Raw genomic sequence first — 83,308 nt, 5'->3', positions numbered from 1 at the left:
ATACCACTGAGATCACTCGTAGAAGACGAGTTCGATAGACTCGGGATGTACGCACCAAGGCAACGAGGTGTTGAGTCCGCGAGCACTAACCGATCGAGCCACACACTCATATCGCATTGGATCCGTGACGCGGTGAACGGGTCCGGGCGCTAACTGGACTACACATACATACGGTCACACCACCGATATTGGCATGACGGCGGTTCGATTCCGCTGATCGGCGTTACGGCGGCCACAGCGGCGGGGTTCCACCCGTACCCATCCCGAACACGGACGTTAAGCCCGCCTGCGTTTCGGTGAGTACTGGAGTGCGCGAGCCTCTGGGAGAGCCGATTCGCCGCCATCCACTCATACTTCACCATCACGCCCCGCACAGCACCGGCTGTGCGGGGCTACTCGTATTTATTCCGTAGTGACATCGCTATCAGCCGTGTTTATCTTTAGTCCTCGACACAGTGGTTCCGTTCCAATCGGACCAAATATTTTTGGGGCGGGGCTTATTCGGGTGTGTGGAGAACTGTATAATATGGAATCAGAACGTCTCTCCTTGGACGTCGTATACGGACTTCTTTCCGAGTCGCGCTGTCGGTACCTCCTCTACTACTTTTTAAAGAACGACCACGCGAACATCGAGAGCGTTTCCTTACAGATCGCCGCTTGGGAACAAGGCGAATCGATCGAGGTCGTCACCGAGGCGCAAAAACAACGTGTGACGACATCGCTGGTCCACAGCCATCTTCCGAAGCTCGAGGATCACAGTCTCATCGAACACGACAATCGGACGGGCGACCTGATCGTTAGCGACGGGTTCGACGAGATCAGCGAAACCGTTCGTCAGGCGCGCGCGAGCGAAGACGAAGTCACGATAACAGGGTCATCCATGGAGTCGTTCCTGTACAGCGAACCGGTGCCCTCCTCGAACAGGGAGCAGTAGTAGAGCACGAGCGACTCGGCTCGCGTTCGGAAATCGCGAGTCTCTACCACGAGTCGACGCTGCGGAGACGATCACCCAAGGGGAATGGAGCGTGTGGGTGAGATACCCACGGTGATGAATGCTAACGCACAGGGTATTACACGTTTGCTCGACTTGCAGCGGATGAAAGCGGAGCTGCCGCTCGGAAATCGGTATCGCCCGGAACACTAACGTCCAGCCTCATCCCGTGGCGGCGTGCCGCGTCGGCTGGCTAACCCTCGTGCCGGGCGGAGGAGCGGTCGTGCTCCTCGAACGGGTGGGCAAGGCCCACCGGATATCGCGTGCCCGGGTTCGCCGTACTGTCATCGCACCCGGATGGGTAGACTCGGACGGGGACTAAAGGCACGCACTGGCCCTAGGAGGTCGTCCGGTTTAACTCTTCCATCGTCCGATCGGTATCGGGTCCCTCTCAGTCGGGGTTCGGCGCTTCGGCGACGGTCCCCTCGTTTTCCGAAAGCCACTGGTCGTAGGTTTCGGCGTCGACAACCACGATCTCGCCTTGCATCCGCGAGTGGCCGGCGCCGCAGAACTCCGCACAGACCACGTCGTAGCGGCCGGGTTCGTCGACGACGGTCCGTGCGCGAGTGTAGTCGCCGGGGAACGCGTCCTGTTTGACGCCCAGATCCGGAATGAAAAGCGAGTGGATAACGTCGTCACTGGTCAGCCAGAACGTCACGTCCTCGCCGGCGGGAATCACGATCTGGTTTTCAGTTGTGACGTTGGCGTCCGGATAGGTTGCCTGCCACTCCCACTGATAGCCGCGGACGTGGACCTCCTCGTCGCCGGTGTCGGGGAGGTCTTCGAACGAGTCGAACCCCTCTTGGCTTCGATCGTCGGTATCGATTGCCTGCGACGGCGAGATATAGGGGTTGACGAGGACGGAGTAACCGGAGAGGCCGACGAACAGCAGGATAATCGCTGTCGCGGCGGTCCAGGTGATCTCGAGCGCGGGGTCCTCGGTCGTCGGCTGCGGATCGTCGTTGTCGTGGAACTTGACGGCCGCGTAGATCAGGATCATCAGGACGAACAGCGTCAGCGGCAGGGCCGCGTAGAGCAACTGATACTCGAGGCCGTCGATGAGTTCGCGGTTGGGCGACTGCGCCGCAACCGTGCTGGTCAGCGCGACGAGCGTGGAGAGCGCTGCGGCGACGAACGCGACGGTCGTGCGACGGCGGCTACTCATTGACGGCGGTTCAACGACCGGCGTGTTATACGTCGTTCATCGTTCGGTGAACAGTCATCATTTCGAACCGTTTTAAACGGAGTCTGGGGTTCGAACGCCTATCAAAACTGGTGACAGTCACTCTCTCGTCAGTTCATATTTATTGGGGTCGGTGGTGAGCCTACCGCTATGTACGACGACGAGCGGTGCGGTCGGATCGGCGGTGGTGGGCGCCGATGAATCGCGCGCTCACGGAGGTCTCGTTGTTCGTTGTCGTCGTCGTCGGCTGTCTCCTGACGATCGTCTTGGCGCGGCGAGCTCGGGGCGAGCCGTCGCCGGACGGAGGGTACGCGACGGGCCACCGTCGCGAACTGAGTCTGGCCGAGGCGAAGGCAGCCGCGATTCGCTGGACGACGACGACCAATCACCGCGAAATCGGACTGCTGTATATCGCCTTTGGCACCGTCGCGGCGATCTGGGGCGGGATCGACGCGATGATGATTCGGACGCATCTGCTGACGCCGGAGGCGAACCTCTGGACGGAACAGACGTACAACGAACTGTTTACGATGCACGGGCTGACGATGCTGATCTTCTTCGTCACGCCGGTGTTCTTCGGGATCGGGAACTACTTCCTGCCGCTGCTGATCGGTGCCGACGACATGGCGTTTCCGCGGCTCAACGCTATCGGATTCTGGCTCCTCCCGCCGTCGCTGTTGCTCGCTCGGCTGGGAATCGTCGCCGAAGTGACGGGTGCGGTGCTCGCGGTCGTCGTTCCGGGCGAGTGGCTATCGGTTCTGCTGGCGTTTCAGGAGCCGGCAATCGGGTGGACGATGTATCCGCCCCTGTCGCTGGCGCCGAACCCCCAGACGAACTTCCTGCTGTTGGGTCTCCACTTGAGCGGCATCGCGACCACGATCGGCGGGATCAACTTCATCGCGACGGTCGTCTACGAGCGCGACGAGTCGATCGGGTGGGCGAACCTCGACATCTTCTCGTGGAACATGCTCATCACGAGCGCGATCATCATCTTCGCGTTCCCGTTGCTCGGCACCGCGTTGCTCATGTTGCTGCTCGACCGCAATTTCGGAACGACGTTCTTCGCGGTCGAGGGCGGCGGGCCCATCCTCTGGCAGCACCTGCTGTGGTTCTGGGGCCATCCCGAGGTGTACATCATCTTCCTCCCGGCGACCGGCCTGATGAGCCTCATACTCCCGAAATTCGTCGGCCGGAAGCTGTTCGGGTTCAAGTTCATCGTCTACTCGACGATCGCGATCGGCGTCCTCTCTTTCGGCGTCTGGGCCCACCACATGTTCGTGACCGGCGTCGACCCCCGCATCCGGGCGAGTTTCATGGCGACGTCGATCGCGATCGCCGTTCCCAGCGCGATCAAGGTATTCAACTGGATCACGACGATGTGGAACGGCGACGTCCGGCTGGCCGCGCCGACGATCCTCTGTGTCGGCTCGGTCGGGCTGTTCATCGTCGGCGGCGTGACCGGCATCTTCCTCGCGGTCATCCCCGTCGACATCATCTACCACGGCACCTACTACGTCGTCGGTCACTTCCACCTGATTCTCATGGGGATTATCCCGTTCATGATGTTCGCGGCCAGTTACTACTGGTACCCCCTGATTACCGGGCGGATGTACGACCGTCGGCTCGCGATCTTCCAGTCGTCGCTGCTGGTCATCGGTTCCGGACTCACGTTCATGACGCTGATGGCGCTCGGCTTCCTCGAGCAGCCCCGTCGGTACGCGACCTATCCGGCGGAGTACTCGGGGCTGCACGTCGTCGCGACCGTCGGCTCGTTCATCATCGGGATCAGCGTGCTCATGTGGCTCTACAACATGCTCTGGTCGTACTTCCAGGGGTCGCGGGTCGAAACCGCGGACCCGTGGGAGCTGAAGGCGACCCAGCAGTTCACGCCCGAGTGGCAGTGGTTCGAGGACCGACTCGAGCGCAAGCACGGCATTCCGCCGAGCGAGCCCGAGGAGGTCCGGCCGTCGTACGTACCCGCCCAGGAGGAGCGGCCGCCGTCGCTGTACGGTCGCATCGTGCCGGTCGCCCGACGCGCCCTGAGCGACGCTGGCGCGGGCGCGGCCGGCGGTTTCGTCGGCACGCTACTGTTGACGGGCGTCCTCCTCGTCGCGGTCGCGTTGGGCGTCTTCGACCTCGAGTCCTTCGCGAACCTCGCGACACTAGTAGGGTTGCCGGCGAACCTCGCGCTCGGCTATGGGCTCTTCCTCTTCGCGGGCATGACAGTCTGGCCCCTGCTGTTCCTCTCGCTCGGTGAGTACCTGCCGGGCGAACTCACGTTCATCACGGGCCTGTGGTACGCGACGGTCATCGCCTCGGGGTTCGGCATCGCCTTCTACACCGGGCAGACCGGCCTCGAGCTGGTGACCTACCTCGTCTTCACACTGCTCGCCCACTGGATCTACGGGCTGGGGCTCGCCGGGATGATCACGTACCTCGGCGGTCGCCGCCCGACGTCGCCGGAGGGGCCACGATGAGCGACGACGACGCCACGCCGTCCGACGCGGACGAACCGCCCGCCATGGACAGCACCGGCCCCGTCGAGCCGACCGCGTCGTCGGAGTCGCTCATGTTAACCTACGCCGCCCCTTTTCTCGGCGTTCTGCTGATCGCCGTCGGCCTCCCCCTCTCGATCGTCGGCGGCTACGTAGTCGTCCAGGACGGCCTCGGGCTGTGCGGCGAGCCGACGATCGCGGCGACACCCGCCGACGAGTACGACGAATCGCTGGCGACCATCGACGAAATTCCCGCCGAACAGCTCTCGGCGGCCGAACGGAAGGCCCTCGAGGAAGCGATCGATAGTCCCCTACAGGAGGGGGTGGTTTCGGGCGAGCTCGAGAACCGGGCGGCGTTGCTCGAGGGCGTCGTCGTCGAGTACGAGGGGACGCGGTACTACGTGCAGATCACGTCCCAGAACTCCTGTCTCGAGGTGCAGCCGTTGTTGTTCCCGATCGGCGCGGTGGCGATCTTCATGGGGATCGGCGGGGTGTTGACGCCGCCGATCTACCGAAAACTGGCGGGCTTCGAAGAACGGATGCGGCGATAAGGCGATCGACGGCTTTCGTCGCCACGGTCGCAGAGCCGTCTTCTTCGAGAGCACGCGACGGTCGCCGAGCGTTCGACTTACTGGTTCGAGTCGGTCGCGTTCCCGTCGGAGGACTTCGAGTCGGTCGTCTCCGAGATGCCGGTCGCGTTCGAATCGCCGGCGGCGGACTCGTCGGGCCGGTTCGGCGTGTCGTTCGTCATCGGACTCGGCTGCGGGGCGATGACCTCTCCGTCGCCCGGCTGTTCGGGGAGATAGGAGAACTGGCCCTTCCCGTCCGGCGCCTCGCCCTGGGTCCACGGGTAGCCGGGGTCGGGCTGCTGTTCGCGTCGGGTCGACATGAACGCGTAGTTGTACTCCTGGTTTTCCTGTTCCTGCGGGAAACTCGCGGGTACCGGCACCGGATCGTCGAGGGACTCGAGGGCCTCGAGCCACTGGTTCTGGTGCATGGTGTCCCGGGCGATGAGATAGGCGAGCATGTCCTTCATGCCGGGATCGTCGGTGTACTCGTAGAGTCGGGTCGCGAGCGTGCGCCCGGTCGCCTCGGACATCACGTTCGCGTAGAGGTCGCCCGCGAGGTTACCCGACGCGACGATGTAGTTGCCGGTGAAGGGAACGCCGTTGCTGTCGACGGGCATCGCCGACTCGCCGGCCGAGAGGAACTGGCGGGGGTTCTGTCCGGTCATCGCCGCGGCCGTCGCCGCGGTCTCCTCGGCCTCATCGCTCATCTGCTTTGCCGAGCCGCGGAGGTTCTTGGTGACCGCGGTGGCGAGCATCTCGATGTGACCGAGTTCCTCCGCCGCGGTCTCCATCAGGAGGTTCCGATACTCCTCGTAGCCTTCGGGGAGCGCCCAGGCTTGGAACATGTACTGCATCGCGACGCGCATCTCCCCTTCCTGTCCGCCGATCGCCTGCTGGAGAAGCTTCGCGAAGTGCGGATCCGGTTCTTCGACGGTGACCTCGTACTGGAGCTCCGGTTCTTGGAAGAACATCCGGGGATCACTGGCCAGAGCCACCGAAATAATGCTGTCACTTGCTAGTGCGTCGTTGTGTCAGCATGGAAAACCGTTATCCCATCGTCGGTGGTCGAGAACACGGAGCGTACCCATGCGCCAGGATACGTCAGGATCGACGACGCGACGAACATTTGTCAAGTGCAGCCTCCTGTCGACCGGAGCGCTCGTCGGCACCTCGAGTACGGGGGTAGCCGACGGGTCGCGGCCCGAGTCGACCGAGAGCGCGGAGCAACCGATCGAGCAGGGCGTGATGCGTTCCTACCAGCACGTGCCCGACAGTGCGATCACGGTCGGGGAACCCGTCGACTGGCAACCCCGAGGGCTCGACGAGGCGACCGGCCGCGTGGTCTCGTACGACGCTGCGCCCTCCTTCCGCGCGCTCCTGTTTACGACCGCCGGCGGTACCGGCGACGGCGGCGACGGCGATGGCGACAGCGGCGGATCCGGTTCCGATCCCCTCCAGCCGGGCGATTCGCTCTCGCTGGGTGCCGTTCGCGGATCACCGGAGACGGCGAATTCGCAGTACGTCACCGTCGACCTCGGGGTCGACGAAACGGCCGCGCCGAGCGCCGACTAGTCGACGACCGCCGATTCGGCTCCACACCCGCGGCGGCCGGCCCACCGGGGTTTTTCCCCGCTGGCTCTCGTACCCCGGACTCGAGGTGATATCAGTGGCCGAACACGAGAAGCGACGGCGTGCCGCGGCGAAGTGCGCCGGCTGTGGCCGGATCGGTATCGTTCACGTCTGGCCCGACGGGACGCGCAAACCGCTCGGGCAGACGAACTTCTGTGAGTGTTCCGATCCGACGCTCCGACTCCTCGAGGAAGAGCGCGAGGCGGGCGACGATCTCCCGTAGCGACGGAGACGCCGATAGGGCCACGACGTAGCGCGACGGCGGTAGCGAGTGCGTCCTCGCGCGACCGAGTTCGCCCGGTCAAACGGTCGCGCCCACGTAGAGGACGAGCACGAGGAACACCCAGACGAAGTCGACGAAGTGCCAGTACAGCGAAACGGTCGCGACGGAGGTGTCCCGATCGGGGCCGTAGTGGCCGCGGAGCGCGCGCCAGCACAGCACGGCGATCCCGCCGACGCCGAGCGCGACGTGAAAGCCGTGGAGTCCGGTCAGCCCGTAGAAGGCGGTCCCGAAGACGCCGCTGGTGATCGAGAACCCCTCGTGGGCGACGAACTCGTAGTACTCGTAGACCTGGCCGCCGAGGAAGACGATCCCGAGGACCAGCGTCGTCCCGAGCAGTCCGAGGAAACGGCGGTGGTTCCCGTCCTCGAGCGCTTCGTGCGCGTAGTGGAACGTGACGCTGCTGGCGAGCAGGATCGCGGTGTTGACGATCACGAGCGATCCCAGCAGCGGCGGTAACTCCTCGGGCGGCCACGCGCCGACTCTGACGAAGAAGTAGTAGATGAACAGCGCGCCGAACGTCGAGACGTCGGTTGTCAGAAAGAGCAGCGTCGTCCAGACGTACGACTCTCGAGACGACCCACCGACGGCTCCCTCACGCGCGGGCGCGAGAAAGACCTCGTCGACCCAGCCGGCGATGCCGGCCAGCAGGACGATCGTCCCGACGACGGCGAGGCCGACGCCCACGAGCGGCGGTAGCAGGCCCGTTTCGTTCCCGAGGATGGCGATCGCGGCGCCGCCGTAGAGCCCGCCGGCGCCGACGGCGGCGACGAGCGGCCAGCGGCTGCGGTGTTCGTGCTCGTCGTGATCGACGTCGGGTTGATGGGGGCTATCGGGGCCAACGGGCCCGTCCGGATCGTGCCCGGCCGTCGCGCCGTCGCTCGAGACGCCGTGGCCGCCGCCGCCGTCGGTTCGAACCGGAGCCGTCTCGAACGCCGTGTCGTCGCTCGAACCGCTCGCGTCGGTGCGTCGATCCATATCCGCAGTCCAACGTCGAGCCGGAAAAAGGATCGCCGCTTACGCGCCGGTAGGGCGTTCGTACGATCTCCCGCGCGTCCGTCGCCGTCGGGGCCTCGAGTATCGGTGTCGATACCGTCCGTTCTGCGACTGTCAGCCGGCGTCGGATCGCGATACCCGGTCCGTCGCTTCGCGTTCGTCCGCCGCGGCGTCGGCGCTCGGTCCCGCGGCGTCCGCGGGCGCGCCTCGCGTGGCTACCGGATCGCGGGGATCGCGCTGCAGTTCTCGAGCAGGTCCCGAGCAGTCCCCACGAGAGGCTCCGGAGGTCGTCCAGACGTCGTAGCGGGGAACGAGCAGGATGAGGTGGCCGAGTCAGACGACGCAGGCGCCGGAGAGGTATCGACGAGCGCGGTCGCTGTCGATAGCTGGCACGTGTCCCCGTACGATCCGACTTCCCCTCGGTGCTGGTTTCCGTACAACTGGCCGGGAACACGAAGTCGCGGGCGAACCGAGGCGAGCGGAACGCGAGACTCAGTAGAAGTACTCGTCCTCGCGCAACTGGACGTAGCCGCCGTCGCGGTAGGCGAACTTCCGGCGCTTGTACTCGAGAAGAACCTTCGAAGCGCCGATTCCGGCGGAGTAGCCGCGGCTGACCAGGCCCTCGCTGTCGTCGCCTTGCATCCGGTTGACGATCTCGAATGTGCGGTCCCAGTCGGCGGGTTCGTACTCCTCGACGATGTCGGCGAAGGAGACGTTGCGAAGGATCTCGTCGCCAATGGCCTGCTTCCAGACGTCGTTGTAGTTCGCAAGCGAGTCGGTTCCGGCGAGTCGGCCGGCGATCTTCCCGGTGCGGACGGCGACGTGGTAGCCGCCTTCGTGGAAGGCCGAGGTGGTGCCCATCGCGCCGCCGGCGACGGCGATGTTGGCGCCGACGGGCGACTCGATCGGTCGCGTCGAGGAGATGGGGTACGTCTCGGTCCCCTTCGACTTCCCGCGGTCCTCGACGCGCGGGATGTCCGCCTCGATGTCGTACTCGTCGCCGTACTCGCGCTCGAGCAGGCGCCGGATGTACTCCGCGCCCGAGGGGAGCTTGTCGTCGTCGTGCTCGAGCAGGGCGTAGGCGGCGGGGTTTTCGACGTCCTCGAGTTCCATCCCGATGGGCATGGTCAGCCCGACGCGGGCGACCGTGCCGTCGTTGGGGAAGACCCACGGGTAAGCGGTCTCGCCGGGCATGTACCCCCACCAGAACTTGAGGGTGTCCTCGAACTCCTCGAACAGCTCGGCGGGGAAGTCCCGATACTCCTGGTAGGCGATGTGATTCGCCTCCGGCGGCGAGAGGTAGTCGGAGACGCTGCGACCGGGCGCGGTGAACTGGTCGAGCGCGTCGAGGGTGATCCGGCGCTGGGGGCCGTCCGCGAGGACGACGTACTGGGCCTCGAGTTCGTCCCCGTTCGAGAGGGTCAGCGTGTGGGTCGGCCCCTTCGGGCTCGAGGCGCGGAGGTCGGTCTCGAGGTCCTTGACGCCCGTCCCGACGCGGAGGTCGGCGCCGGCGTCTTCGGCGCGCTCGTAGAGCCAGTCGTCCATGCGCGCGCGGTTGAAGGTGTAGCCGAAGTTGGGGTAGCTGGCGTCCATCCCCGTACTCGTCAGTTCGACCGACGTCGAGGGGCCGACGAACTCGGTCGCCTCGAGTTCCCGTAAGATGACGTCGTCGGGAATCTCCCGGTAGTCGAACTCCATGATATCGATCCAGTAGTCGAGCATCCCGGCGGCGTCGGTCGAGTCGGGCCCGAGGCCGTCGCGGTCCTCCCGCGGGACGCCTTGTTCGAAGAGAACGGTCTCGGCGCCGTGGGCGGCGGCCCGCTCGGCCGCGGACGCCCCCGCGGGTCCGCCACCGACGATCGCGACATCTACGCGTTCCATACTCCGTAGAGGTCTCAGCCTCCCGTATTAAAATGCTTGAAACAGACGGCGACTGAACTGAACGGAAACGAGCGGTAGCCGCGCCGAACCGGAGATCACGTGATCGATTCCGGTTTCTCGACGTGGAAGGGGAGACTGGCGTGACCGTCCTGTTGAAACCCGGAGATGATCCGGTTGAACTCCTCGTAGTCGACGACGTTCTTGTAGACCATCTTCTCGATGATCCGGCGCCGATACTCGAGGTCGTCGTAGATGTCGCGCGTGTCCTCGTAGCCGTGCAGCGTCGCGATCTTGTCCTCTAAGAGCACCGAGTTGTTCATGCCGGTAAACTCCAGTTGGTCGTCGACGGGATCCCACTCGAAGACCTTGTTCGTGACCAGTCCGCCGAGTTCGCTCGAGAACTTGTCGATTTCGTAAATGCTCGTACAGCGCCGGTAGTCGTCGCTCTGGATGAAGTTCTGAAAGATCACGAGGTCGAGGTTGTCCAGGTGGGAGTAGGGGACGTTGATCGGGTTGCCCTTCAGCCGCTGGACTAAGCTCTTGATGTCGCCGGCGTGGAAGGTCATCATCACGGGGTGGCCCGTCTGGATCGCCTGGAAGGCCATTCGGACCTCCTCGCCGCGGGCCTCGCCGATGATGATGCAGTCGGGCCGCGAGCGAAGCGCGGCGGCGACGAGGTCGAAGAGGTCGACCTCGTTGCTGGTCCCCTCCCGCGTGAGGAGCTGTTGCCAGGTGTCGTGGGGCGGGATGACCTCGGCGGTGTCCTCGGCCGTGAAAATCTTCGCGTCGTCCGGGATGAACGACGTCAACGCGTTGAGCGTCGTCGTCTTCCCCGACGCGGTCTCCCCGGCGACGATGGCGCTGGTCTCGTTTTCCATCGCCAGCCAGAGGTACGCCGCGGCCGTCGGCGAAAAGGTTCCGCCGCGGGTGATCGCCGTCATCGTCAACGGGATTTCGTCCTGCTGGCGGATCGTCATCGACGGCCCCTTCACCGAGACGTCGTTGCTGAACACGACGTTGAATCGGGAGCCGTCGGGGAGGGTTCCGTCCGTGATCGGGTCGGCGTCGGAGAGCGGGTCGCCGATCCGTTCGCCCATCGACCGCAGGAAGTGCTCGTACTCGTACTCCGATCCGAAGTCGATATCCGTCCGAACCAGGCCGAAGACGTCGTTGTAGACGTGGAGGTTGTCGTGGGCGAGCACGTGGATGTCCTCGTTGCTATCGTCGAGCAAGACCGGCTCGAGCGGTCCCAGACCGAGCACGTCCCGCCGGAACTGATACCGCAGTCGCTCGTAGGTCCGCTGGTCGACCGAGATCGGTCGCCGGGAGAGCGCGCCGCGGAGCCGACCGAGGAGGCCGTCGACGGCCGACCGTTCCTCCGGCGGCGCCTCCGTCGTCACCGAAACCACCGGCTCGAGGATCTCGTCGATGTCCTCGCGGTCCACGTCGCCGGGATCGGTCACGTTCTCGTTTAGCACCCGGTTTTTCACCTCCCGGAACAGCGTGACCTCGTCGTAACTCAGGGAGGGTTCGATCGCGTAGTAGATCGGGTCCTGATCGGTCGACCCGTACACGTGGGCGAAGACGAGGTCGTCGATCTGCCAGCAGTAGTTGGGGTGGTCGACCGTCGTGTTGTGGTGGTCCTCCGGTTCGTCGATGTACCGCGGGTAGACGTTCGTTCGGTCGTGGAACGCGGTGACGTGTTCCTCGAGGTGCGGATGGCGATCCATCTGCTCCTCGAGGTCGCTCGAGAGACTCGTTTCGTCGAAGTCGCCGGGATCGATTTGCCAGGCCATCGATGCTAGGTGTCGTTCGTCTGCCGTCCGGTTCGAGCGACGCCCCGCGTCGAACTGCGAGTCGGCCCTCGAGGCCGCGGACGGAGGTGCCGACGGGACGCCGGTCGGCGGTCCGCGGTGATCGGGTCGGGTGGCGTCACAGTGTTCGCTCGGTGCCGTTCGCGCCGGTCACGCGGAGTTCGTCGGTCTGCGGATCGTACCGCAGCGATCGTCCCGCGTCGCCGCCGGTATCCTCGGCGACGATCTCGACGCCGTTGTCGGACAGTTCGCGCCGGGCCGCCTCAACATTTCGGCTGCCGATCGGGGTGTCGACCCGATCGAAGTCGACCATCGTCGCGCCGCCGGCGAGCTTGGCCGAGGCCGACGAGAGGTCGCCGCCGGTCGCGACGAACGCCGAGAGCATCGCGGCGATCCCCGTGTCGGCGAACTTCGCGTCGCTGTGGTTCTGCCCGTTCGATTCCGCGGCCCGCGGGAGCATGAAGTGCAAGAGGCCGCTGACGCCCCGGACGTCGTCGTGGACGACGAGACCGAGACAGGAGCCGAGTCCGCTCGTCCGCAGCGGTCGCCCCTCGTCGGTGATCGCGTACTCCGCGACGCCGACCGAGATGGGGTCTGCCGTCGGCTCCGGGTCGTCGGAGTCGCCGAAGACCGGAATTTCGAAGTCGTCGTCATCACCGCCGCCGTTGCCGCCATCGGCGTCGCCGTCCTCGTCCGCGCTCGAGTCGTCCGCAGACTCGCCGTAGACGGGGACCTCGACCTCGTCGTCGTCATCGCCGTCGTCCTCGTCGCCGTCGGTCGCCGGCGTGTAGACGCTGATTCCGAGGTCGTCGTCGTCGCCCTCGTCGTCAGCCCCGTCGTCGGCGCCGTAGATGGTGATCCCGCCGTCCTCGTCGTTCGCGTCGTCGCTCATCGTTGGGCCCAGTAGTCCGCGATCTCCTTCGGGCTGAGCAGCAGGTAGACGTCGCAGCTGAGATCGCCCGCCGTCGATTCGAGCAGCCCCTCGAGGCTGAGGACGAACCGTTCGCCCGGCCCGAGGTTCGCGACCACGTCGTTGACGATCGACGACCGCATGTCGTCGACGATCGTCGGCTCGCCGGCCCGAACTGCTACCTCGAGCCGGTCGGCGATCTCGTCGACGAGACTCGTCGTCACCGCGGCGCCGATTTCGTCGGTCGATCCGTCGCGGTCGTCGAAGAAGGTGATCGCGGAGCCGATCGGCGGATCGAGGAGTTCGACCACCGCGCCGAAGCTCTCCTCGTCGGAAACCGTCTCCGACAGCCGCTCGGCCGGAACGATATCCAGCGTGTCGATCGCGACGTCGGCGTCGAACTCGGTCGTCTCGAGGAGATGGTCGCCGATCGATCGCGGTTCCATCCCGTCCAGCGCCGTCAGCACCTCGAGGAGTTCGTAATCGATCGCGCTGGCGTCGGGGTCCGCGCCGAACTGGGTACGGGACGTCGCCTCGTCGAGGAAGAGGAACATCTGGAACTCGATCTCGTCGTCGGGCGTCACGATCGAACTGCGCTGGGAGAGCACGTGCTCGGTCTCCTCGAGGAGTTCGGATCGAACGCCCTCCTCGGCGTCGAACGCGCTCGAGACGACTGACGGCGGCGACATGACGATCGACTCGCCCTGGACGTTCGCCCAGCCGTCGACGTAGCCGCTGACCATCACGTTACAGATCTCCTCGACGGCCGACTCGTGTTTCGACGTGTAGCCGTCGTCCGAGGGCAGCATCGGCATGAACGCCTCGGCGAGTTCGCGGGCGCTGGCGCTGTCGAGGACGGTGACGACCTCCCCCTCGAGATAGCCCTCGAGGGAGATGGAGATGGCGAGCACGTCGTCGCGCTCGAACTCGTCGATCACCGCCGTCGCGGCGACGACGTGTAAGCGACTGCAGTCGACCGAGGTGTCGACCCCGGTCAGCCCGGAGAGTCGGTCACTCGCCCCGTCGGCGCCGTCGATTGCCATCTGGTCGAATTCTTCTAGCTTTCGTAAGTCGAGTTTCATACTCATGGTTACAGTGTCTCCACGTCGAGGATCATCACGACCTCGCCCTCGCCGAGGACGGACGCCCCGCTGATGCCGGGCGCACCGCTCAGGATCCCCTCGAACGGTTTGATGACGACCTCCTCTTGTCCGACAACGTCCGAACAGCGGATGCAGACCTGACGGACGTCCGTCTTGATCCGGATCACCATGTCGTCGTCGTCGCGCTCGGCGTCGCCGACGTCGAGGGTGTCGTCGAGCGCGATCAGGGGGTACACGCGGTCGTCGTGCGTGATGATCTCCTGGCCCTCGATCGTCTCGATGGTGAGGTCCTCGAGTTCGGAGATCTCGTCGATGTTCTTGATCGGAATGCCGTACGTTTCGTCCCCGATCGTCACGAAGAGCACTCGGACGATCGCCACGCTGACGGGGAGCGTGAGCGTGACGCTCGTGCCCTCGTCGGGTTCGCTCTCGACGTTGATCGTCCCGTCGACGCCGCGAACGACCTCGTTGACGACGTCCATCCCGACGCCGCGACCGCTGACTTCGGTCACCTCGTCGCGCGTCGAGAACCCCGGGTGGAAGATCAGGTCGTAGACTTCGGACTCGTCGAGGACGTCGATCTCCTCCTGGGTCATGATCCCCTTCTCGACGGCCTTCTCCTTGATCCGCTCGACGTCGAGGCCGGCGCCGTCGTCCTCGACGGTGATCGACACGCGGTCGCGTTCGCGCTCGCCGGTGAGGCGGATCGTCCCCTCGCGGGGCTTGCCCTTCTCCTCGCGGACCGCCGGCGGCTCGATCCCGTGGTCGACCGCGTTCCGAATGATGTGCATCAGCGGGTCGCTCAGTTCGTTGAGGATCGAGCGGTCCATCTCGTTGTCGACGCCCTCCATCTCGAAGTCGATCTCCTTGCCCTGATCGCGCGCGAGATCGCGGACGACCCGCGGGAAGTTGCCGACGATCTTCTCTAGGGGAACGAGGCGGATCTCGAGGACCGTATCCTGCAGGCTCGAGGTGATCTTGCCGTGTTCCTCGAGTTCCTCCTCGGCGGAGACGAGCCCGCTCCCCTTGATGATCTTGCGGAGCTTGATCCGACTCGTGACCATCTCCTCGACCTGGTTGTAGAGGCGGTCGACCTGTTCGACGTCGACGCGGATCGATTCGACCTCCTTGTTGCGCCGCGAGGCGATCGACGCGTCCTCCGACTTCGACTCGTCGGTGTCGTCGTCTCCGTCGTCGCCGGACGCGTCGGGAGCGGTCTCGACTCCGCTATCGTCCGTCTGCGCGGGCATCTCGTCGGCCGTCTCCGTCTCGGTCGCGTCGGCGACCGAATCGACGGCCACCGATTCGACGTAGCGACTCTCCTCGTAGAACGACGCGATCTCGTCGCCGTCGTCGTCGGCGTCGACTGCCAGCTCGACGTCGAACGTGCCGTCGAACTCGCCGTCCTCGATCGCGTCCCGATCGGGAACGGTGCGGACCAGCTCGAACGCGTCGGCGTCGCCCGTCGCGTCGAGGACGAACATCGCGTCGACGCGTTTGGCGTCGGTCTCGCCCACGTCGACGGTCGCACGGTAGCGAGATCGGCCGTCGTCGTCGTCCGCCGCGTCGTCGACCGCGGTGGCGGAGTTCGCAGCTGGCTGTTCGGTCGCCGCCTGAGCGCTCTCGCCGTCGATCGAAGCGCGAATCGATTCGATCGTCTCCGCGGGATCGGTCGTCGGCTCGCCGTTCTCGGCGATCTCGTCGACCATCAGCTCGATCTGGTCGACCGCCTCGAAGACGAGATCCATCCGCTCGGAGGTTACCTCGAGCCGGCCGTCCCGGATCTGGTCGAGGAGGTCTTCGACGGCGTGTGATAGCTCGCTGGCTGTGGCAAAGCCCATGATGCCGAAGTTCCCCTTGAGATTGTGGGCGACCCGGAAGACGGTCTCGATCGCCTCGTTACCGTCGGGATCGTTCTCGAGGTCGAGCAGGGCGTTGTTCAGCTTCTGGATGTCTTCTTCGCTCTCGTGGACGAACGTGGTGATGGCGTCGCTCACCCGGACCACCCGTCGAGCGCGTTAACGATTCCTTCGGCGAGCCGTTCCTCCGGCAACACCATGTCGACGTCGCCGGTTTCGACCGCACGGCCGGGCATACCGAAGACTCTGGAGGTCTCCTCGTCCTGCGCGATAGTCTTTCCGCCGGCGGCCTTGATCGCGGAGAGGCCGGCCGCGCCGTCGGCGCCCATGCCGGTAAACACCGCCCCGACGAGGGGGCCGGAGACCGCCTCGGCGGCCGACCGCATCGTGACGTCGATCGCGGGTTTGACGTTGTGGATCTTGGGCCCGTCGTCGTGGGCGACCGCGAGCTCGCCGTCGCGATCGGCCGTCACCTCGAGGTGGCGACCGCCCTTTGCGACGACCGCGTCGCCCGCCCCGACCGTATCGCCGTCCGATGCTTCTCGACACTCGTATGCTGTTCGCTCGTTCAGACGCATTGCAAAACGTCCGGTGTAGTGGTCTGTCATGTGTTGGACGATGAGAATCCGTAACTTCGCTTCTCGCGGCAGTTCTGCGAGCACCCGTTCGAGGACCTGCGGTCCGCCGGTCGACGACCCGATGACGACCGTCGATCCGTCCGGGACCCGGTCGGCCGGAACCGTCGACTGAACCGGCTCCGCGCCGGCGTCCTGGGTAAGCGTCGTCGGATCGACCGCGGCCGCGGCCCGAACCTTCTCGACGATCTCGTCACGCTGGGACCAGATGTCGACCGAGAGCTGCCCGCTCGGCTTCGCGATGAAGTCGACGGCCCCCCGGTCGAGGGCCTCGAACGTCTCCGACGCTCCGTCGTTCGCTCGGGCGCTGATCACCAGCATCGGCGTCGGCCGCTCGGCCATGACCTCCTCGATCACTTCCAGGCCGTTCTTGTCCGGCATGCTGATGTCGATCGTCGCGACGTCGGGATCCCGCTCTAGGATCGCGCGGACGGCGCTCGTGCCGTCCTCGACCGCCTCGACGACGTCGATTCCGGCCGCCGTGAGAATCTCGGAGAGAATCTCGCGCATAACGCCGGAATCGTCCGCGATAACGGCGCGAACCATCAGGAGACGACGTCGTGAATCGCTTCTCGGATCGTGCTGTTCTCGAACGGCTTCATGATGTAGCCGTCGGCCCCGGCCTCGATCGCCGGCTTCATCCGCTCCTGTTGGGTCACGCTCGTACAGAAGATGACCTTGATATCGGGAGCTTTCTCCTTGATCGTGGCCGTCGCCTCGACGCCGTCGATGCCCGGCATCACCATGTCCATCATGATGACGTCGACGTCGTAGGTGTCGACCGCTTCGATCGCTTCCGCTCCGTTTTCGGCCTCCGCGACGACGGAAAACTCCTCCTTGATCGCTTCTTCCAACACTTCTCGCATCACTTCGGAGTTATCGACGATCAGTACCTTCACTGTCATAGTGGTGGCCTTCTAACGACACCCGTATAAAGAATACGGCTAACTACTATAATTTCTTACCATAAAGGTTTGGACTCAAATCTCGATACGAGGTTTGAGTTGATATCGTCCCCATATACGATTGCTTAGAACGCGTTTGTCCAGTTATCGGCCTTTCAACAGCCATCGGAGTTATGTAGTATGCGGCAGAACTGGTGACCGAATGGCGCGACTCGCGCGGCTTTGTGTAACTAATCAGAAAGGGGGCGTCGGAAAGACGACAGTGGCGATCACTCTCGCTGGCGCGCTCAGTCAGCGAAACAGGAACGTCCTCTTCGTCGATCTCGATCCCCAAGGTAACGGCACCGAGGGGCTCGGCCTCACCGACGCGTACAACGCGGCTCCGCCGACGTTGTTCGACGCACTCGTCGACGACTCGTCGGTCTCGTTCGACGAGCTCGTCTGGCACCACGACGAGATGGACGTGCTCCCGAGCAACATTGACATGACGGCCGCCGAAGCGTCGCTGTTGCAACTGGACGACGGCGAACAGCGGCTCGCACAGCTGCTCGACGCCGCGGATCACGGCTACGACTACGTGATCGTCGACTGCCCGCCCCACCTCGGGATGCTCACCGACAACGCGTTGTACGCCGCGCCCAACCTCGTCATTCCGGCGCTGGCCGAATCGACGAGCAAGCGCTCCCTCGAGTTACTGTTCGACTACACGCGGGCGTTCGAGATGGAACACGACGTGCAGATCGACGCCAAATCGCTGGTCGTCAACCGGATCGAAAACACCGGCGAGGCGACCGAGATGCTCGAGTGGTTCGAGGAGGCCGTCCCCGACGTCCCCACGTTCGAGGTCCGGAAACGCGTCGCCCTCCAGCGGGCGTTCTCGAGCGGCCGGTCGATCTTCGCGGCCGACGAGGAGATCGACATGTGCGAGCGGTTCCGAGCGGTCGCGGCGTCGCTCGACGAGGAGTTTTCCACCACGGAGATGACAGTATGACTGACGAACGAGCAGAACGAATCAAACGGATCCGGAACCGATCCCGATCGCAGGCGACTGCGAACGCGAACAACGGCGACGAAGACGAATCGGCGGCGGACGACGCCGCCGACGCGGACGCCGCGCCCGAGACGGACGATTCTGGGACGAACGACCCCGACTCGAGGGATCCCGAACCGACCGCGACCGACGCCGCCGGCAGCGCCGATCGGTCCGACGACGGCGTCGAAACGACCGCCGCCGAGTCCGGTTCCCGCGACGGTTCCGAACCGGACTCCCGCGACGTCCCCGAGCACTCCGGCGATTCGGCCGAGCGAGCGACCGAGCCGACCGGACAGGCGACGCAGTCTCGAGCCCGGGCCGCCGAACCGGCCGCACGGACGGGTTCTCACGCGGCGTCCGCCCCGGGACGAGGCGCCGAACCAGAAGCGTACGGCGGCGGGCAGGCCGCCCGCGCCGATCCGGCGACCCGCGCGAACCACCCACTCACTCCGGCCGCGGAATCGGCAGCCGCGGGCGACGGAGCTGCGGCGGGTCGCGTCCAGCAGTTCGACGCGGCCGACGGAATGGAACCGATCGTGGACGCGACGGCACTGGAGACCGACACGGCGTCCGGGGACGGGTCGGTCCTCCGGGGTGCGGTCGACGCCGAAGACGGGATGTTCGCCGACGACACCGCGTTGAACCACTCGGCCCGTAGCGACGAGAGCACCGTTCAGGTCCTCGAGTTCTCGCTCAACGACGACCGGTACGCGATCGCGATCGATCGCATCAGCGCGATCGTGGAGATGAAAGAGATCACCCGGTTCCCGCGCGGTCCGGAGGCGATCGACGGCGTCACGGACCTCCGCGGCGAGATCACGGCGGTCGTCGATCCGACGGCCCTGTTGAACGTCGAGCGGAGCGAACCCTCGGACGAGCAGTACATCGTCGTGCTCAACCGCGGCGACGACAAGCAGAAACTCGGCATCAGGGTGACCGACGTCCGTCAGGCCGCGACGTATCACGAGGACCAGATCGACGAGTCTCGGGGCGCCGACGACAACGGCCACGAGTTCGTCGACTCGGTCATCAAGAAACCCAACGGCGATCACACGAGCCTGATCTCGTGGCTGGATATCGACAGCATCATCGAGCGGATCAAGTAACGTCCGCGACCTCCAGAATCGGCCCGCATATATACACACTTTCGTATTTCCAAACAGATTCCTGTCATAGATATATGTCTGATAAATCTGGCTATTACGGGCGTATATTAGCGTTTCGGCCGCTGATCGAATACTGATATTCGTATAGCAAAAATATTTAACTTGTTGTATATCAGCCTAGCTACTATGATACGAGAGTGCGGACTATCGACCGACGCCGCCAGCGTAGTGCCCGACCGACGGCCGTCGACGGGCGACGAGACTTCGACCGACCGACGGCGACCCGCCGGCGGCGAACAGTGACCATGGCGACGAAGTCGCTCCAGTCCGACGCCGACGGAACGCACGTCCTCGAGTTCGATCTCGGCGAGAACCGCTACTGCGTCGAGATCGGCTACATCGCCGAGATCGTCAACTCCGACGAACTGACCGCGATCCCGAACACGCCGGCCCACGTCGAGGGCGTCATGGACCTCCGCGGCGAGACGACCAGGATCGTGAACCTCAAGACGCTTCTCGGGCTCGAGGACGACGGATTCGGGGATCGAATCATCGTCTTCAAACGCAAACGGGGGGCGCCCGAACGGATCGGCTGGTTCGCCGACGAAGTTCACCAGGTGCAGGCGCTGGCGTCCGACGTCGTCAACACCGCGGTCGACGGGGACGGGATCGCCGGCGTCATCCGACGAGAAGACGAGTTCGTCGTCTGGGTCGATCCGACCGCGATCAGGATCTGACGCGAACCCGAGCGCATTCGAGACCGACTCTCACGACGGAGCTAACTCCATGACACACACCGACGATTTCGACCGCCTCCTTTCGCACATCGAATCCCGGTACGGGTTCGCGACGAGTTACTACGCCGATCAGTATCTCCGCCGCCGAATCCGATCCCGGCTGTCGAGAAACGGTCTCGAGCGAGACGCCTACAGCAGCTACCTCTCGTTGCTCGAGGCCGACGACGGTGCCGAGCGGACGGCGTTGCTCGATACGCTGAGCGTCAACGTCACGTCGTTCTTCCGTGACACCTCCGTCTGGGACGAGCTTCGGGGGGTCCTCGAGACGCTCCAGGAACGGCGGGACCGACCGCTTTCGGCGTGGAGCGTCCCCTGCTCCGACGGTCGCGAGCCGTACTCGCTGGCGATGCTCGCTCGGGAAAGCGCGGGGATCTCGTCCCATCGCCTCTCCATTCGCGCCAGCGACATCGACGAAAACGCGCTCGAACGGGCGCGAAACGGCGTCTACGAACAGCAACGAACATCCAACCTCGAGACGGAGCTGTCGTATCTCGACGCGTACCGCTCCTACCTCGACTGTCCGGACGATCGAGACGAGGACGTGGAATCCTACCGAGTGGGGTCCTCGATCAAGCGGATGGTCGACTTCGACCGGTTCGATCTGATCACCGATTCGATCGGATCGACCTACGATCTGGTGCTCTGTCGGAACTTCTTCATCTACGTCGACGACCGCCACCACCGAACCGTGCTCGAGAAGCTCGCCGACGCGATCCGTCCGGGCGGCTATCTGGTTATCGGCAAGTCGGAGTCGCTGACGCGGAACATCGAGAACGCGTTCGAGCCGGCCGACAGGGCCTCGCGGATCTACCGGCGGCAGTGATCGCCGGCGGAGACGACCGCCGAACGGGCGCGGCGTCGTCCGTTCCTCGCTATCGACCGGGATGATTGATGTGTCTCGCACGCGTCGACAGCGATATGTCCACGCCGACCGACGTTCTGGTGCTCCGGAAGGGAACTCACGGCATGCCGGTCGAACGGTACGCGGGCGCGCTCCGCGACCGGCTGCCCGACGGCACCGTCGAACTCGCCCGCACGCCGACGGCGGAGCGCGACCGGATTCGAGACGCCCGCTTCGTCACCGGGATGACCCTCGAGGACGGGCTGCTCGAGGCCGCCGAGAACCTCGAGGTCTTCGCCTGTGCTTACGCGGGGACCGGCCACCTTCCCCTCGAGGAACTCGAGGAGCGCGGCGTCGCCGTGACGAACGCCTCGGGCGTCCACGGACCCAACATCGGCGAGCACGTGCTGGGCGCGATCCTCCGCTTCACCCGCCGGTTCCACGTCGGCGCGCGCCAGCAGCGCCGTCGGAAGTGGCGCCACTACCAGGCCGAGGAACTGCAGGGATCGACGGTGACGATCGTCGGACTGGGCGCGATCGGCGAGTCGGTCGCCGACCGCCTCGAGCCCTTCGGCGTCGAGACGATCGGCGTCCGATACACGCCCGAGAAGGGCGGCCCGACCGACGAGGTGGTCGGGTTCGAGGGCGGCGGGTTCGAGGACGCGCTCGCGCGGACCGACTATCTGGTGCTCGCGTGTCCGCTCACGGAGACCACGCGCGGGCTGATCGACCGCGAGGCGTTCGTGACGATGGATCCCGGCGCGGTCCTCGTCAACGTCGCCCGCGGGCCGGTCGTCGACACCGACGCGCTCGTCGAGGCGCTGCGTTCGAGCTGGATCCGCGGCGCGTCGCTGGACGTCACCGATCCCGAACCGCTGCCGGAGGACCACCCGCTGTGGACCTTCGAAAACGTCCAGATCACGCCCCACAACGCCGGCCACACCCCCGAGTACTACGAGCGACTCGCCGATATCGTGGCCGAGAACGCCCGCCGGTTCGCCGACGACCCCGACGCGGCCCTCGAGAATCAGGTCCGCCCCTGAACGCCGTCCGGCTCTTACCGGAAGACTCGACTGCAGTTTTTTCACGGCACCGCACCAATTCCCGGTATGGAACCAGCAGTCGCCCGTCGATCCCGTGGTTGGAGCGCTCGCAATCGAACGAAACCGTTGTCTCGAGCGGATTGGTGCCGAACGAACCGGGCTCGAGCGGAGGGAGACCGATGACGCTCTCGTTCGACGGACCGATCCTCGTCCCCGTCGCGACCCCCGAAGACGGCGAGCGAACGGCCGCGGCGCTCGCCCCGTACCTCGCCGACTCGAGTCGGGCGATCGTCGTCAACGTGATCGAGAAGGCCGGCGGCGCGCCCGACAAGGCCGGCGTGGAACAGCGCGAGGAGTACGCCGAGGAGATCTTCGACCGCGCGCGCGGGCCGCTCGAGGCGACCGACGCGACCGTCGAGACGGCGATCCTCTACGGCACCGACGTCGTCGAGCGGATCTTCGCCGAAGCGGAGGACCGCGAGGTCGACGCCGTCGTCTTCGCGGCTCGAAAGGGGAACCGGCTGGCGGAACTGCTGACCGGCGACGTGGCGCGGCGGCTGGTCAAGGAGGCGTCAGTTCCGGTGGTCGCGCTCCCACTCGAGTCGGCCCAGCAGGAGTCGTGAGTGCGCGGGTACCGACCGTTCGCGTCCCGAACTTGCAGTACTCAGCGGTTCGAGGATACGTATCGCGTTTTTCGCGACCCTTCCGAGATTACGACGTCGACGTCCCGGCGGCACGACCGCGGGCTGCGCCGGTCGCGTTCCGATCGGCTTCGCTTTCGGCGTCCGGCTCCGCGTCGATATCGTCCGCGCGAGCGAGCAACCGTTCGCCGCGCTCGGTCAGTGCGACGGTGTTCGAATCGATATCGAACGCGACGGCTCCGACGTCCGCCAGCTTCGGCACGTGGCTGTGTCGGAGCGTGATCGCAACGCGTCGCCGCGTCCCGAACAGGGCGTCGCCGCAACTGGCCAGCGCGCCGCCGTCGTCCGCGTCGTCCTCGAGCACGAGGTGATCTGCGAGGTCGGACAGCGAGACGGACTCTTCGTCGCGGGCGTCCAGATATCGGAGAACGGCCCGGCGACGCCGATCCGCGAGCGCGTCGAACTGCGAGCCGTCGCCGGCGGTCTCGCCGGTAACGGGGGTCAGCGACTCGGGATCGGAGATGACTGGGAGCATACCTGTCGTAGGGGTCGTCCCTACTTGTGCCCCCCGCCAAATCAGTCAGGTATTCTCGCGAACGGACTGATCGAAAATGGGCGGTCGACGGCGGCGAGCGCCCGCAGCAGTTAGATGTAGCCCTGCTCGAGCAGGAGTTCGCCGTTCAGGACGCTGGCGCCCGCGGCGCCGCGGATGGTGTTGTGCGCGAGGCAGTTGTACTGGAGCCCGAAGGGCGTCTCCTGGAGGCCGCCCGCGGCGATGGCCATCCCGTCGCCGAGCGTGCGGTCCATCCGGGGCTGGGGCCGGTCGGGTTCCTCGAAGACGTGGATGAGCGGGTCGGGCGAGGAGCGCAGGTCGAGCGAGGGGTACTCGCGCATGGCCTCGGCGGCCGCGTCGACGGTCAGTTCCTCTTCGGTCTCGACCCAGACGTTCTCGAGGTGGCCGTCGATCGTCGGGATGCGGTTACAGGAGGCCGAGACCGCCATGCTGTTGTGGCTCAGTTCGGCGCCGTCGAACTCGCCGAGGAGCTTGCGGGACTCGGTCTCGAGTTTGTCCTCCTCGCTGCCGATGTAGGGGATGGCGTTGTCGATGATCTCCATCGAACTGACGCCGTCGTAGCCCGCGCCGGAGACGGCCTGCAGCGTCGAGACGTGGACCTTCTCGAGGCCGAACTCCGCGAGGGCGGCCAGCGTGGGGACGAAGGTGATCGTCGAGCAGTTCGGGTTCTTGACCATCGCGCCGTCCCAGCCGCGCTCGTCGCGCTGGACCTCGAGTAGGTCGATGTGCCCGGGGTTGACCTCCGGGATCACGAGCGGGATGTCGTCGTCCATCCGGCCGTTCGAGGAGTTCGAGGAGACGACGTAGCCCGCCTCGCAGAACGGCGGTTCGACCTCCGCACCGACGCTCGAGGGGAGCGACGAGAAGATCAGGTCGACGTCGTCGGGGACCTCGTCGGGGTCGGTCGCCGTGACGGTCATGTCGGCGACATCGCCGGGGATGGGGCTGTTAACGCGCCACTTCGCGGCCTGCCGGTAGCTCTTGCCGGCGCTGGAGTCGCTGGCGGTCAGTGCTGCGATCTCGAACTCCGGGTGAGGGTCGAGAAGCTGGATTAGTCGCTGTCCGACGGCACCGGTCGCGCCGAGGACGCCTGCTCGTACTGCCATTTTCCCGCACTCGGTGGCGTATCCGCAAAACCGTTTGGGTTTTCGTCGCACGAGCGGCGCCCGCTCGACGCGGCGCATAGAAGACGTTAAGAAAACGGAGTGAAATTGATTTACCGATGCACACGCAATACGTTCGATTCGACTCGGACGCGGGGTGGTCCCGATGACGAGTTCGACCGCGAACTCGAGCGGCATCGGCCCGTTCGACGGCCTGTTCCAGACCGGGGCCGCGATCGTCTCGGTACTCCTGTTTCTCGTCGCCGTCGTCTTCGCCTGGACGGGATTTCAGGGGATGACACTGTTCGTCGTCGGCACGGAGATGAACATCGTCACCGGCGCGATCGGCTTCATGCTGACCATGTTCTTCGCCATCGGCGCGCTCATCGTCGCCCTGTTCATGGACTCCGGCTTCGACCACTGACCGTTCTGCCGACTCGAACTCGACCCCGATCCCGACGGGCCGTCCGTTCGTCGACGGCTCTCCCGCTCTCCGCTGACGTTACCCAGTACTACCGGATCGTCGCGATACCGACGGCTCGCGGCCGCGAAACTCGAGAGGAAACGCTCCGATTACGCTGCGGCTGCCTGCGAACTCTTCTTGCGGGTGACGTAGCCCGCGATGCGGTTGCGAACGCCCTTGGATTCGACGTTCGTGAGCTTCTCGACGCTTTCCTTGTTCTGCTCGAAGTCGGTTGTGAACGCGTCCGGGTACCGCTCCAGGAGGATGGTCCCGGTCTTCTTGACGTAGGCCGGTTTGATTGCCATATTGGGCCTTCCGTCTAGAGGCTCTTATAACGCACCATTTTCGCTAGTGGGTGATCGCGTGAACAGTCACGCGCGATCGGCGGTCTCGCGATCCCGGAGCGGATCACTGGCCGCTCGAGCGGCTCGCTTCCCGGGACGATCCGACGGTGGGTTTAAAAGAAAAGGGGCGGCAAACGGTGGCGATGGGACTGCACTTCAGAGAAGCGACGGGCGTATACCGGAAAACGCTCCCGTACGTTCTCCTCCAGTTCGGAATCGGTGTCTTGTTCGCGCTCTTCGGCGTGCTCTATCTCGGCCTCGTCGGCTGGCTGGCGCTCAGAGTCGTCGCCGGCGACGGCGGTCTGAGTCTGCTCGTCGTCGCGGGCGTGATGATCGTCGGGCTCGTCACGTTCGCGGCGGTCTGGCGGCTCGTACAGCGGTATCTGCTGTACATGGTCAAGGCCGGTCACGTCGCCGTGATCGCACACGTCGTTGAGGAGGGCGAAGCGCCGGACAACCAGATCAGATACGGGATGAATCAGGTCCGGGAGTACTTCCTCTCCGCGACGGGGCTGTTCGGGGTCAGCACGCTGGTCGACGCGGTGCTCAAGCAGTTCACCCGCGCGACGGCGCGACTCGAGGAACTGATTCCGGTTCCGATCCCGCAGCAACTCGAGACCCTGCTCGCGATCGTCCAGAAGTCGATCGTGCTGGCGGTCCGATACCTCGACAACGCGATCATCGCCTACATGTTCGTCGACGGGAACGAGAACCGCTGGCAGTCAGCCCGGGAGGGGCTCGTCCTCTACGCCCGGACCTGGAAGACGGTACTCGGCTCGACGCTGGGTATCGTCGGCGGGATGTACGCTCTGTCGTTCGTGCTGCTGACGCTACTAGCGCCGGTCTCGGCGGCGCTGGACGTCCTGCCGACGGCGCTCGAGGCGATCTCGTGGCTGATCGTCGCTGGACTGGTCGCGATCGTTCACACCGGAGTGGTCAAACCGTGGGTGAAGACGGTCGTGATCACGACGTTCCTCGTCGAGCAGCGCGAGCGGACACCCGACGAGGGGATGGAGAACGCACTCGCGGACCGCTCCGAGAAGTTCCGCGAGATCGTCGTGAAAGCCGAGAATGACGACCCGATCGATGAGGGCCGGCAAGGGAGCAGTGGAACGGCCGAGACACTGGGTGACGCCACGGCGTAGGTCCCCCAGCCACAGCAACTCATCGCGCCGTCGGAAAGCTGTCGGAACTACCGCGACTCGTTGCGCCGTCGGTCACTACGATAGTGCTCGCGCACGCGCTCGAGCGCCTCGCGCTCGCGCGGGCCACCCGCGCGGTCGACGACCGAGGCGTAGTACTCGAGGCGTCGACGGAGTTCCGCGTCGTCGTAGCCAGCGACGTCCAGCCGCGAGGCGGCGACGGTAGCCTCGACGACGGCGCCGAACCCGCGGTCGATCGTCGGCACCGCCGTCGATTCGACGGCGGCCTCGACGGGCCGGAGGGCCCACCGTTCCCACTCGGTTCCCTCGTCGACGCCCGTCTCGAGCGACTCGACGGCGACGCGGGCCCACGCGCTCGCGGCGTCCGGGATCGGGTCCTCGCGCTCGGCGATCGAGAGCGCGGCGTCGGCGAAGAGGACGGGATCGTCGACGAACAGCACGTACCCCTCGCCCTGCCGGCGAAAGTTCCCGCGGGTGCGGGTGGACCCCCACGTGCGCGCGGTGACGGGATCAGGGGGTTCGCTCGAGTTGCCCTCGCGATCCTCGCTCGAGGCGTCGCTCCGCTCCGGCGCGAACAGGCCGAGCACGGCGAGGTTCCACAGCCCGTTCGGCCCGCGCGTGGCGACGACGGTCTCGGTGACCCCCGACAGCGAGACAGGCCACGCGATGGGGTCGGCGTCCCCGCCGTTCGTCTCGAGGGCGCCGGATCCCGACTCGTCGCCGGTCATACGTCGATCGCCTCGCGCTCGAGGGCGACGAACAGCCCCGCGGCCGCGATGTCGGCGGTCGTCCCCGGGTTGACGCCGCGGGCGACGAGCTCCTCAGCGAAGGCTTCGACCGCGTCGGGGTCGGTCTCGAGCGCGTCGCGCTCGACCAACTCGGCCGCGCGGTCCGCGACCTCCTGCGCGACGGCTTCGCCGCTGCGGTTCGCGACGAGCGTGTCCGGCCGCTCGGCGAGTTCGGCGAGGAAGACGGCCGCGGTGCGGTCGCCCAGCGGGCCGTCGGCCGCGGCGAGGCGTTCGGCGGCCCGGAAGGAGCGCTCGAAGCCTTCGATCCACTCGCGCGCGACGTCGTCGCCCGGGACGCTCCGGCTCATGATATCCAGTAGCGTCAGCCCTCGGTCCTCGACGGCCGGGACGGCGTCGCTCCCGCGACGGACGTCCAGGGGCTCCATATCTGCGGGCGGATCGTCGACGAAGACGTCGACGTGGTCGAACGCCCGGTAGAAGTTCGCCGCGTCGGCGACGGTGGTGTCCTCGCAGACGGCCTCGACGACGGGCGCGGAGAGTTCCTCGCGGGCCGCGCGGACGAGCGGCACGAGCAATAGCAGCGAGCCGAACTGGGTGTTGCCGCCGCGCTGGCCGGCCATCCCCGCCACGGCGCGTTCGAAGGCCGCGCCGACCGCGCCGCCGTTCGCCGCCATCTCGAGGCCGTCGCGGGCGCCGACGGCCCCCGCGAGGAAGTGTTCGAATCGCAGGTCCTCGAGGTCGCGGCGCCGATCGACGTTGCCCGGTTTGGGCGTGCCCGCGACTTCGAGGAGGAGAGCCAGTTGTGCGTTTGCGGCTGGCGTTCGCATGCATCTCGGTACGCACGGGGAGGGTTTATGGATGTGCGTCTTCGGACGGGGCGTCCCGCGACTGCTCGCCCTCGAGAGTCCGTACGGCCGTCTCTCTCGCTCTCTCGGTTCGCGGTGTCGCTCGCCCGTCCACTGGAAGACGAATTCGGAGTGAACCTTCGGTTTCAATTGGTTTCGAGAAGGCAAAGCGAAAGAACGCGACCGGAGACGGACACCCGGAGAAACGGGTTCAGCGGTAGATGTTCTGGTAGGCCTCGCGGTACTCGCGAAGGGCGAGGCGCGCCCGACGCCGGGAGGCGAAGCCGAATCCGATCGACGGACAGTCCTCGGTGGGGCACACCCAGTGAAACGTCTCCGACCCGGGGTCTCTGGCGACCGATACGTCCGCGTCGCAGCGGGGACACTCCCATCCCCAGCGCATATCGCCGGCGTACTCGTTGGGACGGCCCATGCTGGTTCTACGTCGGAGTTGTACGTCGAACTGAAAAGTCTCCGTCCGAACATAGTGGCGCTTTATTACGTCGGCAGGGCTCGAGGCGACGCCGAGGCGTCGCGGTCGCGCTATCGCGCCGGGGTTCCTCGAAAGCGAGGCGTCAGTCGACGGCCTCGCGGACGCCGTCGGCGGCGTGGCGATTACGAAGGATCGCGAGCCGAGACGCGTCACCGCTCGTAGCTGTGACCGTCGCTGAGCGGCGGGGCGCCTACTCCGATCACCCGCACGTCGCCGGCGGCGTCGGCCGCGTTGTGCGCGCGGTGTGGACTCTCCGGTTCGGCGACGAAGAACTGGCCCGCTTCGACCCGGTACGTTCGATCGGACGTCTCGACGCTGAGCGCGCCCTCGAGGACGTAGAACGCCTCCTCCTGTTCGTCGTGGTAGTGTAGCCCCGAGAGCGGAATCTCTTCGCCGGGTTCGACGCGGTAGACGCGCAGTCCCATCCGATCCATCGCCGCCGCCTCGCTGACGTAACGCATCTCCGACGGGCGGTTCGGTTCCGGTTCGAGGTCGTTCGGATCGATCACGTGGTAGCCCATGCGATCACTGACTGATGCGACGAAAATAACTGTTCGGCCGACCGGAGAGCGAACGAGTGACCGGAGTTACGGGCACGCTTCCGCGCCGAGTCGCCGCTCTACTGCCTCGCGGACGCGCTCGAGGACGACCGGGTTGTCGCTGGGGCGGCCGACGCTGACCGCGTCGGCGCCGTACTCGACGTACTCGCGGACGGTCGCGTCGTCGCGGACGCCGTTGTTGGCGATAATGAACAGGTCGGTGGCGTCGGCGATATCGCGGACGACCGACTCAGTGTCCATCGCGTCGACGTGGACGTAGTCGGCGCCCGCGGTTTCGAGCGCGGCCGCGAGCGCGGGGAGGTCGACGTCGGGGACCTCGGCGCGGACCTTCACGCCGACGGTGGCGCCGGTGTCGGCGGCCCGCCGGACGTAGTCGCGGAGGCGCTCGCAGTCCCGTAGGAGCGTCTCGCCGCAGCCGGCCGCGCAGAGTTCGTCCTGTCGGCAGTGGGCGTTGATCTCGAGGAACGCGTCCCGGTCCCGGCAGACGCGGGCGGCGTCGGGAATCGGATCGGGCGTCGCGCTCCGAACGTTGAACGCCGGCTGGATCGGCGCGTCCTCGAGGGCAGCGAGTTGCCGGTCGATGAAGGCGATGGGATCGTCGGGGAGGAACTCGGTTCGGTCGCGCTCGACGAGTTCCCGAGCCGCTGCCCGGGACCCCGCGTCGATGGCGATGCCGCCGAGCACGGCGGCGCCCGCGTAGTCGGCGCCCGCTCGAGCCCACTCGGCGTTGGCTTCCCCGCTGAGGCTGGCCAGGGCGAGCGGCGGCGTGAACATACTCGAGTGTCGGCGCCGGGGGGCCTTGAACGTAGTCGTTCACGGCTGACGGTCGACTGCGCCCGGTCGAGAATCGGACGGCGACGAGACGGAGCCCGACGCTCAGTCGACGATGTCGATCGCTTCCTCGACCGTCCGGGCGACGCGCGCGGCGTCGTCGGAGGAGTCGATCTCGATGTCGGTCCGGAGCGTCGGCCGGTCGAACTCGGCATCGTCGCCCTCGTCGATGACGAAGGCGTCGGCGAACGGATAGGCCGTCGCGAGCCCCTCGGTGCTGGGGTCGGCGTTGACCGCCGACATGAGATCGCCCGCCGGCCCAGAGAAGGCGTCGTCGCCGAGGAACGGCGAGACCGCGACGACCGTCGACTGGCTGAGCGCGTCGGCCACGCCCGGCAGCGTCAGCATCGGCCCGATGCTCGTGACGGGGTTCGAGGGACCGATGACGACGGTGTCCTCAAGCGCGTCGATGACGCCCGGGGCGGGTTCGGCGTTCGAGGACCCGCGGAACTCGACGGTCTCGACGGTCGGTTCGCCGCGGTGGGCCACCCAGTACTCCTGGAAGTGCATCATTCCCTGTTCGGTGTGGACGAGGCTCGCGACGGGGTCGTCGCTCATCGGAAGGAGATCGATCGTCAGCCCGAAGGCGTCCGCGAGCCGTTGGGTCGCCTCGCTCAGCGTGTGGCCCTCGTCCAGCAGGCTCGTCCGCGTGATGTGGACGGCCCGGTCGCGGTCGCCGATCGTCATGAACTCGGCGACGCCCGAGAAGCGCCGCCAGTCCGCGAGGTCGCGCCCCTCGGTCTGTCGCTCCTCCGAGAGGTACTGCGGGCCGTCGGGCAGTCCCGCGGCCGACGCGATATCCGACAGCGCGGCGTTGGTCCGGTGCGTGTCCCCGTCGATTCCCCACCACGTCTCGCGGTCGAGCACGCCGCCGCCCTGGAACAGCAGCGTATCGACGTCCGGCGAGACGAACAGCCCACCGATTTCGATGTCGTCGCCCGTGTTGGCGACGACGGTGGTCTCCTCCGGCGAGAACGCGGCGGCGGCACCGTCTAACAGCTTCGGCGTTCCGGTGCCTCCGGAGAGGAAAGTTACCATACGCAACACTCTCGAGCGTGAATACTTAATCACTTGTGGCTGGTTCCGAGGCGAAGCGATCCGGCGCCAGACTGGGGCGTTCCGCCGAAATCGCGTCAGTCGTCGCCGACGCTCCCGCTGCTCTCGGCGCCGACCGCGGCGCCGGTTTCGACCGACGCCGAATCGAGCCAGTCGCCCCAGTTGAACCAGGCGTAGGCGATCCCGCCGCCGATGACGGTCGAAACGGCGAAGGCGGCCCAGACGCCGTTCGAGCCGACGCTTTGGGCGCCGAACCACGCGAGCGGGAAGCGGATCACGCCGAGGGTGAGCACGGAGATCGCCGCGGCGATCAGCGTCTTGCCGGCCCCGCGGAACCCGCCGCTGTAGGCCCGCATCACGCCCATGAACCCGAACGTCAGGGACGTATACCGGAGGAAGGTCGCGCCCTCGGCGACGACCGCGGCGTCGGTCGTGAACACCGAGACGATCGGCGCGGCGGCCAGGAAGACCACCACGCCGAGGCCGGTGAGCGTGATCAGCATGACCTTCGCGCCGAAGTGGTTCGTCCGTTCGGCGCGCCCGCGCTTCCCGGCGCCGATGTTCTGGCCGGTCATCGTCTCGATCCCCTGGGAGAAGGCGATCGCGGGGAGGAAGATCACCGAGAACACGCGGGTTCCGATCCCGAAGGCGGCGACGACCGTCTCGGGGAACATCGCGATGATGACCAACAGCAGGTTGATCGAGAGGGCCCGCGCGGTCCCCTCGATCGACGCCGGCGTCCCGATCTCGACGAGTTTCCGCGCGTACTCGAGGTCGGGTTTCATCTGCGAGAGACGGATCCGGACGCCGTGCGTGCCCCGGAACATGATCGCGAGGCCGACGGCGAACGCCAGCGCCCGCGAGAAGACGGTCGCGATCGCGGCGCCCTCGATCCCCGACCCGGCGTAGCCGGTGGCGGCGAACAGATCGGCCTCGAGGCCGCGGAGACCGAGGTAGCCGAACAGCGGGTTCCCCTCGAACCCGAAGATGAGGAACGGGTCGAGGACGATGTTGAGCACGACCGAGCCGAACATGACGAGCATCGGCGTGANGAGGAAGACGAGGAAGCCGAAGACGGCCACCAGCCCCACGGAGAAAACCTCCATGTAGGCAGTGACCAGCGGCTCGATGTCGGCCTCGGCGCCGAACAACGCGAGGATGTCGCCGGCGAAGCGGTAGCCGACGGCGCCGAGCACGAGCGACGCGAGGATCGCGTACATGACCGTCTGCGAGGCGGCGTACTCCGCTCGTTCGGGGTTATCCGCGCCGGTGTGCTGGGCGACGAGGACGCTCCCGGCGACGGAGACGCCGAGCGCCAGTGCGATGAGGAAAAAGACCATCGGGAACGCGAAGCTGATCGCCGCCAGCGACGTCGTGCTGTACTGGCCGAGCCAGAACGTGTCCGCGAGGTTGTAGGTGACCTGCAACACGTTCGTGATGATCAATGGAATTGAGAGGTAGATCAGCGGCCGCGCGATCCCGCCCTCGGTCAGGTCGAGCTCGTCGGCCGATTTGAAGATCGCCTCGAGGTGATCGCGCACCGTCACTCGAATCGCTCCCCCGTCTCGTCGGCGTCGGCTACGAGCAGTTCGCGGCGGACGTAGGTCTCGAGCGCGCCCCGAGTCCGCTCGAGGGGGTGATCGACGGCCACGTGTCGCGTCTGGGCGCCGTTGAGCGCGGTGACGATGAACTCGGCGGTTTCATCGGGGTCGACGTCCGGCCGGAAGACGCCCTCGTCCTGTCCGTCCTCGATCAGCGATCGGATCCGTCCGCGAAGCATCCGGTCGAACTCGGCGAGTTCGGCTCGGAATCGGTCGTCGTACGGCCCCTGGGCTTTGATCTCGAGCAGCGCGGTCCGAAATTCGGGCAGCGAATCGTCCGCAGCGGGCTCGAGGTAGATATCGACGAGCGCCAGAATCTGTTCGGCCGGCGTCTCGCCCTCGAGGGTCTCGACCTGCTCCGCGAAGGAGTCGGTGAGATAGTCCAGCAGCGCGTAGAGGAGGTTCTGCTTGCTCTCGTAGTGGTAGTGGAGCGTGGCCTTGCTCTTGGACGATTCGGCGGCGATGTCTCGCATCCGGAGCGACGCGTAGCCGTGCTTGCAGAGCGCGGCGTAGGTCGCCTCCATGAGTTCGTCGGTAGTTGCTGTCGTCTCAGTCATTAGGGTCCTGGGTCCGAAGGCGGTCGTTCTCGTCGTAACTGACCGGCCAGTTAGGGAAGTATCTTGGGGTTCGAATTCGCCCACCGAGCGGGCTGAGACCTCTTCACACGGCTGATTCGCCGATCTGGAAGCGGGCCAGTAAGCGTTCGGCGTCGCCGGATCGCTCGAGCCGAGTCACGCGATCGAATCAAAGGATGTTCTCGAGGAACCGCCGGACGCGGGCCGCTCTCGAGATTCGACTAGTCGCCGATCCAGTCGGCGAAACTCCCGTCGAGAAGCGTCTCCGACTGTCGGTGAATGTACGCCTGCTGCATCGCCTCGATCGCCGCGTCGAGGTCGGCGCCGTCCGCGAGCGCCGACCGGACCTGCTCGCGTTTCCAGCTGGCGGGTGTCACCTCCTGGCGGACCCGCCGCCGGAGCGGATAGAGGTACTTCGCGGCCTCTTCCCCGCTCAGTCCGCGGTTCGTCAGCCCGTCCTCGGCGTGGGCCAGCAGGTCCTCGTAGAGCGCGAGCTTGTCGGCGGTCTCCTTGCCGTCGTTGGTGATCCAGTTCAACTCGGCCTCGAGGCCGTCGACCATCGCCGCGTAGAAGTTCTCCCGGGCGAGCTGCCAGTCGAGCTCGAGAACGGGGTGCTCGAGGCGGGTCAGACTCTCCATCAGCCCGGCGAAGGCGGCGAGGAAGGCCGTGGAGTCGCGGACGGTCGGCTGGGCGGGGATGGGGCGGAACTCGATGCGAGCGTTGGCGGCCGAGCGCGTCGGTCCGCCGAACACCGGGCGGATCCACCGCCAGTAGGTGCCGTGTTTGCGGCTGAAGTGGGGAAACTGGTCGTCGAAGCGCTCGCCGGATTCGACGGGCATCGGGACGATGGTGTCGTCGTCGGCAATCCGGTCGATCGCATCCTCGACGGTCCCCAGATCGCGGGGAAAGCGGACCTTCCCTTCACCGGTCGTGGGATCGTTGAGCACGGTCTCGAAGACGCTGATCCGGTGTTCCATCCAGCCGTCCCGGAGGATCTCCTCGGGGGTCGCCTCGTCGTCGTAGAGGTCGGCCGGGAAGAACGGCGAGTTGACGCCGAGCGCGAGCAGCGGCCCCGCGATGCGCAGCGCGTAGTTGAAGTACTCGGGGAGATCCGGCGCGTGGGCCACCTGATAGTGGGGCTGGATCGACGTGATGAGGCTCTCGGGCATGACCGTGTCGGCCTGGAGCGACACGTGGGGGGCCTGGATGCACATGCCGGCGGACTCGGCCTGGTCCGTGTTGGCCATCGCATGGTAGCGCGCGGAACCGCTCATGTTGGTCGCGATCCGGAACGACCGCTCGCTGCCGTCGTCGTCGGTCGTCGTCCGCTCGACGCTGTCGGTGAGGTACGTCGTCGCGTCCTCGCCCTCCGGCGGCAGCGTCCAGAGCGCGTCGCTGACCAGCCGCATCCGCTCGGACTGGGTGACGTTCAGCGCCGTCTGCAGTCGCGCCTTCACTTCCGACTCCTGGGCCGCCAGCCCGTGGGCGTTCATCGGCTGCGGACTGGTCGTCATCTCCGCGTTGTGCAGCCCGAGTTCCTTCTCGAACCCGATCAGCTCGAGCAACCGGCGGGGAACCCGCCGCAGCGCGCAGTCGTCGTTCTTGACCGCGTAGAACTCGTACTCGAGGCCGACGATCGCCTGCGGGTTGTCGAAGACACCCTCGTCGACGGCGTCTTTGATCACCTCGGCGTCCGCCTGCGCCTGCTCGCGAAACCCCGCGGCGTCGACGGCCAGCACGTCGGCGACTCGCTCGGCGAGCTCCTCCTCTGGCATACCTCCGAGTGCGAGCGCGATCGCCTTTAAAGCACAGCCTCGCGCCCGCGGCGCGGCGCTCGAGGCCCGTCACTCGAGCGGTCTCAGAACCGTTTTACTCCCGCCGCCGGTACACTCCGCCGATGGAGTTCGCCACGTTCGCCGACCGCGCCGCCGCGATCGAAGCCGAGCCGGCCGACCTCGAGATCGTCGCTCGAACCAGCGAGTTGCTCGCGGACGCGGGCGATGATAGCGAGGAACGAGGTTCCGCTGACTCTGCGGTGGAGCCACAGACCGTCGAGATCGTCGCCCGGTTCGTTCAGGGACGCGTCTTCCCGGCCTGGGACTCGACGAAACTCGACATCGGTCCGACGACGTGCTACGAGGCGATCGCCCGCGCGGCGGGGACGAACGTGGGAAGCGACGACGTCGAGGAGCGACTGGCCGAGGTCGGCGAGATCGGCGCTGTGGCCGCCGGCTACGAGTTTGGCGGCCAGCAGGGACTCGGCGCGTTTACGGGCGGCGGTGGCGGAAACGGTGCCGGCAGCGCCGGCGGGAACGATCTCACCGTTCGCGAGGTCTCCGAGACGCTCGCCGACCTCGCCGCCGCGGAGGGCTCGGGCAGTCAGGACCGAAAGATCGATCTGCTGTTCGGCCTCTTCAACCGCTGCTCGAGCGAAGAGGCCCGCTACCTCGCGCGGCTCGTCCTCTCGGAGATGCGCATCGGCGTCGGCGAGGGCACCGTCCGGGACGCGATCAGCGAGGCCTTCGACGTCCCCGTCGAGCGCGTCGAGCGCGCCCTGCAGGTCTCGAACGACTACGGGCAGGTCGCCCGCGTCGCCCGCGACGAGGGCCGCGAGGGACTCGACGAACTGGACCTCGAGGTCGGCCGGCCCGTCCAGGCGATGCTCGCCCAGGCGGGGACGGTGACCGACGCGCTCGAGGAGTGGGACGAGGCCGCCGTGGAATGGAAGTACGACGGGGCGCGCATCCAGTTGCACTCCGATCCCGAGGCCGCCGAGGCGGACGCCGAGACCCGCGTCTTCTCGAGAAACATGGAGGAAGTCACCGACGCCCTCCCCGAAGTCGTCGAGTTCGCCGAGGCGACCCTCGAGGAACCCGCGATTCTGGACGGCGAGGTCGTCGCGATCGACGAGAACGACGATCCGCTCCCGTTCCAAGAGGTGCTCAAGCGCTTCCGCCGGAAACACGACGTCGCGAAGGCCCGCGAGGACGTGATGGTTCGGCCGGTCTTCTTCGACTGCCTGCACGCCGGCGGCGAGGACCTGCTCGAGGAGCCGCTGACGACGCGCCACGAGCGGCTGCGGGCGGTGCTGGCGGACGGCGAGGCGCCGGAGCAGGACGAGGACGAGATCGAGGGCCTCTCGTTGCTCTGGACGACCGACGACCCCGACGAGATCGAGGCGATCGACGCCGAGGCCCTCGAGGCGGGCCACGAGGGGATCATGCTCAAGGACCCCGACTCGGCGTACTCGCCGGGCCGGCGGGGCAAACACTGGCGCAAGCGCAAACCCGACGTGGAGACGCTGGACTGCGTGGTGACCGGCGCGGAGTGGGGCGAGGGTCGGCGCGCGACGTTCCTCGGCACCTTCGAACTCTCAGTGCGCGCGGGCGACGACTTGGAGACCGTCGGCAAGGTCGCGACGGGCATCACCGACGAGAAACTCGAGGAACTCACGGAACTCCTCGAGCCCCACATCGCCGCCGAGGAGGGCCAGGCGGTGGACATAGAGCCCGAAGTCGTCTTCGAGGTCGGCTACGAGGAGATCCAGAGCTCGCCGACCTACTCGTCGGGCTACGCGCTGCGGTTTCCGCGGTTCCTCGGCGTTCGCTCCGACAAGGACCCCGAGGACGCGGACACGCTCGAGCGCGTCGAACGGCTGCGAGCGTAGCGAGCGACGAGGGAGGTATCTCGAGGACGACTCAGCGACTAGTGTACTGACACTTCCGCTTTCGGAACGCTTGAGAGCGACTGTCGAAAAGCGTGACTGTGTCCCGTACCCGACTCTTCGCCTCCCTCTGCGGTCTCGTCTTCCTCCTCAATCTCGCCAGAATCATCTTCGCGCCGCTGCTGGACGTCTTCATCGCCGAGTTCGCGATCGGCGAGGCGACCGCCGGACTCATCGTGACCCTCGTGTGGGTCGGGAGCGCCTCCCCGCGACTGCCGACGGGGTGGCTGCTCACGAGAGTTCCGAGACACCACGTCGCGATCGGCTCCGGGACGATTCTCGCGATCTCCGCGGCGCTCGCCGCGAACGCGACGACCGTTCGGCACCTGCTGATCGGCGCCTTCCTCATGGGCATCGCCTCCGGCGTCTACTTCGTCGCGGCGAACCCGCTGCTGAGCGAACTCTTCCCGTCGCGGGTCGGCCGCGCGATGGGGATCCACGGCGCCGCCGCCCAGATCGGCGCGGTGGCCGCCGCCCCGTTCGTCGCGCTCACGCTGCTCGTCGACTGGCGGCTCTCGCTGTGGACGATCGCCGCCGGCGCGGCGCTGCTGACGGCCATCACGTGGGCCACCGCGCGACGAACCGAGATGCCGACGGCGGGCGATGCCGACCGGGACTTCGTCGCCGGCGCGCTCTCGGAGTGGAAACTCATCGTGACGGCGCTGGCGATCGTCGGCGCGACCTCGTTCGTCTGGCAGGGGCTGTTCAACTTCTACGAACTGTACATGCAGTCGAAGGGGCTCTCGGACGGCGCGGCGGGCACGCTGCTCACGATCGTCTTCGCGGCCGGCGTCCCCGCGTTCTTCTTCAGCGGGAATCTGGCCGATCGGTTCCCCTACGTTCCGTACCTGCTCGGCGTCGTCGGAACGTTCGCCGCGACGCTACTCCTGTTGACGGCCGTCGAGGGCTTCCTCGCGTTGGCCGTTCTCAGCGCGGTTGTCGGGCTCGTCATCCACGCGCTGTTCCCGGCCACCGACGCGTATCTCCTCGATACGCTCCCGGACTCGACGCGGAGCAGCGCCTACGCCGTGTTCAGCTCCGCCTGGATGCTCGCGCAGGCGCTGGGCTCGTCCGCCCTGGGGTGGGTCCTCGAGCGAGGCTACACCTACGACGGCGTGTTCGCCGGCGCCGCGCTCCTCCTCGGAGTCTCGGCCGTCGTCCTCCTGGGACTCGAGCGAATCGGGCGGCTCCCGAACTGAACCGGCGCCGTTCGGGGGGTCGGCTGTTGTGACGGGAAACTCCCCGCGTCGAAGACAGGTAAGCACCCTTAAGACCCACGCCCGACAGGATGCTCGTATGCAACCGCGCGACCTGTCCGACCACGTCGCCTACGAGGCGGGTCGAGGCATCGAGGAAGTCGCCCGCGAACTCGGGCGCGACCCCTCGGAATTCGTCAAACTCGCCTCCAACGAGAACCCGCACGGCCCCTCCCCCGCGGCCGCCGTGGCGCTTCGCGACGCCGCCTCGAGCGTCAGTTCCTACCCGAAAGCCGCCCACGCCGACCTGACCGCCGCCGTCGCCGACCGCTGGTCCGTCGACGACCAGCAGGTCTGGCTGGCCAACGGCGGCGACGGGGCGATCGACTACCTCCACCGGGCGACCCTCGAGCCCGGCGACACCGTCCGCGTCCCGACGCCAGGCTTCGCCTACTACGGGATGAGCGCCCGCTACCACCACGGCGAGGTCCGGGAGTACGCCATCGAGCGCGAGGACGACTTCGCACAGACCGCCGAGACGGTCCTCGACTCCTACGACGACGACCGCGTCGTCTGGGTTACCAGCCCGCACAACCCGACGGGGTCGACGATGCCGCTGGCCGAAATCGAGCGACTCGCCGACGAGACCGACGACGAGACGCTGATCGTCGTCGACGAGGCCTACGGCGAATTCGCCGACCGCGACAGCGCCGTCGCCCTGATCGAGGGTCGGGACGGCTACGACGCTCGCGATGACGTCGCCGTCCTGCGGACGTTCTCGAAGGCCTACGGGCTGGCCGGCGTCCGCCTCGGCTACGCCATCGTCCCCGCGGAGTGGGGCGAGGCCTACGCCCGGGTGAACACCCCCTTCGCGGCCAGCGAACTCGCCTGCCGGGCCGGCCTCGCCGCGATGGACGACGAGGAACACGTCGAGCGCACCGTCGAGACGGCCCGCGAATCACGTGAGCACATGCGCGACGCGATCGACGCGCACGTCTGGGAGAGCGAGGGTAACTTCGTCCTCGTCGACGTCGGCAACGCCACCGCGGTCGCCGAGGAGATGCAACGGCGGGGCGTCATCGTCCGCGACTGCTCGAGTTTCGGCCTCCCGGCCTGCATCCGCATCACCTGCGGCACCGACGAGGAGACCGAGCGCGCGGTCGAGACGGTAAACGACGTGCTCGCGGAGCTCGACCTCGAGTCCGAACCCGACGACGACGCGGACGCCGACGGCGAGACCGCGGTCGACCCGGACCCGGAAGCGGAGGTGTCCGACACGTGAAGATCGCCGTCACCGGGACCCCGGGCACCGGGAAGACCACCGCGACCGAACTGCTCGAGTCGCGGTTCGCGGACGACGACGCGGCGCCCGACTTCGAGGTCGTTCACCTCAACCGCGTCCTCGAGGACGAGGGCCTCTACACCGAGGTCGACGCCGACCGCGAGAGCAAGATCGCCGACCTCGAGGCCATGAGCGAGTGGCTCGAGGGCCGGGACGACGTCGTGATCGAGTCCCACCTCGCCCACCACTTCGCGGCCGACCGAGTCGCCGTCCTGCGGTGTGCGCCGGAGCAACTCGAGGCGCGACTCCGCGAGCGCGGTGAAACCGAGGCCAAGGCTCGCGAGAACGCCGAGAGCGAGGCCTTAGACGTCATCCTCTCCGAAGCGGTCGACGAACACGGCCTCGAATCGGTCTACGAGATCGATACCACTGACCGCGACCCCGAGGCCGTCGCGGACGCCCTCGAGGCGGTCGTAACGGGCGAACGAGAGCCGAGCGCCGGCGACGTCGACTACGTGGGGTACCTGGCATGACGCTGGACAAACTCAGGCCGTACGTCTCCCGATTCTTGGATCCGTTCGTCAGAGGCTTCGACCGCGTCGGGCTGACCCCCGACGGCGTGAGCGTGCTGGCCTTCGGCATGGCGGTCCTCGCGGCGGCCGCGTTCGCGCTGGGCGGTCGCGCCGATCCGATCTGGTACGTCGCGGCCGCGACGCTGGTCTTCCTCAACGGCTGGCTGGACATCATCGACGGCGCGCTCGCACGCGAACAACAGGTCGCCTCCGCGGGTGGCGACCTCCTCGATCACGTCCTCGACCGCTACGCCGACATCGTCGTCATCGCCGGCCTCGCCGCGGGTATCGACGACTATCTGCTCGGCTTCCTGGCCGTGACGGGCGTCGTGATGACCTCCTACCTCGGCACGCAGGCCCAGGCCGTCGGCCTCGACCGCGTCTACGGCGGCCTCGTCGGCCGCGCGGACCGGCTGGCGATCATCGGAATCGTCGGCTTCGTCGCCTACCCGCTGGCCGACCTCGAACCGGGCGGAGTCACGGTGATCGGCTGGCTGCTCGTCTTCCTCGCGGTCGTCGGCCACCTGACCGCGCTCCAGCGGTTCGCCTACTCCTGGGCGGCGCTGGACTGAGTCTCGCGCTCTCGAGGTCGCGTTTCGTTTTCCGGTGTCTCGTTTTCGCGCCGTCTCGATCGGGTTTGTAGTCGCTCTCGAGTCGCAAGTGGCGACCGACGCGTCACCGAATACTGAGACGCCAGCGGCAAATCCGAGCCATCGAGACCGCGCCGCATGGTTTATGGCTCGCCGGAATATACGTACCCCTATGGTCCAGTGCGAGATGTGTGGCGCCGAGACGTCGTCTCCGAAGACAATCAAGGTCGAGGGCGCGAAGCTCGACGTGTGTTCAGACTGTACCGATTTCGGTACCGAGGTCAAGCAGACCTCCAGCTCGAGCTCCTCGACGAAGTACTCGACCGGATCGAGTTCGTCGTCCAGCTCCGGGGGTAGTTCGGGTGGCTCTGCATCGAGCTCGTCGTCTCGTTCGGGCGGCTCGAGTTCCCAGCGTCGGTCGGACATGTTCGACGACATGGACGAACTCGCGACCGACTACGACGACCGCGTCCGCAACGCCCGCGAGCAGAAGGGGCTCAGCCAGTCGGACCTGGCCAACGAACTCAACGAGAAGGCGAGCCTGATCCGCAAGATCGAACGCGGGGACACGCTCCCCAGCGACCGCGTCCAGTCGGAACTCGAGAGCTTCCTCGAGATCGACCTGAGCGCCGAGGGGAGCTCCGGCGACGATTCGGAGTGGTCGGGCGGGTCGGCCTCGGGCAGTTACACGCTCGGTGACGTCGTCAAGCGAAAGGACTGACGGGCGACCGGTCCGGGCGCCGACGCCGATTCGCGCCGGCGACTCGCAAGCTATTTCTTTCGTGCGGATGGCTGTGCTCGTATGTTCGTTCTCGTTAACCTGAAGACGTATCCCTGCGACCCCGTCGCAGTCGCCGAAGCCGTCCGCGACGTCGACGAATCGACCGACGCGCGCCTCGCGGTCGCGCCGCAGGCGGCCGACCTCGCCCGCGTCGCCGAGACGGGCGTCGAGACGTGGGCCCAGCACGTCGACCCGATCGAACACGGGAGCAACACCGGCCACACGCTCGCCGAATCGGTCGCCGACGCGGGCGCGGTCGGGACGCTGATCAACCACTCCGAGAAGCGGCTGAAACTGGCCGATATCGACGGCTCTGTCCAAGCCGCCGAGCGCGCGGGCCTCGAGACGGTCGTCTGTGCGAACAATCCCGAACAGATCGGCGCGGCGGCGGCGCTGGGTCCGGACGCGGTCGCCGTCGAGCCGCCGGAACTGATCGGCACCGGAACGCCGGTCAGCCAGGCAGATCCCGATATCGTCGAGGACGCCGTCGAGGCGGCCGACAACGTCGATAGCGAGGTGTCGGTCCTCTGTGGTGCCGGCATCAGCACCGGCGACGACGTCGTCGCGGCCGGTGATCTCGGCGCCGAGGGCGTCCTGCTGGCCAGCGGCGTCGCGAAGGCCGACGACCCGCAGGCGGCCCTGGAGGACCTCGTCGAGCCGCTCTGATTCGGAGTTGAGAGATCACGGAGAATCGATCACATCACGAGGTGCGGCAGGGCCGCGCCACTGGACTTTTCCCCTCGGTTACGGTAGCGTATCGCATGACCGATGACTACCCCATCCCGGTGACGCTCGAGAACCGCCTGATGGGACAGGGGATCTACATCACGAGCTGTGAGTTGCAACTGCCGGACGACGAGCGCGACGGCTTGGACTCGGCCGCGGATGATGTCACTGACGGCGAGACTGCAGCTGCGGCTCCGGACGGGGCCGGAATCGTCCTCGAGTACGAGACCGTCTCCGAGACACCCGCCGTCGACAGCAATGAAGTGGGGACCGTCGTCCGAACAGTACTCGATATCGCCGCCGAGCGCGAGTGGTCGCCGGGCCGCCTCGAGGCGACGTCGCTGACGACAGACGGGGACGTCCGCGGCCGCTGGCACGTCGAACGGGAGTGGTTCGACGGGCTCGGCATCGAGTTGGACGACCTCGAGTTCTCCCAGCGCGTGCTCGAGACGCGGCGCCAGGTGACTGGTACCGAGTAGATAGATTAATGTTGTCTCACACACCAGTCGTTGTAGATTCACAGATGACCGGAGAACAGATCTACGTCTCGCACGCCCCCGGCGACTTCGATCTCGTCCAGGAACTGTTCTCGACGGTCAAGAACTTCCCCTTCGGCGTCCACATCGCCCTCGAGGAGGTTGAATCCGGCCGCTCGCGGAAGCGACTCGAGGGACGACTCGCGAACAGCGACGTCGTCGTCGCGGTGATAACCGACGACGCGGCGACCAACCGGTGGATCAACCAGGAGATCGGCTACGCGCGGGCCAAGGGAATTCCGGTGCTCCCGCTCCACGAGGACGAACGCCAGCGGGACGGGTACGTAAGCGACGTCGACGGCGTGGCGATCGATCGGGAGAACCCGTCGTTTACGATCTTCAATCTGCTCAGTCGCCTCCGGAGCGAACTCGCACCCCTCGGGGCGCTCTCGGTTCCCAACTGGTACATCCGGTTTCCCTGTACGATTCCCGACTGCGGCCACCCGGTCACGCTGGATATCGAACGGGACCAGACGAAGCTGTGGAAACAGTACAAACACGGGAAGCTGTTGACGGCCTCGTGTGCGGACTGTCGATCGACGTACTACTTCGATCCGGCGACGATCGGCTTCGTTCGCCGGGAGGAGCGGCCCGGATAGCGGTCGTTGGGGTCGCCCGGAGCTCACCTCGCCCGGCTCGAGTCAGGTCCGATCGACGAACTCGACGATGCGTTCGGCGATCTCCTCGCCGGCGTCCTCCTGTAGGAAGTGTGCCGCCTCGTCGATCCAGACGTCGGGCTGCTCGGTCGCGGTCGGGATGTGGTGTCGGAGCGGATCGCGGTCGTGAGACGTGATCGGATCCTCCCTTCCGAACAGCACGAACGCCGGTTTCTCCCACTCGCCGAGACGCTCCTGCGTTTCGGCCATCAGCTCCGCCCCGGGGTCGTCGGGCGATGTTGGGACGAGGCCGGGGAATGTTCGCGCGGCAGCCATGTATCGCTCGTCCGGGAACGGCGCGCGATAGGCGTCGACAACCTCCGCAGAGAGGTCCCGGTAACAGCCGTTCCGGACGAGTCTGCCGATGTCGAGGTCGTCGGCGGTCGCTACCATCTCGGCGAACTCGTGCCACCGGTCGCTCATCTCCTGGGTCCCGTCCGGAACGCCGGTGTTCATCGGGACGAGACGCGCGAACCGCTCGGGCCGATGGACTGCGAGCGGGAGTCCGAGGACGCCGCCCCAGTCCTGACAGACGAGCGTGACGTTCGTTAGATCGAGTTCCTCGACGAACGTCTCGAGCGCGTCGTAGTGCATCTCGAGGGAGTAGGCGTCGCGGTCCTCGTACCTGTCGGAGCGCCCGCAGCCGATCAGATCGGGGACAACGACACGACCGCGCTCGGCCAGGGTCGACATCATCTCCCGGTAGAGAAACGACCACGTCGGTTCGCCGTGGAGACAGAGGAACGTCTCCTCGTCTCCCCCGTCACCCCCGCTTCCGCCGGTTTCGACGTACGCCATTCGCAACTCGCCGACGTCGACGTACTTCGGCTCGTAGTCGAAATCGGGCACGTCGGCGAACCGTTCCTCCGAGATGCGTACTACCATGAGCCGTGTGACCACACAGTGATATTAAACGGTTAGGGAACCGACGTGAACGGACCGCGCGTTGTCAGCGCTCGAGCCCCCGAATCTCGAAACGAAAACCGTTCATACGGCGCTCTATGGGACGCAACCGACGCTTTCAGACGCTCGCTCCGTCCGTTTTCTCTCGAAGCGAACATCCAAAAACGTTATATTTTCGTTAACCACCTCTAGGAGTGTGGTTTACGAGACGAACAACCGGACGGTCGACGACGCGCTCGAGCGGGTTCTGGCCGGCGAGCGGCTCGATCGCACCGACGGGCTGGCGCTGATGGCGCAACCGGTCGAACCGCTCGCCGAGGCCGGCGCCGTCGTGCGCGACCGCTTCGGCGACGGCACGGTCGACGCCTGCTCGATCGTCAACGCGAAGGCCGGCAACTGCGCCGAGGACTGCGGCTTCTGCGCCCAGTCGGTCCACTTCGACACTGGCATCGACACCTACGGCTTCCTCGGCCCCGAGAAGATCCTCGAGGCGGCCAAGCGAGCCGAGGCCGACGGCGCACAGCGCTTCGGCATCGTCGTCGCCGAGAAGGGCGTCTCGAAGGAGCGTCGTCCCGAGGAGTGGGACGAAGTCATCGAGTCCATCCGGCTCGTTCGCGACGAGTGCGATCTCGAGGTCGACGCCTCCCTCGGAATTCTGACCGAAGAGGAGGCCGCGATCCTCGCCGAGGAGGGGATCAACCACTACAATCACAACATCGAGACCTCGCCGCGGTACTTCCCCGAGATCGTCGACACCCACAGCTTCGAGGACCGGGTGGCGACCCTCGAGGTGGCGAAAGAAGCGGGGATGGACCTCTGTGCCGGCGTCATCCTCGGGATGGGCGAGACGCCCACCGACCGTGTCGAGGCCGCGATCGCGCTCCAGGACATCGGGATCTCCTCGCTACCGGTGAACGTGTTGAACCCGGTCGAGGGGACGCCGCTGTACGAGCAGGGCGCCGACATCACGACAGAGGAGATCGTGAAGACGGTCGCGGTCTACAAACTGCTCCATCCCGAGTCACGGGTGCGCCTGACCGGCGGGCGCGAGGCGAACCTCTCGCCCGAGGAGCAACACCTGCCCCTCGAGGCCGGCGCCGACGGCCTGCTGACGGGCGATTACCTGACCACGGAGGGACAGTCGCCCGGCGACGACCTCGCAATCGTCGAGCGGGCCGGACTCGAGCCCAACATGGAGGCCAACGAGTTCGATCCCGAGGCGGTCAAAGCGCGCCACAGTGACGCGGCGGAGTCGTCGACCGAGACGGCAGCGGGCACGAACGCGGGCACTGAACCGAGCGACGACTGACGATTGCGAATTCAGACAACTATGGACGAAGTCACGTTTGCAGTACTTGGCACGGGAGGTATCGGCCGACGAGCGCTCGAGGTCAGCCAGCACAAGGACAGTCTGACGCCGGTCGCGGCCTGCGATCGCCACGGCACCGCGATCGACTTCGACGGGCTGGACGTCGACGAACTGCTGGCGGCAACGGAGGGCAATATTGATAATGAAGTCGCTTCCGACGGCGGGAGCGCTGCCGCCGTCGACAGCGAGGGCGGCGTCAAACAACACGGCGAGGACAGGGGCGTCGTCGCTTCCGAACAGGCTCGGGCCAGCGACGATCCCATCCAGGACGTCATCGACCACGGCGACGGGATCGACGCCGTCCTGCTCGCGCTGCCGAACTACGAGCACGACTTCATCCCGCGGGTCGCCGACCGCTTCCTCGAGGGCGGCTACGCGGGCGTGCTGATCGACGTCCTCAAGCGTTCGCGCGTGATCGACATGCTCGACGAGCGCGGCGACGAGTTCGAGGACGCCGGCATCACCTTCATCTGCGGCGCCGGCGCGACGCCCGGCCTGTTGACGGGCGCCGCCGCGCTCGCGGCCCAGTCGTTCGTCGAGGTCACGGACGTCGACATCTGGTGGGGCGTCGGCCTCAAGTCGGGCTACGAGGACAACCGCGGCACCGTCCGCGAGGACGTCGCCCACCTCCCCGAGTACGACATCGAGACCGCCCGCGACCTCTCCGACGCGGAGATCGAGTCGATCATCGACGAGCACGACGGCGTCATCGAGTTCGAGGACATGGAACACGCCGACGACGTCCTGCTCGAGCGCGCGGGCGTCTGCGACGCCGAGGACGTCACTGTGGGCGGAATTCTCGACGTGCGCAGCGACGAGAAGCCGACGACCACGACCGTCCGAGTAACTGGCCAGACGTTCGACGGCGAGACGGCGACGAACACGTTCCAGCTCGGCGACGAGACCAGCATGGAGGCCAACGTCAACGGGCCGGCGCTGGGCTACCTGAAGGCCGGCGTTCGCCGAAACCGTGCGGGCGAGTACGGCGTCTTCGGCCCTGCCGAACTGATGCCCGGGTTCTGAACCCGATACCGCCGGTATATCCGCTGTCTCGGGCACGAACGCGCGGGAACGATCGCGCTGAACGGAACCGTGAGAGTCATACCATGGCACTGTCACCCTTTAGCCGAATGGAAGATCGCGGGTTCGACCTCGAGAGCCGACTCGACGACCTCGAGGACGCCGATCTGAAACGCACGCTGTCGCCCGTCGACCGGGTCGCCGAGCGGGGCTATTTCGCTCCGCCGTCGGGGAGCGAGCTCCCGGTTCTCGACTCGACCGAGGCGCTGGTCTTCGCCTCGAACAACTACCTGGGGCTGACCGACGATCAGCGCGTCGAGAACGCCGCCCGACAGGCCGCCGCGACCGTCGGTACGGGCGCCGGCGCGAGTCGACTGGTGACCGGCGATACGATGGTCCACCGGGACCTCGAGCGCCAGCTCGCCGAGACGAAAGGCGCCGAGCGCGCGCTCGCCTTCTCCTCGGGGTACGCCGCCAACGTCGGGACGATCACGGCCCTCGAGCCGGACGTGATCTTCTCCGACGAGTACAACCACGCGAGCATCATCGACGGCTGTCGGCTCGCGGACGCCGAGACGGTCGTCTACGACCACTGCGACGCCGCGGACCTGCGATCGAAACTCGAGGAGCGGGCCGACCGCGACGACGCGAGCGAGGAGTCCTGGCTGCTCGTCACCGACTCCGTGTTCAGCATGGACGGCACCGTCGCGCCCCTCGAAGCGATCTGCGACGCCGCCGAGGCCCACGGCGCGTGGGTGATGGTCGACGAGGCCCACGCGACCGGACTCTACGCCAACGGCGGCGGGGTCGTCCAGGCGGAGGGCCTCGCGGATCGCGTCCACATCCAGCTGGGGACGCTCTCGAAGGCGCTGGCGAGTCAGGGCGGCTACGTCGCGGGCAGCGAGGATCTGATCGAGTGTCTCGTCAACGACGCCCGCTCGTTTGTCTTCTCGACCGGCCTCGCGCCGCCGGCCGCCGCCGCCGCCAGCGAGGCGCTACACATCGCTCGCCATAGCGACGTCCGCGAGCGCCTCTGGGAGAACGTCGCGCACCTCCGAGACGGCCTCGAGTCGATGGGTCTGGAGGTGCTGGGCGACTCGCAGATCCTCCCCGTCATCGTCGGCGACCGAACCGACGCGCTCGCGCTCGCGGAGGGCGTGCGAGAACGAGACGTCGTCGCGCCCGCGATCAGGCCCCCCACCGTCCCCGAGGGGACCAGCCGCATCCGTGTCGCTCCGATGGCGACCCACGATCGCGACGACATCGTCGCCTGCCTCGAGGCGTTTCGGGCGACCGGGGACGAACTCGGACTCCTATGACCGACCCCATCGCAGTCGTCGGCACCGGAACCGGAATCGGAAAGACCGTCGTCACCGCGGGGATCACCCGCTGGTTTCGCGAGCGGGGCGTCGACGCCCGAGCGATCAAACCCGCCCAGACGGGGTCTCCGCCGGACGACGACGCTGCGTTCGTCGCCGACGCCTGTGGGGACTCGGAGGCGGCGACCTGTCCCCGCTATCTCGGGCCCGCGCTGGCGCCGCGAGTCGCGGCCGAGGTGGCCGATGCGGAACTCTCCTACGACGAAATTCGAACGGCCTGTGAGGACGCCGTCGCCGAGACGCCCGCGCCGATCGTCGAGGGGATTGGCGGCCTCCGCGTCCCGCTGGCCGGCGACCGCGAGGTGATCGATCTCGTCGCCGACCTCGAGGCGACGGCCGTCGTCGTCACCCGGTCGGGGCTGGGCACGCTGAACCACACTGCGCTCTCGATCGAGGCCTTAGAGCGCCGCGGCGTCGACATCGCGGGGATCGTCTGCAACGAGTACGCCGGTGCGACGGTCGCCGAGCGGACGAATCCCGCCGAACTCGAGCGCATTACCGGCCACGGTGTCGAGACGGTGCCGCCGCTCGACGGCGAGTCGCCGGCGACGCTGGCCGCCGGTGTCAGTGACGCGCTCTCTACGTCGTTCCTCGAGGGACTTCCGACCGTGGACGGCTGACGCTTCGGCTGGAGGCAGCTAACGCGGGTAGAACAGAACGAGACCCTCAGTCGGCCGACGGCGCCTGTCGGTCCTCTCCGACGACCGCCGGATCGCCGTCGACCCGGCTCCCGGCGCCGGCGTCGCACTGGTCGACGAACTCGGCGACGATCTCCGACTTCCGGTGTTCGACCTCGAGGTGAACCCGAAGGCTCGTTCGATCGGCGTACGTCTCCGTACAGAGGGGACAGGGGTGTTGGCCAGTCATTCGCTCGGTCACCGAAAGTAACTGTCGTCGTTCTCCGAAGTAATAGTGTCGGTCGTACTATGTATTGATATGTCGCGCTCGAGGATCGTTCCGAGAGCCAGAACGGCGGCGTCACATGAAGTCGCTGAGCCCCGACTGATCGTCGTCGGGTTCGGCGTCGTCGGCGTCCGGCTCCGACTCGGCGGTCGTCGCGTCGTCGGTAGAACCGGCCGCCGCGAGGGTCTCCTGACCGTTGTCGCCGCTCGAGTCCGTGGCGTCGGGCTCGTCGCCGTCGGTCGCGTCCTCCGCACCGTCTCCGGCGTCGAAGAAGGCGCTTCCGGAGTGTTCGACGGTCTCCTCGGTCCGCAGCTCCTCGGCTTCCTCGACGATGGACTCGACCTTGTTGGTGTCCTTCCCGCTGCCGGTGACGAACGAGACTTCCTTCTCGTCGAGTTCGTACACCGCGGCCATTCGGACCGTCAGATCGCGGTTCTTGCAGTGGTGGGTCATCGCCGAGAGGAACGGGAGGATCTCCCGCCGGGCAGTCGCGACGCTGGTGCCCTCGCGTTCGGCGATGCGCTCCGCGATGGCGTCGCGGGTGTTCCGGGTACCTTTGGTCCGGCCGAGTTTCGACCAGTAGCTCGGCGGCCCGTAGCGGGTCCAGCCGCCCTTCGGCTCGCGGCGCGAGGCGGCCACGCCGGCGGTCATGTTGTCCGTCGCGTAGCGCCAGTAGGAGTAGTCCTGAGTCGCCCGCACGCGGCCCAGCCAGCGGTCGGCGTTCGCGAGGAACTCGTAGGCGTCCGCGAGTTCGGCGCCCGCGTAGTCCTTGGGGACGTTGTCCTCGATCCAGTTCAGCATCTCGTCGGGGTTCTCGTCGACGTCATAGGAGGCACGAAGGGCGCCCTCGGCGTCTTCCTCCTTGATGAGCGCGTCGAGGAAGTCGAAGATCCCCTCCGTGGTGTCGCGCTGGCCGGTGACGACGTCCTCGACGGTCAGTCGTTCTGCCTCCTCGGCGACCGCCTGCAGGTCGTTGACCGCCGACCGGAGGTCGCCGCTGGTGTCCTCGGCGATCTTCTCTAAGGCCTCCTCCTCGAACTCGATGTCCTCGCGCCGGCAGATATCGCGCAACACGGGGACGATCGAGCGCTTCGAGACGTCGCGGAACTCGATGGTCTCGCAGCTGTTGCGCAGCGACTGGCTCATGTCGTAGAACTCGTTGGCCACGAGGACGATCGGCTGGTTGGCGTCCTTGACGACCCGCGTGACCTCGGCCGAGCCGCCGTAGTCGGCGTTGCCGTGGAAGTTGTCCGCCTCGTCCAAGATCACCAGCCGCCGGCCGGCCTCGCCGCCCGTGAGCGTCCCGCTCTTCGAGGCCTCGCCCGCGACGCGCTCGATGACGTCGGCCCCTCGGCTGTCGCTGGCGTTGAGCTCCATCACCGGCCACCCCATGTCGCCGGCCAGCGCGTGGGCCGCGGAGGTCTTCCCCACGCCCGGGCTCCCGTGGACGATCACCGCGTCCCGGTGGTCGTCCCAGCTCTCGGCCCACTCCTCGAGTTTGTCGCGGGCCTTGTTGTTTCCGCGTACCTCCGACAGCGTCGTCGGACGGTACTTCTCGGTCCAGTCGGTCATTGTGACGTCGTTAGGCCGTTCGGCGTTTAGTGGTTGCGGAGCGCGCGTTCGAAAGCACCGGATCGGCCGTCGGAGTCGACGGTAGTTCAGGGCCGCAGCGGACCGTACGTCCGCGGACTCACTGCGTCGGATTCCGTGTCGCGGGAAGCGTAAACGAGAACGTCGACCCCTCGCCGGGTTCGGACTCGACCCGGATTTCGCCGCCGTGATTATTGACGATCTTCTGGCAGAGCGAGAGTCCGACTCCCGTCCCCGAGTACTCGTCGTCGTGGTGGAGCCGCTTGAAAACGTCGAAGATCTTGTCCGCTTCGTCCGGAGCGATCCCGATTCCGTTATCGGTAACCGAGAATTCCCAGCTGTTAGCCCGCTTCTCGGCCGAGATTTCGACGCGCGGGGGATTACTTTCGTTATACTTGATGGCGTTCGAGACGAGATTCCTGAACAGGTGTTCGAGTTGCTCGTGGTCGCCGCTCACCGTCGGAAGCGACTCGCTGCTGATCACCGCGTCGTTCTCCTCGATCTGCATCCGGAGATCGTCGGTGACGTGGTCGAGGACCGCATCGCAGTCGACCGAATCGAACTCGTCGTCGGCGTGTTCGACCCGCGAGAACGCGAGCAGATCGTCGACCATCTCCCGCATCCGGTCGGCTCCGTTGACTGCGAAATCGATGAATTCCTGTGCGTCCCCGTCAAGGTCCTCCTTGTACCGGTTTTCCAGCAGCTGTAGATACGTCGAAACCATCCGGAGCGGTTCCTGCAGGTCGTGCGAGGCGGCGTAGGCGAACTGCCGTAGCCGGTCGTTGGACTGTTCTAGTTGATCGATCGTATCCTTGAGGTCGGCCTCGTGGTGTTGGCGTTCGATTTCGTAGCTCACGCACTGGCCGAGGATATCGAGAAACACCTGCTCCGCCTCGGTGAATTCTTCTCGGGTTCCCGTATCGGTGAAACAGACGGTGCCGTAGTTCTCGCCGCGGACGAACACCTGCGTCCCGGCGTAACACTTGAGATCGAATTCGTGGTAGAGCGCGTCGCCGTCCCACCCGGCCGCCCCGGCGTCGCCGACGCTAATCGAGTCCCCGGTGTTGACGACGCGACGGCAGTAGTTGTCCGTCAACGGCGGGGTGAGCGTCCCTTCGTCGAGTTCGGGATGCGTACCGTGCATATGCTCGATCTCGAACGCCCGCTCGCGTTTGCGAGTGAGCATCCCGATGGGGAGGTTCAGCCGCTTGCAGCCGACTGTTAGCAATCGATCGATCTTCTCGTCCGGATCGAGATCGGGATCGGCGGTGATTTCGTAGAGTTTCCGCTGGGAGTCGTTGTTTTCGCGGCGCTCGATCTCGTAGCTGACCCACTGCCCCATCAACTCGATAAACGAGCGTTCGGTCTCCGAAAACGGTCGCTCCCGCGGTTCGGTGCTCCCGAACCAGAGCGTGCCGTACGGTGCGGCTCCGGTCGACACTTTCGTCCCGAGGTAACTCGTTAGGCCGAACTCCTGGTAGATCGCGTCCTCGGCCCAATGAGTGCCGCGAACGTCGAGCATCTCGACCGGACTATCCTCGGTCACGGTCCGACGGCAGTAACAGTCGTTGTCCGGGTCGGTCCACAGCTCCTCGTCGGCATCTAAGCCGAGTCCGATGCCCTTCTCGAGTCGGAATTTGCCGTCCCACGAGGGCAAGTGGTTCAGGCCGGCGATCTCGAGGCCGAACCGGTCGCATCCGAGTTCGAGTAACTGCTCGAGTTTCTCCTCGAAGCCGAGGGCGGGATCGGACGTGATCTCGTAGCACTCGTGGAGGAACCGTTCGCGCTGCTGGCGTTCGAGTTCGTACTTGACCCACTGTCCCAGCAACCGCTGGAACGTACGCTCGTTAGCCGAGAAGTCCTCGTCGCGCGGCTTCTCGGACACGAAGAAGAACGTTCGGTTATCGTCGCCCTCGACCTCGATATAGGTGCCGAGATACGTTTTGATGCCGAACTCGTTGTGAACGTAGATATCGTCGTACCCGGCCGCAACGGGGTCGGCCACGCTCCCGATCCCGCCGGTATCGGTCGCCGCGGTGCAGTACGTTTCCGACAGCGGGAGTTCGAGACCCGCCTCGAAGTACTCGTGATCGTCACTCACAAATTCGACCTCGAACCGATCGGCGTCGGGGTCGACCGTGGCCATCGCTCCGAGTTCGAGGCCGAACTGCCCGCATCCGAGATCGAACAGCGCCTGCAATTTCTCCTCGAACGAGCGCGTGGGATCGGACGAGACCTCGTACAGATTCTGCAGGAATCGTTCGCGGCGGTGGAGTTGAGCCTTCGCCATGGTCCGATCCCGGAGCGTCCGGAGCATGCGCTCGTTTTCGCGGGCCGGCGCGTCGGTACCGAAGAACTCCTCCGGTGGCGTGTAGTAGACGTTGTGGCACGCGGCGCCGTCGTAGATGAGATGCGGGTGCGTCTGGACGACGTTCCGGATGACCTCCGGTTCGAATAAGTCGCGGTTGTACTGACAGATCGCGAGCGAATCCGTCTGGTCGAAGAGATCGTTGATTTTCTGCTCGTACTCGATGAACTGCTCGACTGGCGTCTCGTCGTCGTCGAGCCACGTCATCTCGGCGACGACCCGGAGCGCCTCGTAGTCCGCCGTAGCCTCGGTGACCATCTCGTCGTAGAAGTCGATCATCTCGTCGGGCTCGAACGATCCGTCTCGGAGATAGGTCTCCTGTGCGGTGTGGAACGTCAGTGCGCCCGCGGCGAGCGCGGGATCGACGTCGAGTCCGGCGTCACGCATCGCGTCCCGCACCTCGGCTTCGGTACTCTCGTCGATGACATACATGACGCGCTCGCCGCGCTCGAGCCCGTGCCGAACAAACGGGATGGCGGCCCCGAACTTCTCCTCAGGCGTCTCGTAGATGTGTGCGAAGTGATCGTTGCAGGTGTGCTCGTCGAGCGGTTCGACCGGGCCACGGAACTCGGAACTGGACTGAAACGCCTCGAGACCGTTCTCGAGGCCCAGTACCTCCGGCTGGTCATAGCGGCCGGCGGCTTGATTCATTAGATCGGGATATTCGATTCAGACGGTTAAAGATCGGCATTGTCGAGATAGTGATAACATTCCACGAGGTCTGTAGCAGAGGGATTTAACGCTGCCGACTGAACCCCTCTACGAGTGAATATTCAGCATCTCAAACGCGCATGAGTACATCCGTATCGCGTGGGTAATCCCGACGCCAAGCAGTATGGCCCGCGAGAGCGAGCCGCTCGGTATGGGAGAGCACTCGAGTCACGGCCACGGATCGACCGACGCGAATCGGGGGCACGCATCCGGGGGACACGCCGCACCGGGCGGACTGTCGCTCGCGGCGAACGGGCTCCGCCTCGAGCCGTCGGAGACGCGGTTCGAGCCCGAGGTACCCGTCCACTGGACGTTCCGAATCCTCGACGAGGACGGGGCGGTCGTGACCGACTTCGAGGAGGCGCACGGCCGGCCGAGCCACCTCGTCGTCGTGCGGCGGGATCTGACTCGATTCCAGCACCGCCACCCGGAACTGCAGGCGGACGGGACGTGGCTCGTCGAGGATTTCGCGGTGCCGGATCCGGGCGTCTACCGCGCGTTCGTGGATGTCGTCGTCGACGGGCACCCGACCACGTTGGGCTTCGATCTGCTCGCACCCGGGACGGTGACCCACGACGAGCGCCCGGACGCCTCGCGTCGCGCGACCACGGGGAACTACGAGCTCGAACTGCTCACCGACGACGTCGCCGCCGGCGAACGCACGCGACTGTCGTTCGCGGTTCGCCGGGGCGGAGAGCCCGTCTCGGAACTCGAGTCGTACCTCGGTGCGCTCGGGCACCTCGTCGCCCTCCGTGAGGGCGACCTCGCGTACCTGCACGTCCATCCCGAAGCGACGGCCCCCGACAGCGGCCGCGTCGAATTCGGGGCCCGATTCCCGACCCCGGGTCGGTATCGGCTGTTCTTCCAGACCAAGCCGGAGGGGACCCTGATCACGGCACAGTTCGACGTTCGCGTCGATCCGTAGCGCCGGTTCGGTGCGCCGGACGGGCGGTCGCCGTCGCGACGATAACGACGGGTGCACGGCGCGGGTTCCGGCGGACGGCCACACCCCGGTTTGATGCGACTGGCTCGAGTCGGTTCCGTAATGGCAGATCCCGTCGCCCTCGTCACGCGGTCGCTGACCGACGAGACGCGCCGCGAGTTCGACCGACGTGTCGACGAGCAGGCCGCGCGGATCACCGACGCCCTCCGCGCCGGCCGACTCGACAGCCCCGGACTCGGACTGGGGCTCGAACTCGAGGCCTACGCCGTCGACGAGGCGGGGCGCCTCGCCCGCGTCCCGGACACCGTCTTCGAGGGCCGCTGCGAGCGCGAACTCGGGCGACACAACGTCGAATTTAACACCGAACCGACGCCGTTCGACGGGGCGGGTATCGCCGCGCAGGCGGCCCAACTCGAGCGTCGCGTCCGGAAGGCGCAATCGGACGCCGAAGCGGACGGCCTCGAGATCGTGCTGGATGCGATGTGGACGCGACCGCCGCCGGAGGGCGCTCGCGAGTACCTCGCGGCCACGACGGAGCGCGAGGGCGTGGCGCTCGCCGAGAACATGACGAAATCGGCGCGATACTACGCGATCGACAACGACGTGCTGGCGCGAACGGGGGGCGAAATCGCGCTCTCGGTGCCGGGCGTCGAGGAGACGTTCTCGTCGCTCCTGTTCGAGTCGCTGACGAGTTCCGTCCAGCCTCACGTCCAGATCCCCGACGTCGAGGCGTTTCCACGGTACTACAACACCGCGCTCGGGACCCTCGGTCCGGTGCTGGCGATCGCGACGAACTCGCCGCTGTTGCCGCCCGATCTATACGATTGTGAGAAACGGGACGAGTCCGCCGGTCCCACTGATCCGTACGCGCTCCTCGAGGCGACCCACCACGAACTCCGGATCCCGGTGTTCGAACAGTCCGTCAATCGGGCCTGGGAGAAGGTTCGCGTCCCCCGGCGGATCGAGCGCACGACAGACGCCGTCGACAGGCTCGTCGCCGACCAGACCTGTGCACCGTTCCTCCGCGAGTGGCTCGCCGACGGTGACCGAGAGGAGTTCGCCGATCGGTTCTGGGAACTCGACCACAAGCGCGGGACCTACTGGCGGTGGCTCCGCACCGTCGTCGGCGGCCAGCCGGTCGCGGAGGGTGATCGCTGGTCGATCCGACTCGAGTACCGACCGCTGCCGACCCAGCCGACGGTCGCCGAGACCGTCGGCCTCCAGTGTCTCGTCGGCGGCCTCCTCCGCGGACTCGTCGGCGCCGACCACCCGCTCGCGACGCTCGAGTACGAGGCCGCCGTGGAGAGTTTCTACGACGCGGTCGCGAACGGTCTCGAGGCCGACCTCGCGTGGATCACCGCCGACGGCGACCGGACGACCGATCGGGACGCGATCTACGACGAACTCTTCGCGTTCGCCCGCCGCGGCCTCCGGGAGCAGGGCGTGTCCGACGAGACGATCGAGACGTCCCTCGAGCCGCTGGAGGCCCGCTGGCGCGAGCGAACCACTCCCAGTCGGTGGAAGCTCGAGCGCGTACGGGACGCGCTCGATGCAGGCGAGCGGTTCGCCGATGCGGTCCACGAGATGCAGGCCGCGTACGTTCGTCGAGCGGGAGCCGGCGACCCGATAACGCAGTGGTCCTGAACGGCACTCGCGGTCCCGTGGATGCGGCAGCCAAATCCCGACGCACTCCCGTTTCGAGGATCGTTCTCGATGATCGGATACAACCAGAAGTCATTGGAAAAGATATATACTCACCAGACAGTCAAGTCGAGATATGATGCTCCCAGTCCCCGCCGACCTCCTGCTCTTCCTCGCGATCGGCGTTAGTGTGGTCTCGGTCGTCACCGCCGGCATCGGTTATCTCTACGCCCGCTTCACTCGAGGGCGAAGCGACGAGCGCGCCAGTCGGGGGACCAACGTCCTCACGCTCGGACCGGCGGTCCTCGTCGGGGCCGTCGTCGGAATCGTCGTTCGGAACGCCGGGGTCGACGGCGCGACCGCCCTCGAAGCGATACTTGTCGGACTCTTCACGGCCGTCGCCGGCGGTCTCGCGGCTGGCGCCGTCAGTGCGGCGACGATCACCGGGATCGCCACCGCCCGCCCGACCCTCCCCGGCGTCGACGACATCGCCACCGTTCGGCGACGATACGCGCGCTATCTGGCGGGAGTCGTATTCGTCGTCCTCCTCTTCGTTCCCGCCATCGAACTGGCGACTCGGGACGCCGCCGGCACCGCCGCCATCGTCGCTGTCATCGGGGGATGCTTCTGGGCCGGCGGCCCGTTACTCCGATCGCTGACCGCCGCTACCCGCGAGCCGACCGACGACGAACGCGACCGTCTCGAGGCCGTTCGAAAGGCCACCGAGATCGAGGCGCGCGCCGTCCGAGTAATCGACGACAGCGACAGCCGCGTGAGCGTCGAACTGTTGGGCGCGCCCGGCGCTCGGACGCTGTTCGTCTCGACGGGCGCGCTGGCAGGGCTCGACGACGAGACGCTGACGGCGATGCTGATCGCCCGCCGCGAACAAGCGAACCAGTACGAACGGCTGGCGTCGGTCGCGGTCCTCGTTGCAACCGTCGTCCCGCTGAGCGCGTGGCTCGGCGGCGATCTGCCGGCAGCGGCCGGTCTCGGAGTGACCACTGCCGTCGTCCTCGGCGGCTTCGCCCTCGTGCGCCGACTCCGATATCGGGCCGACGACCACGCCGCCGACGCGTTCGGCGCGGACGCCCTCGCGAACGCCTTCGAACGCGCTTACGAAACCGCCGGCTTCGAACTCGAGGGCGACGGTAGTCGACGCTGGCTCTCGACGACCCCGTCGATCGCAGCGCGGATCGAGCGACTCCGCGAGACCGAGACCGTGACTGAGACCGACTCGAGCGAACGGAGCGGCTAACTGACTCGAGGCCGAACGGCGGCTATGCACGTCGCGATCGTCACCGTCGGCGACGAGTTGCTGGCCGGAACGACGACGAACACGAACGCCGCCTGGCTGGCCGAGCGGATCACCGAGCGCGGGAGTACCGTCGATCGCATCCTGACGATTCCCGACGACCGAGCGCTGATCGCCGACTACGCCGCCCGCTGGAACGACGAGTTCGACGCCGTGATCGTCACCGGCGGGATCGGCGGCACGCCCGACGACGTGACCGTCGAAGCCGTCGCGGACGGTCTCGACCGCGAGTTCGTCGTCTTCGATCGCATTCGAGAGCAGTTGCTCGAGAAGGCGGCCGAGTTCCGCGACGAGAATCCGGACTTAGTCGAGGAGTACGACCTCGAACTCGATCTCGACGCCGCGGCGTCGCTGCCCGAAGGCGCGACACCGATCGTGACCGACGCGGGCTGGGCGCCGGGCTGTATCGTCGAGAACGTCTACGTCTTCGCGGGTATCCCCGACGAGATGCAGGCCATGTTCCGCGCGGTCGAAGACGAGTTCCGGGGCGACGCCGTCGCCGAGACGATCTACACGCCCGCTCCCGAGGGATCGCTGCACGAGGTGCTCGAGGCGGTCACCGAAACGTTCGACGTCAGCGTCGGCAGCTATCCGCGGGGCGAGAATCGGCCGGGACGGATCCGCGTGCGAGGAACCGACGAGGCGGCCGTCGAGGACGCGATCGCCTGGCTCGAGGACCGCGTCGAGACGACCGCGCCGCCGTCGGCCGAGTAGTCGGCGTTACCGGTACAGCGAGACGTAGAGCATGCCGAAACCGACGATAAACGGCACCGTCTCGACGACGCGAAACAGCGTCATCGGGTCGGGGAGTTGCGAAACGATCGTCGTGAGTCCGACGCCCATACTGAGAAACGCGAAGCCGATGAACGCGGACTCCAGACGCTTGGACTGGCGTTGGCGGTAGGACTGGAAGCTGATGAGCGTCAGCCCGAGCGAGAGCGCGAAGACGGCCATCTGCATCACCATGAGCAGCGCCTGACTGAGCCCGGCGACGGTCATCGGGTCTCACCGGCGCGCCGTGCGGGTGTCGCTGTGTCTCCTGTCATGCTGTCTCGAGTCGCTATTTCACGCCGAGCTCGTCCCAGAGCTGGGAAAACCGGTCGGGGAGGTTCTCTTCCCGGAAGATACGAACGTCGTACTCGTCGTCGTCGAGCGAGATGACCGTGCTGTTGAAGTTACACGTGTACTCCTTGAAGTGGTTCCCGTCGTCCGCGACGAGGGTGCGGTACTCGATGAGATCGTTCGCTTCGAGGAGCTCGAGACGGCGATAGATCGTCGGTTGGGAGAGATCGAGCCGCTCGGCCAACTCCTTCGCGGAGCCGGGTTCGCGGCTGATCGAGGCGAGGACGGTCCGGGCGTGCTCGTCCCCGATCGTATTGAGAATCTCCTCGATGGAGGATTCGTCGTCCATACGTGACCGCTTTGGAGATTCATCGCTAAATGTTTTCCGAGTAGTAGAGAGTGTCTTTGATACTGATATATGGTGTTATCCGGTCATCGTCACCGCTCGAGAACGGCGTGAGACGGCTACAAAAGCGCCGCTATCGCTGACAAAGCGATCGAGCCCGGTTCGTCTCGAATTGTAACTTCGATTGTCACGTCGCGTCTTCAATTTGCGAAAATACCTATATATACCCCTTCTCCCGATCCGCAGTCGCTGTCGACGATATATGGTGGTGCAGTGTAAGGTCCGAATATGGCAACGACGAACGGCGTATCAGACGGGATGACCGAACCGTGTGCGGTCTGCGGAACCGATACGCTTCACGAGATTTCGATCCAACTGATAACCGAGGGCGACGACGACGAAACCGCGCAGTACTCCCGCGAACCCTACCGCGTCCGCGAGTGCTCGCGCTGTGGCAACCGCGAGAGCAAGCGGATGAACAACGCGTGACACAACTGGTGCGGTCCTGACGAGTCGGTCGCGTCGATTCGCTTCGTTTCGAGGATTCGTGACCGTCCGAAGCCTGACGACGACGAGACGAGTTATTCTCCTGCTCGGTGACCAGGGCTGTTCGTTCGGTCTCCGACGCCATTTCGCTGGCATCGGATCACTGCAGACCGTGTACTCCGTGTTTTCGTCGTACCGCGAACCGGCCGTCGTCGACCGTTCGGTCGAGCGTATCGAATACGACGATCGTCTTTGAGTACCGCCAACTAGCGCCAACTGGCCCCCGTCTGCAGGTTTCGTTCCGGTTGGTCGGTCCCGTGACTTATCACAAACGGGATAAACTATCTCGAGGTGGAGAATAACATAAGGGACGATAATCATATACTATTCGTGGTGTGATCCACTTCGATTAGTTCAGAGCCCCGATTACGTCCTGCGATTAGCAACGTTGAATGTTGAAATCATATAATCTGTATTATCGTAACTAGTCGCGAACGCGGCCAAACCACCAATCTCGAGAGCGCAGATAACGATCTCATAAGTTATGCAAATTCACCACGCTATATACAGATGAGAAATGAATCCAGTATCGGCTAATTATGGAAAACGCTTATATGGCTATTCCTCATATGATAGTACAGATTATGACTGGATATTACGACATTGTTCTCGGCCTCATCCCAGTCGCACTGCTCGGCATCACCGCAGCCCTCACGCTCGTGGGACTCTCGTTGACGGCTGCGGTGCCTGTCGGCGCGTTCGTCGCGATGGCGATCATCGGGCACGCGATGTTCGTCAACACGCCTGCAGACGGTGCGGACGAACCCAAGTCCACGCGGCCGCCGATGAACGCCGACTGAGGTCGTTCTCGTCTCCCCGGTTTTTATCTCCGCTCGCGTCCCGTTTTCTGCTATGACTTCGACCCTGTTTCTCTCCAGTGAGGACGTCAGTGACCTTGCATCACCAGCTGACTACGTCGACACCGTTCGCGAGGGGTACCGCCAGCGCGGCGAGGGCGCGCCGGCCCAGCCGCGGTCGAAGTTCTTCCGCGCCGATCCCGAGGGGATGCTGACGAGCTACGCCGCCGTCCTCCCCGAGACCGGAGCGATGGGCGGCTACATGTACAGCGCCGGCTTCGGCGCCGGAGACGCGTGGTTCATGACGCCGCTGTTCGACGCCGACAGCGGCGCGCCGCTCGCCCTGCTCGACGGCGCCAGCATGAACCCCCACAAGACCGGCGCGGCGGGCGCCGTTGCGGTCGACGAACTCGCACGCGAGGACGCGACCGTCCTCGCCGTCATCGGCAGCGGCGCGCAGGCGCGGGGCCAACTGCGCGCGACGGCGACCGTCCGCGACTTCGCCGAGGTCCGCGTCTACTCCCCGACCCCTGAGAGCCGCGAGTCCTTCGCCGCCGACTTCGACGCGGACCTCGAGGCGGACGTCCGCGCCGTCGACTCGAGCGAGGCCGCGGTCTCCGGTGCGGACGTCGTCATCACGGCGACGAAAGCCGGTGAGCCGGTCTTCGACGGCGACGACCTCGAGCCGGGCACCCACGTGACGGCGATGGGCCAGTACTCGCCAGACAAGCGGGAAGTAGACGCGCGGACGGTCGAACGCGCGACCTACGTCCCCGACCTGCGAGAACGCGCGACCTTCGACTCCGGCGAGTTCATGCTGGCTGTCCAGGAGGGCGCCGTGACGGAGGAGGACATCCACGCGGAACTAGGCGAGATCGTCGCCGGGAACGAGCCTGGGCGGACTGGCGACGACGAGATCACGCTCTTCGATAGCGGCGGGACGGGCATCGAGACCGTCGCCGCGGCGCACATGCTCTACGAGCGCGCCGAGCGAGAGGGCCGCGGGCAGACGATCGAGTTCGCGCCCGCGAGCGAGGCGCTGACCGGGGACTGAACGGCTGGTCGGGCACCTCTTCGTTGTACGAGAGCAGACTCACTTCCGTCGAACCGAGGGTCCACTCCGCGGTCATGACGTGGCGACCGTTCGCTCGAACTGTTGGATCGCGCGGTCGCTCCCCGCGACGATCACTTCGTCGTCGGCCTCGATAGTGATGCGTTCGTCGGTACGGACGGTACCGTCGCGCTCGACGCCGACCACGGTCCATCCGCGCTCGGTGTTGCGACGAGCGTCCGCCAGCGACTCGCCGGCGAACGGGTCCGCGTCGGCCTGAATCAGACGGATTTGACTCGTCGGAGCCATCACTCGTTCACCGTACACCTCTGCCGCGACCAGTCGAGCGGATATCTGCTGGGTGGAGAGAACGTAGTCGGCACCCGCTCTGAACGCCGGCTTCGTCTTCTCCCTATCGGTCACCCGCGCGAGAATCTCCGTTCCGCTAGAGAGCGAACGGGCGATAGCGATCGTCAACAACGCGACCGAATCGTCATCGACGGTGACGATCAGCGCCGAGGCGTCATCGATGTCGGCTTCGCGGAGCGTTTCGGGTTCGGTGACGTCTCCGACGATGTCTGGATTCGGGTCCGCCGATTCGTCGATAGTCGTCACCGAAACGTCCTCCGGAAGCGCTTCGACCGCCGCGGTTCCGCCCTCTCCGTACCCGGCGACGATGATCTGTGAGAGGGATCGGATGCGGCGCGACCGGACGCCCGCGATTTCGTCCGTTATTTCGTCGAGTTCGCTCTCCGGACCCGCGACGACCAGAACGGTATCGGGGGCGAGTTCGTCGTCGGGCGACGGCGGCAGACGCAGTTCCCCGTGGAACCAACCGGCGACCAGCGTCAGGTTCGGATGGTTCGCGATCGGTGAATCGCGCACCCGAACGCCGTGAAGCGGACTGTCTCGCCTGACGAGTATCTCGCTGACGTCGACCTCGTCCTCGTCGGACCAGTCCCTCGAGAGGGGGATCGTCGCCTTCTCAGCCAGTCGCTGGCCGATCAGTGCGTGCGGGGCGACGCTCCGATCCACCCCGACTTTCGCGAGCGCTGCTTCTCTGCGCGTCGACTCCGTGAAACTGACCACCCGCAGCTCCTCGTTGGCCTCCAGCGCGGTCAGGACGATGCTCGCGGTCCTATCGGCGGCGTCGGTGATGAGCAGCGACGCTCGCTCGATATCGGCACGCTCGAGGTCGTCCCGATCCTCGGGGTCGCCGTTGATAGCCTGATAGCCGTCATCCGAGAGGCGTTTCGCTTCCTCGTCGTCCGATTCGATGAGAACGTAATCGATGTCGAGTTCTTCGAGTTCGTCGAGGAGCAGGTCGGTATCGCGCTGGTACTCAGCGATGACGACGTGGTCGTTCTTAGTCGTGAGGCGGTCGTCGAGGTTCAGCGGCGTCCGCTCGAACAGCGGGATGACCAGGACGCGCAGCGTAACGAACCCGATGACGACGCCGGTCACCTGGATCGTCACCATCAGCACGTTCATCGCCGGCGTCGTCCAGGGCGAATCCGCGCCGTATCCGGTCGTCGTCATCGTCTCGACCACGGTCTGGAACGATCGGAAAACGGACTGGGGACGGTTTTCGAGCGCTCTCATCCCCCAGTTGTAGATACCGGTGTAGAAGAGGACGACCGAGACGAGACCGACCACGAAGAACACCAGTAATCGCTGGCGTTTCGTGAGATCGCGCGGATGCAACCCCTCGATATCTCTGAGTTCGCGCATTCGGTGCCCTCCGATCACCCACGATAGGCCGTCTGACCGATTAAGTAGTCTGCTTGAGTCAGAACGCACCACGGATGAAGCCGCTTTTCGGCCGGTCGCGAACTGACGACGGCTCACTCCGCGGGCCGGACCTTGAACCCGTAGCGGGTCACGCCCTCCTGCGTATAGACGCGGCGGATCGTCGTCTCGATCCGTTCGCCGACCGCGAACTCCTCAGGGGCCGCGTCGGTACCCATCGCGGAGATGCTCACCGACTCGGTTCCGGCCTCGTCCTCGAGGGCCACGATCGCCGCCGCGTAGTCGCCCGTCCGGGCCTGTTGCTCGGCGAACTCCGGTGGGGCGCCGCCCTGCGAGATGGTCGTGACGGCCTCGACGGTCCCCGTGCCGGGAAGCTCGACCGGCTCGTACTCCACGAGCGACCCGCAGTCGGTACAGGCCCCTTCCGGTGGGAACGAGAGCGCACCGCAGTCGGGACAGCGGCCGGCCTCGAGCCGGTAGCGCTGGGGGATCGACCGGCGCCACGAGGGGACGCTGACGTAGGCGCCGCCGCCCGACGGCGGGCCGGTCGTGACGACACCGCGCTGGCGCAGGTACTCGGCGTAGGAGAGGGTGGCGTCGCCCTCGAGAGCCGTTTGCGCGGGAACCGCACCGTCGGCATCGACCATGAGCGCGTCCGCGCCCGCGCCGCTCCCGTGGGCGACTGCGAGGATCGACTCGTAGCCGTCGGCGAGCGCGCTCGCCAGCGAGACGGGGACGCTCGCGGCGCCAAGGTCGCCGAGTTCGTGGACCATCGCGGCGGCCTGAATCTCGTCGGTACCGACGCCCGCTGCGCCCGCGGCGCGGTAGGGGAGTTTGCCGTCGGGCGCCTGAATCGCGACGGCGTCGGGGTCGGGTTCGGTCTCGAGGCCGTCGACGGCGCCGCCGATCGTCTCGGTGAACGCGGCGCGGTCGTACTGGGTGACGCCCAGTCCCTGCGTCTCGTCCTCGCCGGTGTTACGGAATCGCGTGCCGGGGTAGGGCGTCGCGTACTCGGCGCGGTCGACGATCTCGGCGGGCCCGTCGCGCTCGAGGACGAACGCGGCGGCGCCGGCGCCTGCGGCGTGATCCACGCCGTCGTCGGGGTCGCCCTTCGGCGCGTCGGCCGCGACGACGAGGCCGGCGGTGGCGTCGGCGCCGATCGCGTCCGTGCAGGCCCAGAGCGCACGCGTCCCGGCGCGCGTGCTGCCGGTGAACAGCTGCCGGGTCGTCGATTCGTCGAGGGCGAGCATCGCGCCCAGCCGGGCGGTCAGATCTTCCTCGGCCGCCGGCGGCCGCGAGGAGGCGAAGGCGAGCCAGTCGACGCTCGAAGGGGCGACGGCGGCGGCCTCGAGGGCCCGCGTGGCGGCCTCGTAGCCCATCGTCAGCGCGTCCTCGTCGGCCGCGGGAACGGCCTTCTCGGAGATGCCGGCCGCGTGGAACTGGCCCCAGGCCTCCTCGAAGGCCTCAGCCGTGATGCGGAACCGCGGCGCGTAGGCGCCGACGCCGGTGATCGCGGTCATCACGCGCTCACCTCCTGCACCTTTTCAAATACGTGAACGACGGCCGCACCGCCGCTGCCGCCGACGTTGTGAGTCAGGCCGCGGGTCGGGTTCTCGACCTGTCGGTCGCCCGCCTTCCCGGAGAGCTGTTTGAACGCCTCGACGATCTGCCCGGCGCCGGTCGCGCCGATGGGGTGGCCCTTGGACTTGAGCCCGCCGGAGGTGTTGACGGGGAGCCCGCCGCCGAGTTCGGTCTCGCCGGACTCGATCAGGTCGCCGGCCTCGCCGCGCTCGCAGAAGCCCAGATCCTCGTAGGCCAGCAGTTCGGCGATGGCGAAGCAGTCGTGGACCTCCGCGAAGTCGAGGTCGTCCGGCTCGACGCCGGCCATCTCGTAGGCCTGCTCGCCGGCGCGTTGGCTCGCCGGGACGCCGGTGTAGGTGTCGCGCTGGAAGAGCCCGACGTTGTCGCTGCCCGCGCCGACGCCGGCGATTCGGATCGGGTCCGACGTATACTTCTCGACGACGTCCTCGCTGACGATGAGGGCGCAGGCCGCGCCGTCGGAGGTCGGACAGCAGTGATAGAGGTTCAGGGGGTCCGCGACGACCGGCGCGGACTCGGCGTCCTCGAGCGAGCACTCGAACCCCAACTGGGCGTGGGGGTTCTTCGCGCCGTTCGCGTGGTTCTTGACGGCCACTCGAGAGAGCTGCTCGCGGGTGGTGCCGTACCGCTCCATGTGGACGGAAGCCATCTGGGCGTAGACGCCCGAGAAGGTCGTGCCGGAGAGTCGTTCCCACTCGGTTTCTCCGGAGACGCCGAGCCAGTACTTCGTCGCGTCGGAGCTCGTGTCGGACATGACCTCGAAGCCGCCGGCCAGCACGACGTCGGCCATTCCCGACTTGACCGCCTGGACGGCCTGGCGGACGGCGAAGCCGCTGGCCGCGCAGGCGTTCTCGACGCGCGTACAGGGGACGCCGCCGAGGCCGACGTGTTCGGTGACCGCGGGCCCCGAGAGGCCGAGCTGTCGACCGCCGACCCCTAGGTGGCCGACGAAGGCTTCGTCGATCTCCTCGCCGTCGATCCCGTTCGGTACGCTCTCCGTCGCCGCTTCGAACGCCGTCCGGAACAGGGACCGGTAGCTCTCCTCGGGGAACGCCCCGTAGTCCGACTGCCCCGCACCGACGAGATACGCGTCTCGCATACACGTGGCTGAGATCTCCCAGGATAAAAGATGTACATACTCTCGGAGGACGCTGGCGCCACCGATACGTAGCCCAGTACGCGCCGGACAAGCGCGGGGAGGAGACGACGACCGTCGAGCGACCGACGGACGTTCCCGACCTGTGCGAGCGCGTGACGGTTGACTCGGCGAGTTCTGCTGGTCGTCCAAGCGAGCGCCGTGACCGTGAAGTAACGCTCGGCCGGTTATCGCGTTTCGGGTTCCGGTTCGGCCCCGGTATCGACATCGTGCGATCCGGACGCTCGAGTCGCCTCGACGATCGCGCGGAGGAGCGTCGCCTCGGCCGCGCGAAGGCGCTGGGAAACCGCCGACTTCGAGATCGAAAGCCTCGCCGCGAGCGTCTCGAGATCCGTCCCTCGAGGGCAGTCGAAGTATCCCTGCTCGAAGGCGACTTCGAGTGCTTCCCACTGTTTCGGCGTCACGTCCCGGACGTCGATTCGGAGCGTCGTCGGGCGGCGACTCGAGTCGGGTGCATCGACGATGCGAGCGTCGACCACGTCTTCGACACAGTCGACGAGCTGTTCGATCGAATCGTCCTCGGTCACGGTCACCGTGACTCGGATCCGGTTGCCGTCGGTATCGTTCCTCATGGGCAGACAGCGCGTTGATCGGCCCCGGGTTGCTCGCCGATACCGGACACTGCGACGGGGGTGTTTGTTTCGATTTGCATCGTTCTAACTGCGCTGGAAACGGGGGTCGATTACCCGTCGTACGGCGGTCTTCGAAGGTCGATTCTCACGGATTCGGATCGTAGATTTCGGGATCCGCCTCGCCGTCGATATCGATGACCGCGAGTGCGCCCCGCCGAGCCGCGCGGGTCAGTGCGTGGTCGACGATCTTGACCGGTCCGGGGACGGGGAACTCCATCTCGGCCGCGGCGGTCGTCCCTGGGGCCACGGGCGCGGTCTCGATGTTATGATCGGGGGCGGTCAGGAGGTCGCCGTCGCGGTAGAACCGACTCCAGACGTTGCCGATCGGGTGCCACGAACTCAGCAGGTTCGGCCCGCCGTTGGCGAAGTAGACGCGGGCGGTTTCGCCGACGTCGGCGTGCATCGGCCCGACGCCGTCCTCGGTGAAACCGTAGGCCTGCCCGTTGAAGACGACGTACGTGGGCTGCTCGGCCAGCATCGCGTCGAAGTCGAAACCGTGGTGTCCCTTCTCGCCGACCGACCCGTCCGTGTAGATCTCGTGCTGGCCGAGGTAGAACTCCCGATCGACCTCCGGAAGGCCGTCCTCGGGCTCGACGAGGATCGAGCCGAACATCCCGGCGCTGATGTGCTGATCCATGTTCGGTATCGCACAGTGGTAGATGAACACGCCCGGGTACTCGGCGCTGAAGCTGATCTGCGCGGGGTCGTCGCCGGGGCTAATCGTCGTCGCGTCGGCACCGCCGCCCGGTCCGTAAACCGCGTGGAAATCCATGTTGTGGTTTGTGACGTTCAGGTCGTCGGAGACCTCGAAGGTGAGGGTGACGCGGTCGCCGCGGCGGACCCGCAGCATCGGACCGGGGACCTGCCCCTCGAAGGTCATGTAGTCGAAGGTGACCCCCGGTTCGATCTCGGCGGTCACCCGCTCGGTTCGAACCGTGACGTCGTGCTCGCGAGGCTCGTTCCAGTCGACCGGATCGGGGATAGCCGTCGGATCGCGAGCGATCCTGTCGACGTCGACGGACTCGACCGCCGCCGGCTCCCCCTCCTCGTCCGTCTCGGTATCGGTGCCCTGTGCGTTCTGCTCGCCGTCGTTAGACAGTCCGTCGAGACAACCGGCGATCGCCAGCGCGGTCGCCCCACCGGCCGTTTGCAGGAACCGTCGTCGGGAGTTGGTGGTCGGGGTCATGACGTGACACCTGGGTATCGATCCGTTCGATTATTGAACCACGAGGCGCGTTTCTCCGGGATGGGAAGCCTACTGTAGGGGTACAGTCGCGTTACCTCCGCTCGAGAACGGACCCGAAGATGTTCTGATTTCGGTATAAGCGTGTTCGACGGCGCCTCGAGAGCGACCGTCCGAGTTCGGTCTCGGCCCGAGCCGGCGTTCCTTCGAGCGAACCGCGCGATGGTGCTGGGACCGCCAATACTGTTCGTGAGACGCGACGCGGGATTCAAACGTCTCGTCGTCGTACATCAAGTATGTCCCGCGCAGACGAACTCGTGGCCGTCCTCGAGACGGTGGAGTCGCTGGCGATCGTCTGCCACGACAACCCGGATCCGGACTGCCTGGCCAGCGCTCTGGCCCTCGAGGCGATCGCGATCGACCACGACGTCGAGGAGGTGACGATCGCCTACGGCGGCGAGATTTCCCACCAGCAAAACCGGGCGCTGGTCAACATGCTCGACATCTCTCTGCAGGCGCTCGAGGACACGGCCGTCGACGACTACGACTGCATCGGCTTTGTCGATCACTCACAGCCGGGGGCCAACACCGAACTCCCGACGGAGATCGAGCCCGGGATCGTCGTCGATCACCACCCCGGCGAGTCGGTCGGCGCGCCCTTCGAGGACGTCCGGACCCGGATCGGCGCGACCGCGACCATCTTCGTCGAGTACCTCTGCGAGCTCGAGATCGAGTTGACGACGCGGCTCGCCTCGGCGCTGCTGTTCGCGCTCCACCGCGAACGGCTCGATTTCGTCCGCGAGCCGACCCGCCGGGAGTACGAGGCGGCGCTGGCGGTCTACCCGCACGCGGACCTAGAGACCCTCGAGCAACTCTACAGCAGCGCGTTCTCGCCGGGCACGCTCGACGCGATCGGGAAGGCGATCGCGAGCCGCGAGCGCCGGGGCTCCTCGCTGGTCGCGAGCGTCGGCAAGACGACCGAGACCGACGCCTTACCCCAGGCCGCGGACTACCTGCTGAACCTCGAGGGCGTCGACACGGTGCTCGTCTACGGGGTCGTCGGCGGCTCGATCCGGTTGAGCGCGCGGTCGATCGATCCGCGGATCCACATCGGCGAGACGCTCCAGACCGCCTTCGACGACCTCGGACAGGTCGGCGGCCACCACGACATGGCCGGCGGACGGATCGAGCTCGGCCTCTTCGCCGACGAGGCCGACGACACGGACGCACTGCTCGAGTTCGTCGACGGCCGCCTCACGCGTCGGTTCTTCGACGCCCTGAACCTCGACGACATCCAGTGAGCGCGCGCCAGTCGATCCGGGCACACACCTGGTGGCGGGGCCGTCGCGATCGGTCGATGAGTGTTGGCTGCGCCATCGCCGGTCAGTCGATGTCGATCGTCCGCGTCTCGCCGCCGGGCTCCAGTTTCGGAAGCCGAACCGTCAGGACGCCGTTGTTGACGGTCGCGGTCGCGGCGTCGGCGTCGACGCGCTCGGGAAGCTGAACCTGCCGGCTGAACGACTGCAACTCGCGCTCGCGGCGAATGTAGGTTCCCTCCTGCTCGCCCGTCTCGCCCGCCCGGTCGCGTTCGCCCGTCCCGCGCGTCTCCTCGCGCTCGCGTTCCTCGAGATCGCCGCGCTCGTCGAGTCCGCTGCTCTCCGTGACCGCGTGCTGTCGTTCGCCCCTGATGGCGAGCGTCTCGTCGCGGACGCGAATCTCGAGGTCGTCGCTCTCGTAGCCGGGGACGTCGACGGTGGCGACGAACTCGTCGCCCCGATCGGTCAGGTCCAGCCGGGTCGCCGCCCCGCTCATCGAGAGGTCGAGTCGACTCCGGTCGTCGACCTCCGACTGCCAGGTTCGGGCGGCCGTCTCGAGCCGACGATTCAGTTGGTCGAACAGCTCGTCGAGTCCGTCGAACGGAGTGGGTCTATCTGACATGGTATGGTATACCATAAAACTCGAACGGCGAAAAAGGCCACTCTCGTCGTCGCGGATTGTCACGCAAGGAAACGTATCGAAGCGAGACATTGCGGCAGAACCGAGGGGAGGGCTGGTCGTTTTTAGGCTCCGTCCCGTACGGACGGGTGTGAGTTCTGCACTGTTTGTCGTCAGCGAAGAGGGGTATTGGGGAGAAGAATGCGTCGAGCCGCTCGAGGCGCTCTCGGAAGCGGGCCTCGAGATCACGGTCTCGACGCCCTCCGGGAAGCCGCCGAAGGTCGACGAGCGCTCGATCGATCCCGACGAGGTCGGCGAGGAGACCGCCGAGCACGTCCGTGAGGTCCACGAGAACGACGAGCGACTGAACGATCCGATCCCAACGGCCCAGGCCGAGGCCGAGGGCTACGACGCGGTCGTCTTCCCCGGCGGTCACGGCACCGCGTGGGACGTCAACCAGGACAGCGACGCGCGGCGCCTCCTCCGCGAGGCCGTCGCCGGCGACGACGGCAAGGCGCTGGTCGTCTGCCACGCCGTCGGCATCCTCGCGTTCGCCCGCGACCGACAGGGCGCGTTCATCGTCAACGGTCGCAACATCACCGGCTTCCCCAACGAGTGGGAGGAGGGCATCGTCGACGAGAACGACCTGATGCCAAGCGGCCGGAAACTGCCCTACTGGGTCGAAGACGAGGTCAAGGCGGCTGGCGCCAACTGGGACGCCGAACTCGACGCGGACACCAGCGTCACCGTCGACGGCGACCTGCTGACCGCCCGCGGTCCCGAATCCTCGAGCGCCGCGGCCGAGACGCTGCTCGAGGAACTCGGCGAGTAACGCCTCCGGGCGTGCACTCGACACCCCGATAGCGTCCGTCGATATTGCTAATCCGTCCCCGTTCGGACGGCTCTCGTGTGACCGTTCGCGGCTCCGTTCGTCCCGGATCGACCGCCGACCGAGCGAGTTATCCCCGCTGGTTCCCGAGCACGACTGTGGTCCCCGCTGAATCGAACCCGTCCGCAGAAGTCCGCTTAGAGAGCCGTAGCTACCGAATTACGGTCGACGACGGCCGCGAGTCGTTCTTCGCGCTCAGCATCGAAGACGCCGCCAACGAGGACGCGTGGCTCATGTCGGACACCGTCGTCGCCCTCGAGAACATGCGATAGTTCGACCGCGACCGACCAACGGCCGCGTCGGGCCTCCTCGAGTTTCATCTCACTCAGTTGCGACGTCGCGCGTCGTCGATAGGAAAGCGCTTCAGGCGGGACGCCGTTCTCCGATCCGATGAATCGTCGGACCCTGTTGGCCGCCGGCAGCGTTCTCGCGGGAACGGTTACCGCCGGTGTCGCGAGTCAGCCGCCGAGTAACGACCGGCTGCTCGCGGCCGCTCGAACCCCGAGCGACGCGGGCGAGGCCGAAACGCAGACGGAACGACTCCTTCCGGACACCGATCACGAGACGCCGCTGTACGAGATCGACTCGCCGCGGGACGGTCCGACGGCGATGGTGTTCGGCGGCGTCCACGGCGACGAGCGAAGCGGCGTCGCGGTCGCTCGCGAGGCCGTCGACTGGCGCCCCGACGCGGGCACGCTCGTCGTCGTCCCCGAGACGAACCGCGTGGCTGTCGAGAACAACGAGCGGGAGGGCCCCGACGGCGATCTGAACCGCATGTTTCCGGTCGGCCAGGAGCCGACGACCGAACTCGCGCGCGGAATCTGGGACGCCGTCGACCGCCGCGAACCGGACGTCGTCCTCGACCTCCACCGGTCGCTCGGCATCTACGGACTTCACCGGGAGTACGTCGGGCAGGCGATCTTTCACTCGCCGGACGCCCGCGGCGACGAACTCGCCGACGCGCTCGACGCGGACGGCGTTTCCTGGTATATCCCCTTCCACCGGTTCACGGCCCGGGAGACCGATCTCTCGAGTCCCCTGCTCTTCCAGAAGGCCGCCCGCGAACTCGAGTCGACGGCCTATCTCTTCGAGACGACCGAGTTCCTGCTGGATCGGGAGACGAGGGTCGAACTGACGCGGCTGGCGACGGCGCGCGTCCTCGCGATGCACGGCCTGCTCGAGGTCGAGGCCGGAGGTGCCGAATGACCGCCGAACGCGAGCGTCCGGGTGACGGTGCGAGCCCCGCGCTCGAGCGGTACCTGCCGGCGTCGCTCCGCCGGGCCGTCGCGAGTCCCGCGACGGTCGCCGCCTTCGCGGCGGTCGTCGTCCCGTTCGCCCTCGGCTGGCTCGACTCGCGGTTCTTCTCGCCGCTCGCGCTCCCGGGATATCTGCTCTACAGCGTCGGAACGGCGATCGGAAACGCCGTCGCGCCGCGCTTCGAGTTCTGGGTCTACTGGGTGCCGTTCCTCGGCGCGAGCTATTCGATCGCGGTCGCCGTCGGCTACGGATACGAGCGGTTGCGCGACCGGGCGACGGCGGCGAACGACTGAATCAGTCCCTTTTTACGCGACCGCGGGGAACCATCGGGTATGAGCTTCGAGGAAGACGATCGCGTCGTCCTGAACGACGAGCACAGCGAGTTCGACGGAGAGACCGGCACCGTCACCCAGACGATGGAGTCGATGTTCGGTGACGTCACCTACACCGTCAGCTTCGAGGACGGACAGGAGACCGGCGTCCCCGAGGACGACCTCGAGGCGGCCGACGACGGCGACGAAGACGAAGACGAGGACTAACGACCGCTGGTCGCGAGGATTCGATTCGCGACCGTTTCACGGACACGGATAGGTTCAGATGCCACAGATCCCGCTTCACTACGTCGACTTACGCACGTTCTGCTACGCCACCGAGGACGAGAAACGCGTCGAGGAGGCCCTGCGCACGTTTCTTCCCGACGGCGACGACGACGAACCGTTCGAGATCGAACGCGTCGAGAGCGAGGGCCACTACGGCGATCGCATTCTGGTCCTCTCGGCTCGCGTCGAGACGGCCGACGACGTCCGTCACGTCCTCTCGCGGCTGGCCGACCTCGAGTCGTTCGACGACCTGATCGAGGAGCTCGACGAGCGGGTCACCGAGAACACCGAACTCTTCTTGCGACTCGACAAGCAGGCCGCCTTCGAAGGAGACGTTCGACTCGGCGACGGCATCACCTTCCGCGGGAAGGTCGAAGCCTACCCCGCGAAGAAGGAGAAAGCAGTCGCCAACGCCGAGGAGGTCCTCGAGCGACTGCGCGAGCAGGACTGAGTTTCGTCGTCTCGACGCGTCGGACGGCGAGTATCTGTCCTGATGTCCCGTTATCAGTAGTTAGTACTACGATTTCTTTATTTAGAACTACGCCTGAAACTGGATGGCTGGTTTCGTCAAGTTCGTGTGCGAACGTAACGGGAGAACGCTTATCACAAGACGAGATGAATTATTACGAAATGCCATCGCCTGATTCCAATGCGGAAGGATTGGGCTTTTCACTCCGCAATGTGATTTTGGTTATCCTTTCCCTGTTCATTTTTTATCTCGGAAGGGGATGGGCGCGGGGACTCGTGGAAGGGAACTATTCGATAGGCGTGTTAGGCTTGGTACTCGCTCTTGCACCGATAGTCTGGCTACTGTTTGTGATCAGAGAGGCATATTTCTGAAAACCCGCTCAGATGTGGGCTCTCTATTAGTAACGAAATCGAGATACTATCTACTGTTATCGTCCGTCTTCCCATCTCTTTGATCGCTCGTCTTGCGATCCAGTCGATCGCGACCGTCCGGTTGCAAAGCCCTTTTGACTGGTCGGTCAGTAAGTCAGGTAACGAAATTTCGAATGTCCGAAGACACTGTTGACGATCTTATGGAGGCGACGTACCGGGCGCTCTGCAAACACGGCTACGCGGAGTTGACGATGCAAGACATCGCCGCGGAGTCGGACAAGAGCAAGGGCACCCTGCACTACCACTTCGACGGCAAGGGCGACCTCCTCGAGTCGTTCCTCNTGCTACGCGGAGTTGACGATGCAAGACATCGCCGCGGAGTCGGACAAGAGCAAGGGCACCCTGCACTACCACTTCGACGGCAAGGGCGACCTCCTCGAGTCGTTCCTCGGCTTCCTGCTCGATCGGTTCGAGGACCGACTCGAGACGCTCGCCGGCGAGACGCCGGCCGAACGGCTCCACGCGCTGTTCGACGAGTTGCTCACGGAGGGCGACGACGACGCCGCCGAGGAGTTCCGGACGGCGATCCTCGAGATCAAGTCCCAGTCGCCGTACAACGACGCCTACCAGGAGCGACTGACCGAGTTCGACCGGGCGATGCACGACCGGATCGCGAACTTCGTCGAGGCCGGGATCGAAGCCGGGCAGTTCCGCGAGGACGTCGATCCCGACGAGACCGCCGAGTTCCTCGTCACCGTCTTCCACGGTGCCCAGACGCGCGCAGCGGCCGTCGATCAGTCCCTCGAGCAGACCAGGCGGTACGTCCACGAGTACATCGACGACCTGCGGACCGACGACTCGAGTCCCGACGACGGTGACCCGTCCTCGACCGACGGGACGGCGAACGCCTCCTCGGCCGCCGAGACGGAAGCGACGGCAGCGGACGACTCGGCGGCCGCAGGGGAGGACACGGGAGGGGACGAGACGGAGGGAGACTAGATGAGCCTCACGGATCGCCTCTCGAACCTCTTCAAGGGCCGCGAGGAGTTCGACCTGACCGAGGGCGGCATCGCGCGGCCGCTGTTCTACCTCTCCTTGCCGATCATCGTCACGAACCTCTTGCAGACCGCCTACAACCTCTTCGACACGTTCTGGCTCGGCCAGTACAGCACGGACGCGCTGGCGGCGATCAGCTTCGCGTTCCCGATGGTCTTCCTGCTGATCTCGGTCGGGATGGGGCTGTCGGTCGCCGGAAGCGTCCTCGTCGCCCAGCACATCGGCGCGGACGAGGAGAGCGAAGCGGAGTACGCCGCCTCCCAGACCGTCGCGCTGTCGCTGCTGGGCGCCACCCTCATCGGGGTCGTCGGCTACGGCTTCGTCAGAGAACTTCTGGGGCTGCTGGGCGCCTCCCGGGACGTGTTGCCGCTGGCGACCGACTACATGCAGGTCATCTCGCTCGGCATGCCCTTCATGTTCGGCTTCTTCGTCTTCATCGCGCTCATGCGGGGCTACGGGGACACGATCACGCCGATGCTCGTCATGTTCGGCTCGGTGTTGCTCAACGTCGTCATCGACCCGTTCCTGATCTTCGGCTGGGGACCGTTCCCCGAACTCGGCATTCAGGGCGCGGCGATCGCGACCGTCTTCTCCCGAGGGCTCGCCCTCGCCGTCGGTCTCGCGATCATGTTTCGCGGCGCGAGGGGCGTCAAGATTCGACTGGGGCAGATGCGGCCGGATCTCTCGTACGCGCGGAAACTCGTCGGGATCGGCGTTCCGGCGTCGGTCGAGGGGATGGGCCGGGCGCTGTCGATCAACCTGCTGCTGGTCATCGTCGCGTTCTTCCCGGACACGGTCGTCGCCGCCTACGGCGTCGGGACGCGCGTGTTCTCGGTCATCTTCCTGCCGGCGGTGGCGGTCGCCCGCGGCGTCGAGACGATGACCGGCCAGAACGTCGGTGCCGGCAAACCGGACCGCGCGGCCGACGCCGCTAACTTCGCCGCTCGAGTGATGTTCGTCGTGCTGGGCGCCCTCGGCGTCGTTGCGTGGCTCGGGGCGCGGCCGATCATCGCCGTGTTCACCACTGATCCAGAGGTCGTCGACATCGGCGTCACTTTCCTGCGGTACGTCGCGCCGTCGTTCGGCTTCATCGGCGTGATGCGGGCGTACAACGGGAGTTTCCGGGGCACCGGCAAGACCCTCACGGCGGCGGCGATCGTCCTCGTGATATACGCCGGCATCCGCCTCCCGACCGCCTACGGCCTCTCGAGGGCGATCGGCTACGAGGGGATCTGGATCGCCTTCGCCGTCTCGAACGTCGTCGGCGCCGCCCTCGCCTACGGCTGGTACCGCCGGGGCACCTGGCGGGACGCCGGCGTGCGCGATGCCGAACCCGGCGCCGCCCAGGGTGTCGGCGACGACCTCGAGGTCGAAGAAGTGAGTACCGATGACTGAGGGATACGTTCCGATTTCGTTGGACATCCCCACGAGTGAAGTGGTCGTGACCCGACGTATTCGATCGAGCTGCCTCTTCATGGACTACCCCGCCCACAGCCGCCGCCGGTTCGCTCGAGGGGAACAGCGACGCAACCGCTCGACTCGTCGCTCGAGGTGGTAATCGATGGTCGAAGCCGTTAACATCGATATTCTAAGCCTCCTGCTCGTCCTGACGGTCGCGTGGATCTTCGGCGGGGTCGCCGAGCGCTTCGGTTACCCGACGATGATGGGTGAGCTGTTCGCCGGCATCGTGTTCGGCCCGCCGTTGCTGGGGCTGTTACACCCGTCGGAGCTGCTGACCGTCCTCGCCGAGCTCGGCGTGTTCCTCCTGATGGTGTTCGTCGGGATGGAGGTCGACCTCCGGGAACTGTTCCGGCTCGGGCCCCAGTCGCTGCTGATCGCCTTCGGCGCCTTCGTCATCCCGTTCGGGCTGGGCTACGGCGCGGGGATCGCGCTCGACGTTTCCGTCGGCGCGGCCCTGTTCCTCGGGCTCGCGATGGCCGCCACGTCGCTGGCCACGAAGTCCCGCATCCTCGCGGACCTCGAGCTACTGGACACGCGGATCGCGAACGTGTTGCTCGGGGGGGCGCTGGCCTCCGACGTGGGGGTGCTCGTCGCGTTCGCCGGCGTCGACAGCTACGTCACCGCCGGCGCGTTCGACGCGACCGAGATCGGACTGATCCTCGGCAAGGCGCTCGCCTTCTTCGTGATCACGCTCCTGCTTGGCTATCGCTTCCTGCCCGTCGCGTGGCACCACATCGAGCGCCAGCGCGAGCGGTACGGCTTCGTCGACCGGACGACCGCCTTCACCTTCGCCCTGCTCGTTTCGATGCTGTTCGCCTATCTGGCGACGCTCGCGGAACTGCACATGATCATCGGCGGCTTCATGGCCGGCATGTTCCTCCGGCAGGCCGACGTCGAGCCGGACCTCTACGAGCACATGCACACCGTCATCTACGACCTCGCGATGGGGCTGTTCGCGCCCGTCTTCTTCGTGACGGTCGGATTCGACATCACGTTCGGCGTGTTCTCCGATTCGCTGGGCGTCCTGATCGCCCTCGTCGCCATCGCCTTCCTCGGCAAGATCGTCGGCTCCTGGCTGTTCTCCCTGCCGACGTCGCTGACCTCGAGAGAGGGGCTCGTCGTCGGGTTCGGAATGAACGGACGGGGAACCGTCGAGATCATCATCGCCACCGTCGCCCTCGAGGCCGGCGTCATCGACACGCAGATGTTCTCGATTCTGGTCTTCATCGCGATCTTCACCACCGCACTCGTCCCCGTGACCGTCACCTGGGGCGTGCGCCTGCTCGAGCGGGCCGACGAACTCGTCTACGTCGACGCGGTCTCGAGCGACTGATCGGTTCTTGAGACCGACCGGTTCGAGACTCGCTCTCGAGTCGCACTCCGTTTTCCCGTGGCCGGCGTCGAGTCGTCGCTCGAGGGCGTCGGGTTATCTCGTTTGGGCCAAGCGTTATTCGGATCGGTACCGTATGTCACATATGACACCGCTTTCAGTCAACCCCGCGCAAACGGTCGCCGAGGAACCGCTGCTGGTCGTCGGCGCGCTCGTTCTCGTCGTCGTGGTCGCCACCGTCTGGTCGATGGTCGAGATCGTCGACGCCTACGACAGGGGCGCGCTCACCGTCCTCGGCGAGTATCGCAAACTGCTCGAACCGGGGCTGAACATCGTCCCGCCGTTCGTCTCGCGGGTCTACACCTTCGACATGCGGACCCAGACGATCGACGTGCCCAGCCAGGAGGCGATCACGCGGGACAACTCCCCCGTCACGGCCGACGCGGTCGTCTACATCCGGGTGATGGACGCCAAGCGCGCGTTCCTCGAGGTCGACGACTACGAGCGCGCCGTCTCGAACCTGGCCCAGACGACCCTCCGCGCGGTCATCGGCGATATGGAACTCGACGACACGCTCTCCCGCCGCGAGATGATCAACGAGCGGATCCGACAGGAACTGGACGAACCCACCGACGAGTGGGGGATCCGCGTCGAGAGCGTCGAGGTTCGCGAGGTCACGCCCTCGAAGGGCGTCAAGGGCGCGATGGAGGAACAGACCTCTGCCGAGCGCCGCCGGCGCGCCATGATCCTCGAGGCCCAGGGTGAACGCCGCAGCGCCGTCGAACAGGCGGAGGGTGACAAGCAGTCGAACATCATCCGCGCCCAGGGGGAAAAGCAGAGCCAGATTCTCGAGGCCCAGGGTGATGCGATCTCGACCGTGCTGCGAGCGAAGTCCGCCGAGTCGATGGGCGAGCGCGCTGTCATCGAGAAGGGAATGGAGACGCTCGCCGACATCGGCCAGGGCGAGTCGACGACCTTCGTCATGCCCCAGGAACTCACCTCGCTCGTCGGCCGCTACGGGTCCCACCTCACCGGGAGCGACGTCGAGCGGGACGGAAAACAGCTCGAGAGCCTCGAGTTCGACGAGGAGACCCGCGAACTGATCGGGCTGGACGATATCTCCGAAATGCTCGGCGAGATCGAGGACGTCGAGATGGACGTCGAGGCGATGGAACAGGAGGCCCAGGCGATCCAGGAGGGCGAGGACATGCCCTCGGAGACCGGCGAGACGATCGACATCGCCGAGACCCGCCAGGAGACGGACGGCGACGGCGACTCCGACGACGACTGATCCCCTCGGAATCTCGCGACCGAGCGCGGCCCTTTTGATGCCGGCCTGTGAGTGATCCGGTATGAACGTACACGTCGTCGGTGACGATCCGGTCCGCGAGGCGGTCGTCACCGCACTCGGAGACATCGACGTCACCGTCGAAGACGCGACAGCCGACGACCTCGAGGACGCCCGCTTCGCAGTCGTCAGCGACGTGGCCGGCGCGGCCACGTTCCGCCGAGCGAACGCCGCCGCGCGCGCCGGCGGCACGCCGTGGATCGCCGTCGAGGTCGGCGGCGTCGGCGGCCAGCCCCTCGCCGCCGTCGACGCGGCCGTCTCGGGCTTCGCGCCCGCGACGGGCTGTTTCGACTGTCTCCGCCAGCGCGTCGCCGCGAACACAGCGGAGGGCGAGCGAAGCGACCGGCCCCAGGCCGACCGCAGCACGGCTCGTCTCGCCGGCGCGCTCGCGGGCCGGGAGTGCGTCCGCGTCCTGTCGGGCGACGACCGGTCGGTGATCGGCCACGTCGTCGAACTGCCCCACGCGAGGCGGCGAGTCCTCCCCGTTCCCGGCTGTGAGTGTCAGACCGACACGCGGGATCGGACCCTCGACCGCGACGATGACGACGCGCTCGCCCTCGACGCGGCCGTCGAGCACGCCGAGGCGGCGATCGACGATCGCGTCGGCATCGTCAGGAGCATCGGCGAGATCGAATCGTTCCCCGCGCCCTACTACCTGGCGACGACGACCGACACGCAGGGGTTCAGCGACGCGAGCGCGCCGACGCAGGCGGCCGGCGTCGCCGACGACTGGAACGCCGCGCTGATGAAAGCCGTCGGCGAGGGCCTCGAGCGCTACTGCGCGGGCGTCTACCGGGACGACGAGTTCGTCCGCGCCAGCGAGGACGACCTCGAGAACGCGGTTTCGCCGACGGCGCTCGTGCGCCCGGACGACGCGCCAGCCTACGACGCGAGCGACGAACACCGGTGGGTGCCGGGCGAGGACCTCGCGACCGGCGACGACGTCCACCTGCCGGCCGACGCGGTCCAGTTCCCGCAACCCGCAGACGGTCGGGGGCTCGTCCCCGGCATCACGACGGGGCTCGGACTCGGCTCGTCGATCGTCGACGCCTTGCTTTCGGGCCTGACGGAGGTCATCGAGCGGGACGCGACGATGCTCGCGTGGTACTCGACGTTCGACCCCCTCGGGCTGACCGTCGACGACGACGGCTTCGCCGTCCTCGCCCGGCGCGCGCGCGGCGAGGGGCTATCGGTGACGCCGCTGCTGGTCACCCAGGACGTCGACGTCCCGGTCGTCGCCGTCGCCGTCCACCGCGATCCGGATGCCCTCGAGGGCGCCGTCGATCCGATGGCCGACGAGTGGCCGGCCTTCGCGGTCGGCTCCGCGGCCGACCTCGACGCGACGGCCGCCGCGCGCTCGGCGCTCGAGGAAGCGCTGCAGAACTGGATGGAAATCCGGAATCTCGGCTCCGAGGGGGTTTCCGACGCCTCGGGCGCGATCGGGGAGTACGCGGCGTTCCCCGAGGTCGTTCGCGAGTTCGTCGACGTCGAGCGGACGGTTTCGGCCGAAAGCGTCGGTCCGGAGACCGCGCCCGAGGGTCGGGCGGCGCTGACGGAACTCGTCGAGCGGACGACCGACGCCGACCTGACGCCGTACGCGGCGCGGCTGACGACGCGAGACGTCGCGGAGACCGGCTTCGAGACGGTCAGGGTCGTCGTTCCCGGCGCCCAGCCGCTGTTTACCGGCGACCCGTTCTTCGGCGAGCGGGCGCGGACGGTGCCGGCGGAGCTTGGCTTCGAACCGCGCCTCGAGCGGGCGTTCCATCCCTATCCGTGAGCGGCCAGTAGGAGCGGTGAGTGGTCGGGAAGAGAGTAGACGTCGGGATCCGGTATTTGGAGGAGTACTCGAGAAGCGTCTCTGCGTCTCGAGGATCGACGGTCTCGTGGACGGCGAGAAATTCCGCGCCGGCGCCGGCGCGAGGAGAATGCCACTTACTCGTCGTCGGCGTCTGCGTCGGTTTCGTTCGCGGCCGTCTCGTTGCCGGTCGCGTCGGGGTCGGTCTCGTTGCCGTTGCCTGCCGTCTCATTTCCGTCGCCGTCCCCGTCCTCGCCGTCGGCGATCTCGTTTTCGCCGTCGTCCCGGCGGACCTCGACGACGAGGTTGTCGTCGTAGAGTTGAATCTTCACGAGGTCGGCGTCGGGCGTCACCGATACCGTCCTCACGGTCACCATCGTTTCGTTCTCGATCTTGGCGACGCGAAAGCTCTGTTCCGTCTGGTCGAGGTGGGGCGCGCTGACGGTCTCCCCCGGGGTGACGGAGTAACTCTGCTCGTAGCTCTGCCGGCCCGACTCGCGTTCGCGCGACTCGAGGAGGATGTTCTGCGTTTCCTCGGCTTCGCTCTGGATCTCGACGGGGATGACGCCCTGGAACCCGAAGTGCTCCTGGACGCCTTCGATACAGCCCGCGAGCCCCGCGAGGGCCGACGTCGCGGCGAATCCGAGTACCGTACGGCGGTTCACACTCGGTGCTCGGGAGCGGACGACCGTATGCGTTTCTCTTCGCGTACCGCCGGCGCGCTCCGTGACTGTGTGGTGGGGTATCGCGGGACATTTTCTGCCGTTGCGGCTGAATGTGCCGTCATGGAGAAGACCGCGATCGACGACGTCGAGATCGAACGCAATCCGATGGAGGTCCACTTCCGTTAGACGGCCGATCTCGCAGGCGCTCGGCTTCACGGACTTCGCGATGAACTATACTGCCGGCTGTAACGGTTTGGGGATTCGCCGCGGCAGTCCGGCGAATCTCCAGCACTGACTTACGGCTGGCAGTATTCGAACTCGAGCCCGGCGTGTCCTTTTCGGGCGGGCTCCACACCCACCACGACCAGGAGGAGGTCTTCTACGTGCAGGCGGGGACGGTGACATTCGACACGCGCTCGCCAAACGACGAGGCGGACGGGCGGGAAGTCACCGTCGACGCCGGCGAGGTGATCCGCTTCGCGCCGGAGGAGTTCCACACGGCTACAACGACTCGGACGAGTCGGTCGTCGGCTTCGCCTTCGGCGCACCGAAAGCGAGACACGACTGGGATCAGATCGAGTCGCTGCTCTACTGCCGGGAGTGCGAAGCCGAGGTCGGACACGGCCTCGAGCTCACCGACGAGGGAGCCTTTCGCGTGACCCGTACCGAGTGCGGCCACTCGTTCGTCGCCGACTGATCGCCGGTCGCCTGTCTCGACGATCGTTGCCACGTCGGACTGATTCTCGCGACTCGAGGCACTGGACTGGTTCTCGAGGGCGGCCTCGAGCCCGCTGTTGACATGTTAACGAGCACTTTCTCGGGAGTCTGTGATGCGATATTATGTATCACGGCAGTTGGTGACATACGACGATACGTTGGTCGACGACGATCCGCTGTGGTGACAGCTACGGGCCGGGGTTCGTCCCCGGTAGGGTTGACCGCAACTACGGTGACACGGATCAATGGCACGAAATACCACGATGGCTGCGATCGGTGTGCTCTCGCTGGGTGCACTGGCAACGGCGAGTCTCGGGTTGTACAGGGTGTTCTCGGTCGTCGCGGCGGCGCTCATCCTCGCGGTGATCGCCTCGGCGACGATCGAGCGAGGGACCGGCGATCCCGATCTGGAGCCGTACACGGCGCTGATCGGAGCGCTAACGGCGTTCTTCCTGATCGGACTGGCCGGCATCTGGCTGACGTGGGCGCCGGGGACCACCGAGTACAGCTACGTCCTCGGCGTCCCGACCGCCACGCTGATCTACTTCGGGTTCATCTGGCTGCTCCCGCTGACCGCGGCGATCTACTACTCGCTGATCTTCGACCGCATCGCCGGCGAGGAGATCGTCGACGACATCGTCGAGTCGGCCCGCGAACGCCAGCGCCGCGAGTCGTTCCCGCTGGCGCCGGAGCAGCCGTCCCGAACCACCGAAGTGGCCGACGGCGGCGAAGTAACGGACGGAGGTGAGGTCGATGAGTAGTCCGCTCGCACCCGCGCCCCTCCAGGAGGGGATCCCCGTCGCCGACGACCCCGTCATCCTCGGGTTCGGCGCGGCGTACCTGCTCATCGTCGTCCTGATCGGCGTCTGGGGCTGGATGCGGACCGAGTCGACGAGCGACTTCCTGATCACCGGCAAGAGCATCGGGACGTGGGTGCTCGCGATGACCGCGTTCTCGGTGATCCAGTCGGGCTTCGGCTTCGTCGGCGGCCCCGAACTGGTCTACGCGTACGGCACGACCGCGCTGTGGATCTTCTTCACCGCGCCGCTCGGGTTCCTGCTGACGTGGATCGTCCTCGCAAAGCGGATGCGACTGCTGGCGGACGTCCGCAACGTGCTGACGCTGGCCGACGGGATGTACGTCCGCTACGAGAGCGACACCGTCCGGGGGCTGACCGGCCTCGCGGTGATCGTCGGCGTCGTCGCCTACCTCGCGACGAATCTCGCGGCGCTGCAGTTCGTCATGCGCGCCATCTTCGGCGTCCCCGTCATCTGGGGGCTGCTCGGCGGGGCCCTCATCCTGCTGCTCTATAGCATGCTCGGCGGGATGATCGCCGGCGTCTGGACGGACTTCCTGCAGGCGCTCACCATGATCACTGGCGCCGTCTTCGTCTTCGCGTACGCGCTGTCGTTCGGCGGCGGGATGGAGAACATCTCGCGGAACCTGGCGAGCGCGGATCCGAACCTGATTTCGCCCTTCGGCGCGATGGGCGGTGCGACGACGGCCGTCCTCGTCGGTGTCGCGTGGTGGATCCTCTTCTCCGTCGGCTCGGCCGGCCAGCCCCACCTAATCACGAAGTTCTACATGAGCCGCGACATGACGATCCTCAAGTGGGGCGCCCCCATCGCCGCTATCTCCTACGCGGTCTCGAGCCTGATCGCCTTCTCCGCGGGGCTGTCGATGCGCGCGATGGTCGAGGCCGGCGAGATCGGGGAGACGTTCAGCGCCAGCGAGGTCGGGCCGGTGTTCGTCCTGGAGCAGACGCCGAGCGTCGTCGCGGGGTTGATCCTCGCGGCGCTGCTGGCGGCGATCATGTCCACCAGCGACTCGTTCCTCAACATCGGCGCGGCGGCCGCCTCGCGGGACATCCCGCGAGCGCTCGGTCGCCCGATCGAGGACGACAGGACGGAACTGCGCGTCACGCAGGGCGCGCTGGCCGGGCTGACGATCCTTTCGACCGGCGTCGTCTACTTCTCGGACACGCTCGTCGGTATTCTCGGAACGATCGGCTGGGGCTTCTTCGCC

General features: G+C 66.4%; 83 protein-coding genes, 2 rRNA genes and 2 pseudogenes (1 of these 87 running past the window's edge). 52 read left to right on the top strand and 35 right to left on the bottom strand.

All coding sequences use genetic code 11. From position 1 onward, the window contains the following. From C477_RS24320 to C477_RS14440, 3 genes are all read left to right on the top strand, one after another. Positions 1 to 109, top strand: a 23S ribosomal RNA gene (locus C477_RS24320); the annotation flags it as partial. A 115-nt stretch (positions 110 to 224) separates the two neighbouring features. Further along, positions 225 to 346 (top strand): 5S ribosomal RNA (rrf, locus tag C477_RS14445). Positions 347 to 526: 180 nt separating this feature from the next. Beyond that, positions 527 to 934 (top strand): DUF7344 domain-containing protein, encoded by a 408-nt coding sequence (locus C477_RS14440; RefSeq protein WP_008895248.1) that lies wholly within the window; start codon positions 527 to 529, stop codon positions 932 to 934. 448 nt (positions 935 to 1,382) lie between these two features. Here C477_RS14440 and coxB read toward each other — a convergent pair whose 3' ends face one another. After that, on the bottom strand, positions 1,383 to 2,156 hold the full coding sequence (gene coxB / locus C477_RS14435) for a cytochrome c oxidase subunit II (protein ID WP_008895247.1): 774 nt from the start codon (positions 2,154 to 2,156) through the stop codon (positions 1,383 to 1,385). 215 nt (positions 2,157 to 2,371) lie between these two features. Between coxB and C477_RS14430 the strand changes: the two genes are divergently transcribed. Together C477_RS14430 and C477_RS14425 are read left to right on the top strand one after the other, a co-directional pair. Then, a complete protein-coding gene (locus C477_RS14430; protein WP_008895246.1) occupies positions 2,372 to 4,651 on the top strand; it encodes a DUF6789 family protein in 2,280 nt (759 codons plus the stop codon). Next, positions 4,648 to 5,220 carry a hypothetical protein gene (locus C477_RS14425; RefSeq protein ID WP_008895245.1) on the top strand — a complete coding sequence of 191 codons (573 nt, stop codon included), beginning with the start codon at positions 4,648 to 4,650 and terminating at the stop codon, positions 5,218 to 5,220. The genes C477_RS14430 and C477_RS14425 overlap by 4 nt, the downstream gene beginning before the upstream one ends. A 77-nt stretch (positions 5,221 to 5,297) precedes the next feature. Here C477_RS14425 and C477_RS14420 read toward each other — a convergent pair whose 3' ends face one another. Next, positions 5,298 to 6,209 (bottom strand): manganese catalase family protein, encoded by a 912-nt coding sequence (locus C477_RS14420; RefSeq protein WP_008895244.1) that lies wholly within the window; start codon positions 6,207 to 6,209, stop codon positions 5,298 to 5,300. 115 nt (positions 6,210 to 6,324) lie between these two features. Between C477_RS14420 and C477_RS14415 the strand changes: the two genes are divergently transcribed. Then, entirely contained in the window at positions 6,325 to 6,810 is a 486-nt protein-coding gene (locus C477_RS14415; protein WP_008895243.1) for a hypothetical protein, read from the top strand. Positions 6,811 to 6,904: 94 nt separating this feature from the next. After that, the gene (locus tag C477_RS14410) at positions 6,905 to 7,090 is read left to right on the top strand and encodes a hypothetical protein (protein WP_008895242.1); all 186 of its coding nucleotides are present in this window, start codon (positions 6,905 to 6,907) and stop codon (positions 7,088 to 7,090) included. A 78-nt stretch (positions 7,091 to 7,168) separates the two neighbouring features. On the opposite strand, the gene C477_RS14405 is transcribed toward C477_RS14410, so the two are convergent. From C477_RS14405 to C477_RS14370, 8 genes are all read right to left on the bottom strand, one after another. After that, positions 7,169 to 8,125, bottom strand: coding sequence for a cytochrome c oxidase subunit 3 (locus C477_RS14405; RefSeq protein WP_008895241.1), 957 nt, complete (start codon positions 8,123 to 8,125; stop codon positions 7,169 to 7,171). Positions 8,126 to 8,635: 510 nt separating this feature from the next. Further along, entirely contained in the window at positions 8,636 to 10,024 is a 1,389-nt protein-coding gene (locus C477_RS14400; RefSeq protein ID WP_008895240.1) for an NAD(P)/FAD-dependent oxidoreductase, read from the bottom strand. A 95-nt stretch (positions 10,025 to 10,119) separates the two neighbouring features. Beyond that, positions 10,120 to 11,820, bottom strand: a complete 1,701-nt coding sequence (locus C477_RS14395; RefSeq protein WP_008895239.1) for a type II/IV secretion system ATPase subunit — start codon at positions 11,818 to 11,820, stop codon at positions 10,120 to 10,122. A 136-nt stretch (positions 11,821 to 11,956) separates the two neighbouring features. Then, positions 11,957 to 12,730 carry a chemotaxis protein CheD gene (locus C477_RS14390; RefSeq protein WP_008895238.1) on the bottom strand — a complete coding sequence of 258 codons (774 nt, stop codon included), beginning with the start codon at positions 12,728 to 12,730 and terminating at the stop codon, positions 11,957 to 11,959. After that, a complete protein-coding gene (locus C477_RS14385; protein WP_239641882.1) occupies positions 12,727 to 13,836 on the bottom strand; it encodes a chemotaxis protein CheC in 1,110 nt (369 codons plus the stop codon). Before C477_RS14385 ends, C477_RS14390 begins: the two co-directional genes overlap by 4 nt. A gap of 2 nt (positions 13,837 to 13,838) precedes the next feature. Beyond that, on the bottom strand, positions 13,839 to 15,857 hold the full coding sequence (gene cheA, locus C477_RS14380) for a chemotaxis protein CheA (RefSeq protein WP_008895236.1): 2,019 nt from the start codon (positions 15,855 to 15,857) through the stop codon (positions 13,839 to 13,841). Next, positions 15,845 to 16,891, bottom strand: coding sequence for a chemotaxis-specific protein-glutamate methyltransferase CheB (gene cheB, locus C477_RS14375; protein ID WP_008895235.1), 1,047 nt, complete (start codon positions 16,889 to 16,891; stop codon positions 15,845 to 15,847). The genes cheA and cheB overlap by 13 nt, the downstream gene beginning before the upstream one ends. Next, positions 16,891 to 17,250 carry a response regulator gene (locus tag C477_RS14370; RefSeq protein ID WP_049914553.1) on the bottom strand — a complete coding sequence of 120 codons (360 nt, stop codon included), beginning with the start codon at positions 17,248 to 17,250 and terminating at the stop codon, positions 16,891 to 16,893. The genes cheB and C477_RS14370 overlap by 1 nt, the downstream gene beginning before the upstream one ends. A gap of 202 nt (positions 17,251 to 17,452) precedes the next feature. On the opposite strand from C477_RS14370, the gene C477_RS14365 reads away from it, so the two are divergent. From C477_RS14365 to C477_RS14340, 6 genes are all read left to right on the top strand, one after another. Beyond that, positions 17,453 to 18,241, top strand: a complete 789-nt coding sequence (locus C477_RS14365) for a ParA family protein (RefSeq protein ID WP_049914552.1) — start codon at positions 17,453 to 17,455, stop codon at positions 18,239 to 18,241. Beyond that, on the top strand, positions 18,238 to 19,389 hold the full coding sequence (locus tag C477_RS14360; protein ID WP_008895232.1) for a chemotaxis protein CheW: 1,152 nt from the start codon (positions 18,238 to 18,240) through the stop codon (positions 19,387 to 19,389). The genes C477_RS14365 and C477_RS14360 overlap by 4 nt, the downstream gene beginning before the upstream one ends. A 305-nt stretch (positions 19,390 to 19,694) precedes the next feature. Beyond that, positions 19,695 to 20,126 carry a chemotaxis protein CheW gene (locus tag C477_RS14355; protein ID WP_008895231.1) on the top strand — a complete coding sequence of 144 codons (432 nt, stop codon included), beginning with the start codon at positions 19,695 to 19,697 and terminating at the stop codon, positions 20,124 to 20,126. Between the two features lie 49 nt (positions 20,127 to 20,175). After that, a complete protein-coding gene (locus C477_RS14350; RefSeq protein ID WP_008895230.1) occupies positions 20,176 to 21,009 on the top strand; it encodes a CheR family methyltransferase in 834 nt (277 codons plus the stop codon). Between the two features lie 95 nt (positions 21,010 to 21,104). Beyond that, a complete protein-coding gene (locus tag C477_RS14345; protein ID WP_193366264.1) occupies positions 21,105 to 22,070 on the top strand; it encodes a D-2-hydroxyacid dehydrogenase in 966 nt (321 codons plus the stop codon). A 179-nt stretch (positions 22,071 to 22,249) separates the two neighbouring features. After that, complete coding sequence (locus C477_RS14340; protein WP_008895228.1) at positions 22,250 to 22,693, top strand: universal stress protein; 444 nt, start codon at positions 22,250 to 22,252, stop codon at positions 22,691 to 22,693. Positions 22,694 to 22,781: 88 nt separating this feature from the next. Here the strand turns inward: C477_RS14340 and C477_RS14335 are convergent, their stop codons facing one another. Both C477_RS14335 and asd read right to left on the bottom strand, forming a co-directional pair. Continuing rightward, entirely contained in the window at positions 22,782 to 23,246 is a 465-nt protein-coding gene (locus C477_RS14335; RefSeq protein WP_008895227.1) for a DUF7344 domain-containing protein, read from the bottom strand. 110 nt (positions 23,247 to 23,356) lie between these two features. Continuing rightward, positions 23,357 to 24,391, bottom strand: coding sequence for an aspartate-semialdehyde dehydrogenase (asd, locus tag C477_RS14330; protein ID WP_008895226.1), 1,035 nt, complete (start codon positions 24,389 to 24,391; stop codon positions 23,357 to 23,359). A 163-nt stretch (positions 24,392 to 24,554) separates the two neighbouring features. Between asd and C477_RS14325 the strand changes: the two genes are divergently transcribed. Then, a complete protein-coding gene (locus C477_RS14325; protein ID WP_049914551.1) occupies positions 24,555 to 24,812 on the top strand; it encodes a hypothetical protein in 258 nt (85 codons plus the stop codon). A 149-nt stretch (positions 24,813 to 24,961) separates the two neighbouring features. Here the strand turns inward: C477_RS14325 and C477_RS14320 are convergent, their stop codons facing one another. Next, entirely contained in the window at positions 24,962 to 25,156 is a 195-nt protein-coding gene (locus tag C477_RS14320) for a 30S ribosomal protein S17e (RefSeq protein ID WP_008895224.1), read from the bottom strand. A gap of 182 nt (positions 25,157 to 25,338) precedes the next feature. Here C477_RS14320 and C477_RS14315 point away from each other — a divergent pair, with 182 nt between their 5' ends. Then, positions 25,339 to 26,340, top strand: a complete 1,002-nt coding sequence (locus C477_RS14315) for a hypothetical protein (RefSeq protein ID WP_008895223.1) — start codon at positions 25,339 to 25,341, stop codon at positions 26,338 to 26,340. Between the two features lie 47 nt (positions 26,341 to 26,387). Here C477_RS14315 and C477_RS14310 read toward each other — a convergent pair whose 3' ends face one another. The 9 genes from C477_RS14310 to C477_RS14270 all read right to left on the bottom strand — a co-directional run bounded on the left by C477_RS14310 (position 26,388) and on the right by C477_RS14270 (position 34,843). Beyond that, complete coding sequence (locus C477_RS14310) at positions 26,388 to 27,086, bottom strand: DUF447 domain-containing protein (RefSeq protein WP_008895222.1); 699 nt, start codon at positions 27,084 to 27,086, stop codon at positions 26,388 to 26,390. Beyond that, entirely contained in the window at positions 27,083 to 27,934 is an 852-nt protein-coding gene (locus tag C477_RS14305; RefSeq protein ID WP_008895221.1) for a triphosphoribosyl-dephospho-CoA synthase, read from the bottom strand. The genes C477_RS14310 and C477_RS14305 overlap by 4 nt, the downstream gene beginning before the upstream one ends. A gap of 229 nt (positions 27,935 to 28,163) precedes the next feature. Beyond that, on the bottom strand, positions 28,164 to 28,385 hold the full coding sequence (locus C477_RS14300) for a hypothetical protein (protein ID WP_008895220.1): 222 nt from the start codon (positions 28,383 to 28,385) through the stop codon (positions 28,164 to 28,166). Between the two features lie 209 nt (positions 28,386 to 28,594). Beyond that, positions 28,595 to 28,966 carry a cupin domain-containing protein gene (locus C477_RS14295; protein WP_008895219.1) on the bottom strand — a complete coding sequence of 124 codons (372 nt, stop codon included), beginning with the start codon at positions 28,964 to 28,966 and terminating at the stop codon, positions 28,595 to 28,597. 66 nt (positions 28,967 to 29,032) lie between these two features. Beyond that, entirely contained in the window at positions 29,033 to 29,779 is a 747-nt protein-coding gene (locus tag C477_RS14290) for a tRNA-dihydrouridine synthase (protein ID WP_008895218.1), read from the bottom strand. A 102-nt stretch (positions 29,780 to 29,881) separates the two neighbouring features. Beyond that, positions 29,882 to 30,874 carry a 2-phospho-L-lactate transferase gene (gene cofD / locus C477_RS14285; RefSeq protein WP_008895217.1) on the bottom strand — a complete coding sequence of 331 codons (993 nt, stop codon included), beginning with the start codon at positions 30,872 to 30,874 and terminating at the stop codon, positions 29,882 to 29,884. 95 nt (positions 30,875 to 30,969) lie between these two features. After that, positions 30,970 to 32,439: an MATE family efflux transporter gene (locus tag C477_RS14280; RefSeq protein WP_008895216.1), complete on the bottom strand. Its 1,470-nt coding sequence runs from the start codon at positions 32,437 to 32,439 to the stop codon at positions 30,970 to 30,972. Continuing rightward, a complete protein-coding gene (locus C477_RS14275; protein ID WP_085944987.1) occupies positions 32,436 to 33,050 on the bottom strand; it encodes a TetR/AcrR family transcriptional regulator in 615 nt (204 codons plus the stop codon). The genes C477_RS14280 and C477_RS14275 overlap by 4 nt, the downstream gene beginning before the upstream one ends. A gap of 239 nt (positions 33,051 to 33,289) precedes the next feature. Beyond that, a complete protein-coding gene (locus C477_RS14270; RefSeq protein WP_008895214.1) occupies positions 33,290 to 34,843 on the bottom strand; it encodes a hypothetical protein in 1,554 nt (517 codons plus the stop codon). Between the two features lie 122 nt (positions 34,844 to 34,965). Between C477_RS14270 and ligA the strand changes: the two genes are divergently transcribed. From ligA to C477_RS14225, 9 genes are all read left to right on the top strand, one after another. Then, entirely contained in the window at positions 34,966 to 36,735 is a 1,770-nt protein-coding gene (gene ligA, locus C477_RS14265; protein WP_008895213.1) for an ATP-dependent DNA ligase LigA, read from the top strand. A 98-nt stretch (positions 36,736 to 36,833) separates the two neighbouring features. Continuing rightward, positions 36,834 to 37,991 (top strand): MFS transporter, encoded by a 1,158-nt coding sequence (locus C477_RS14260; RefSeq protein ID WP_008895212.1) that lies wholly within the window; start codon positions 36,834 to 36,836, stop codon positions 37,989 to 37,991. Between the two features lie 97 nt (positions 37,992 to 38,088). Then, positions 38,089 to 39,270, top strand: coding sequence for a histidinol-phosphate transaminase (hisC, locus tag C477_RS14255; RefSeq protein WP_008895211.1), 1,182 nt, complete (start codon positions 38,089 to 38,091; stop codon positions 39,268 to 39,270). Next, on the top strand, positions 39,267 to 39,803 hold the full coding sequence (locus C477_RS14250) for an adenylate kinase family protein (RefSeq protein WP_008895210.1): 537 nt from the start codon (positions 39,267 to 39,269) through the stop codon (positions 39,801 to 39,803). Before hisC ends, C477_RS14250 begins: the two co-directional genes overlap by 4 nt. Next, positions 39,800 to 40,414 (top strand): CDP-alcohol phosphatidyltransferase family protein, encoded by a 615-nt coding sequence (locus tag C477_RS14245; protein ID WP_008895209.1) that lies wholly within the window; start codon positions 39,800 to 39,802, stop codon positions 40,412 to 40,414. Before C477_RS14250 ends, C477_RS14245 begins: the two co-directional genes overlap by 4 nt. Before the next feature lie 190 nt (positions 40,415 to 40,604). Beyond that, positions 40,605 to 41,153, top strand: coding sequence for a multiprotein bridging factor aMBF1 (locus tag C477_RS22990; RefSeq protein WP_012943078.1), 549 nt, complete (start codon positions 40,605 to 40,607; stop codon positions 41,151 to 41,153). 81 nt (positions 41,154 to 41,234) lie between these two features. Further along, the gene (gene tpiA / locus C477_RS14235) at positions 41,235 to 41,879 is read left to right on the top strand and encodes a triose-phosphate isomerase (RefSeq protein WP_008895207.1); all 645 of its coding nucleotides are present in this window, start codon (positions 41,235 to 41,237) and stop codon (positions 41,877 to 41,879) included. 95 nt (positions 41,880 to 41,974) lie between these two features. Continuing rightward, on the top strand, positions 41,975 to 42,418 hold the full coding sequence (locus C477_RS14230; RefSeq protein ID WP_008895206.1) for a hypothetical protein: 444 nt from the start codon (positions 41,975 to 41,977) through the stop codon (positions 42,416 to 42,418). A gap of 44 nt (positions 42,419 to 42,462) precedes the next feature. Further along, positions 42,463 to 43,074 carry a toll/interleukin-1 receptor domain-containing protein gene (locus C477_RS14225; RefSeq protein ID WP_008895205.1) on the top strand — a complete coding sequence of 204 codons (612 nt, stop codon included), beginning with the start codon at positions 42,463 to 42,465 and terminating at the stop codon, positions 43,072 to 43,074. Positions 43,075 to 43,116: 42 nt separating this feature from the next. Here C477_RS14225 and C477_RS14220 read toward each other — a convergent pair whose 3' ends face one another. Beyond that, the gene (locus tag C477_RS14220) at positions 43,117 to 44,016 is read right to left on the bottom strand and encodes a haloalkane dehalogenase (protein WP_008895204.1); all 900 of its coding nucleotides are present in this window, start codon (positions 44,014 to 44,016) and stop codon (positions 43,117 to 43,119) included. Between the two features lie 214 nt (positions 44,017 to 44,230). On the opposite strand from C477_RS14220, the gene bioB reads away from it, so the two are divergent. The 4 genes from bioB to bioD all read left to right on the top strand — a co-directional run bounded on the left by bioB (position 44,231) and on the right by bioD (position 48,422). Continuing rightward, positions 44,231 to 45,343, top strand: coding sequence for a biotin synthase BioB (bioB, locus tag C477_RS14215; protein ID WP_008895203.1), 1,113 nt, complete (start codon positions 44,231 to 44,233; stop codon positions 45,341 to 45,343). 21 nt (positions 45,344 to 45,364) lie between these two features. Then, positions 45,365 to 46,426, top strand: coding sequence for a hypothetical protein (locus tag C477_RS14210; protein ID WP_008895202.1), 1,062 nt, complete (start codon positions 45,365 to 45,367; stop codon positions 46,424 to 46,426). A 107-nt stretch (positions 46,427 to 46,533) separates the two neighbouring features. Beyond that, a complete protein-coding gene (locus C477_RS14205; RefSeq protein WP_008895201.1) occupies positions 46,534 to 47,742 on the top strand; it encodes an aminotransferase class I/II-fold pyridoxal phosphate-dependent enzyme in 1,209 nt (402 codons plus the stop codon). Then, positions 47,739 to 48,422, top strand: a complete 684-nt coding sequence (bioD, locus tag C477_RS14200; protein ID WP_008895200.1) for a dethiobiotin synthase — start codon at positions 47,739 to 47,741, stop codon at positions 48,420 to 48,422. Before C477_RS14205 ends, bioD begins: the two co-directional genes overlap by 4 nt. 46 nt (positions 48,423 to 48,468) lie before the next feature. Here the strand turns inward: bioD and C477_RS14195 are convergent, their stop codons facing one another. The 3 genes from C477_RS14195 to C477_RS14185 all read right to left on the bottom strand — a co-directional run bounded on the left by C477_RS14195 (position 48,469) and on the right by C477_RS14185 (position 53,314). Next, positions 48,469 to 48,669, bottom strand: coding sequence for a hypothetical protein (locus tag C477_RS14195; protein WP_008895199.1), 201 nt, complete (start codon positions 48,667 to 48,669; stop codon positions 48,469 to 48,471). A gap of 111 nt (positions 48,670 to 48,780) precedes the next feature. Continuing rightward, positions 48,781 to 50,277: a replication factor C large subunit gene (locus tag C477_RS14190; protein ID WP_008895198.1), complete on the bottom strand. Its 1,497-nt coding sequence runs from the start codon at positions 50,275 to 50,277 to the stop codon at positions 48,781 to 48,783. Between the two features lie 118 nt (positions 50,278 to 50,395). After that, complete coding sequence (locus tag C477_RS14185) at positions 50,396 to 53,314, bottom strand: MEDS domain-containing protein (protein ID WP_008895197.1); 2,919 nt, start codon at positions 53,312 to 53,314, stop codon at positions 50,396 to 50,398. A gap of 184 nt (positions 53,315 to 53,498) precedes the next feature. On the opposite strand from C477_RS14185, the gene C477_RS14180 reads away from it, so the two are divergent. From C477_RS14180 to C477_RS14165, 4 genes are all read left to right on the top strand, one after another. Beyond that, positions 53,499 to 54,299 (top strand): hypothetical protein, encoded by an 801-nt coding sequence (locus tag C477_RS14180; protein ID WP_008895196.1) that lies wholly within the window; start codon positions 53,499 to 53,501, stop codon positions 54,297 to 54,299. 120 nt (positions 54,300 to 54,419) lie between these two features. Beyond that, entirely contained in the window at positions 54,420 to 55,961 is a 1,542-nt protein-coding gene (locus C477_RS14175) for a hypothetical protein (RefSeq protein ID WP_008895195.1), read from the top strand. Positions 55,962 to 56,094: 133 nt separating this feature from the next. Beyond that, positions 56,095 to 57,213 (top strand): M48 family metalloprotease, encoded by a 1,119-nt coding sequence (locus C477_RS14170; protein ID WP_008895194.1) that lies wholly within the window; start codon positions 56,095 to 56,097, stop codon positions 57,211 to 57,213. A 24-nt stretch (positions 57,214 to 57,237) separates the two neighbouring features. Next, positions 57,238 to 57,984: a competence/damage-inducible protein A gene (locus C477_RS14165; protein ID WP_008895193.1), complete on the top strand. Its 747-nt coding sequence runs from the start codon at positions 57,238 to 57,240 to the stop codon at positions 57,982 to 57,984. A 6-nt stretch (positions 57,985 to 57,990) separates the two neighbouring features. On the opposite strand, the gene C477_RS14160 is transcribed toward C477_RS14165, so the two are convergent. Both C477_RS14160 and C477_RS14155 read right to left on the bottom strand, forming a co-directional pair. Next, positions 57,991 to 58,269: a DUF7521 family protein gene (locus C477_RS14160; protein ID WP_008895192.1), complete on the bottom strand. Its 279-nt coding sequence runs from the start codon at positions 58,267 to 58,269 to the stop codon at positions 57,991 to 57,993. Between the two features lie 61 nt (positions 58,270 to 58,330). Next, positions 58,331 to 58,681 (bottom strand): ArsR/SmtB family transcription factor, encoded by a 351-nt coding sequence (locus C477_RS14155; RefSeq protein WP_008895191.1) that lies wholly within the window; start codon positions 58,679 to 58,681, stop codon positions 58,331 to 58,333. A 285-nt stretch (positions 58,682 to 58,966) separates the two neighbouring features. Between C477_RS14155 and C477_RS14150 the strand changes: the two genes are divergently transcribed. The 3 genes from C477_RS14150 to C477_RS14135 all read left to right on the top strand — a co-directional run bounded on the left by C477_RS14150 (position 58,967) and on the right by C477_RS14135 (position 61,075). Further along, positions 58,967 to 59,167, top strand: coding sequence for a DUF7835 family putative zinc beta-ribbon protein (locus C477_RS14150; protein WP_008895190.1), 201 nt, complete (start codon positions 58,967 to 58,969; stop codon positions 59,165 to 59,167). Between the two features lie 641 nt (positions 59,168 to 59,808). Continuing rightward, the gene (locus C477_RS14140; protein ID WP_049914556.1) at positions 59,809 to 60,024 is read left to right on the top strand and encodes a hypothetical protein; all 216 of its coding nucleotides are present in this window, start codon (positions 59,809 to 59,811) and stop codon (positions 60,022 to 60,024) included. Between the two features lie 52 nt (positions 60,025 to 60,076). After that, on the top strand, positions 60,077 to 61,075 hold the full coding sequence (locus C477_RS14135) for an ornithine cyclodeaminase family protein (RefSeq protein WP_008895187.1): 999 nt from the start codon (positions 60,077 to 60,079) through the stop codon (positions 61,073 to 61,075). A gap of 72 nt (positions 61,076 to 61,147) precedes the next feature. Here C477_RS14135 and C477_RS14130 read toward each other — a convergent pair whose 3' ends face one another. From C477_RS14130 to nirK, 5 genes are all read right to left on the bottom strand, one after another. Continuing rightward, a complete protein-coding gene (locus C477_RS14130; protein WP_008895186.1) occupies positions 61,148 to 62,803 on the bottom strand; it encodes a potassium channel family protein in 1,656 nt (551 codons plus the stop codon). A 113-nt stretch (positions 62,804 to 62,916) separates the two neighbouring features. Next, positions 62,917 to 64,341 carry a zinc ribbon domain-containing protein gene (locus tag C477_RS14125; protein WP_049914550.1) on the bottom strand — a complete coding sequence of 475 codons (1,425 nt, stop codon included), beginning with the start codon at positions 64,339 to 64,341 and terminating at the stop codon, positions 62,917 to 62,919. Beyond that, complete coding sequence (locus C477_RS14120) at positions 64,341 to 65,519, bottom strand: thiolase domain-containing protein (RefSeq protein WP_008895184.1); 1,179 nt, start codon at positions 65,517 to 65,519, stop codon at positions 64,341 to 64,343. Before C477_RS14120 ends, C477_RS14125 begins: the two co-directional genes overlap by 1 nt. Before the next feature lie 224 nt (positions 65,520 to 65,743). Continuing rightward, on the bottom strand, positions 65,744 to 66,148 hold the full coding sequence (locus C477_RS14115; protein ID WP_008895183.1) for a helix-turn-helix domain-containing protein: 405 nt from the start codon (positions 66,146 to 66,148) through the stop codon (positions 65,744 to 65,746). A gap of 145 nt (positions 66,149 to 66,293) precedes the next feature. Beyond that, complete coding sequence (gene nirK / locus C477_RS14110; protein WP_008895182.1) at positions 66,294 to 67,394, bottom strand: copper-containing nitrite reductase; 1,101 nt, start codon at positions 67,392 to 67,394, stop codon at positions 66,294 to 66,296. Positions 67,395 to 67,687: 293 nt separating this feature from the next. On the opposite strand from nirK, the gene C477_RS14105 reads away from it, so the two are divergent. Beyond that, positions 67,688 to 68,692, top strand: coding sequence for a DHH family phosphoesterase (locus C477_RS14105; protein ID WP_008895181.1), 1,005 nt, complete (start codon positions 67,688 to 67,690; stop codon positions 68,690 to 68,692). A gap of 82 nt (positions 68,693 to 68,774) precedes the next feature. Here the strand turns inward: C477_RS14105 and C477_RS14100 are convergent, their stop codons facing one another. Next, on the bottom strand, positions 68,775 to 69,329 hold the full coding sequence (locus tag C477_RS14100; RefSeq protein WP_008895180.1) for an Hsp20/alpha crystallin family protein: 555 nt from the start codon (positions 69,327 to 69,329) through the stop codon (positions 68,775 to 68,777). Positions 69,330 to 69,477: 148 nt separating this feature from the next. On the opposite strand from C477_RS14100, the gene C477_RS14095 reads away from it, so the two are divergent. From C477_RS14095 to C477_RS14045, 13 genes and pseudogenes are all read left to right on the top strand, one after another. Then, positions 69,478 to 70,158, top strand: coding sequence for a type 1 glutamine amidotransferase domain-containing protein (locus C477_RS14095; RefSeq protein WP_008895179.1), 681 nt, complete (start codon positions 69,478 to 69,480; stop codon positions 70,156 to 70,158). A gap of 155 nt (positions 70,159 to 70,313) precedes the next feature. After that, entirely contained in the window at positions 70,314 to 70,487 is a 174-nt protein-coding gene (locus C477_RS24160) for a hypothetical protein (protein ID WP_169332649.1), read from the top strand. A gap of 118 nt (positions 70,488 to 70,605) precedes the next feature. Beyond that, positions 70,606 to 71,421, top strand: coding sequence for a succinylglutamate desuccinylase/aspartoacylase family protein (locus C477_RS14085; protein WP_008895177.1), 816 nt, complete (start codon positions 70,606 to 70,608; stop codon positions 71,419 to 71,421). After that, positions 71,418 to 71,765: a hypothetical protein gene (locus C477_RS14080; protein WP_008895176.1), complete on the top strand. Its 348-nt coding sequence runs from the start codon at positions 71,418 to 71,420 to the stop codon at positions 71,763 to 71,765. Before C477_RS14085 ends, C477_RS14080 begins: the two co-directional genes overlap by 4 nt. Before the next feature lie 39 nt (positions 71,766 to 71,804). Continuing rightward, positions 71,805 to 72,011, top strand: coding sequence for a hypothetical protein (locus tag C477_RS14075; RefSeq protein ID WP_008895175.1), 207 nt, complete (start codon positions 71,805 to 71,807; stop codon positions 72,009 to 72,011). Between the two features lie 58 nt (positions 72,012 to 72,069). After that, positions 72,070 to 72,522, top strand: a complete 453-nt coding sequence (locus tag C477_RS14070) for an RNA-binding protein (protein ID WP_008895174.1) — start codon at positions 72,070 to 72,072, stop codon at positions 72,520 to 72,522. 179 nt (positions 72,523 to 72,701) lie between these two features. Further along, positions 72,702 to 72,911, top strand: coding sequence for a hypothetical protein (locus C477_RS24930; protein WP_083870296.1), 210 nt, complete (start codon positions 72,702 to 72,704; stop codon positions 72,909 to 72,911). Positions 72,912 to 73,084: 173 nt separating this feature from the next. Further along, a pseudogene (locus C477_RS24925) lies at positions 73,085 to 73,183 on the top strand (TetR/AcrR family transcriptional regulator); the annotation flags it as partial. Positions 73,184 to 73,265: 82 nt separating this feature from the next. Beyond that, the gene (locus C477_RS14065) at positions 73,266 to 73,910 is read left to right on the top strand and encodes a TetR/AcrR family transcriptional regulator (protein ID WP_275040469.1); all 645 of its coding nucleotides are present in this window, start codon (positions 73,266 to 73,268) and stop codon (positions 73,908 to 73,910) included. Beyond that, the gene (locus tag C477_RS14060; protein WP_008895173.1) at positions 73,911 to 75,362 is read left to right on the top strand and encodes an MATE family efflux transporter; all 1,452 of its coding nucleotides are present in this window, start codon (positions 73,911 to 73,913) and stop codon (positions 75,360 to 75,362) included. Positions 75,363 to 75,528: 166 nt separating this feature from the next. Then, positions 75,529 to 76,761, top strand: a complete 1,233-nt coding sequence (locus C477_RS14055) for a cation:proton antiporter (protein ID WP_008895172.1) — start codon at positions 75,529 to 75,531, stop codon at positions 76,759 to 76,761. A 142-nt stretch (positions 76,762 to 76,903) separates the two neighbouring features. Continuing rightward, positions 76,904 to 78,049, top strand: a complete 1,146-nt coding sequence (locus C477_RS14050) for an SPFH domain-containing protein (protein ID WP_008895171.1) — start codon at positions 76,904 to 76,906, stop codon at positions 78,047 to 78,049. Positions 78,050 to 78,110: 61 nt separating this feature from the next. Further along, on the top strand, positions 78,111 to 79,883 hold the full coding sequence (locus tag C477_RS14045; protein WP_008895170.1) for a YcaO-like family protein: 1,773 nt from the start codon (positions 78,111 to 78,113) through the stop codon (positions 79,881 to 79,883). A gap of 155 nt (positions 79,884 to 80,038) precedes the next feature. Here C477_RS14045 and C477_RS14040 read toward each other — a convergent pair whose 3' ends face one another. Next, positions 80,039 to 80,566, bottom strand: a complete 528-nt coding sequence (locus tag C477_RS14040; protein WP_008895169.1) for a hypothetical protein — start codon at positions 80,564 to 80,566, stop codon at positions 80,039 to 80,041. Positions 80,567 to 80,686: 120 nt separating this feature from the next. Here C477_RS14040 and C477_RS22975 point away from each other — a divergent pair. The 3 genes and pseudogenes from C477_RS22975 to C477_RS14025 all read left to right on the top strand — a co-directional run. After that, positions 80,687 to 81,263, top strand: a pseudogene (locus tag C477_RS22975) (cupin domain-containing protein). A gap of 265 nt (positions 81,264 to 81,528) precedes the next feature. Continuing rightward, positions 81,529 to 82,044 carry a hypothetical protein gene (locus tag C477_RS14030; protein ID WP_049914548.1) on the top strand — a complete coding sequence of 172 codons (516 nt, stop codon included), beginning with the start codon at positions 81,529 to 81,531 and terminating at the stop codon, positions 82,042 to 82,044. Next, on the top strand, positions 82,037 to 83,308 hold the 5' portion of the coding sequence (locus C477_RS14025) for a sodium/proline symporter (RefSeq protein WP_008895166.1). 306 nt of this gene lie beyond the right edge of the window; only the first 1,272 of its 1,578 coding nucleotides appear in the window; its start codon is at positions 82,037 to 82,039; its stop codon lies off the right edge, out of view. Before C477_RS14030 ends, C477_RS14025 begins: the two co-directional genes overlap by 8 nt.

Origin of the sequence: Haloterrigena salina JCM 13891, from assembly GCF_000337495.1 — an archaeon.
Classification (GTDB): Archaea; Halobacteriota; Halobacteria; order Halobacteriales; family Natrialbaceae; genus Haloterrigena; species Haloterrigena salina.
This window is presented reverse-complemented; position numbering and strand designations above follow the sequence as displayed.

Coding starts and splice junctions, on each gene's coding strand:
- C477_RS14440 (WP_008895248.1), top strand. CDS start 527: ATGGAATCAGAACGTCTCTCCTTGGACGTCGTATACGGACTTCTTTCC.
- coxB (WP_008895247.1), bottom strand. CDS start 2,156: ATGAGTAGCCGCCGTCGCACGACCGTCGCGTTCGTCGCCGCAGCGCTC.
- C477_RS14430 (WP_008895246.1), top strand. CDS start 2,372: ATGAATCGCGCGCTCACGGAGGTCTCGTTGTTCGTTGTCGTCGTCGTC.
- C477_RS14425 (WP_008895245.1), top strand. CDS start 4,648: ATGAGCGACGACGACGCCACGCCGTCCGACGCGGACGAACCGCCCGCC.
- C477_RS14420 (WP_008895244.1), bottom strand. CDS start 6,209: ATGTTCTTCCAAGAACCGGAGCTCCAGTACGAGGTCACCGTCGAAGAA.
- C477_RS14415 (WP_008895243.1), top strand. CDS start 6,325: ATGCGCCAGGATACGTCAGGATCGACGACGCGACGAACATTTGTCAAG.
- C477_RS14405 (WP_008895241.1), bottom strand. CDS start 8,125: ATGGATCGACGCACCGACGCGAGCGGTTCGAGCGACGACACGGCGTTC.
- C477_RS14400 (WP_008895240.1), bottom strand. CDS start 10,024: ATGGAACGCGTAGATGTCGCGATCGTCGGTGGCGGACCCGCGGGGGCG.
- C477_RS14395 (WP_008895239.1), bottom strand. CDS start 11,820: ATGGCCTGGCAAATCGATCCCGGCGACTTCGACGAAACGAGTCTCTCG.
- C477_RS14390 (WP_008895238.1), bottom strand. CDS start 12,730: ATGAGCGACGACGCGAACGACGAGGACGGCGGGATCACCATCTACGGC.
- C477_RS14385 (WP_239641882.1), bottom strand. CDS start 13,836: ATGAGTATGAAACTCGACTTACGAAAGCTAGAAGAATTCGACCAGATG.
- cheB (WP_008895235.1), bottom strand. CDS start 16,891: ATGGTTCGCGCCGTTATCGCGGACGATTCCGGCGTTATGCGCGAGATT.
- C477_RS14370 (WP_049914553.1), bottom strand. CDS start 17,250: ATGACAGTGAAGGTACTGATCGTCGATAACTCCGAAGTGATGCGAGAA.
- C477_RS14365 (WP_049914552.1), top strand. CDS start 17,453: ATGGCGCGACTCGCGCGGCTTTGTGTAACTAATCAGAAAGGGGGCGTC.
- C477_RS14360 (WP_008895232.1), top strand. CDS start 18,238: ATGACTGACGAACGAGCAGAACGAATCAAACGGATCCGGAACCGATCC.
- C477_RS14355 (WP_008895231.1), top strand. CDS start 19,695: ATGGCGACGAAGTCGCTCCAGTCCGACGCCGACGGAACGCACGTCCTC.
- C477_RS14350 (WP_008895230.1), top strand. CDS start 20,176: ATGACACACACCGACGATTTCGACCGCCTCCTTTCGCACATCGAATCC.
- C477_RS14345 (WP_193366264.1), top strand. CDS start 21,105: ATGTCCACGCCGACCGACGTTCTGGTGCTCCGGAAGGGAACTCACGGC.
- C477_RS14340 (WP_008895228.1), top strand. CDS start 22,250: ATGACGCTCTCGTTCGACGGACCGATCCTCGTCCCCGTCGCGACCCCC.
- C477_RS14335 (WP_008895227.1), bottom strand. CDS start 23,246: ATGCTCCCAGTCATCTCCGATCCCGAGTCGCTGACCCCCGTTACCGGC.
- asd (WP_008895226.1), bottom strand. CDS start 24,391: ATGGCAGTACGAGCAGGCGTCCTCGGCGCGACCGGTGCCGTCGGACAG.
- C477_RS14325 (WP_049914551.1), top strand. CDS start 24,555: ATGACGAGTTCGACCGCGAACTCGAGCGGCATCGGCCCGTTCGACGGC.
- C477_RS14320 (WP_008895224.1), bottom strand. CDS start 25,156: ATGGCAATCAAACCGGCCTACGTCAAGAAGACCGGGACCATCCTCCTG.
- C477_RS14315 (WP_008895223.1), top strand. CDS start 25,339: ATGGGACTGCACTTCAGAGAAGCGACGGGCGTATACCGGAAAACGCTC.
- C477_RS14310 (WP_008895222.1), bottom strand. CDS start 27,086: ATGACCGGCGACGAGTCGGGATCCGGCGCCCTCGAGACGAACGGCGGG.
- C477_RS14305 (WP_008895221.1), bottom strand. CDS start 27,934: ATGCGAACGCCAGCCGCAAACGCACAACTGGCTCTCCTCCTCGAAGTC.
- C477_RS14300 (WP_008895220.1), bottom strand. CDS start 28,385: ATGGGCCGTCCCAACGAGTACGCCGGCGATATGCGCTGGGGATGGGAG.
- C477_RS14295 (WP_008895219.1), bottom strand. CDS start 28,966: ATGGGCTACCACGTGATCGATCCGAACGACCTCGAACCGGAACCGAAC.
- C477_RS14290 (WP_008895218.1), bottom strand. CDS start 29,779: ATGTTCACGCCGCCGCTCGCCCTGGCCAGCCTCAGCGGGGAAGCCAAC.
- cofD (WP_008895217.1), bottom strand. CDS start 30,874: ATGGTAACTTTCCTCTCCGGAGGCACCGGAACGCCGAAGCTGTTAGAC.
- C477_RS14275 (WP_085944987.1), bottom strand. CDS start 33,050: ATGACTGAGACGACAGCAACTACCGACGAACTCATGGAGGCGACCTAC.
- C477_RS14270 (WP_008895214.1), bottom strand. CDS start 34,843: ATGCCAGAGGAGGAGCTCGCCGAGCGAGTCGCCGACGTGCTGGCCGTC.
- ligA (WP_008895213.1), top strand. CDS start 34,966: ATGGAGTTCGCCACGTTCGCCGACCGCGCCGCCGCGATCGAAGCCGAG.
- hisC (WP_008895211.1), top strand. CDS start 38,089: ATGCAACCGCGCGACCTGTCCGACCACGTCGCCTACGAGGCGGGTCGA.
- C477_RS14245 (WP_008895209.1), top strand. CDS start 39,800: ATGACGCTGGACAAACTCAGGCCGTACGTCTCCCGATTCTTGGATCCG.
- C477_RS22990 (WP_012943078.1), top strand. CDS start 40,605: ATGGTCCAGTGCGAGATGTGTGGCGCCGAGACGTCGTCTCCGAAGACA.
- tpiA (WP_008895207.1), top strand. CDS start 41,235: ATGTTCGTTCTCGTTAACCTGAAGACGTATCCCTGCGACCCCGTCGCA.
- C477_RS14230 (WP_008895206.1), top strand. CDS start 41,975: ATGACCGATGACTACCCCATCCCGGTGACGCTCGAGAACCGCCTGATG.
- C477_RS14225 (WP_008895205.1), top strand. CDS start 42,463: ATGACCGGAGAACAGATCTACGTCTCGCACGCCCCCGGCGACTTCGAT.
- C477_RS14220 (WP_008895204.1), bottom strand. CDS start 44,016: ATGGTAGTACGCATCTCGGAGGAACGGTTCGCCGACGTGCCCGATTTC.
- C477_RS14210 (WP_008895202.1), top strand. CDS start 45,365: ATGGACGAAGTCACGTTTGCAGTACTTGGCACGGGAGGTATCGGCCGA.
- C477_RS14205 (WP_008895201.1), top strand. CDS start 46,534: ATGGAAGATCGCGGGTTCGACCTCGAGAGCCGACTCGACGACCTCGAG.
- bioD (WP_008895200.1), top strand. CDS start 47,739: ATGACCGACCCCATCGCAGTCGTCGGCACCGGAACCGGAATCGGAAAG.
- C477_RS14195 (WP_008895199.1), bottom strand. CDS start 48,669: ATGACTGGCCAACACCCCTGTCCCCTCTGTACGGAGACGTACGCCGAT.
- C477_RS14190 (WP_008895198.1), bottom strand. CDS start 50,277: ATGACCGACTGGACCGAGAAGTACCGTCCGACGACGCTGTCGGAGGTA.
- C477_RS14185 (WP_008895197.1), bottom strand. CDS start 53,314: ATGAATCAAGCCGCCGGCCGCTATGACCAGCCGGAGGTACTGGGCCTC.
- C477_RS14180 (WP_008895196.1), top strand. CDS start 53,499: ATGGCCCGCGAGAGCGAGCCGCTCGGTATGGGAGAGCACTCGAGTCAC.
- C477_RS14175 (WP_008895195.1), top strand. CDS start 54,420: ATGGCAGATCCCGTCGCCCTCGTCACGCGGTCGCTGACCGACGAGACG.
- C477_RS14170 (WP_008895194.1), top strand. CDS start 56,095: ATGATGCTCCCAGTCCCCGCCGACCTCCTGCTCTTCCTCGCGATCGGC.
- C477_RS14165 (WP_008895193.1), top strand. CDS start 57,238: ATGCACGTCGCGATCGTCACCGTCGGCGACGAGTTGCTGGCCGGAACG.
- C477_RS14160 (WP_008895192.1), bottom strand. CDS start 58,269: ATGACCGTCGCCGGGCTCAGTCAGGCGCTGCTCATGGTGATGCAGATG.
- C477_RS14155 (WP_008895191.1), bottom strand. CDS start 58,681: ATGGACGACGAATCCTCCATCGAGGAGATTCTCAATACGATCGGGGAC.
- C477_RS14150 (WP_008895190.1), top strand. CDS start 58,967: ATGGCAACGACGAACGGCGTATCAGACGGGATGACCGAACCGTGTGCG.
- C477_RS14140 (WP_049914556.1), top strand. CDS start 59,809: ATGACTGGATATTACGACATTGTTCTCGGCCTCATCCCAGTCGCACTG.
- C477_RS14135 (WP_008895187.1), top strand. CDS start 60,077: ATGACTTCGACCCTGTTTCTCTCCAGTGAGGACGTCAGTGACCTTGCA.
- C477_RS14130 (WP_008895186.1), bottom strand. CDS start 62,803: ATGCGCGAACTCAGAGATATCGAGGGGTTGCATCCGCGCGATCTCACG.
- C477_RS14125 (WP_049914550.1), bottom strand. CDS start 64,341: ATGACCGCGATCACCGGCGTCGGCGCCTACGCGCCGCGGTTCCGCATC.
- C477_RS14120 (WP_008895184.1), bottom strand. CDS start 65,519: ATGCGAGACGCGTATCTCGTCGGTGCGGGGCAGTCGGACTACGGGGCG.
- C477_RS14115 (WP_008895183.1), bottom strand. CDS start 66,148: ATGAGGAACGATACCGACGGCAACCGGATCCGAGTCACGGTGACCGTG.
- nirK (WP_008895182.1), bottom strand. CDS start 67,394: ATGACCCCGACCACCAACTCCCGACGACGGTTCCTGCAAACGGCCGGT.
- C477_RS14105 (WP_008895181.1), top strand. CDS start 67,688: ATGTCCCGCGCAGACGAACTCGTGGCCGTCCTCGAGACGGTGGAGTCG.
- C477_RS14100 (WP_008895180.1), bottom strand. CDS start 69,329: ATGTCAGATAGACCCACTCCGTTCGACGGACTCGACGAGCTGTTCGAC.
- C477_RS14085 (WP_008895177.1), top strand. CDS start 70,606: ATGAATCGTCGGACCCTGTTGGCCGCCGGCAGCGTTCTCGCGGGAACG.
- C477_RS14080 (WP_008895176.1), top strand. CDS start 71,418: ATGACCGCCGAACGCGAGCGTCCGGGTGACGGTGCGAGCCCCGCGCTC.
- C477_RS14075 (WP_008895175.1), top strand. CDS start 71,805: ATGAGCTTCGAGGAAGACGATCGCGTCGTCCTGAACGACGAGCACAGC.
- C477_RS14070 (WP_008895174.1), top strand. CDS start 72,070: ATGCCACAGATCCCGCTTCACTACGTCGACTTACGCACGTTCTGCTAC.
- C477_RS24930 (WP_083870296.1), top strand. CDS start 72,702: ATGCCATCGCCTGATTCCAATGCGGAAGGATTGGGCTTTTCACTCCGC.
- C477_RS14060 (WP_008895173.1), top strand. CDS start 73,911: ATGAGCCTCACGGATCGCCTCTCGAACCTCTTCAAGGGCCGCGAGGAG.
- C477_RS14055 (WP_008895172.1), top strand. CDS start 75,529: ATGGTCGAAGCCGTTAACATCGATATTCTAAGCCTCCTGCTCGTCCTG.
- C477_RS14050 (WP_008895171.1), top strand. CDS start 76,904: ATGACACCGCTTTCAGTCAACCCCGCGCAAACGGTCGCCGAGGAACCG.
- C477_RS14045 (WP_008895170.1), top strand. CDS start 78,111: ATGAACGTACACGTCGTCGGTGACGATCCGGTCCGCGAGGCGGTCGTC.
- C477_RS14030 (WP_049914548.1), top strand. CDS start 81,529: ATGGCACGAAATACCACGATGGCTGCGATCGGTGTGCTCTCGCTGGGT.